Origin of the sequence: Mesorhizobium newzealandense (assembly GCF_042682145.1) — a bacterium.
GTDB lineage: Bacteria > Pseudomonadota > Alphaproteobacteria > Rhizobiales > Rhizobiaceae > Mesorhizobium > Mesorhizobium newzealandense.
Genome location: NZ_JBHUGZ010000005.1, coordinates 1 through 109,546 on the forward strand (window position 1 = coordinate 1; position 109,546 = coordinate 109,546).

The window sequence follows — 109,546 nt, forward strand, 5'->3', positions numbered from 1 at the left end:
GGCTTTTTGTTGACCGGCGATTCCGGGCTCCGGAAACCGCGCGCCGCTTCCTCAAAGTTTCGAGATTCGTGGTTAAGCAACAGGGTTAAACGCCTTTTAACCTTTGCAATTCATTATCCACGACTGAAAGCCAATTGCATTCGGACACGATGGCCGTTCCGAACTTCCTAGGGGTGACAAGCATGTTCAATACAGCAAGAAAGGCCCTGCTCGCCGCGCTGTTCGCGGGCCTGGCCTGGCCGGTGTTCGCAGCCGACCTTCAGGAGCCGGTGGTCGAAGAGGCTCCGCCGCCGGTTTACGAGCAACCGGCCGATGTCGGTGGCTGGTACATTCGCGGCGACCTTGACTATCACAAGTCGACCTTGCGCGGCATCGACTATATGACTTACACCATCGATCCCTGTAACTGTACGGTCACGCCCGGCAGCAAGAGTTTCGACTTCGGCAAGCTCAAGGGCGGTTTCTCGCTCGGTGGCGGCGTCGGCTACAAGATCAACGATCACTTCCGGACGGATCTGACCGCCGACTACTGGTTCAAGTCGAACTTCGACGGCGGCACCTCGGATCTCCTCACGACCTCGACCGAAGTGTCGAAGATGAGCGCTCTGTTGCTGCTCGCCAATGCCTATGTTGATATCGGCACCTGGCACGGCATCACGCCTTACGTCGGCGCAGGTATCGGTGGCGCGCGCGTCAAGTGGGATACTGTCTACGACCCGAACACCACCGAGACCAATCCCGGAGCATCCAACTGGCGTTTCGCCTACGCGCTGATGGCAGGTGCTTCCTACTGCTTGACGGACAAGGTGATCCTTGATGCGGGCTATCGCTACAGCCACATCCAGGGCGGCCGCATGTTCGAATGGGATGCGAGCAGCGCCGGCCCTGGCTTCGACGGCGGCATCAGCACCCACGAGGTGCGCGGTGGCCTGCGCTATCAGTTCGGCGGCAACAACGGTTGCTCCGTTCCGGTGGCCTACCAGCCCGAACCCGAGCCGGTCTACACCAAGTAACACTTGCTTTGCTTGGACGTTCGCGAACCGCCCGGCATCAGCCGGGCGGTTTTCGTTTGGGTCGCCTGGAATGAAAGTTCCCGCCGGAAATGAATTCGCTAACGCTCTGTTAGCCTTAACCGGCACTTAACCACTATGGTTAACAATGATGCCTGAAACGATGGCTGCCGTTGCAATTGCTGGCGGCGCCAAATTCGGGAGTCGGGTACCATGACACTCACATCGCGTATGATGCTGACGATTGCCGCACTCGGCCTCGCGCCGCTGACGCCCGCACTCGCTGCCGATTACGATCCACCGATCTATGTCGACCAGGCGCCAGACTATGTGCCGGTCGAGGTCGGCTCGGGCTGGTATTTGCGCGGCGATGTTTCTTATCTGGCGCAGAAGAGCTTCGAGAATGAGGATTTCGCCTTCACGCCGGCCAGCTTCAGCGACAAGGAAGATCCCATCTTTGCCAGCATTGGCTTCGGCTACCATTTCAACGACTATCTGCGCGCCGATCTCAATCTCGGCTATCTGCCCGGCAACAAGATCGGCGTCGGCTATGACGATACCGGGATCGTGTTACCGCCGACAACATCGACCGAGGCATCCGCATCGCTGAAGAACTACGCCTTCTCGGGCATCCTCAACGGCTATGTCGATCTTGGCACCTATGTCGGGATCACGCCCTATCTCGGCGCCGGTATCGGTGTCGTCCGCAGCACGCGCAAGCTTTCGGCGAGCTATTTCACCGACAACCTTGATCCCACCGACGATTTCGTCCTGAACGACGACAAGACCAAATACTCCTTGGCCTATACGCTGAATGCGGGCCTTGCCTATCAGGTGTCCAAGAATGTTTCCGTCGATCTGGGCTATCAGTATTTTTCCGCCCCCGACGCCGAATATGTGACGGCCGAAAGCCTGACTTCCTTTCCGGTCCACAAGGGGATCAGCAACCATCAGGTCAAGCTCGGGCTGCGCTACGATCTCTGGTAGCAGGCTCGGTACGGATGAAGACACTGACGGCGGATTTCTTCGGTCCGCCGTTTGCATTTGAAGTCACGACATCCTGATCGCAGATCGCCGGTACCCCGGCAGCGACAAAAACTTTCCTCTTGACGCCCGAAGCCTGAACGAATATCGCCGTCCGTGGGCCACCCCTCCCCAACGAGGGTTGACGCCGGATGCTTTTTTCTCTTTCTTTTTCAATTATTTACGGCCTTGTCGATTTCAGGCTGTGTCAGAATTGTGCCAAAAAGCACGTCGGTGACGGTGAGATCGGACATCGCGTGCGCATAGGTCTTGACCAGCGTCGCGACATCTTTCCAGCCGCCCAGCTGCGCGACGGTTTTGACGTCGACTTTATTGTGCAGCATCGTCGTGGCGAAGCCATGACGGCAGGAATGCGGCGACAACTTGCGGATGGCGGCGCGCTTGATCGCCGCGTCCCAGACCTGGCGCACGCTCTCGCGGCTCACATACTTGAACACCAGGTCTTCTAGTTTGCGATTCGACGGAATGTTGGACAGGGCGGCGAGCAGCGCCGGCGGCAGATGAGCGATACGCTCGGCGCCCACCTTGGTTTGCCGGATCCTCACAGTGCGCGCTGCAAGGTCGACATCGTCCCAGGTGAGCGCCACGGCCTCGCCGACGCGGGCGCCAGTGCCGAACATGAACAGGCAAAGCGCGCCGAGATGAGGCGACGCGCTGGCGGCAAAGGCGCGGCACCAGGCCAGGGTCGCCGGTTCCTTGATCCTCGTTTCGACCTTGAAGCGCTTGACCCGTAGGCGCGGGCACCATTCCTCATCCGCGCAGTGATTGATCACGGCTTGCGTCGGAACGATCACCTGCCGGTTGCGCGTTGCCGGCCCGGCCGTCGGATAGAGCTTGATCGCCGCCCGCTTCAGAGCCTTCTCGGTGATATCCCTAACCGGGGTTTCCTTCCAGTGATCCTCGACGCGATCGAGGAAGCGCGTCGGCCTGCCGGCTTGCCGGTACGCAATTGCGGCATCGGCGAAGGTCAGCGCCGCACCAGGTCCATCGAGATGACGCGTCCACTCGCGGCCTTCCCTTTCGGCGGTGATGCGCTGCGCTCTTGCTTTGTCCGCAGTTTCCGTAGTGCCGCGTATCCGCCGGCCGGCGACGGTGCCGCGATAGTGCCAGATTTCGCCGCGCTTGAAGAGTTTGAGGGGCATGGGCGTGTCGCTTCCATGATCTGACTGACGTCGGCCTCTGTGAGGATCATCTTCTTCCCAAATTGAGAACAAGCGCCCAAGGTTCGGGCGAGTTCGCGCAGCCATCGGGGCGAGACGCCCAGATGCTCGGCCAGATCTTCTGGCGTGACGTACACGGGCAGGAGCCCTGTGCCGGATTGCGTTGCTTCAGAGCGGCGCATTTGCTTTTAGCTCGCCTTCTGCTTGCCGGACGTAATCAACACCTTGCCGTGGTTGCGTCGCAACTCCGGCCTGTTGATGACCCCACTTTCGTTGACATCGAGCGCAACCGAAATGAACGGAAGTCTAGATCGCCTCGCAAGATTCGCCGCGGTCGCTTCCATATCTAGCACGCTGGCAGGGCCGTCGAATTTTGGGTCCACCCTATCCAAGGGGCTGCCCTCAGCTGCGACACGAAGTTTGTCGCCATCGTAAAAGCCGATTTCAACCTCGCCATTCGGCCACCAGATAGCCTGTCGGCTGTGGGCGACGTATTCGCGCACGCCCATGCCGAGCAGCAACTGATCGACCAACCATTCGATCTTTTGATCATATGATGCCTCTCGCCAATCTTCGCCGTTTTCGTGGCGCGCTCGCTCACTCCCTGTACGCGATCGGCCCAGTTCTGGGATGCTATCAAACACCGAAACCGGATCACTTTCCCAAACGTCCTTTCGCCACATGAGGGCGGTCTTCACCATCGAAAGCGCGATGCGCGGAGCATAGGCACTGCTGACCACAGGCCCTTTCCCCTGATCGGCAAACATCTTCATCACGTAAATTTCTGCTGCCGACAAAATTGTAAATCGGGCATGGGTGTCATGCTTGGGCAGATATCCATGCCGGCGCCAGTCGCGTTGCGAGTCGGTTGACACCCCCGTCATCCGCTCGATCTCGGCCGGGGTGTACTCAGTCATGTGAAAGGAAAGCGTCCAGACGTCGGTGTTCGGGATCATTCGCACGGCCTCGCTCGTGAACAATCCGTGATACATCTCACATTTTTGAAACCGTGACAAGCATCACGATTTAAACGGTTTCACACACGGTGGGGAAATTCCCCACCGTGCGCAAATTAGCCAACGAAAATCAGCATGTTACAGCAGCAGTTCCCCGTGAAACAAACCGGCCCGACCAAGGAGCCGGGCCGATTTGATCGAGTTGGAAACTGGCCTACGACACCTTCCGCTTAATGAAGGCCTCTAGGCGGTCTTCGGGAATGACGTCCTCGCCGCGTTGGTGGCGATAGGCGAACATGCGTTGACCGTCCTTCCTCTCAGAAAGCAGCCGGACAGGGTAGCTCGCGCCATATTCGGTCTCATAGACGCCGTCGCCTTCGTAGCGGCCATTCCGCATATGTGCGGAGATGATCACGCCACAACCGGTTTCGCTTTCATCGCCTAAAAAATCGAGATCGTGCCAATAGGCGATCCTCGGCTCGATCTCTTCTGCGGCCTTTTTGAGCTCGGCCAGATGGTGCGCGTAGCGCTCGCGAGCCGTCATCGGCGCGGCCCTGGAAGCGCTGACAGGCATGGCGGCGACAGGAATTGCTGCCAACACGCCAAAGGCGTTGCGTCGGGTGATGTTCATGGGTTTTTCTCACTGGTTTGGGTTGACGGCAAGGTTTCGCCGGCCGCCGGAACACGGGTGTTCGGCATGGTGGTTGCTCCAATCGTCGCATTATGCGATAACCGTTTTTGTGTAACGTTACGCGATTAAAGTCAACCGATTTTAGGTAAGGTTTCGTAAAAATGGAAATATCGCCGTCGCAGTGTCGGGCCGCTCGGGCGCTGCTGGACTGGTCGCAGGCACAACTATCAGCGGCAAGCAAGGTCGCCACGAAGACGCTTGCCGATTTCGAACGCAGCAAGCGAACGCCCTATGATCGGACGTTGGCAGACGTGCGCGCCGCGCTTGAAGCTGCCGGCGTGATTTTCGTCGAAGAGAATGGCGAGGGTCCAGGCGTTCGCCTGCGAAAGCAGCTCTAGCGTTTCTGGTTGGCGGCGCCAGATGTTTGTGCATTCTGGTATTCGTCGTGTTACAGATATACAACGGAACTGGAGTATAACCGTTGCCTATCCGTAACGACCATCATGCATACATACGCCAGGCCGGACATTGCACGCGATGCAAAACCGCCCTCGACGATCCCGCTTACATGGTGCGCGAACGCATCATCTGGAACGTGGTCGAGGATACTGCAATATGGCAGGTCGAGTGGGCGCCTGTTTGCGAACCGTGCGCCGGGCCGGCCGCGTGCGACAACTCCCGGCGCAAGTATGTGTGCGGCGGCTGCGGCATCCAGCTTCTGGGGCCAGCAGCCTGGCGCGGGCGCTTCTGTTCCGAACGATGCGAGCAACGCGTCAGGCGTGCGCAGCACCGGGCAATGTCGCTCCGATTGTGCGACAACTGCCGAGGACAGTTTCCCGGTCGTGCCGATGCGCGTTTTTGCTCACCTGCCTGCCGTCAAGCTGGCTACCGCTCGCGCAGAAGTGTTTCACGGGAAGAGCACTGAAACAGAGACGCGCCCTTGCCAGGCAAGGGTTGGGCATCAGGAATCCGCGAGAGCTGCCGCGCGGCTTGGCTCAAGCCCCGATCCACGCCTTGAAATCGGCAACAAGAGCGTCCTGTACGGTGGTCGACGGGACCGTAGAAAATGTGGCCCCTTCGAAGAAATTGATAGGAGCCTGCCCTGAGCCGCCCTTACCGCCGATGTTGAGCGCACCCGTGAGCGTTGAGTTGCCAGAGACCGTAGCGCCCGACCATGATCCACCGTTGAGGCGGCAGTAAAGGTTGCCGCTTTCGTGCCTCCACTCCGCGACATATGCCGTAGCAGTGGAAACTGCAAACCCGGACCCGAGAGCTGGTGCCCATTGCCCTTGGTTGTAGGAATTCAACTTGCCCGGCTGCAGGTAAAGTCCGAGGTTCGTATTGCCATCCCCGAAGACCAGGTTATTACTGCCCGCAGCGCTCCATAACAGGAACGAGGCGATATAATATCCGCTAGTTGCCGAGATAAAATTCGACATCACGGAACCAGAGAATTGCTGATTGATGGCGTCGCATTTCGCACTGGTCCGGCTATTAGGCCCAGCGGTCTGGACAGTCAAATTCGTCGGGGAGGCCGCAAGGTTCCGACTTCCCGCCCCGGTCTGGTCGTTGAGCTGGCTCGCCGTTGTAGTGCCATTGTAACGAGCATTGCCAGCAAACGAGGTCAGCAGATCGCGGGAGAGCGAGTAGGCGCCAGTTGGCGATAGGCCGTCGAGCGGCGGGGGTGGCCCAGCAGGTGCCGTGGCCCGACGCGCGCCGAACCCGATTAGTTGATTGACCATCAGCATCGGATCAGTCGTCCTTCAGCGTATCGATCACGTAGAGCACCACGACGCCGTGCAGCCTGGCGTCGATCGCCATGGTGTCGGAGCCGTTGGCCGGATCGCGGTGAATGCGGAACATGACCAGATCGCCCGCAGCCGGCGACCCCGAAACGGTGACAGCACCGCTTTCCGCTCCTTGATATGATGTGTTCGTGGTGCCGCCCGTGTCTGTGACGACGACCGCCGTGCCGAAGGCGACGTCAAGCGCGTCGCCGTCCGATACGGCCACCGCGTCGAGACCAAAAGCGACGCCGAAATTCGTTGTCGTCGCGGCATGCGACCAAACCGGGATGAAGGTGACAGTGCCTTCGTTCCAGCTCTTCGGCATCCGGATATCGAACTGCGCGAACTCTTGCGTCGTGGTGTCAAAATCCAGCGTCGCCAGCATGTTCTTGTTGGTGGCCATCTCGGCCGTGCCGGTTGCTGCCCCGTTCGTGGTTCGCGGCACCATGGCGCCGGCTGGCACCCAAACCGTCTGCTTGCCGATATCCGCCGCGATGGTGCGGTTGGCGGAGAGATCGCCGCCACCAGTCAAGCCGGTTCCGGCGGTGATTGTTCGGGCGCTTGGCACAGTGCCTGTCAGCACCAGTTGGGTATAGGCGATCGCCGTTGTGTTGAGCGTGCCGCCAGCATTCGAGGTGCAGAGCCAGAGCGTGTCGGCGTTGGTCGACCCTTCCTCGACCACGATGATCGAGCCGGGGTGTTCATCGTATGTGTCGAAGGCGGCAACGCGAGCAGGTGAGACGCCGACGACATAGATGCCGTTCTGGGCCGGGCTGGACTGATCCTTCACCAGCACCAGGTCGTCGGTCGCCAGTGTGACACCATCGAGGCTGTCACCATTGTTCAGCGCCGTCGAGATGGTAATGTTCGCGGCGGTCGCTGCACGGACCTTGCCGCCGTTGCCGAGGTTCACCACCAGGCCGTCGACATAGGTCTTGACGGCCTTCTGCGAGGCAACGCGGGTATCGGAATTCGCAGCCAGCGTGCCGTCCGTATCGAGCGCCAGACCGTCCTTTATCAGCTTGCCGGTCGTGCCGTTGTACTGAACGATATGGCCGTCAACGGCGCTGGCTGGTCCCACGACGTCACCGGCGCCACCGCCGCCAGCCAGCAGCGACCATGCCGAACCGTCGAAGAAATAGTAAGCGTTGACGTCCTGGGCGTAGGCAAGGGCACCCTCGATCGCCGGCAGGAACAGCCATGCCGAGTTGTAGTACTCTGCGACCTTGGTCGCTTTGCCCGTCCATGCGCCGGTCGGTGACGCCCCAAGGCAATACACGTCACCTTCGGCCGGCGAGCCCGGAGGCGCGGTGTCGCCGATCGAGACGGCCGGGAAACAGAAAGCGCCGGCCTCCAGCTTGGCGATCGCCTCGTTGACCGTCACCGACCGGTTGTTCTGCGTTTCCGCCAATTCGGTGATGCCGAGGCGATTGGAGGTCGTCATTCTGCAGGTTCCTTCTTGGGCAACTGTGAAAACCACTCCGGAGCCTGTCGCATCGAGGCCGCGATGTCTTCGTCGGAAAAGCCCATCCCAACGCAGCGCTGGCGGAGGTCGAAAAGCTGGACCAGAATCTTGCCCTGGACCATCGGAAGCGGCTTGGATGGCGGCTGTTTCATCGATACTGCGCTCCTATTGGCGGTTGCTGGCGCGGCGGTCATCAGTTCATCTTCCGTGCTCGAGGCGAGACTCCGGTGCGCCGGCGCTGCAGCTCGTCGGCGATCGAATGGCAGGTCCTGCGGAGGAAGTATTCGGCGGCGATCGCGCGCCGCATGACGACTGGAACGGCATCATCACCCTCGTCGATCTCGGCATTGATGACCCCAATGATGTCGTCATGGGCGCCGCGGATTCTGGCGCCCTCCTCGATGATGTCATCGAGCGATAGCAGCGGCAGTCGGACGGGAAGCGCCTCGAGGTCGGTGAGCTGCTTCGCGGTGAGCCCTGCGCGGGCCATGGCGTCGAGCTCCGGGGCGGAGTCTGGTTCAAGCTTCATTTCGTGCTCCTGTGTGGCGAGGCGGCGCGCAGCGCGCCGCCCTCAGGTCGTCTCTCAGGATCAGGTCGAGCACTTCAGGAGCTTCACGGCCTCGAAGTTCGAGACGTCGCCACCGGTGCGCCGATAGGCGTAGAAGATCACATTCGGCTTGTCGGTGTAGGGATCCCGGAGCATCTTGATCGCCTGCCAATCCAGGATGGTGTACGCCTTTTTGAAATCGCCGAACGCGATCGGGAAGAGATTGGCACCAGGTGCCGGCATGTTTTCATCAAACTCCACCGGCCGGCCGAGGAGTGACGGCGGCGCACCGGCTGTCATGCCGGCACGCCAGATATAATCGCCGGTCGAGTCCTTCAGCTTGTCGAGACCATTGGCGGTGGCGCTGGACATCAGCCACGTCGCATTGGCGCGGTATGGCGCCCGGAGTGCCCAGTACAAATCCTTCACGCCGTTGGCCTGGCCGGAGGCGTCGGCAACGGTCGCAGCGGAGCCTGACGCCACGTACTGCAGCGTTCCCCAAGCCCTTGTCGCGTCGGCCGTTATCACCGCGGTCCCGGAGTAATCCATGAAGCCGCGGGCCTTCTTGACGCCATCGCCGAGGACATAGGCCAGTCCCTCGGTTCGGCCGAACTTGTCGGAGATCTTGCCTTCGATCCAGGAGCCGATGTTCACGAAGGAGAGGTCCAGCAGCTTCTGGGTGACCTTCTGATTGGCGTAGATTTCGTGCAGCGGGATCGCAAGCAAACCGAGGGTCGAAGCCGTCGTTTCTGGGCGGGCTTCGCGCTCGCCGGCCCATGTCGCACCGATGTCGGAATAATCGAGCGGCTCCTCCCAAACGTCCCCGTTGTCCATCGGGATGACACGGGCGAGGCGCCGGATCGGCGACTGGTCGAATATTTTCTGATTGATCGTCGTCGACATGTTGGTGCCGGTGATGTAGCCGCCGGCGGGCCCCTCGTCGGTGGACAGCGCCTTGATCTCGACCTCGGAACCCGTCTTGATGAAGGCGCCGAAGGCCTTGTGTTCCGCCTCGATCTCCGGAGCGGAGTGACCGCTGGCGCGCGACTTCGTGCCGTTCGGCGCCCGCGCGAGAGCGGTCTTGATTTCCTCGAGCGCGTTCTCCAGCTTGCGCTGGCCCGCGGCTAGTGTTTTGACCTCACCATGATAGCCGGTGAACGCCGTCTTCAGCTCATCCAAGTCCATTTCAACGTCCTTTCAGGTCTGTTTTGGCCGCCTGGATCGATGCGATCAGGTCGGCAATTTGGTCGGTGTCGATCGGTAGAGAAGTCCAGCCGCTCGCGGCGATCATGCCGGCCGCAGCCTTCGAAAAGCCGGCATCGCGAAGGAAGTCCTGGAATTCACGGATCGTCTTGATACCGTCGGCGGGCGCGTCGTCGCCCCATAGGCGCTTCACGTCGTAGACGCGGGACAACACGTTCGACGGATCGTCGACGAGCGAGACCTCCCGCAGGTTGGCCGCCTTAATCCAGCGAGCCGGCTCGCCTGGTTTGCCGGATCCTTTGCGGGATCCACCAGGCGGCACCTTGTATCCGATCGAGAGGCCAGGAAGGCCGCCTTCCTGCAGCTGGGCGTAGTTCCATTTGCCTTGCTCGGTGTCGAGGCCGATGAGACGGCCCTTCACATGAAGGCCGTTCGGATCCTCCGACATCGCATCCCAGACGCCGATCGGCTCGTGACGGTTCCCCGTCATGGCGCCGTGCATCTTGTACATCGGCGGCAGCGGGCGACCCTCACGCTGGCGATCGAGCAGCGATTTGGCGAAGGCGCCAGGCTCGATGACGTCGCCATGGCTGTCGGTGTTCCCGAAAACGGACCCGTAGCCTTCGAATGTTCCTCGCGCTCCGCCACTGGCGAATTTCACCTCGAACGGCGCGCCGATGCAGCCGAAAGACGGCTGTGTAGCTGGGTCATGAAGGGTATCGCGCGTCATAGGCGCACCTCGAGCGTAGTTGCGAAAGGGGTTGAATTCACCACTTCGCCCGGCATCCCGCCGGCGCTTTGAGGCGCGGTCTCAGCATCCCGCCGATGACACGCAGCGAGGAACCTACGCATCGCCCGGCTTCCCGTCAACATCGGGTGTGGATAACTCAGTCGGCCGCCCGTCGCGGCCGATGCCGAACCGCTCCAGGTCGCCCGCAGCGGCCCTCGCCCTCAGGTCCTCGAGCTCCGCCTTGGCAGTGGCGTTGTAAGCGTTGGAGTACCGGCGCCGGGCCTCCCGTCGGCAGACTTCGCTGCATCTCGTCGACGGCTGCCGCCGTCCAGTCTGCACCGCCTCGAAGTCTTTGCCGCAGACCGCGCACGTGACCGAAACCAGTCGCCGAGGGGCAGTGGTTTTTAAATGGTCGTTTGCACCGGGTTGCGTAAGATGCATCTGCCGTTTTATCAATCTTTTCAAAGCCTTATCGTTTGCCATGTCTGGCTCCTTATCCGCACTCCCCCGAAATTCCGGGGCAAAAAGAAAAAACCTGTGACTGAGCCCGAAGCGGTTGGAGCCCCCATCCGACCCAGAGATTTGACCCCCCCTCCCCATGTTGGCCGGGAGGACCCGCCGAATTGCCCCTGTTCATGGCGTCGCCTCCTTGCCGATCGACGCCAGTCGTTCATTCGCCATCCTCTCGCGCAGCCATTTGAGCCCCCAACCTCGGCGCTGGAACTCTTGGCCGACGGCGGTGTTGAACCAAAGGTTCTGCGGATCCGCCGCAGCCAACCATGCCTCGATGTCGGTCCCCCTGATCTGATCGCATAACCTTCGCTTCGCCTGTTCGCTGCCGGCGTCAGCTCGACTCGGTTGCTGTGGTCTCCCACCGGGGATTGCATAGCGCTGTTCCTCTGGCGGTTTCGCTCCACTGTTCCCAAGCCTCTTGCGACGGTCGATGCCGGCCGAGAGTTTCTGCTCGCGCGCGCCAAGAGTTCCTTCAAAGAGTTCCTTCAAAGAGTTTGTGTCCCCCTTTTGGGGACCATTAACGTCCCCCTTTTGGGGACCATTAACGTCCCCCTTTTGGGGACCATTAACGTCCCCCTTTTGGGGACCATTAGCACCCGCGCAAACGTCCCCTTTTGAGGGACCTTGCGTCGGGCTCAACATCCGAGTTTCCCAATCCGCGACTATCGCTGCGAACCGGTCCCACTTCGGAGTGTATGAAGCTCTGTGCGACTTGCCGCCGTGGCTTTCCTTGTCGAATAGGCGAACAGCGCCATTGCAGAGGGAAGCTGTGGCCTTCAGGACCTTGCTGCGGGCGATGCCAAGCATTGTTCCAAGACGGCTTATGCTAGGATCACATTGCCCGGTCTTGATGTTGAAGTGGGCAAGCAAAGCGCCAGCGACCCTGGCTTCATTGCGGGATAGATCATGCGCCACAGCCAGCGCCTTGAACGCGATGTAGAGGTCTGGCGGGCTTTTCTTCGGTGAGGTCACGGTGCTACGCGGGCCTCGCGCAGCGCGGCGATCGCCTGCAGCGGCGTCAGTCCAAAGCGGTGCCGAAGAGCCGGAATGATCGGATGCTCGCATGTCGACGCGTTGGCGCGGTACCAAGCTGCAGCGAACTCAATGGCCGCGCTCGACTGGTGACAGAGGCCAGTCGTTCCGCCTATCGCGATGCCACAAGCATGAACAAACGCCGAACTGCCTGTGTCAGATTTGTGCCACTTCTGGGCGTCGGTTCCGACTTCGTTCTGCGAGATAGAGCACGAACCTGCATCGCAAGATGAGGCAGGGCTTGCGCTTTTCCCGGCCTTCCGGTAATGCCGTCCGTGGGCCACCCCTCCCCAACGAGGGGCCACTATCTGGAAGGATAGACCACGATGACGACGCATACGAAGCCCGGACTCCGTCCGGCAAACCCCAATTTTTCCTCAGGTCCCTGCGCAAAACGCCCCGGCTGGTCGGTCGAGGCGCTGAAAGCCGCTGCGCTCGGCCGTTCCCACCGCGCCAAGATCGGCAAGACCAAGCTCGAACAGGCGATCGAGCTGACGCGGGAAATCCTCCAGGTTCCGGCCGACTACCGCATCGGCATCGTGCCGGCGTCGGACACCGGCGCGGTCGAGATGGCGCTGTGGTCGCTGCTCGGTGAGCGCGGCGTCGACATGGTCGCCTGGGAGAGCTTCGGCTCCGGCTGGATCACCGATGTGGTCAAGCAGTTGAAGCTGGCCGACGTACGCAAGATCGAAGCCGGCTATGGCCAACTGCCGGATCTGGCGAAGATCGACTTCGATCGCGATGTGGTCTTCACCTGGAACGGCACCACCTCTGGCGTGCGCGTGCCGAATGGCGATTTCATTCCTGCGGATCGCAAGGGCTTGACCATCTGCGACGCGACTTCGGCCGCCTTCGCGCAGAGGCTCGATTTCCAGAAGCTGGATGTCGTCACCTTCTCCTGGCAGAAGGTGCTGGGCGGTGAGGGCGCGCACGGCATACTCATCCTGTCACCCCGCGCCGTCGCGCGGCTCGAGACCTACAAGCCGGCCTGGCCGCTGCCGAAAATCTTCCGCCTGACCTCGGGCGGCAAATTGATCGAAGGCATCTTCAAGGGTGAGACCATCAACACGCCGTCGATGCTGTGCGTCGAGGATTATCTCGACGCGCTGCACTGGGCGAAGTTGATCGGCGGCCTCGAGGCGCTGGTCGCCAGAGCGGATGCCAATGCCGCCGTCCTCGACGGCTTTGTCGGCAAGTCTTCATGGCTCGGTCATCTCGCCGTCGAGCCGGCGACGCGGTCGAACACCTCGGTCTGCCTGTCCTTCACCGATCCGGACGTGTCCGCGCTCGACGCCGACGGACAGGCGGCTTTCGCCAAGGGGCTGGTGTCAGTGCTCGACAAGGAAGGTGTCGCCTACGACATCGGCGCCTATCGCGACGCACCGCCCGGCCTGCGCATCTGGTGCGGCGCGACGGTCGAGACGTCCGACCTCGCAGCGCTGCTGCCCTGGCTCGACTGGGCCTTTGCCGCGCAGAAGGCGTCGCTCAAGGCTGCGGCCTGAGTCCTCCCTGAAGGGAGGATGGCCGGAGGACGGGGTGGGGTCGTCTCCACCCAGCTCTCACCATCCAAACAAGATTTGGCCACGTCGGCCGCAACAACCCAATCCCGGCGCTTCGCGCCGACCCTTCCCAAGCGGGAGGGACGCCAATCGCAAAGGATCAAATCCATGCCCCGCGTTCTCGTTTCAGACAAGCTTTCTCCCACCGCCGTGCAGATCTTCAAGGATCGCGGCGTCGAGGTCGACTATCTGCCCGATCTCGGCAAGGACAAGGAAAAGCTCGCCGAAGTGATCGGCCAGTATGATGGCCTCGCCATCCGTTCGGCGACCAAGGTCACCGAAAAGCTGATCAACGCCGCCACCAACCTCAAGGTCATCGGCCGCGCCGGCATCGGGGTCGACAATGTCGACATCCCGGCGGCGAGCCGCAAGGGCATCATCGTGATGAACACGCCCTTCGGCAACTCGATCACCACCGCCGAACATGCGGTCGCCATGATCTTCGCGCTTGCCCGCCAGATCCCGGAAGCCAACGCCTCGACCCATGCCGGCAAATGGGAAAAGAACCGCTTCATGGGCGTCGAGATCACCGGCAAGACGCTTGGCGTCATCGGCTGCGGCAACATCGGCTCGATCGTCGCCACGCGCGGCGTCGGCCTGAAGATGCATGTCATCGCCTTCGACCCGTTCCTGTCGGACAAACGTGCCGAGGAACTCGGTGTCGACAAGGTCGAGCTGGATGAACTTTTCGCCCGCGCCGACTTCATCACGCTGCACACGCCGCTGACCGACAAGACGCGCAACATCATCGACGCCGCGGCGATCGCCAAGATGAAGAACGGCGTGCGCATCATCAATTGCGCGCGTGGCGGGCTGGTCGTCGAGGCCGACCTGATCGCGGCGCTGAAGAGCGGCAAGGTGGCTGGCGCCGGCGTCGACGTGTTCGAGGTCGAACCGGCCGAGCAGAACGCGTTGTTCGGCATGGAGAACGTGGTGGCGACGCCGCATCTCGGCGCCTCGACGGCGGAAGCGCAAGAGAATGTCGCGCTGCAGGTCGCCGAGCAGATGGCCGATTACCTGATCAAAGGTGCCGTCTCTAACGCCATAAACATGCCGTCGATCACCGCCGAGGAAGCGCCGCGCCTGAAGCCCTTCGTCAAGCTCGCCGAAGTGCTCGGCGCCTTTGTCGGCCAGGTCACCGAGGATCCGATCAAGGAGGTCGAGATCCTGTTCGACGGCTCGACCGCGACGATGAACACCCGCGCGCTGATCAGCGCCACACTTGCCGGGCTGATCCGCCCGCAGGTCTCCGACGTCAACATGGTGTCGGCGCCGATCATGGTGAAGGAGCGCGGCATTATCGTCGCCGAGGTCAAGCGCGACAAGTCGGGCGTGTTCGACGGCTACATCAAGCTGACGGTCACGACCGAGCACAGGACGCGTTCGATCGCCGGCACCTGCTTTTCCGATGGCAAGCCGCGCTTCATCCAGATCAAGGGCATCAACCTCGACGCCGAGGTCGGCCAGCACATGCTCTACACCACCAATGCCGACGCGCCGGGCATCATCGGCCTGCTCGGCACGGTTTGTGGCGAGAACGGCGTCAACATCGCCAACTTCCAGCTTGGCCGCAACCGTCCGGGCGGCGATGCGATCGCGCTGCTCTATCTCGATGCACCGTTCCCGGAGAACGTGCTGGAACAGGTCAAGGCGCACAAGTCGATCGCTTCGGCCAAGCGGCTGCAGTTCGACATCAACGCGATGTGATCCCGACCTGTTGCGAAAGATCGAAAGGCGCGGCCTGGCCCGCGCCTTTCGTTCGTTCAGCGTGTCCTGGCTGACGGCAGTTTCGCTGCCTTGCGCCCGCTGTATTCGGCAAGCCCGATGCCGCTCAGCACAAGCACCAAAGCCAGTGCCTGGTAGAGCTGGAACGTCTCGCCGACGATCAGCACGGACAGCAGCGTGCCGAAGATCGGCACCAGGTTGATGAACAGGCCGGCGCGGTTGGCACCGATCAGTTCGTTGCCCCTGATGTAGAAGATCTGCGAGATGACCGAGGCGCCAATCGCGGTATAGACGATGACCGCCCAGCCGCGCGCGTCGGGCACGATGACCTTGCCGGCGGCGACCTCCCACAGGCAGAAGGGCAGCGAGGTGACGAGTGCGGCAACCGACAGGGCCAGCATCAGGCTCTGCCAGTGCATCACCGGCTTCAGCCGCAGTCCGACCGAATAGCCACTGTAGAGAAACACCGCGACCAGCATGATGGCGTCGCCGAAATTGAGCTCCAGTGTCAACAGCCGGCGCGGGTCGCCGTGGCAGGCGGTCAGGACCACGCCGCCGATGGTCAGCACGACGCCGACAATCTGCGCCCAGTTCACGCGCAGGCGGAAGAAGACGAAATTGGCGACGATGATCAGGATCGGCATCGCCGCCTGTTCGATCGAGACGTTGATCGCCGTCGTGTAGTTGAGCGCTGTGTAGAAGATCGTGTTGAACAAGGTGAAGCCGCTGGCGCCAAGGGCCGCCAGCACGACCCAGTGCTTGCGCACCACCGGCCAGTCCTTGCGTATCGTCTGCAAGCCGATCGGCAGCATGATCGCCACGGCCAGCACCCAGCGCAGGAAGACGAGCGTCATCGGCGAGACGTGGTCGACCGCCAGCTTGCCGGCCACCGAATTGCCGCCCCACAGCAAGGTGGTGAGCAGCAGGAATATGTAGGCGCTTCGATGCATCGCGGGATTCCGGCCGCCAGAGGTGAGCTGCGGTGTTTGCCGGCCTATTGCCCCCGTCCGCCCAAGTAAATGATGTCAAAGCCGAAAATTGTTGTGCCTCAGCGCATTTTTGGCGGCAAAGAAAGGTCGCGCTGACGAGGTCTTGACGTTATAGAGGCCTGTCGTTTCGAACCATATTCAAGCCGCTCGGCGGCGTCTCAAGGGAAAAGAAACATGGCCAATGTGGTGGTCGTCGGCTCGCAATGGGGCGACGAAGGCAAGGGCAAGATCGTCGACTGGCTGTCGGAGCGCGCCGATGTGGTGGTGCGGTTCCAGGGTGGCCACAATGCCGGCCATACGCTGGTCGTCGACGGCAAGGTCTACAAGCTGTCCTTGCTTCCGTCGGGTGTCGTGCGGCAGGGCAAGCTGTCCATCATCGGCAATGGCGTCGTTTTCGACCCGCATGCTTTCGTCGCCGAGGTGGCAAAGCTCAAGGCGCAGGGTGTCGACGTGACGCCGGATCGCCTGAAAATAGCCGAAAACACAGCGCTTATCCTGTCCCTGCACCGGGAGTTGGACGGATTCCGCGAGGACGCCGCCTCCAACTCCGGAACGAAGATTGGCACGACCCGTCGTGGCATCGGCCCCGCCTATGAAGACAAGGTGGGCCGGCGCGCGGTCAGGGTGATGGATTTGGCGGATTTGGAAACGCTGCCCTTGAAGGTCGACAGGCTGCTGACGCACCACAATGCGCTGCGTCGAGGGCTTGGCCATGCCGAAGTCACGCATGACGCCATCATGCATGAATTGACCTCGGTCGCGGCCGAGATCCTGCCCTATATGGACCGGGTCTGGAAGATACTCGACGACAAGCGCCGGGCCGGCGAGCGCATCCTTTTCGAGGGCGCACAAGGCACGCTGCTCGATATCGACCATGGCACCTATCCGTTCGTCACCTCGTCGAACACGGTTGCCGGCCAGGCCGCCGCCGGCTCCGGCGTCGGCCCGGGCGCCATCGGCTATGTGCTCGGCATCACCAAGGCCTACACGACGCGCGTCGGCGAAGGCCCGTTCCCGACCGAGCAGAAGAACGAGATCGGCGAGTTCCTCGGCACGCGCGGCCATGAGTTCGGCGTCGTCACCGGCCGCAAGCGCCGCTGCGGCTGGTTCGACGCGGTGCTGGTGCGTCAGGCCGTCGCCGTCAACGGCATCAAGGGCATCGCGCTGACCAAGCTCGACGTCCTCGACGGGCTGGACGAGATCAAGGTCTGCACCGGCTACCGTCTCGACGGCGAGATGATCGACTACCTGCCGGCCAGCCAGGGCGCGCAGGCGCGCGTCGAACCGGTCTACGAGACGCTGGAGGGCTGGAAAGGCACCACCGCCGGCGCGCGCAGCTGGAACGATCTCCCGGCCCAGGCCGTCAAATATGTCCGTTACATCGAGGAGCTGATCGGCGCCCCTGTCGCGCTCCTATCCACCAGTCCGGAACGGGACGACACGATACTTGTGACCGATCCGTTTCAAGACTAGTTTCTCAGCCTTTCCGGGGCATCGCGGCTGATTTGCGGGGGCCGGCCCGGAAGCAAAATACAGGTCGACCGAAGCATGGCAGATTTCGTTTCTGTTCTGAAAAGGCAGCTCGACAAACACGGCGAGCCGGGACTCGATACGCGCAAGCGGATCTATGACGGCGCGCGTTCCGCGCTCGAAAAGAAGCTTGCGGAGTTTTCGCCGCCGCTGTCCGCCGAGGTCATAGCCAAGCAGAAACGCTCCCTGGAAGACGCTGTCGTAAGTGTCGAGCGGGACTATGCCAAGAGCGGGCCGGACACCGACCCGCTGGCGGAACTGGAACACATCTTTTCCTCGATCGACCGCAACAAGAACCAGCCGAGCCATACACGGCAACCGGCGAAGGCAGAACCGACCTGGCCGCCGCCGCCTCTCGCCAAGCCGGAACCTTATCGACCGGCGCCACCACCTGTCGCCAAGGTCGAGCCTAGCTGGCAAAAGCCGACAGCGGCGCCTTCTGCTCGCACTGACACGGCCCTTCCGGGCATGGACAGCGAGGAGGTGGCCGACGACGGGGTCGATGTCTTTTCCAGCAACGAAGAGCCGGTGTCGGACACTTTTGAGCAACTGCGCCCGGCAGAACGAAAGCGCAGCTATGGCGGGTTGATCGCCGCCGTCGTCGCCCTGCTGGTCGTTGCCGGCGGGGGCTATGGTATCTGGCTGAACAAGGACGCCTTTGGCAAGATGCTGGGGCTTGACGGCAGCACCAAGGTGGCCAAGACCGAACCGGTGAAGCCGGCGCCGGCCAAGCCGGCGACCGATGCCGCGGCAACGCCGCCGGCGCCAGCAGCTGCCGGCACAGAAGCCGAAGGCACGAAATTCACCCAGCGGCTGACGCCACAGGGCAGCGAAGTCGATCCCGGCCCGGCCGGCGGACAGAGCGGCATCGGCGAAGGCGAATCGGTCGCCGCGCTGACCACGCCGCCCTCGGCGACGAACGCGCCGGCGGTTTCCGCCCCGGCCGCCGGCACCCCGGCCGCGGCCGCACCCGCCGCAACGCCGGCGCCGGGTACGGCACCCGCAACGCCACCTGCCAGCGGAGCGCCTGCGGCGCCGGCTGATGCTGCCGCCACTCCTCCGGCACCTGCAGGCGCCACGCCGCCAGCACCGGCAGGCGCCGCGCCAGCGGCACCGGCAGCGGCGCCCGCGCAAACCGCGCTGCCGGTCGGCCAAAAGGCGATCTTCTATGAAGAGCGCACCAGCACCGCCCAGGGTTCGGCGGAGCCCGGCAGCATCGTGTGGTCACTGGTGCAAGAATCGCCCGGTGGTGACCTGCCGCCGGAGCCGGCGATCCGCGCCGAGGCAACCATTCCCGGCAAGGACATCCAGTTGCGCATGACCATCCGCCGCAACACCGACCAGACACTGCCGGCCAGCCATATCATCGAGATGATCTTCCTGACGCCCGACGGCTTCGAAGGTGGCGGTGTCGACAACATCCTGCGTGTCGCCATGAAGAGTTCTGAGCAGGATGCCGGCAGCCCGCTGATCGGCATTCCGGCCAAGATCGCCGACGGCTTCTTCCTCGTCGCGCTCAACGACACCAAGGCTGATGAGGACGCTAACATGACCTTGCTTCGCGGGCAGGACTGGATCGACGTGCCGGTCGTCTACAAGACCGGACGGCGGGCGCTGCTGACCATGGAAAAGGGCATTCCCGGCGAGAAGGTGTTCGACGAAGCGATCAAGGCCTGGCAGGCGAAGACGGCGGGCTGAGAAGAGCGCCTCTGTCAGGCGACATCAAAGCAGCCGATATTTGGCTAGGGGCAGTCCGTTGCGTCCGACATAGTCGTTCCAGCTTGCAATGGCTTCCTTGTTCTCTTCTTGCCATTGCGAACACCATTACCCTTCCATCTCCTCGCGCAGCATCTCCAGTTCCAGCCACTCTTCCTCGAGCGCCGCCAGTGTCGCGCGCTCCTTGTCGAGGGCAGCGATGGTCTTCTGGAACGAGGCTGGATCACGCTCGTAATAGGCCGGATCGGCGATGTTGTTCTCAAGCCTGGAGATTGAAGCCATCACGGCTTCGATTTTCTTGGGTAGGGATTCCAGCGCGAATTTCTGCTTGAACGAGAGTTTCTTCGCCGGTCCCTTTGGCGCAGCGGCTTCACTTTTGGTCGTCACTGGGGCTTCGCCGGCTTCGGCCTTCGCGCGCGCCTTGCGGTCGTCGAGCTTGGTGCCGCCGCGCTGTGCCAGCATGTCCGAATAGCCGCCGGCATATTCGATCCAGCGGCCGCCGCCGTCCGGAGCGATGATGCTGGTCACGGTGCGGTCGAGGAAATCGCGGTCGTGGCTGACCAGGATGACCGTGCCGGCAAAGCCGGCAACGAGTTCCTGCAGCAGCTCCAGCGTTTCCATGTCGAGATCGTTGGTCGGCTCGTCGAGCACCAGAAGGTTTGCCGGCCGCGCCAGCACGCGCGCCAGCAAGAGCCGCGCCCGTTCGCCGCCGGACAGCTCCCGCACCGGCGTACGTGCCTGCTCAGCCTTGAACAGGAAATCCTTCATGTAGGAGACGACATGGCGCTGCTCGCCATTGATGACGAGGTTCTCGCCGCGTCCGTCGGTGAGATATTGCGCAAGCGTCTCTTGCGGGTCGACCGCCTCGCGCTTCTGGTCGAGCGTTGCGATCTCCAGATTGGTGCCGAGCCGCACCGAACCGGCGTCGGGCTTCATCTCGCCGGTCAGCATCTTCAGCAGCGTCGTCTTGCCGGCCCCGTTCGGCCCGACGAGGCCGACGCGATCGCCGCGCTGGATGCGGGTCGAGAACCCCTTGACCACGGTGAGGTCGCCAAAGCTCTTCTCGATGTTTTTCGCCTCGATCACCAGCTTGCCGGATTCGGCTGCGTCGCTGGCCACCATGGTTGCCGAACCTTCGGCGCCGCGATGCCCGCGGAAGCGCTGGCGCATGGTCTGCAATTCGCCCAGCCGGCGCATGTTGCGCTTGCGCCGCGCCGTCACGCCGTAGCGCAGCCAGTGCTCCTCGCGCACGATCTGGCGGCCGAGCTTATGCTGTTCGCGCTCTTCCTCTTCCAGCACAACGTCACGCCATTCCTCGAAATGGCCAAAGCCCTTGTCCAGCCTGCGGGTCTGGCCGCGGTCGAGCCAGACTGTGGCGCGCGATACGCGCTCGAGGAAGCGGCGATCATGCGAGATGACGACGAGTGCCGAGGAGGTGCGGACGAGCTCCTCTTCCAGCCATTCGATCACCGAGAGATCGAGATGGTTTGTCGGCTCGTCGAGCAGCAGAATATCGGGCTCCGGCGCCATGACGCGGGCGAGGGCGGCGCGCCTGGCCTCGCCGCCGGAAAGATCGTTCGGCCGCTCCTCGCCCGACAGGCCGAGATGCTCCATCAAATAGCTGGCGCGATAGGGATCGTCGGCGGGGCCAAGTCCCGCCTCGACATAGGTGCGGACCGTTGCGAAACCCTCCATGTCGGGCATCTGCGGTAAATAGCGGACGGTCGCCGAGGGCTGGCGGAACACCTCGCCATCCTGCGGCTCGATCAGGCCGGCGGCGATCTTCAGCAGCGTCGACTTGCCGGACCCGTTGCGGCCGACCAAAGCGATCTTGTCGCCGGCCGACGCGGTCAAGGCGGCGCCATCAAGCAGCGGCGTGCCGCCGAAGGTCAGTTTTATCCCGTCGAGATTGAGAAGAGGCGGGGCCATGTCAGCTTTCAGGTAGGGGATAGGGGTGAGCGAGCAACAATGCGCGGCCATGGCCGAGCGTGATTTCGAGGTGACCCCTGACCTCGTTGGAGATGGTCAATGACGAGCCGAACGCCACCTTGACATGGTCGAGCGGCCATTTGGCGCCCGTGACAGTCAGGCCGGAAAGATCGGAAAAGCCGAGCACCGAAAACAGCGTGCCGTCGGCATAGTCGAAGCCGGCTTTCCCGTGCAGCAGCGGGACGCCTTCCTGGGCGCCGCTGCTCAGAAGCATCCTCGTTCCGGCCTCGGCCAGCCGCAGGGCGAGCGCCAGATGCAAGAAGGCGTGGTCGGCGCGCTTGCCGCCGAAGGCGCCGGCGAGCACCAGGCTGGTCGCGCCGCGCTCCAGCGCGGCGGCGATGGCCAGTTCGCCATCGGTCTTATCCTTCTCCGCCGGGAAGGTCCGGCGGGGTACGGCGGCGAGATCGTCCGGCAGGTTGGCGGGTACCGAATCGAAATCACCCACCCACAGTTCCGGGACTAGACCCAGCAGCCGCGCATAACCGATGCCGGCGTCGGCGGCGATGACGCGGGAGCCTTCGACCTGGCGGTCGAGCCGGGGCGTGCGGATGAGATCGCCGCCAAGTAGGATGGTGAATGTGCTCATATCGTGTGGCCCTTACCAGCCCGGCACGGGAAACGGAAGGCCGGCAAACTCCCACTTGCGTGGGGGATCGGCCGGGCCTATGTGTCGAAACGCTCTAACGGGGTGCCGGACGCGATCTTCGCGGACCGGCTGAGAGGCAAAGTCGCCAACCCGCTGAACCTGATCCGGTTTGTACCGGCGGAGGGATTAGACGTTTCGGACAGTCCGACGCCTCAATTCCTTTCAATTCGAACGAAGGAGGCGCCGATGCGCACGCTTTTATACTCTCTTGTCTCCGCGATGGCTGTGGTCCTGTCCGGGCCGGCCTTGGCCAAGGACAAGCTCACCATCTACACTTATGAGAGCTTCACCGCCGACTGGGGTCCGGGTCCAGTGGTGAAGAAGGAATTCGAGGCCGAATGCGGCTGCGATGTCGACTTCGTCTCGGTCGCCGATGGCGTCGCGCTGCTCAACCGCGTCAGGCTGGAAGGCGCATCGACCAAGGCTGACATCGTGCTCGGCCTCGACACCAATCTGACCGCCGATGCCAAGGCCACAGGCCTGTTTGCGCCGCATGGCGCCGTGTCCGGTGTCAATGTGCCGGGCGGCTGGAGCGACGACATTTTCGTACCTTTCGACTATGGCTATTTCGCCGTCGTCTACGACACCGAGAAGCTGAAGAACCCGCCGAAGAGCCTGAAGGACCTAGTCGAAGGCAGCGCCGACGACAAGATCGTCATCCAGGATCCGCGTACCTCGACGCCGGGCCTCGGCCTGCTGTTGTGGGTGAAGTCGGTCTATGGCGACAAGGCGCCGGAGGCTTGGGCGAAGCTCAAGGCGAAGGTGCTGACCGTGACGCCTGGCTGGAGCGAGGCCTACGGCCTGTTCACCAAGGGGGAGGCGCCGATGGTGCTGTCCTACACCACCTCACCTGCCTATCACATGGTCGCCGAGAACACCGAGCGCTACCAGGCAGCGTCGTTCGAAGAGGGCGAGTATCTGCAGATCGAGGTCGCCGGCATCACCACGACAGGGGCCAAGAATCCGCTGGCGGAAAAGTTCATGGCCTTCATGACCGGACCGAAATTCCAGGATGCCATCCCCGAGACCAACTGGATGTTCCCGGCCGGCAAGACCGACAAGCCGCTCAACCCTGCCTTCGACAAACTGGTCAAGCCGACCAAGACCTTGCTGTTCAGCTCCGAAGAGGTCGCCGCCAACCGCAAGGCCTGGGTGGATGAATGGCTGGCGGTGATGAGCAAATGAGAGCGCGTTTCACCCTCCCCCTCGTGGGGAGGGTCGATCCGCGTAGCGGAGCGGGGTGGGGGCTGCAACCTTGAAGACGGCCTCACCCCCACCCCGGCCAGCAGATGCCGCTTCGCGACATCCACTTGCCGACCCTCCCCACAAGGGGGAGGGTCGAAGACGCCCGTCCTCTGACACCCGCATCAGCGCCGGCATCATCGCGCTTGCCGCCATCGCGCTGCTGATCGGCGGTGCGTTTGCCGGACTGCTCATCGAAGGCGCTCACGATTTCTCCGGCGCCTGGGCTGCCTTCGATCCCTATCTCCTCCGCGTCGTTCGCTTCACTTTGTGGCAGGCCGTACTCTCGACGCTGCTTTCGGTGGTGCCGGCACTGTTCGTGGCGCGCGCGCTGTCGCGGCATCCGCGCTTCCTTGGCCGCGCCTTCATCCTGCAGCTGTTCGCCGTGCCGCTGGCGCTGCCGGCCATCGTCGCGGCACTCGGCATTCTGGCGCTTTATGGCCGCGCCGGCTATTTCGCCGGCGTGTTCAGCGTGATCGGCGGTGGAGACTGGCCGGGCATCTATGGCCTGTCGGGCATCCTCGTCGCCCATGTCTTCTTCAACCTGCCGCTCAGCGTGCGGCTGTTCCTCGAGGCACTGCAGACCATTCCCGCCGATCAGTGGCGGCTGGCGAGCCAACTCGGCATGGGGGCGCGGCCGGCGTTCCGGCTGATCGAATGGCCAACGCTGCGTGCGGCGTTACCGGGTGTCGCCGGGCTTGTCTTCATGCTCTGCATCACCTCGTTCACGATCGTGCTGACGCTCGGCGGCGGTCCGGCCGCGACGACGCTCGAAGTCGGCATCTACCAGGCGCTGCGCTTCGATTTCGATCCCGCGCGCGCTGTGACGCTGACGCTGCTGCAGATTGCCCTGACGTTTGCTGTCGTGCTGGCCCTGACGCGGCTTGGCGCCAATGTGGTCGGCGACACCAATCTGCCGGTTGCACCTCGCCGATACCTCTCCGTCAATGGGACCGAGACCTTGCTGAACGTCGTGCTCATCGTTCTGACGCTGCTGTTCGTTGCCGGACCGATGGTCGCCACGGTGATGGCCGGACTTGGCGCCGATCTCGGCCGGCTGGCCGGCGAGGTTGCCGTGCGGCAGGCGACGCTGACCAGTGCGGTGCTCGCCTTCCTATCGGCGCTGCTTTCCGTGACGTTGTCGCTGGCGCTGACCATGGCGCGCCGGGCGTTGGCGCTGAACCGCCGAACTGCTCCCAAGACAATGCTGGAACACGCCACCGATACCGGCGCCGGTTTTGTCCTCGTTGTGCCGCCGATCGTCGTCGGCGCCGGCTGGTTCCTGTTGCTGCGCCATGTCGGCGATGTCTTTGCCATCGCCCCGGTCATGGTCGTCACCGTCAACGCGGTGATGGCGATGCCGTTCGCGCTGCGCGCTGTCCGTCCCGCCTATGATGCGGCGAGCGAGCGTCACGAGCGGCTCTGTGCGCAGCTCGGCATTGTGGGCTGGAGCCGGTTGATGCTGGTCGACTGGCCGTCGCTGCGGCGGCCGCTCGCTACCGCCTTTGCTTTCGCCATGGCGCTGTCGCTCGGCGACCTCGGCGTCATCGCGCTGTTCGGCAGTGATTCCGTGCAGACATTGCCCTACCTTCTCCTGGCGCGCATGGGCAGTTACCGCACGCAGGACGCCGCCGGCCTGGCGCTGCTGCTCGGCCTCGTCTGCCTCGCATTGATCGTAGCCGCACACTGGCTGGGAAGGGAGAAGAACCGGGATGCCTGACGGGGCGGCCAGCAGGTCTGAAAAGGGCGCTCCGGTGCGGCTGGACCAGGTGTCGTTCAGCTATGGCGAGGCGCCGCTCGTTTTCGACGTCGATTTCGCCGCGGCGAAAATCACAGCCATCATGGGGCCGAGCGGTTCTGGCAAGTCGACGCTGCTCAACCTGGTGGCCGGCTTCGAGACGCCGCAGTCGGGCCGCCTGCTGATCGGCGGGGCCGATGTCAACGCCGAGCCGCCGTCAGCGCGACCGGTGTCGATGGTGTTCCAGGAAAACAACCTCTTTGCCCATCTCTCCGTCGAGCAGAATGTCGGGCTCGGCCGCTCGCCATCCTTGCAGCTGACCGAAGCGGACCGCGCCGCGATCGCCGGGGCGCTCGAACGCACCGGCCTTGCCGGCAAGGAAAAGCGCCTGCCGCGTGAACTCTCCGGCGGTGAACGCCAGCGAGTCGCCCTGGCCCGGGTCCTGGTGCGCGATCGGCCGGTGCTCCTGCTCGACGAACCCTTCGCCTCGCTCGGCCCGGCGCTGCGCGACGACATGCTGGATCTGGTCGCCGCAGTGCACGCCGAACGCGGCATGACGGTGCTGTTCGTCACCCACCAGCCGGAGGATGCCCGCCGCATCGGCGACCACGTGGTGTTTCTGGACAATGGCGTTGTCGCGGCGACCGGCAAGGCGGATGATTTCTTCACCGGGGCTGGCCCGGAAGCGTTCCGGCGCTATGTCGGTGCAAGCGCCGGGGATGCCGTATCACGAGATGTTGCCCGGAAGCGGACATAATTTACGGTCAAACCGGCTCCAGGCGATGTGGCGCTTGCTTGCCATGGCTGGAGGAGTGTGGCTAGGTCCGCCTTACCGGTCCGGCACAGGCCGTGATTTGCCTGCAGTACCCGCCGCCCGCCCCGAGGGACGTGCGACGGATGCTGCAGCAGTTTGAGATAGCGCATGACATGTTCCGAAGATCGCCCCCGATTTTCGTGGTCATGCGCCGGGACCCGAAAGGAAGCCGTTCTGGCGATCGGCGTTGACAGACTACGAATGAATCCGCTGGCGCGCTTTCTCGCGCTGGCTGGCTTTGCCGTGGCGCTGGCGAGCTGCCAGATGTTCACGCCACCCGAGGTTCAGGAATCCGGCTTCCAGCCTTCCGACAGGCCGATCACGGTCGACAATGTCGCCGCCAACAGCAAGCTTGCCGAACTCGCCAAGGCGCAGCATCCGCGCATCCTGGCCACCTATGGCGGCGAATATTCCGATCCCAAGCTCGAGCGCATGGTCGCCAAGGTGGTCGGCAATCTGACCGTCGTGTCGGCCAACCCGACGCAGACCTATCGCATCACCATCTTGAATTCGCCCAACGTCAACGCCTTCGCGCTGCCGGGCGGGTATCTCTACATCACGCGTGGCCTGCTGGCGCTGGCCAATGATTCGGCTGAGCTGGCCGCGGTCATCGCGCATGAGATGGGCCACGTCACCGCCAATCACGGCCTGCAGCGCCAGCAGCTGGAGGCCGAGGAAGGCCTGGCGACCAAGGTGGTTTCCGATGTGCTGGGCGACAGCCCGACCGCCAAGGCGGCGCTGATCCGCGGCAAACTCAGGCTGGCGCAGTTCTCGCGCAACCAGGAGCTGGAGGCCGACGCCATCGGCATCAAGTCGATCGGCGAAGCCGGCTACGATCCTTTCGCCGCCGGCCGCTTCCTGCAGTCGATGTCGGCCTATACCGACTTCCGCTCGATCAGTGGCGCCACTGACGCCAGCCTCGACTTCCTGGCCACCCACCCCAACACCCCGCAGCGCATCGATCTGGCGCAGCGCCATGCCCGCCAGTTCGGCGCACCCGGCGTCGGCACACGCGACCGCGATTCCTTCCTCGCCGGCATAGACGGCCTGCTCTATGGCGACACGCCTGAGGAGGGCTATGTGCGCGGCGAAACCTTCCTCCATCCGGGCCTTGGCGTGTCCTTCTCGGTGCCACAGGGCTTCATCATCGACAATTCGGCCGCGGCTGTGACCGCAACCGGGCCTGGCGACATGGCGATCCGCTTCGACGGCGTCTCCATCGACAAGAACCGCGCGCTCACCGACTATATCCGCAGCGGTTGGGTGGCTGGCCTCGAAGACAGCAGCGTCAAGCAGGAGACGATCAACGGCAATGAGGCGGCGACCGCGCATGCCGGCGCCGAAGGTTGGCAGTTCGACATCGCGGTGATCCGCGCCGGCGGCCAGGTCTACCGGTTGCTGACCGCGGCACCATCCGCCAGCACCTCGCTGGATACCGTGGCGCGTTCGGTCAGCGGATCGTTCCGTATCCTCAGCGCGGCGGAAAAGGCGGCCCTGAAGCCGCTGCATATCCGCGTCGTCACCGTTCAGCCCGGCCAGACGATGGGTTCGCTGTCCGCCCAGATGGTTGGTGTTGACCGCAAGCTCGACCTGTTCCGCGTGCTCAATGCGCTGTCGCCGGGTGCCGCGGTGTCGGCCGGCGACAAGGTCAAGATCGTCACCGACAAGTAAGACGCATGCCGCCGGTCAGGCGGCAGTCGCCAGAAATTCCGGGTTCTGCTTCACCAGCGCGACCTTGAGCTTTTCCATGGCGCGCGCCTCGATCTGGCGGACACGTTCCTTGGAGATGCCAAGCGTCTCGCCAAGCGCTTCCAGCGTCGCACCCTCGTCGTTCAGCCGGCGTTCCTCGATGATCCTCAGCTCACGCGCGTTGAGCGCGCGAAGCGCTTCCCTTAGCCAGAGCGAGCGGCGTGCGACATCGATCTTGTCGCCGACGATCTCGTCGGGCAGCGGATCGTCGGAGACCAGGAAATCCATCCGCTCGGTCGAACCCGCGTCATCGGCAATCGGCATGTTGAGCGAGGAGTCAGGCGCCGACAGCCGCGAATCCATCATCGCCACGTCAGCCTCGGAGACGCCGAGTGCCTCCGACACTTCGCGATAGAGCGTTGCGTTGGACAGTGGTTCGGCGCCGTTGGCCAGCCGCGCGCGCAAGCGTCGAAGGTTGAAGAACAGCGCCTTCTGCGCCGAGCTGGTGCCGCCGCGCACGATCGACCAGTTGCGCAGGATGTAGTCCTGCATCGAGGCGCGGATCCACCACGTCGCGTAGGTCGAAAACCGCACCTCGCGCTCGGGCTCGAAGCGGGCGGCGGCTTCAAGCAGGCCGACATGACCTTCCTGGATCAGATCGCCGAGCGGCAGGCCGTAGTGGCGGAATTTGGAGGCCATGGAAATGACCAGCCGCATATGGGCAACCGTGATGCTGTGCAGCGCGTTCTGGTCGTTGTCCTCTTTCCAGAGCAATGCCAGCCGATGTTCTTCGTCACGTTCGAGGTAGGGAGCCCTCATTGCCGCGCGGACCATGATCCGTCCTGCCGTGTCTTCCATCATGAGGCGCTCCCTGGGTCAGGCGATGCGGATGACTTTGCAAACTTGGCAGGCGCCCGGGTTGAAATCGCAGCGTCGTGCCCTAGAAAATCCAAAACGTGCCATGCATGAGAATGGTTCCGTGGCTGTTGGCGGCTGGATTGTGTTGCCGCGGGGATTTCCGTGATGATCCGCGATGGCCTCGCTTACAGCCGAAAAACGCTATTTCGAGAATCTGATTTCAGAAGTCGGTTATTTTTGAAATCCTGTTCCTTATTTTTCCGACTTGTATCTGTCAGTTTCCAGCGCTCACAACATGCCGGACAGCCGGCCAAGGACGGGATCACAGAAAAATGAAATGGCTCAAGTCGCTCATCATCGCCGGAACGCTGCAGGCTCTGGCTGTTACCGCTGGTCATGCCGGCGCCAACCTCGACCAGATCAAGCAGGCAGGCGTCATCAAGGTCGGCACGGAAGGCACCTACGCGCCGTTCACCTATCATGACACGTCCGGCGCGCTGGTCGGCTTCGACGTCGAAATCGCCAAGGCGATCGCCGACAAGCTCGGCGTCAAGGCCGAGTTCCTCGAAGGCAAGTGGGACGGGCTGATCGCCGGCCTCGACGCCAATCGCTATGATACCGTCATCAACGAAGTCGGCATCACCGATGCGCGCAAGGCCAAGTACGACTTCTCCGATCCCTACATCGCCTCCAAGGCGGTGCTGATCGTGCGCGGTGACAACACCGACATCAAGACCTTCGCCGATCTCAAGGGCAAGAAGTCGGCGCAGTCGCTGACCTCGAATTTTGGCAAGCTCGCCGAGACGAATGGCGCCGAGCTCGTCGGCACCGACGGCTTCGACCAGTCGATCCAGCTGCTTCTGACCGGCCGCGCCGATGCCACCATCAATGACAGCCTGTCGTTCCTCGACTTCAAGAAGCACAAGCCCGACGCCAATGTGAAGATCGCCGCGCAAGAGGAAAACGCCGATTATTCCGGCGTCATCGTGCGCAAGGGCGATCCGGAACTGGTTGCGGCGATCAACAAGGCGCTGGCCGATATCAAGGCGGACGGCACCTACAAGAAGATCGCCGACACCTATTTCGGCGAGGACGTTTCGAAGTAATTTTATCAGGTGAGGCCGGTCGCCGGCCCATGCGATATCAAGCGGCGAGCCGTCTTTGACGGCCCGCCGCTTTCGTCGTGATATGCCGACAGCATTCGCGCTTTGATGAAGCCGCCTCGACCATTTGGAGGTCTTACGTGCCGCACTGGCTGCAACTGATGCTGGAGTCGCTGCCCTCGCTCTTGTGGGCGGCGCTGATCTTCACCGTGCCGCTGACGCTGCTTTCCTTCGTTCTCGGCTTGACGGTCGGTCTGGGTGCAGCACTTGCCCGCCTGTTCGGGGCGAAGCCGCTGGTCGCGCTTGTGCGCTTCTATGTCTGGATCTTTCGCGGCACGCCGCTGCTGGTGCAGCTGTTCCTGATCTTCTACGGCCTGCCGTCGGTGGGCATCCTGCTTGACGCCTTCACCGCCGCGTTGATCGGCTTCACGCTCAACATCGGTGCCTACACGTCGGAAATCATCCGCGCCGCAATAGGCTCGGTGCCGAAGGGCCAGTGGGAAGCCGCCTATTCGATCGGCATGACCTGGAGCCAGGCGATGCGGCGCACCATCCTGCCGCAAGCCGGCCGGGTCGCGGTGCCGCCGCTTTCCAACACCTTCATTTCGCTGGTCAAGGATACGTCACTGGCCGCCGCGATCACCGTGCCCGAGATGTTCCAGGCTGCGCAGCGCATCGTCGCCACCACCTATGAGCCGCTGATCCTCTATGTCGAGGCGGCGATCCTCTATCTGGCGATGAGCTCGGTGCTGTCGGCCTTGCAGACGCGGCTGGAAGAACGGCTCAACCGCTATGGCGGCTTCCTGGAGGCGCGCTCATGATCGGCCTCACCAACATCGAAAAGCGTTTTGGCGACAATCTCGTGCTGAAGGGCGTGACGGTCGCCATCGCCGAGGGCAGCGTCACCGCGCTGGTCGGCCCATCCGGCGGCGGCAAGAGCACGCTGCTGCGCTGCATCAACCTGCTGGAGATTCCGACCTCCGGTACGGTGCGCATCGGCGACGAGACGCTCGAATTCCACCCTGGCGGCAAGGTTCCGGCCAGGGATATCCAGCGCCTGCGCCTGCAAACCGGCATGGTGTTCCAGAACTTCCAGCTGTTTCCGCATCGCACCGCGATCGAGAATGTCATGGAGGGGCTGGTGACGGTGCTGAAATGGCCAACGGAGCGGGCACGCGAGCGGGCGCTCGCCCTGCTGGAAAAGGTCGGCATGGCACACAAGGCCGACGCCTGGCCGGCAACCCTGTCGGGCGGCCAGCAGCAGCGCGTGGCGATCGCCCGGGCGCTTGCGCCGTCGCCGAAGGTGCTGCTCTGCGACGAGCCGACGTCGGCGCTCGATCCGGAACTGGCACAAGAGGTGGTCGACGTGCTCGGCAAGCTCGCCAGCGAAGGGACGACCATGGTGATGGCGACGCATGATCTGCGCCTCGCCTCCAAGATCGCCCAGGAAGTGGTGTTCCTCGATGCCGGCGTCATCGTCGAGAAAGGGCCGGCCGGCGTGCTGTTCGGCAATCCGGAGCACCAGCGGACCAGGCGTTTCATTGCGACGCTGAAGCAGGAGGCGGAAAAGGAAAGTGGAGGCGACGCGTAGGCGCGGGTATCCTCCAACGTCATCTTCCCGAGAAACAAAAAACCCGGCGCGAGGCCGGGTTTTTCATGACTTCAAAGGCGAAGAAGCTCAGGCAGCTTCTTCCTGCTCGGCTTCCTCATTGTCGGCCTTGGCACCGCGCTTGGGGCCCTTGTTGAGATTGACCTCGATCAGGCGCACGGCTTCGGTTTCCGACATGCGGTTGACGGCCGCGATCTCGCGGGCCATGCGGTCGAGCGCCGCCTCGTAGAGCTGGCGTTCGGAATAGGACTGCTCCGGCTGGTTGTCGGCGCGGTAGAGGTCGCGCACCACTTCCGAGATCGAGATCAGGTCGCCGGAATTGATCTTCGCATCATATTCCTGGGCGCGGCGCGACCACATGGTGCGCTTGACGCGGGCGCGGCCCTGCACGACCTTCAGCGCGCGCTCGACATAATCCTCCTCCGACAGCTTGCGCATGCCGATGGAGGTCGCCTTGGCGACCGGCACCTTCAGGCGCATCTTGTCCTTCTGGAAGTCGATGACGAACAGTTCCAGCTTGTGCCCAGCTACTTCCTGCTCGTCGATCGAGACGATCTGGCCGACGCCATGCGCCGGATAGACGATGTACTCGCCAGTCTTGAAACCGTGACGCGCAGCGGTGGACTTCTTCTGCGGGGTTATCGTTGCCATTACGCCCTGGACTCCTTGTTGTGGTACCGGCGTCCTGCCGGCCCGAACTCGCGCGATCGGGGAAACCGATCGTTAGCCGCACAACAGATGAACCCATCGGAAAAGCCGGGACCGGCCAACCGCAATAGTGCGACCGCCTGGCCCAGATCGCTCTGGTCCGGAATGGGATTTTCACCTTTCAGTGATTTGGGGCGTCTGCGCCATAAATCGACGTTGTGTCACCGGCATGTTTGGCTGATGTAACACAAAAAGTCGGAAGAATCAAGGTTTTGCTGCGGAAGCGAAGGCCACAGCTTAGCGCCGCCTGTCAAGGCGGTTCATGCGACAGGCCTCTTACCTAGCGTAATACCGGCCTTTGCGGCCGTGTTGTCAATCGCCTTCGCCGGGCTCGGCGGAGAAGTACTTCTCGAACTTGCCGGCCTCGCCGTCGAAGGATTTGGCGTCGGCCGGAGGTTCCTTCTTGGCGGTGATGTTGGGCCATTTCTCGGCGTATTCGGTGTTGACCTGCAGCCATTTGTCGAGGCCCGGCTCGGTGTCGGGCTTGATCGCGTCGGCCGGGCATTCCGGCTCGCAGACGCCGCAGTCGATGCACTCGTCGGGATGGATGACGAGCATGTTCTCGCCTTCGTAGAAACAGTCGACCGGACAGACTTCGATGCAGTCCATGTATTTGCATTTGATGCAATTGTCGGTCACGACATAGGTCATCGGTCGGCTCCGGGAAGTCCCATTTTTGTTGGGCTTTTTCCGTGAGGTAACGCCTTTGTCCGCCGCTTGCAAGGGCAGCCATTGCAGGCTGTGCCGGCGTTCCGGAAATGGAATTCCAGACGGCGGCCCCATCAGAAGCCTGTCAGGTCCTGCAGAGTGCGCTGTTTGCCAGGTTCAGTCTTTGTTTTGTGCGTGTCGTTGCCGCAAAATCACCGCGCACGTTTGGGTGGCCTGCATCAGTCCTCGCCGAGCAAGCGGTCGGTCTGGCGGCGTTCCTTCTTGGTCGGGCGGCCGCTGCCGGCCTCGCGCAGCGCTGGAATTGCATCAGGCGGGGCTTCGCCCTTCGGCGCGGGCGGCGGCGAGATATCCTCGTACAGCGTGCGGGCTTCTTCGGCAGGGCCGCGCCGCACACCAGGGTTCAGCACCTTCCAGACAAAGATGCGCCGCTCGAGGGTGATGGTCAGCACGTCGCCAGGCTTGACCATGTCGGAGGCCTGCGCTGCTTTGTCGCGATTGATGCGCACGCGGCCGGCGACCACCAGTTTCGCCGCCAGCGAGCGCGATTTCACGGCGCGCGAGAAGAACAGCCACTTGTCGATGCGCTGGCGGTCTCGGGCAGCCGTTGTGGCAACCATCGCAGCGAGCCGGGCCTACTTCTTCAGCTGGTCGCGCAATGCGGCGAGCTTGGCGAAGGGCGAGTCCGGATCGAAGCGCACCGGGCGCTCCTCGCGCGGCTTCGGCTGGAAGGCGGGCTTTGCGCCGCCCTTGGCTCGATCGGGGCCGCCACCCTTGCCATCCGGCCTGCCACCCTTCCAGTCAGGCCGGCCCTCGCGGCGGTCGGGACGCTCGCCTTGCGGCCGTCCCTCGCGCCTTGGTTCGCCTTCGGCCTGTGGCTTGGGCTTGAACTTCGAGCGATCGAAGCGCGGCTTGCCGGCACCGTCGCGCCGTCCCTCGTGGGCCGGACGTTCTCCGGGCGTGGCCGCCGCTTGCGCGCCGGCGGCATCCGCCGGTGCATCGCTTCGGCCGCGAGCGGCCTGTCCGTTGCGTGAGCGATTGTTGCGGCCGTCGCGGTTGTGCGGGCGCTGCTCGAAACGGCCCTGGCGCCACAACAGGATGGGTTTTGGGGCCTCGGCTTCCGGAGCCGGCTCGCCGGCGGCTGCGTCGGCCACTAGGAAAGGCTCGTCAGACGCTGCCGCCGTCGCGGGTGCAGCTTCGGAAGCTGGCTCTGCAGGTGCGACCGCTGCCGGCTCGGCTTCCGCCTCTGGTTCGGCAGCCTGCACGGGTTCGGCAGGCACTTCGGCAACTGCCTCCGTTGCGGTCTCTTCCGTGGCTTCGGCTGGAGCTTCGGTTTGTTCTTCCGCGACAGGCTCGGCTGGCGCTTCGGTGACGGGCTCTGCGGAAATTTCGGCGACAATCGCCGCAGCGACAGCGGGCTCCGCACCTTCGACCGCTGCCTCCGTGGCTGCGTCCGTTGCCGCGGCTTCCGCTGCCTTGGCCCGCTCGGCTCGTGCTGCCTCTTCAGCCGCCAGCTTCGCAGCCGCCGCTTCGCGCGCGGCATTGTCCTGCGCTTCGAGCCGCGCCTTGACCTCGACGGCCGGCTTCGGCTCGGCACGGTAGCCGAGACCTTTCAGGATCTCTTCCATGTCGTCGGCGGTGGCGCCAAGGATCGACATCATCGGCGGCGTCACCATGAAGGACTGGCCGTCATAGGCGCCATCCGGCCGTTGGCCGAGACCAGGCTTCCAGTTGGTCGCCGGACGGATTAGATCCGCCAGCCGCTCCAGAATGTCGATGCGCACGGCGCGGCGACCGAGATTGCGGTAGCCGGCAAGCTTGTAGAAGCTCTTGTCGAAGGTCGGATCGATGACCACCGAGGTGCGGCCGGAGGCGAGCGCATGGACCACGTCGCCAAAGCCGGGCTTGTCCTTGCCGTCGTTCTTCAATGCCCACAGCAAGGTCACCAGTCCGGCGGGTGCCGGCTTGATCAGCGCCGGCACGAAGACATGGTAGGCGCCGAAGCGCACGCCGAGCCGGCGAAGCGCGGCGCGGCCTTCCTGGTCGAGCGACTTCATCTCCTCGGCGATATCGCGGCGGTTGATGAGGCCGAAATTCTCGACCAGCTGGAAGGCGATGCCGCGGCCGATGCCGGCAATCTGGTCGGCGTTCTTCAGGTCGACAAGCGGCTTCAGCAGCAACTCGATCTGGAAATTGACGAACCGTTCGGCACGCGCCGCGACCTTGTCGCGCGCCGGGCCGGTCAGCTGTTCGTCGGCCAGCAGCACCAGGCGTGGCTTCAGCGCGTCTTCGCCGGCGACCAGCGTGCCGATCGGCGCGCCGATCCAGCGCAGAGTGCCGTCCGAGCCGAGCGCGATGTCGCCATTGGCGCAAGCGCCGAAGCGTTCGGCGCGCGCCTCGAATTCGGCTGCCAGCGCCTTCTGGGCGGCGGTGCGCACCGCCTTGGCGTCTTCGCCGCCGGCGGTCTGGTCGGCGGTGAAGCGGAACCCTTGCAACTCGCCGACATGGTGGCCTTCGACGAGGACGGTTCCGGTAGGACTAATTTCGGCTTCAGGCATGGTATTTTCTCTAAGGCGCCGCATGAGGACGGAAGTCCTGCGGTCTACGAAGCGTTTCGTCAACCGCTCATGCAGCGCATCCGACAATCTGTCTTCGATTTCGCGCGTCTTTTCCTGCCAGTGTGCCTGATCGGCCAGCCAGCCGGGCCGGTTCGACACGAATGTCCAGGTGCGGATCTGGGCAATGCGATGCGACAGCGTGTCGATGTCGCCTTCGGTGGTGTCGGCACGGCGCACCTGCTCGGCCATGTAGTTTTCATCGACATGGCCATGCCGGGCGAGGTCGGTATAGATCGAAGCAATGAGGTCGGCATGCTGGGCCGGCGCGATCTTGCGGTAGTCGGGCAAGGCACAGGCTTCCCACAGCAGCGCAACGCGTTTGGCATTGGTGGCAAGTGCCCGGATGTCCTCGTCGCGCGACAGGTGCTCGAGCGCCTGCGCATCGACGGCAGGCAATGCCCGCGTCAGCCCCTCGACCGGGGCGTTGGTCTCGATCGAACGCTTCAGCGCGTCGAGGCTGGCGAAATCAAAATGCGCGGTGCGCCATTGCAGTACCTTCACCGGATCGAAGTCATGCCCTTCGATCTTCTTGATCAGCTCTTCGTCCAGCGGGTCGACCTGGCCGGTGACGCCAAAGGTGCCGTCGCGCAGATGCCGGCCGGCGCGGCCGGCGATCTGGCCAAGCTCGGCCGCCGTCAGGTTGCGATACTGATAGCCATCGAACTTGCGGTTCTGGGCGAAGGCGACGTGATCGAGATCGAGGTTGAGACCCATGCCGATGGCGTCGGTGGCAATGAGATAGTCGACATCGCCCGCCTGGAACAGTGCCACCTGCGCGTTGCGGGTGCGCGGCGAGAGCGCGCCGAGCACGACGGCGGCACCACCCTGCTGACGACGGATCAGCTCGGCGATGGCATAGACCTCGTCGGCGGAGAAGGCGACGATCGCGGTGCGCCGCGGCAGGCGGGTCAGCTTCTTGGAGCCGGCATAGGCGAGATGCGACAGCCTTGGCCGAGTCACCACCGACACACCCTTCAGCAGGCGCTGCAGGATGCCGTGCATGGTGGCCGCACCGAGCAATAGTGTTTCCTGGCGGCCGCGCAGGTGCAGGATGCGGTCGGTGAAGATGTGGCCGCGCTCGAGGTCGCCGGCCAACTGCACCTCGTCGATGGCGACGAAGGCGGCATCGGTCTCGCGCGGCATGGCTTCGACGGTGCAGACCGAATATTTGGCGCCGGCCGGCTGGATCTTTTCCTCGCCGGTGATCAGCGCCACCTTGTGGGCGCCGACCTTCTCGCAGACGCGGCCATAGACCTCACGCGCGAGCAGCCTGAGCGGCAGGCCGATGATGCCGCTGTCGTGCGCCACCATGCGCTCGATGGCGAGATGGGTCTTGCCGGTGTTGGTCGGCCCAAGCACGGCGGTCACGTCGCGGCCCGACAGGATCAGCGGCTCGGTGTGTTTCGGCTGAATGTTCATCGACCTGGAAATAAGGCTTTCTGGCCTCTCGTTGTCGGGAGCGTGCCTTAAGTGGCGCGTATGACAGGCGACACATAAGGATTTCGAGCGCGAAGCGAAAGCGGAATGTTCCACAGGCGGCTCGAAGTCGTCTGTGTCAAGGTCCAGATCGGTTGCGGATTAACAGTTGGAACGAGTCTGGAACGAATAGGCGACGAATCAGTGACTCGACCAGATTCAGCTTTTGTTCACGGCTACATGTGGATTTTGCGACCCCGAGTCTCACCACATGCTGAATCATTGAACTGGCCCGTTTCATGCTAGGCGAGCTTTGTCGTTAACCTTTGCCGACGAACGACTATGGCGACTTGGCGCGCCTCGCCCAAGGTTATGAAATTGTTGATCTTTCCTAATCCGCATTAAGGATTTGGCAGGCGATTCCGGCTGCCATCGTTAACGTTTCGCTCAAAGCCGGAACGAATCGGCGACGAATCAGCGATGCCCGAATATTCCCGTTTCGTTCACCCCAATATCTTGTGTTGTGAACAGTTTATCCACCGAGAATCCACAGCTTGTGATGGGTGTTTCGCACAGGCCTGGCAGCTGCCGTTAACACTTGCGTGCCGCTTCGGCACAAATTGGCGTTGGGTGCATCGGTCGACCTGGTCCTGGCATGACGACCAGACTCGGCCGGCAATGCCAAAACGGCTGCTTCACGATAGGCCCTCTTCCATCACGTAGCGTTGCAAGGCGGAGCCGACATTCCGGACGATCTCGTCGTGGGACAGGGCGACGACAGGCGGAAGCCGCAGAAGGTATCGGCACATCGCCAAACCCAACAGCTGGCTCGATACGAGACCGGCCCGTCGACCCGCGTCAGCGGGGTCGCCGACCGCCGCAACCACTGGCCTCACCTGGTTGGCAAACACCTCGCGCAGCTTCTCGGCAGCAAAGTCGTTGGACATCGCCGAACGCAGCAGAATTGTCATGCCAGGTCCGCTGGCTGGGCCTTCCCAGATTTCGAGAAAGCGCCGGATCAGTGTTTCGCCGATGGCCGCTCGGTCAATCACCCGCAGTTCCGGCAAATGCAGGTCGACGACCGCCGCCCTGGCGAACAGTTCGTCCTTGCTATGAAAGTAGCGGATCACCATGGCCGGATCGATAGAGGCGTGCGCCGCGACATCGCGGATCGAAGCCCCGTCATAACCGTGCTCGGCAAACAGCAGCCGCGCCGCCTCAAGGATATGGGCCCGCGTGCGGTCCGACTTGCTGATTTTCTTTGACTGATTCAGGGTCATGAAATGCATATGCCAACGACTGTTGACAAACGCAATGGCCTCGGCTAGAAAGTCAACACTTGTTGATAAATGGAGAGAGAAATGTTGCCCGAAACAACGCAAGTTCTGATCATCGGCGCTGGTCCGACCGGCATGGCGCTGTCCATCGTGCTGCACCAGGCCGGTGTCGATCACGTTCTGATCGACAGGCTGGCGCAGGGCCTTCAGACCTCACGAGCCGGTGTCATCCATGCGCAGACGCTGGAGGCGCTGGAGCCTCTCGGTGTCACCGCGCGGCTGGGCGAACTTGCCCTGAAACTGCAAAATTTCGCCATCCGGGACCGCAACCGCGCGCTGCTCGATGTCGATTTCGGCAAGCTTCCATCAAGGCATCCCTATCTGATGATGCTGCCCCAGAACCTGACCGAGCGGGTGTTCGCCGAACGGATCGCTGCTCTGGGTGGCATGATTCATCGCGAAGTCGAGGCCAAGGCGGTTGTTCAGGACGTCGATGGCGCCCGCGTGACGGTGGTCGAGAACGGCCGCGAGAAGCTCATATCGGCGCGCTACGTCATCGGCGCCGATGGCATGAACAGCCTGGTGCGCAGCGCAGCCGGCATCGAGTTCGACGGTGCTGCCTATGATGGCTCGTTCGTACTCGCCGACGTCCGTCTCGACTGGCCGCTTGGGCCGAAGGAAGTGTCGCTGTTCTTTGCACCGGCCGGGCTGGTGGTGGTGGCGCCGCTTCCGGACGGGTCGTACCGCATCGTTGCAACGATGGATGACGCGCCGGAAAAGCCAGGGGTCGCAGACATCCAGGCGCTGCTCGACAGCCGTGGGCCGACCAGCCAGCGGGCCCGGGTGCTCGACCTGGCGTGGAGTTCGCGCTTTCGCGTGCATCACCGCCTGGTCCAGTCATATCGCAAGGACCGGTTGTTCCTCATGGGCGATGCCGCGCACGTGCACAGCCCGGCAGGGGGGCAGGGCATGAACACCGGCATCATCGACGCGGTCGTGCTTGGCGAATTGCTGGGCGATGTGGTGAACGGCGTACGCGCTGAAGCGGAGCTGGACCTCTACGAAACGTTGCGACGCCCGGCGGCTCAGGAAGTGCTTGAACTGGCGGGCAGGATGACCGACATGGCGCTTGCACGCAATCCGGTGAAGCGGTTCCTCCGCAATCTGCTGCTTTCGGTGACGAACCTCAATCCATTGCTGAAGCGTCGCATCGCCTTGAAACTGTCAGGTCTCAGCCGGGCGCAACTGGCCCGGTTACCGGCACCTTCGCTTGAGTCGGGTTCAATCTCCCCCAGCAAGCCGGCAGCCAAACCAGCCCTGAAGCTTGCTGCCTGACAGCTGTGATTGTCAGGCAACGAGCCGCGATCGTGGGACCGTATGTCTGTATCGGCCGTTGGGCCGGTACATCGTTTATCGCCGGAGACTCGAAACCTCAGGCGAAATATTGACCGCCATTGGCCGTGATGGTCGAGCCGGTGATGAAGCCGGCATCTTCGGATGCGAGGAAGACGACGCAGCGCGCGATTTCTTCCGGTTCGCCGAGGCGGCCGACGGGAATCTGCGGGATGATGCGCTCGTTGAGCACCTTCTCGTCAATCGCCTTGACCATTTCGGTGGCGATGTAGCCGGGGCAGATGACGTTGACGGTGATGCCGGCGCGGGCACCTTCCTGGGCAAGCGCCTTCGAAAAGCCGATGTCGCCGGCCTTGGCGGCGGAATAATTCACCTGTCCGGCCTGGCCCTTCTGGCCGTTGATCGAGGAGATGGTGATGACGCGGCCGAACTTGCGGTCGCGCATGCCGCTCCACAGCGGATGCGTCATGTTGAAGACGCCCGACAAATTGGTGTCGATGACCTCTTTCCACTGCTCGCGCGTGATCTTGTGGAACATGGCGTCGCGGGTGATGCCGGCATTGTTGACCAGCACCGAGACCGGACCGAGGTCGGCCTCGACCTGCTTGATGCCCGCGGCACAGCCATCGTAGTCGGCGACCGACCATTTGTAGACCGGAATGCCGGTCTCGGCCTTGAATTTCGCCGCAGCGTCGTCGTTGCCGGCGTAATTGGCGGCAACCGAATAGCCGGCGGTCTTCAATGCGATCGAGATCGCCGCACCGATGCCGCGCGATCCGCCCGTGACGATTGCTACCTTGCTCATGCGTTTCCCCTTTTTGGTATCGCCCTGTTGTCGGGCTTGGCAGGCACTGGATACTGACCGCTAAAGCGTCGCACTGATATAAATTCAGGCGACGCGCTTTGGCTGTTTGTGTTTATGCATGTCGTCTTCCCAAACCACTTGCGCACTTTTGGGCGACATGCATTCGCGCCGCCCGGCCAGTGATATCGTTTAGAGCGCTTCCACGCACATGGCGACGCCCATGCCGCCGCCGATGCAGAGCGTGGCGAGGCCTTTCTTGGCGCCACGGCGGCGCATCTCGAAGACCAGCGTGTTGAAAACGCGAGCGCCGGACGCACCGATCGGGTGGCCGATGGCGATGGCGCCGCCATTGACGTTGACGATCGAGGGATCCCAGCCCATGTCCTTGTTGACGGCGCAGGCCTGCGCGGCAAAGGCCTCATTGGCCTCGACCAGGTCGAGATCGCCGACCGACCAGCCGGCCTTTTCCAGTGCCTTGCGCGAGGCGGGGATCGGGCCGGTGCCCATGATCTGCGGATCGACGCCGGCGGTTGCCCAGGACACGATGCGCGCCAGCGGGGTGATGCCGCGCCTCACCGCTTCCGCTTCGCTCATCAGCAGCGCACCGGCGGCGCCGTCATTGATGCCGGAGGCGTTGGCGGCGGTCACGGTGCCGTCCTTGTCGAAGGCCGGCTTTAGCTTGGTCATGGCGTCGATGGTGGCGCCGTGGCGGATGTACTCATCCTGGTCGACAATGGTGTCGCCCTTCTTGCCCTTGATGGTGACGGCGACGATCTCGTCCTTGAACTTGCCGGCCTTCTGCGCGGCCTCCGCCTTGTTCTGGGAGGCGAGCGCGAACTGGTCCTGATCGTCGCGGGTGATCTGGAACTGACGAGCGACGTTTTCCGCGGTGTTGCCCATGTGGTAGCCGTTGAAGGCATCCCACAGTCCGTCCTTGATCATGGTGTCGATCAGCTTGAAGTCGCCCATCTTGACGCCGGCGCGCAGGTGCTGGGCATGCGCCGAAAGCGACATCGATTCCTGGCCGCCGGCGATGATCACCTTGGCATCGCCGGAGGTGATCTGCTGCATGCCGAGTGCAATGGCGCGCAGGCCCGAGCCGCACACCTGATTGAGGCCCCAGGCGGTGGTTTCCTTCGGCAGGCCGGCATTGATCGATGCCTGGCGGGCCGGGTTCTGACCCTGAGCGGCGGTCAGTACCTGACCGAGGATGACCTCGTCGACCTCGCCCGGTTCGACACCGGCACGCGACAGCAATTCCTTGATGACAACGGCCCCGAGTTCATGCGCCGGCGTGGCGGCGAAGGCGCCGTTGAAGGAGCCGACCGGCGCGCGCGCGGCACTGGCAATGACGATGGAAGCGGACATTTTCTTCTCCAGACTTCAAGGGTGTTGTTCTATCGTTGAGGACTTTTCTTGCCCTTTCCAGAACCCAAGTCAAACCGGAAATGGGCATGGCGCCCATGCGCTGCAAGCAGGTCGCGCCTTGCGACGGCGGTTGCTGCGCAGCATTATTTTGCCCGCTATGCAGCATTTAGTGATCCCGCACTGCACAAACTGCTTGGAATTATGAGGCTTTTGCGCATATCCTCAAAAAAGGCACAATCGTTACCGGCGGCTTACTCTGGGCGCGCCGGTGTCCCCGGGAGGATGCAGATGGCCGCGAAAGACGATCCGATCATCATCAAGAAATACGCCAATCGCCGCCTCTACAACACCGGCACCAGCACCTATGTGACGCTCGAGGACCTCGCCGAGATGGTCAAGAAGGGCGAGGAGTTCACCGTTCAAGACGCCAAGACCGGCGACGACATCACGCATCCGGTGCTGACCCAGATCATCTTCGAGCTGGAGAACAAGGATGGGCAGAACATGCTGCCGATCCCGTTCCTGCGCCAGCTGATCGCCTATTATGGCGACCAGATGCAGATGATCGTGCCAAGCTTCCTCGAACAGTCCATGCTCGCCTTCTCGAAGGAACAGGAACGTTTTCGCGAGCAGATGAAGGGGGCGATCGGCAAATCGCCGCTGGACATGATGAAGATCGCCACGCCGATCAAGGCGCTGGAGGAGCAGACGCGCCGCAACATGGAAATGTTCCAGAATGCGATGCGGCTGTTCACGCCGTTCCCACCGGCGGGTTCCGGCCCGGCCGCTGCGCCGACGCCCGAGCCGGCCAGGAAGGAAACGCCGGAAAAGCCTGACGACCTTCAGGAACTGAAGGACCAGATCGCCGCCATGCAGCGCAAGCTCGACACGATGTCGTGAGACGTTCGGACCGAAGATCCGGTAGCTCGCGCACAGTGCTATCGCGACGCTACGGCAGCACTCCCTCATAGCGGCCACGCGGCCTGATGACACTTCCGCTCGTTATCTGTTCGACCGTGTGCGCGGACCAGCCAACACTGCGTGCGAGCGCGAACAGGCGGAACGGTGCATCGCGCGGCAAGCCAAGGCTGCGCGTCAGCACGACCAAAGCGAAGTCGATGTTCGGGCGTGCGCCGGTCGCGGCAAAGGCCGCATCGCGCAGCGATTGCGAGAGTTCATCGATGTCGATCGCGCTCAGCAATGCCGCCGCCCGTGGGTCGCCGTCGGGATAAAGCGGGTGACCAAACCCCGGCAGCGGGCGGTCATGGTCAAGCCAGCGCCGGATCGCCGCATCGGCGCCGTGCCGCGCCGCATCCTCGGCCAGTTGCATCACCGCTTCACCGGCGCCGCCATGGCGTGGCCCCGATAGCGTCGCCAGGCCCGCCAGGAGACATGCCGCCAGCGACGCCCCGGTCGAGGCCGCGACACGGGCTGCGAAAGTCGATGCGTTCAGTTCGTGGTCGGCGAGCAGAACAAGCGCGCGGCGGATCGCGTCCGCTCCCGTTGCATCCACCGACCAGTCTTGCGCCAGCCGTTGATGGACTGGATCCGACCCCGCCGATGCACCCAGGGCGCCGGCCAGCGCGCCGACAGCGTGCGCGGCATCGGCATGCAGCGAGGTGGCGCCGCGCCCGAGCGATGGGCGCCCCTGGCCGGCAAGCACGGCAAGGCGAGCAAAGGCCGAGGCTCGACCGGCTTGATGGGGCGCATCTGGCGACGGTGCTTTGAAAACCACCGGTCCAGGCAGAGCCCACAGCACTGCAGCAGTTTCTTCCAGTGTGGCACTCGCTGAAAGCGCCGCGGCGTCCTGGCCCCGATAGACAAGATGGCCGTGCAAGACGGTCGAGATCGAGGTGACGATCGACGGTTCGCCCCAGGCAATGGCGCTTTCGGCGATGGCCGCCGGGCTCCGTCCGCGCGCCCGGCGGGTGGCCAACGCGGCAATGTCGTCGGCGCGATACTGGCTGCGGCGTGGGTCGGTCTGGTCGGGCCGCATGCCGATGCGGCCACGGCTGACATAGGCGTAGAGCGTCTGCGGCCGCACCCTGAGCCTTTCCAGCGCCTCTTCCCGTGACAACCATTCCGACAGGTCCCGATCCTCCTATATATTGATTCTATTGATCAAGATTGATGAGCATGTTGCCTAGCCTTATCTCCGATCCGGAAATGGTTCAAGGAGACAGGCTATGGCGAATGGGCTCGATGACGTGGTGGCGGCGGAAACCGTCCTCTCCGATGTGGATGGTCTTGGCGGCCATCTGACGATCCGCGGTCATTCGCTGCCGGAACTGGCCGGACGCTGGCGTTACGCGCAGGTGGTTCGCCTGCTGCTCGACGGCTTTTTCGATGATCTTCCCGACGACGCGGAATTGGCGCGAGCGCTGGGCCAGGCGCGTGCGGAAGTGTTCGAGCGGCTCTTGCCCTCACTGCCCTTGCTGGCATCGCTCGATGTCTACAGCGCCATGCGCGCCGGGATGGCGCTGCTGCCGGACGGCGAAACGTTGACGGACGCCTTGCTGCTGATCGCGGCGCCGGCTGTGCTGACGCCGGCCTTGCTGCGCCTGCAACACGGCGAGAAGCCAATCGCACCGGACAGCCGGGCCGATCATGCCACGGACATGTTGAGGATGCTCAACGGCAGCGCTGCCTCGCCGGCGCTGGCGAAGGCGCTCGACACCTATCTGGTGACCGTCTGCGACCATGGCCTCAATGCCTCGACCTTTGCTACACGCGTGGTCGCGTCGACGCAGGCCGGCCTGACATCGTCCGTGCTGGCTGGGCTCGGCGCACTCAAGGGGCCCCTGCATGGTGGCGCGCCAGGCCCGGTCATCGAGATGCTGGACGCGATCGAGGCGCATGGCGATGCCGCCGGCTGGCTGCGCGACGAGGTCGCGCATGGCGAGCGCATCATGGGGTTCGGTCACAGGATTTACCGCGTACGCGATCCGCGCGCCGACGTGCTGAAGGCGGTGGTGCGGCAACTCGGCAGCGAAGGCGAAACCGGTCGCCGGCTGGCCTTTGCGGAGACAGTGGAGCAGGCCGCGCTCGACGTGCTGCGGATCGCCAAGCCGTCGCGCTCGCTGCAGACCAATGTCGAGTTCTACACCGCGCTGCTGCTGGAGGTGGCGGGATTTCCGAAAGAGGCATTCAGCAACGTCTTCGCCGCCGGGCGTGTCGCCGGCTGGATCGCCCATGCCCGCGAGCAGCAGACGACCGGACGGCTGATCCGGCCGCAGTCACGCTATGTCGGGCCGGTGCCGGACCTCGTCGCCTGAAGCTTCGCTTTTGCAGGGAGTGGCGGCGCCCGCCGAAGGACGGAGCGATCCGGTCGATGTCCTTCCGGTGAGGGGCTGCGCGGCCGATCATGACAAAAAGTTCATCTCGCTGCACAAATCCCGCCGCTGTTATTGCGTCGCATTGAGCATATATGCTGCACTGCAACATAAGCTCACTCTTGCCGCAACCAGAGGATTCCGCCCTTGGCCGCCAGAAAAACCGCAGTTATCACCGGCTCCACATCGGGCATTGGCCTGGCCATCGCTCATGCCCTGGCGGCTGAAGGCCACGCGATCGTCGTCAACTCCTTCTCCGATACGGCCGCCGACCGCGCCATCGCCGATGCGATCGCCAGACAGCACAGCGTGAAGACCGCCTATATCAAGGCCGACATGTCCAAGCCGGCCGAATGCCGGGCGCTTGTCGCCGAGGCGGCCGAGACCTTCGGATCGGTCGATATTCTCGTCAACAATGCCGGCATCCAGCATGTCGCACCGGTTGAAGACTTCCCGATCGAGAAGTGGGACGCCATCATCGCCATCAACCTTTCATCGGCGTTCCACACCATCGCAGCCGCGATCCCGCTGATGAAAAAGGCCGGGGGCGGCCGGATCGTCAACATCGCCTCGGCGCATGGCCTGGTCGCGTCGCCGTTCAAATCGGCCTATGTCTCGGCCAAGCACGGCATCATGGGATTGACCAAGACGGTTGCGCTCGAGTTGGCGCGTGAAAAGATCACCTGCAACGCCATCTGCCCCGGCTATGTGCTGACGCCGCTGGTCGAGGCGCAAATCCCCGACCAGATGAAAACCCACAACATGGACCGCGAGACAGTCATCCGCGAGGTCATGCTGGACAAGCAGCCGACCAAGGAATTCGTCACGGTCGAGCAGATCGCGGCAGCGGCGGTGTTCCTGTGTTCCGACGCGGCGGCGCAGGTCAACGGCACGCATCTCTCGATCGACGGCGGATGGACCGCGGCGTGAGGCGCGAAATTTTCTCACCCACCCAAAGGGACAGATCAAGGACGACGCCATGACGAAAAACGGCAAGGCGGAGGAGACGAAGAAGATCAACATTGCGCTGCAAGGGGGTGGCTCGCACGGCGCCTTTTCCTGGGGCGTGCTCGACCGGTTGCTGGAGGACGGCAGGCTGGAGATCGCGGCGGTGTCCGGCACCAGCGCCGGCGCCATGAACGCGGTGGCGCTGGCCGACGGCTTCGTGCGCGGTGGGGTCGACGGGGCGCGGCAGAAGCTCGACGATTTCTGGCGTGCGGTGGCGGCAAAGGGCCGGTTCAGCCCGGTGCAGCGCATGCCGTGGGATGTCGCCTGGGGCAACTGGTCGATCGAGAACACGCCGGGCTATCTGTTCTTCGACACCATGTCGCGGGTGTTTTCGCCCTATGTCGCCAACCCGCTCGGCCTCAACCCGCTGCGTGACGTGGTCCAGCAGGAGATCAACTTCGCCAATGTGCGCGCCTGCAAGTCGATGGAACTGTTTATCTCGGCGACCAATGTCGAAACCGGACAGTTGCGTGTCTTTTCCGATGGCGAGATCGATCTCGACACGGTGATGGCCTCGGCCTGCCTGCCGCAATTGTTCCGCGCCGTCGAGATCAAGGGCGTTCCCTATTGGGACGGTGGCTATGGCGGCAACCCGGCGCTTTATCCGTTCTTCAAGACGGCGGCGACCGAGGACGTGCTTCTGGTGCAGATCAATCCGGTGGTGCGAGAGGGAACGCCGAGGAGCGCCAACGAGATCCAGAACCGCATCGACGAGATCACCTTCAACGCCGGTCTGTTGCGCGAATTCCGCTCGATCGCTTTCGTCAAGGAATTGATCGCCGCCGGCCGTCTGCCGCATGGCGAATACCGTGACATCCGCATGCACCGCATCGATGCCGACGAGGCGTTCAAGGACCTGTCGGCGTCATCGAAGGTCAATGCCGAATGGGCGTTCCTGACCTATCTGCGCGATCTCGGCCGCACCGCCGCCAGCGACTGGCTGGAAGAGAACTACGATGCCGTCGGCAAGCGGCCGACGCTCGATCTCTCCGGCGAACTCGACGACGGCTTCAAGCCGGTGCGCGGCCCCGCACCCGGCCGGCGGGTCAAGGAATTCCTTGCGGCGCGCAAGAAGCCCGAGGCGGAACGCCGCCGGGCCTGACCGGAATCTCGACACAGCTCGGATTCATCAAGCTCTCAAGGTCAGATCGATCACCTTGACCAGGGCAGCGGCCGCCTGCCGCTGCCCCTCGGGATCGCTGATCCGCGCCTTCATGCCTTCCAGCCCGTCGAGCAGCATGTCGGCAAGCAATTGCGTCGACAGGCCCTTGGCCGCCAGATCGACGCCGTTCCTGGCTGCCTCGTCCTGGATCGCGGCAGCGATATGTTCGACCAGACCGCCGCGCCAGCAGCCGACCAGATCGCCAAGGCTCGATTTCATGTCCACCAATTCGGCGCCGTGCGGCGAGGCAACGACCGCGCTCATCATCGAGATGAATGCCTCGTCGATGGCTCGCATCATGCGCGCGGCGAAAGCGCCGTCGCCGGCCAGCGCCATTTTTGCCGCTCCGACCGAGCGCGACAGCACCATCATCGCGATGGCGCGGAAAATATCGGTCTTGTTCTTGAACAGGAGATAGAGCGCCGGGCGTGACATGTCGGCTGCGCGGGCGATGTCGTCCATGGTGGTGCGGGAGAAGCCATAGGCCAGGAACACCTTCATCGCGCCATCCAGGACACGGACGCGTTTGGGGTCGGTGGTGGCGATGTCTTCGATCTGATTCATGGGGCAACATTATCCTGCAAAATCTCAATTGACAAAATGACGAAATTTGTCAATCTGTTTGAGAGTGAAGCGACCCCAGAGAACGCTTCGCACCTGGGCTGTGGACGACAACAAAAGGGTATCCCCATGCGCCTCACCGTCGATGGGCAGTCATTCGACATCAACGCCGATCCGGACATGCCGCTGCTGTGGGCGCTACGCGATCTCATTGGCAAGACCGGACCGAAGTTCGGCTGTGGCATCGCCGCCTGCGGCGCCTGCACCGTGCATGTCGACGGTCAGCCGGTGCGCTCCTGCTCGCTCCCGGTCGGCGAGGTCAGCGGCGTCGTCACCACCATCGAAGGCATCGGCACGGCGGACAGACTGCATCCGGTGCAGCAGGCATGGCTGGAGGAACAGGTGGCGCAATGCGGCTACTGCCAGGCCGGCCAGATCATGAGCGCGGTGGCCCTGCTCGACGAGGTCGCCGACCCGAGCGACGCCGACATCGACAACGCCATGGGCGGCAATCTCTGCCGCTGCGGCACCTATCCGAAGATCCGCTCGGCCATCAAGAAGGCTGCAGCGCTCAAGACGGCGGGGCTCTGAGCATGGCCAGTGTCGGAAAGATCGCCCGCCGCACGTTTCTGATCGGCGCGGCTGCCGTCGCGGGCGGCGTTGCCGTCGGCTACTACTATTATCGCAAACCGTTTCCGAACCCGCTCGAGGCTGATCTCGGCAAGGGCGAGGCGACCTTCAACCCCTATGTGAAGATCGGCGCCGACAACACCATCACCATCGTCGCGCCGCGCGCCGAGATGGGGCAAGGCATCTCGACGACGCTCGCCGTCATGGTCGCCGAAGAACTCGATGTCGGTCTCGACCAGGTCAATGTCGAGCACGGCCCGGCCTCCTATGCCTATTACAACGCGGCGATCCTCGAAGAGGGCGGTCCGTTCGCCTTCTTCGACGAGAGCATGACAGCGCAGGCGGTGCGCTCAGGGCTCGGCGTGGTCGGCAAGTTGCTTGCTCTCCAGGCCACCGGCGGTTCGGCTTCGGCGCGCGATGGTTTCGACAAGATGCGCCAGGCGGGCGCCACAGCGCGGCAGTTGCTGATCGCGGCGGCGGCGCAGAAACTCGGCGTTGCCGCGGCCGATCTGGAAACGGCTAATGGCTCGATTGTCCACAAGGCGTCTGGCAAGTCGCTGACCTATGGCGCGGTTGCCGCAGCCGCCGCTGCCATGGCGCCGCCGGCCGAAGTCAGGCTCAAGGACAGAGCCGACTGGAAATTGCTGGGAAAACCGCAGAAGCGCATCGACATGCTGGCCAAGGTCACCGGCGCCCCGATCTTCGGCATCGATGTCAGGCTGCCGGACATCCTGTACGGCACGGTCAAGATGAGCCCGCGCTTCTGGGCCAAGCCGGTCAAGGCGGACCTCGCAAAAGCCGAAAGAATGCCCGGCGTGATCAAGATCGTGCCGCTCGAGACGAATTACGGCCACGGCTTCGGCATCATCGCGGAGAACACCTGGGCGGCGTTCAAGGCGGCCGACGCCATCGACGCCCAGTGGGCGGATCCCGAATATCCGCTCAGCAGCGCCGCCATATCAGACGTGCTGAAACAGGCGCTCGGCACCAAGGGCTCGACGATGCGCGACAATGGCGATGTCGACACCGCCTTCGCCGACGCGCCGCGCGAAAGGATCGTCGAGGCAGACTATGCGGTGCCCTATCTGGCGCATGCAACGATGGAGCCGATGAACGCCACGGCGCGGTTCAGCGATGGTGCCCTCGACATCTGGTGCGGCAACCAGGCGCCGACCCTGGTGCGGCAGCTTTGCGCCAACGTGGTCGGCATCGAACAGGACAAGGTCACCGTCCACACCACCTTCATGGGCGGCGGTTTCGGCCGCCGTACCGAGATGGACTTCGCGCTGTGCGCCGCGCTGATGGCGAAGGAGACAGGCGGGCGTCCGGTCAAGGTGACTTGGACACGCGAAGAGGACATGCGCCATGACGCCTACCGGCCGGCCGCGGTCGGCAAGTTCCAGGCGCGGCTCGGCGACGACGGCATGCCGGTCGCCGTCGACATGAAGCTCGCCTCGCCATCGGTGATCGCCGGCACCTTGCGTCGGCTATTTCCCTCGATATCGCCGCTCGGCCCCGACAAGTCCATTGTCGATGGGGCCTATGACCAGCCCTACACCATTCCGAACTATCGGGTCAGCGGCGTGGCGGCGCCCATCTCCATCCCTGTCGGCTTCTGGCGCTCGGTCGGCAGTTCGATCAACGGTTTCTTCCATGAAGGGTTCATGGACGAGATCGCCACGGCCGGCAAAATCGATCCGGTCGAGATGCGCAAGACGCTGATGGCCGCCTATCCTTCCGCCGTGAAGGTGGTGGAGAAGGTCGCCGCGATGGCGAAATGGGGCGAGGCGCTGCCCGCCGGCACGGCCAAGGGCATGGCCTTCACGCTGTCCTTCGGCAGCTGGGTTGGCGAGATCGTCCAGGTGGCGGATACGCCGGCCGGCATCCGCATCGAGAAGGTGTGGATCGCCGCCGATGTCGGCACTGCGCTCGATCCGGGGATTATCGAGGCGCAGCTGATTTCCGCCGCCATCTACGGTCTTTCGGCGGCAATGGGACAGGAAATCACCTTCGCCGACGGCATGGTCGAACAGTCGAACTTCCACGATTTCGACGCCATGCGGATCTTCCAGTGCCCGGTCTTCGAAGTCGCCATCCTGGAAAATTTCCACAAGATGGGCGGCGTCGGCGAGGTCGGTACACCGCCAGCGGCACCGGCGCTGGCCAACGCCATCTTCGCGCTCACCGGCAAGCGCATCCGCACGCTGCCGCTATCGAAGACGGTGGCCTTCGCATGAAGAGGCTCCTCATCATGCTGACGCCTGCTGCCATGCTCGTTCTCGCGGCGTCGTTCGCAGTTGCACAAGACAGGCTGGCGCCGGCGCCGGCGACAGCCGACGCTGCAAATGGCTTGTCCGAATGGGACAAGATTTATGCGGTGTTCTCGCATCCGCGCTGCGCCGACTGTCATGTCGCGGACGACCGGCCGCGCTGGTCCGGCGCGCACTATGGCGGCACGCGCATTCACGCCTTCAACGTCCAGCGCGGTGCTGACGGATCGGGCTTCGGCAATCCGGCCCTGCGCTGCACGACGTGCCATTTCTCCAGCAATTCCAATGCATTGCACGGACCGCCCGGAGCCGACAACTGGCGTCTGGCGCCGGCCGAGATGGCCTGGTTCGGCAAATCCTCAGCCGAAATCTGCGCTCAGATCAAGGATCCGGCGCGTAATGGCGGCCGTAGCTTGAAGGATATCGCGCTGCATGTTCGCGACGACAGGCTGGTCGGCTGGGGCTGGACGCCGGGGTCGGATCGTGAGCCGGCTCCGGGCTCGGCCGAAGCAACCTATCAAGCGATCGAAAACTGGACGGCGGAGGGTGCACCTTGCCCGGTGGCGCAATGATCCCGCAACTTTCTGACTATATTGCGGTGCAACTTTGATGTAGAAGCGCGCTTCGCCGATCACGGCAAATTGAACACGGCCTGGCGCGCACCCATATCGGCGACGCGCCCGCGTTATGAGGACGCTGGCCGAACCCGCAGTGGAAAAAACGACGATGAGATTCAGGTTTCACAAGCTTGCAGCCGTTGTTGTGCTCATTGGTTTCGCGGCCTGGATGGCGACAGGCGAATTCTCGTCCGTCGGCAGCGTAGCGGCGAACAAGGCCAAGGCAGCCGAAGTCGAGCAGGCCAAGGCGCCGGACGCGAACAAGCCCAAGGCGGCGGAAGCCGAGCCGAAAGCACCGCTGCGCACCGTCGCGGTGGTGACACCGCCGCGCAAGACCTATGCGCGCGCCATCCGCATTTCAGGACTGACTGAAGCCGATAAACGAGCGGTGCTGGGGGCGCGCGTTGCCGGTGTCATCGACAAGCTGCCGGTCAGCCAAGGCCAGCACGTCAAGACCGGCGATCTGGTGATGATGCTTGCCGCCGAGGAAAAGATCTCGATGGTCGACAACGCCAAGCAATTGGTTGTGCAGCGCCAGGCCGAGTTGGAAGCAGCTCTGCGACTGATGAAAACAGGCAATTTGCCGAAGCTGCAGCTCGATACCGCGCGCTCGAACCTGACCTCGGCGCAGTCGCTGCTGAAAACGGCACAGGCCTTGCTCGACCGCAATGAGGTGAGGGCGCCTTTCGACGGCGTCATCGACCGGGTGCCGGTGGAACTGGGCAGTTCCATCATGGAGGGCGGCGAGGTGGCAACCATCCTCAAGCTTGATCCGGTCATTGCCCGCGGCGAAGTCAGCGAGCGCGACCTCCGCTACCTCAAGCTCGGCGACAAGGCCAATGTCCGTCTGGTCAGCGGCCAGACGGTCGAAGGCACCGTGCGCTACATCAGCCGCGACGCGTCGTCGGCGACCCGCACCTTCCGCGTAGAGGTGGCGATCCCCAATGCCGATGGCTCCGTGCCGGCCGGCATGACGGCGGAAATCGCGCTCAACGCGCAACCGACCGACGCTGTCTTGCTGCCGCGCTCGGTGGTGACGCTCGGCGACAAGGGCGACCTCGGCATCCGTGCCGTCGGCAAGGACAACAAGGTGGCGTTCTTCCCGATCGACCTCGTCGACGACACGCCGACCGGCCTCGTGCTCGGCGGCATCCCGGCCGATGCGCGCATCATCGTTGCCGGTCAGGAACTGGTGAAGGAAGGCGATGTGGTCAATCCGGTCGAGGCGGACCAGGCGACCATCCAGAAGTTGCTGGGCGAGGCGGCTGCCGGCACGCAGTAGCAACTGTCGCGACTGACTAGCCCTGGGCGGGGACAATCGGTTGCGGCGCAGCTCGTGAAATTCAAGAACAGGCGTTAGCCATGGATATCGTCAAACTCGCGATCAACAATGCCCGCCTGACCATCTCGGTCCTGGTCTTCCTTCTGCTGGCCGGCTGGGTCGCCTATCAGTCGACGCCGAAGGAAGCGGAACCCGACGTTCCGATTCCGATGATGTATGTCAGCCTGATCTATCAGGGCATTTCGCCCGAGGATTCGGAGCGCCTTCTGCTGCGGCCGATGGAAAGCAAGCTGAAGAGCCTGAAGGGCCTCAAGGAAATGCGCTCGGCCGCCTTCCAGGGTGGCGGCTATGTCCTGGTCGAGTTCCAGCCGCAGACAAATTTGGCGACCGCGCTGCAGGACACGCGCAGCAAGGTGCAGGACGGCAAGGCCGACCTGCCGCAGGCGGCCGAAGAGCCTGTCGTCACCGAGGTCAACATCTCCGAATTCCCCGTCCTCGTCGTCACCCTGTCGGGAGAATTGCCCGAACGGGTGCTGACCGCCGCGGCGCGCGAACTGCGGGACCGGATCGAAGAGGTGCCAGGCGTTCTCGAGGGCTCGTTGCAGGGCGCGCGAGACGATCTCGTCGAAGTCGTCATCGACCCGATGAAACTGTCTTCCTACGGGCTGCAGCTCGATCAGCTGATCGGTGCGGTCGGCGCGTCAAACAGCCTGGTCGCCGCCGGCAACATCGAGGGCTCGGAAGGCAAATACGCGGTCAAGGTGCCGTCGCTGATCGAGACGCCCGAGGATGTGGCGGCTCTGCCGGTGGTCGCGGGCCCCAATGCCGTGGTGCAGGCCAAGGATATAGCGACGATCCGCTCGACCTTCGCCGATGCCGAGACGATCACGCGCCTCAACGGCAAGCCGGCCATCGCCATCGAAGTCAAGAAGCGCATCGGTGCCAATCTGATCGACACGCTCAGCAAGGTGAGGGCCGTATCCGACGCCTTCGTCAAGACCATGCCGGAAGGCATGAATGTCACCTACACGCAGGACAAGTCGGTCTTCGTCAACCAGTTGCTCGGCGATCTGCAGAACCACGTCATGATCGCCGTGATCCTGGTGTTCATCGTCATTCTCTATGCACTGTCCGGCCGTGCCTCGCTGCTCATTGGCCTGGCCATTCCATCGTCGTTCCTGATCGGCATCCTGCTGCTGGCAATGATGGGCTACACGATCAACATGATCGTGCTGTTCAGCCTGATCCTGGCCGTCGGCATGCTGGTCGACGACGCCATCATCGTCACCGAGTTCGCCGAACGGCGGATGAGCGAGGGTATGCCGAAGGCGGAAGCCTTCGCGCTCGCCGCCAAGCGCATGGCCGGCCCGGTGATCGCCGCGACCATGACGCGCATCGCCGCCTTCTCGCCGCTGCTGTTCTGGCCGGGCATCATCGGCGACTTCATGAAGTACATGCCGATAACGCTGATCGTCACGCTGTCGGCCTCGATGCTCTATGCTCTGGTGTTCGCGCCGACGCTGGGGGCGATCTTCGCCAAGGCGCCGCAGCACCATGAGGATGACAATCGCGACGGCTGGTACATGGCCATCGTCAAGCAGGCGGTGCGGTTCCCGATCACCGTGGTCTTGCTGACTGTTGCGCTGCTGTTCGGTGTCGGCTTTGCCTATTCGAAATACGGCGCTGGTGTCGAGTTCTTCCCAAGTGTCGAGCCCGACTATGGCCTGCTCTACGTGCACGCCCGCGGCAATCTTTCGCTGACCGAAATGGACACCGCTACGAAGATTGCCGAAAACCGGCTGCTCGGCTGGCCGGGCATCAAATCGGTCTATACCCGCGTCGGCAAGACGCAAGGCGGCGGCCAGGATGTCCCCGAGGACGTTGTCGGCGTCATCCAGTATGAATTCATCGACTGGCGCGAGCGTAAGTCGGCGAACCACATCCTGGATGAATTGCGCGGCGTCATGGCCGGGATTCCCGGTGTCGATGTCGAAGTGCGGGTGCCGGAGGCCGGCCCGCCGACCGGCAAGCCGATCCAGATCAGGCTTTCGGCGATCGACCCCAAGGGGCTCGACGACAAGGCGCGCGCCGTCGCGGCTCGCATTGGCAAGGTGCCCGGCGTCATCGACATTTCCGATGGTCTGCCGCCGCCCGGTGTCGACTGGGCGCTCGAGGTGGACCGCGCCAAGGCGGCGCAGTACGGCATCAGCCCGACCTCGGTCGGCACCGTGGTGCAACTGGTGACCAACGGGCTGAAGCTCAGCGAATACCGACCGGCTGGCGCTGACGACGCCGTCGATATAAGGCTGCGTCTGCCTGAAGATCGGCGAACGCTGTCGACGCTCGACGAGCTTAGAGTGCAGACCGCACAAGGCTCGGTGCCGATCTCGAATTTCGTCGTGCGCAAGCCGGAGCCGACCGTCGGTATTCTCAACCGCATCGACGGCGCCCGCACGGTGGTCGTCCAGGCCAACGTGGCCGCCGGTACGCAGGTTGCAGCCGTACAGGCTGAGGTCACCAAGGCCGTCGCTGATATGGATCTTGGCAGCGGCATACGCTGGAAACTGGCCGGCTCCAACGAGGACAGCGCCGAGGCGAGCGCCTTCCTGGGCAAGGCCTTCGGGGCGGCGATCTTCCTGATCTTCCTCGTGCTGCTGATGCAGTTTAACAAATTCACCAGCGTGCTGATGGTGCTGTCCTGTGTGGTAATGGCGACGATCGGTGTGTTCCTGGGGCTGCTGTTGACGGGAGAGGCATTCGGCATTGTCATGTCGGGCATTGGCGTCATCGCGTTGGCCGGTGTGGTGGTGAACAACAACATCGTGCTGATCGACACCTATGACCGGCTGCGCGAAGAAGGCTGGGACAAGATGGAAGCGGTGCTGCAGACCTGCAGGGAACGCGCCCGCCCGGTGGTGCTGACGGCGGTGTCGGCGATCCTCGGCGTGCTGCCGATCGCCTTCGGCCTCGGTCTTGAAATCTTCCATCACGAGACGACGATCAACGCGCCGTCGACGCAATGGTGGATTTCTCTGTCGTCGGCGATCGTCTTCGGCCTGTCCTTCGCCACCCTGCTGACGCTGGTGGTGACGCCGTCGATGCTGATGATCTTCACGCGCAGCAAGAACAGCCGCTTCTACGCGTTTTTCCGTCGGATATTCCGGCGCGGCAAGGGAAAGGTTTCGTCGACCGACACGCCGGGCCTGGATGTGGGCGACGAGCCGGCCATCGCCTTTCCGAAGGCGGCCGAATAAACCTGTCTGCGAACCTCTGACAAAAAGAGCCGCCCGGAACAACCGGGCGGCCTTTTGCATTCTCCCCCCAAGGGCAATGCGACGAGTTGTCCCCGGAGCAATGCAAAGCATTGTCTCGGAGCAACGCCAAAGCGTTGTGTCGTAGCAAACGTCAACGCGCGGGGTTCCCATGCCGATCACCACCATTGTCATCATCGTCCTGATCCTTGTCCTCATCGGCGCGGTGCCGACATGGCCGCATTCGCGCTCCTGGGGTTATGGGCCGTCGGGCATTGTCGGCGTCGTGCTGGTGGTGCTTCTGGTGTTGCTGTTGATGGGGCGGCTCTGAGCCGCCTTTTCAGTCGTAGAGAGGCTTTTCAGTGTGGAGAGATGGGCGGGCATGCGATGGCTGCGCCCGCCGTCCATATCAGGCAGCCTTCGCAACGCCATTCACGGTGGCGATGCCGATGTCCTCGAGAGCCTCGGTGACCGCTTGATCCAGCGGCGTGTGCGGGATCGCGCCGATGATGCCTTCCAGCCTTGCCGAGGCCAGCTGATGCGGCTCGAAGCGCAGATAGGACATCGAGACGATCTCACGCCACATCGCCACGAACGGGCTGCCGGCGCGCAGCACCCACCAGGGCATCGAGGTCATCTTGAGCGGGCGACCAAGCGCCGTCTCTGCTGCCGCCTTGATCCCCCGGTCGGTAACGGCATGGCCCGGGAAGTTCAACGCTTCGTAGGAGCCGAGCTTGTCCAGGTTTTGCGCCAGTCCAACGAAAGCCTTGGCCAGATCCGGCAGGTAGGCCCATTCATGCATCAGATCGACCGGGCCGGGCGCGGTGTAGATGCCCTTGTTCATCTTGGCGGCGACGACCAGATCGAACCATGACCCGCTGCCGGTGCCACCGAAGAAGTCGCCGGCCCGCAAGAGAATGGTGCGGACGCGGCCCACGTCGGCCTCACGGCGAAACAGGTCTTCCATGGCGACGCGGATGCGGCCCTTTTCGGTCGTCGGATGGAATGGGGCGTCTTCGGTGATCACCGCTGGTATCGGCGAGCCGAAATTGTAGACGTTGCCTGGAGCAAGGTGCAAAGCGCCGTTCGCCCGGCAGGCGGCCATGACATTCTCGGCCATCGGCAGGCACTTGGCCCATTCGGTGTAGATCGGGTTGAGGCCGTTGAAGATGATGTCGACACCTTCCGTGGCGCAGATGAGCGCTTCGCGGTCGAGCCCATCACCGGCAACGGCCGTGGCGCCGTTGAGTTCGGCAGGTACCTTGCCGCTGCGGGTGACTGCGCGGACATCATAACCGGCGTCGATGAAGGCCTTGGCGACGACGCGGCCGAGCCGGCCATTGGCACCGAGAATTGCGATCTTGGTCATTTTTCATCTCCGTGTTGATGTTTGCAGCCCGAATATGGTTCCTTCGCATGCGAATGGAAATTGACTATGGATGGGGTTCGAATATTCATAAATGAATGAGTGAAATCGACTGGAACCTGATCAAGAGTTTCGTCACCGTGGCGGAAACCGGCAGCCTGTCGGCCGCCGCGCGAAAGCTCTCGGCAAGCCAGCCGACGCTCGGCCGTCACATCGGCGAGCTCGAACAGGCGCTGGGTGTCACGCTGTTCCGGCGTGGGCGGCGCGGCTATGAACTGACGGAAGCCGGCAGCACGCTGTTCGAGCGCGGCAAGGCGGTCAGCGAGCAGGCAAGCGCCTTCTCACTGCTGGCGCTGGGTTCGGTCGAGGCGATCGAAGGTACGGTGCGCATCGCCGCCAGCGAGGTGGTCGCGGCCTATGTGTTGCCCGAGATGACGATGCAGCTCGGTATCGAGGAGCCGGGCATCGAGGTCGAGATCGTTGCCTCGAACCAGGTCGAGAACCTGTTGCGCCGCGATGCCGACATCGCCATCCGCATGGTCAAGCCGGCGCAGAATGAGCTGACGGCGCGCAAGGTCTGCGATATTCCGCTCTGCGCCTGCGCGGCCAGATCCTATCTCGACAGGCGCGGGCGCCCGCTTGAGCCCGCCGACCTTGTCGACCACGACCTGGTCGGCTTCGACCGCAGCGATGACATTGTCCGAGGCTTTACCCAGTACGGCATCCCTGTCACCCGCGGCAGTTTCCGCTTCAGGACCGACAACCAGATTGTCTTGTGGGAGGCGGTGCGGGCGGGAAACGGCATCGGTCTCGGCCAGGAGCCGCTGGTCTACCGTGATCCATCGGTGGAGAAACTGCTGCCTGACCTGCCACTGCCGGTGCTGCCGGTGTGGCTGGCGATGCATCGCGACGTGCGCACCAGCGTGCGCATCCGCCGCGTGGCGGATTTTCTCTACGAGGAACTGAAGCGCTATTCGGCCGGCGCGGCCGCGAATTCGGCGCGGTGAGCGAGCCCGGCCATCAGCAGCACGACGATCAGCAGTCCTGACATGGCAATGAAGATCGGGCCGAAGCTGGAATGCTCGGCAACGAACCCGATCGCCGACGGCGCCACCAGAATGCCGGAGTAACCCATGGTGGTGACGACGCTCATGCCGGTGCCCGACGACATGCCTTCTTGGTTGCCGCCGGCCGAGAAGATGATCGGCACCATGTTGGCGATGCCGAAGCCACACAAGGCAAAGGCCGCGATGGCGAGCCAGGGCGAGGGTGACAGGCCGGCCACCAGCATGCCGGCGGCAGCGACGATCGCCGAGCCGCGCAGCGTCGTCACCGCGCCGAAGCGATTGCGGACGCCGTCGCCAAAGAAACGCATGATCGCCATGACGCCGGAGAAAGCAGCGTATGCGAGGCCGGCAATCGCGAGGTCGGCGCCGAGCTCCTGCCGCAGATACAGCGCTGCCCAGTCGAGCACTGCGCCCTCGGAGATCATCGTCAGCAGCGCCATCAGGCCGACGAGGTAGACCAGCGGGTTTGTCGGCAGCGTGAATTTATGATGCTCGGCCGCCTGCGGCCTGTCCTCGCCGACCAGATGGCCAACCGCCACCGCGATCACAGCGAAGGCAAGCGCCGTCACCACGGCTGCGTGGGTGAGGTGGCCATAGTTCTGGATGGCGAAGCCGCCAATCGCACCGCCGGCGAAGCCGCCAAGGCTCCAGAAACCGTGCGAGGACGACATGATGGCGCGCGAGAGCCGCCGTTCGACCACTACCGCATTGGCATTCATGGCGACATCCATGCCGCCGATCGAGCCGCCGAAGACGAACATGGCGATGGCGGCCAGCGGCACGTTGGGGGCCAGCGCCACGACCAGCAGGCCGAGGCTGCCGCAAAGACCGAACCAGCGCAGTACGCTGCGCGAACCGTGTTTCGAAATCAGATGGCCGCACCAGGTCATGGCGGTGACGGCGCCGGCGCCGAACAGCAGGATCAGCAGGCCGAGCGTGAACTTCGTGATCTCCAGCCTGGTCAGGAACACCGGGATCTGCGGCGCCCAGCTGCCGGTCAGGAAGCCGTTGGCGAGGAAAATGGCCGCCACGGCCCATCGTCCGCGAATGGCAGTCAGCATGGCATTTGACGCGTTCATAAGGCGAATCCGGTCCGAAAATGGCTTCCGGCGGCAAATTAGATCGATTCAATTTTCAGTCAAGCACTCTCTCGGGGAAAGCGCTTGGGCCAAACCTGGCCTTGGAAGCGATCGAGGGGTATCCGGGTTGACCTAGAGCGGTTCATCGTTTCACGGAAAACGCCGAACCGCTCTATCTCTTTGTTTTGACGCAATTCCCCAAGGGAAAGCGCTACGCGCTTTCCCGGGAAAACCGTTTCACACTTTTCCTGGAATTGCTCTAGTGGTCCCTGGGCCGCCTTGCCTCGAATTCGGCCTTCTTGGCGTCCGAGGCTTCAGTCTGGTTGAGCGCCTGCCACTCGGAATAGGGCATGCCGTAGACGATCTCGCGCGACTGGTCCTTGCCGAGGTCGACGCCGTCGGCATTGGCTGCTTCGCGATACCAGTTCGACAGGCAGTTGCGGCAGAAGCCGGCGAGGTTCATCAGGTCGATGTTCTGCACGTCGTTGCGCTCGCGCAGATGCTCGACCAGGCGGCGAAAGGCGGCAGCCTCGAAATCGCGTTTCTGCTCGTCGCTGAGTTCGGTCATAGAAACCTCCTTGCGGCTCTACAGCGGCCCGGCGCGAGAGCCGAATTGCTTGACCACATGTATATCGGGACGGTGGTCGATCGCGTCAACGATCGGCGCCAGCCGCTGTGCCCAGGCGATCGCGCCATTCTGGTCTGATATCAGGTCCTGGCGGATCTCGATCAGCACATGGGCGAAGCCGTTGACGATGGCGTGCTTGTACATGGTGTCGCCGCGCAAGGCGCCGTCATAGGGTTCATTGTCGCCGACCACGAGGCTGTTGTCGGCGGCCAGCATGTCGATCAGTGGCCGTGCCACCCGGTCATCCAGATCCCACAGGACGCCAACATGCCAGGGACGTTGGATCCCTTGCATGACCGGGGTGAAGGAATGCACCGAGAAGATGAACGGCGCTTGGCCGGAGGCCTGCGCGACCGATGCGATCATGGCGCCGACGGCGTCGTGATAGGGCCGGTAGAAGCGGTCGAGCCGCCTTTCGCGCTCCGCGGCAGCAATCGGGTAATTCCCGGGCACGACGGTGCCGTCGTAAAGCTGGCGAATGAGCGTCGGGTCGTCCTCGCCGCGATTGGGATCGATCAGCAGTCGCGAAAAATTGGCCAACACCGCCGGCACGCCGAGCAGAGCAGCCAGTTTGCGCGTCACCGCCTCGACGCCGATGTCATAGGCGATGTGGCGATCGAATTCCGCCGCCGGCAGACCGAGGCTGCCATAGTCCTCCGGCAGGTCGCGGCGGGCATGGTCGCCCAGCAGCACAATGCCTCGCTTGCGGTCGCCTTCGACGATGTCGACAGGCGCGAAAACTGTGGATCGGGTCATTGGCGGGAAATGGTCTGTTCGCTGGCTTCCGGGGAGGGTGCTATCGTCATTCCACGAAGACGACGCTTGCGCAATGCCGTTGTTTGGCCAAGGTTTCTGCGGAAATCTGGCAGAAGTCGGCGAATTGTGCGCCGGAGCCTTTCTAAATCGATTGGAATTGGACAAAACGGTGCGTTGACATGCGCCCGGACTTTTCCGAAAAGGGGCGCAGAGAGATGCTGATGTGGTTCTTGAGGGGTTTTCGGATGGGTTCCGCCGGCAGGCAGCGCATGCGCTCTGCCTTTGCCATGCCGCTCCTGATCCTTGCCGTGGGCCTGTCGGCGATGGTCATGGCCTCGCCGGCGCGTGCCGATTTCCGTGTCTGCAACGCCACGCAGAACCTGGTCGGCGTCGGTATCGGCTATCGCGCCAAGGCCGGCTGGATCACCGAGGGCTGGTGGCACATCGAGGGATCGAGTTGCAAAACGCTGATCGAAGGGCCGCTGTCATCAAGGTTTTACTATCTTTATGCAGAAGACGCCGAGCGCGGTGGACGCTGGGACGGCCCGATCAACATGTGCGTGGCTGAAAAAGAGTTCAAGATCGCCGGCGTAACCGACTGCGTCGCCCGGGGCTTCCAGCGCGCCGGATTCCAGGAATATGACACGGGCGAACAGGCAAGCTGGATGGTCCAGCTGACCGATGAGCCCGCAACGGGAGGCGCTCCAGCCGCCCCGGGAACAAACAGTCAATGAGACGTAGCCGCAAGGTCAAGATCCTAGCCACCATCGGTCCGGCCTCCTCTTCCGAGGAGATGCTGAAGAAATTGTTCGAAGCGGGCGCCGATGTGTTCCGCATCAATATGAGCCACACCGACCATGAGCTGATGCGCACGCTGGTCGGACGCATCCGCGCCGTCGAGGAAGCGGTCGGCCGGCCGATCGGGATCCTGGCCGACCTGCAAGGCCCGAAGCTGCGCGTCGGCAAATTCGCCAATGGCAAGGAAGTGCTGACTGTCGGCCAGACCTTCACGCTCGACGACAATCCCGAGCCCGGCACCTCGACCAGGGTCTACCTGCCGCATCCGGAAATCCTGAGCTCGGTCGAAGCCGGCCATCGCCTGCTGATCGACGACGGCAAGCTCGAGTTGAAGGCAGTGAGAAGCGACGGCAAGTCGATCGTCTGCACTGTCATCGCCGGCACCACGATTTCCGACAAGAAGGGCGTCAGCCTGCCCGACACCGACCTGCCGGTCGGCGCGCTGACCGAGAAGGACCGCAAGGACCTCGATGCCGTGCTGTCCACGGGCGTCGACTGGGTCGCGCTGTCGTTCGTGCAGCGGCCGGAGGATCTGGCCGAAGCGCGCAAGATCGCGCGCGGCCGGGCGCTGATCATGGCCAAGATCGAGAAGCCGCAGGCGGTTGCCCGGCTGGCCGAGATCATCGAACTGTCCGATGCGCTGATGGTCGCCCGCGGCGATCTCGGTGTCGAGATGCCGCTCGAAGCGGTGCCCGGCATCCAGAAGCAGATCACGCGCGCCGCGCGCCGCGCCGGCAAGCCGGTGGTGGTGGCGACGCAGATGCTGGAATCGATGATCACAGCCCCGGTGCCGACCCGCGCCGAGGTGTCGGATGTTTCGATCGCCGTGTTCGAAGGCGCGGACGCCATCATGTTGTCGGCGGAGTCCGCCGCCGGCGCCTATCCGGTCGAAGCGGTGGCGATGATGAACCGCATCGCCACCAAGGTCGAAACCGATCCGACCTATGCCGGTATCATCAACGCGCAGCGCTCCGAGCCGGAAGCGACCGGCGCCGACGCCATTTCGCTGGCCGCCCGCGAGATCGCCGAGACGCTGAAACTGTCGGCGATCATCACCTACACGGCGTCCGGCAACACCGGCCTGCGCGCCGCCCGCGAGCGTCCGCAAGTGCCGATCATCGCGCTGTCGCCGATCCTCAACACGGCGCGGCGGCTGTCGCTGCTGTGGGGCACGCATTGCGTCGTCTCGCCCGATGCCAGCGACCTCGACGACATGGTCAACCGCGCCTGCCGCATCGCCTTCGAGGAAGGTTTCGGCAAGCCCGGCGACCGCGTCATCATCACCGCCGGCGTGCCGCTGAGGACACCGGGTTCGACCAACATGCTGCGCATCGCCTATGTCGGATCGGACGTGCAGGCCAGCCGGTAGGCCGGTTCGCCCGAACCACGAGAGCGGTTCATCGTTTCACGGAAACGCAGAACCGCTCTATATCTTTGTCTTGACGCAATTCCGGACGGGAAACCGTTTCACGCTTTTCCTGGACTTGCTCCAGGCGTGATCAGGTCGGCGCGAGTTCGGCCTGCGGCACCTTGATGTCGGCGCATCTGCCGGCGCCGTAAGCGTCGCCGGCGATGCGCGCCTCCACTGTCCCGGCCAGCGCCTGCAGATCGATTTCCTCGCCGGCGACCTTCTCGATGGCGCCGACGACGAGGTCGGGCGCGATCCAGTCTGGCTTGTGGCCGAGATTGTGCACCCAGACGAGTTCGGCGCCGGCTATGTCGCGGACGAGGCCGACCGAGTGAATCTCCGCAAAGACGACCTTGTCGCGGTCGCCCGAAATGACCACGGTCGGCGTCTTGATCTCGTTGTAGTGCGGGGCGGCGCCAAGGGCATAGCGGTAGAGCCCGGCGACATCGGTGGCGTTGGCGCGAAAGGCCGATGGCCGCAGCACCAACGGGATCGAGGCCAGGCTGAGATAATTGTCCGGCACCTTGTTGGGCGAGAAGACGCAGGTCGTGGCATCAGCAATCTGCAGCGTTCCCGCCGGATAGGCCAGCGTCTCGGAAAACAGCCAGCCGATCACTGGAATGGTCGTCAGATCATAGTACCATGAGGTTGCGCCGCCCGGCCATGGATGGGTCGCCGGCGCGAGAAAGACCAGCCCAAGCGTTTTATCGGGATGCTCGTGGCCAAAGGCCGTGGTCACCGCGCCGCCGAAGGAATGGCCGACGATGACAGCCTTTTTCATGCCCAGACGGTCCATCAGGGCGGCGATGGTGTTGGCCTGGGCCGACGGATCCTCGTTGTTGCCCGGGCCGCGCCCCGACCAGCCGAACCCCGGCCGGTCGAAGAACAGCATTTCGGCGCGGCCTTCGAGCAGCGGCCGCAGCGGCAGCATCTGATCCCTGAGATTGGCGCTGGCGCCGTGGATGATGACGATCGGTGGCAGGTCGGCATTGGCCGGCGCTGGAACATGGACATAGTGGATACGGGCGCCACCGATGTCGGCGAAGTCGCCGGTCGACGGATTGCGCCGCTCGATCAGCCACGAGCCGACGCGGGTGACGGCGACAAGGCCAAAGACAAGCGCCATCAGGAAGGCGAGGGCAGCGTAGGTCAGGTTCATGCGGGGAAATACGGGCTGGAGCGGAATTAGTTCTGGGTATGCCGATATTCAGGCGAGGGCGGCCTGCGACGGTGGCGTCCTGTGCTTCCGGTGCTCACGTACCCAAAAGTACGCTCCGCTCCGGTTCTCGGACACCGCTATTCTCGGCTCGGCCTGATCTGAATCTCAGCATACCCCGGCGGGAGATCGGGACCATCAAATGCCTTCGCCGGCAAGCTCTTCCGAAATCGTGGCGACCTGGTCCTGGGCGCTGCGCATCATCGGATAGATGGCCAGCACCTTCTGCCAGGCCTCGAGCGCCGATTGCTTGTGGCCGGTCAGGGCCATGATCTGCGCCAGGCCGGACAGCGCGCCGAAATGGCGCGGCTCAAGCTGCAGTGTGTGGTCGATGTCGGACATCGACTTGCCGAAGTTCTTCATCATGAAATGCACGGTGGCGCGCCGGTTCCAGCCTTCGGCATAGGTCGGCTGCAAGGTCACCACCTGGTCAAGGAAATCGAGCGCGACGTCGAACTTCTGGCCCTCGATGGCCTTTTGCGACCATTGCATCATCAGGTCGATCGAGGCGCTGCCGGATTGGGACCACTCGTTCCAGATATTGCCGGCAATGCGCTCGGCCGCCTTTTCGTTGCGCTCGCGCTTCAGGTCGCTGAACAGCTGGTCGAGACGGGCCTGCTTCGTCATTGCCACCGGCGACGCGTCCGGAGCGGCCGGTGGCGCGACTGCGTCATCCGCCCGCGCCGGCAAGGACATGGCGGCTGAAAGAAGCATGGCCGCTAAAAATGCAAAAAGAATCCGCATTGCCGGACTCTAGTCCCGGGCGGCGGAACGTCAAACTGAATTTGGCGTGAAAGGCCGGCAGAGCCGGCGACAAGCATCAACTGGGCGGAGGCAACACGCCTCCGGCCGAAAACTCAGCCCTGGCGTGCCTTGTAGCGCGGGGCGGTCTTGTTGATGATGTAGACGCGGCCCTTGCGGCGAACCAGCTGGTTGTCGCGGTGACGCGCCTTCAGCGCCTTGAGCGAATTCTTGATCTTCATGGTCTTGCCTGTCGGTGTGGACCCGGTCCGGGTTGAAATCTTAAGGCGCGCCAGAAGACGCGCCTTTGAACTGTGGGTGGCTCATAAACGAGGAGCCTTGTCCGTGTCAACCGCAAGCATGCTCCGCCTCCCCATATCATCAATTATCCGCCATGTCGGCCTTGCGGCATTGCGCGGCCTCCAGCCGGCTGGGATGATGCGGCCGCCGTGAAGTGATTTGGGGATGACCATGCGCCTGATGTTGCTGTCCGCCTGCCTTGTCTTGCTGGCGGGGGCTTCGGTTGCTCGCGCGCAGGAATGCGACCGCGGCGACGACAGCCAGCAGATGATGAACATCTGTGCCGGCGAGGATTACCAGGCGGCCGACGCCAGGCTGAACAAGGCCTACCAGGATCTCATCAGCTCGGATGACGCCGACAGCAAGAAACTGCTGCAGGCGGCGCAACGGGCGTGGATCACCTTTCGCGACGCCGAATGCGCTCATTCCACCGCAGCCAGCGAGGGCGGCTCGATCCATTCGATGGAAGTTTCGCAGTGCCTGACCAGACTGACCAATGACCGCATCAAACAGCTCGCTGCCGCGGCCAATTGCGAAGAAGGCGACGCGAGTTGCGCCAGTCCCGACGAGGACGAGGGCGTCGACGTGCAATAGAGCGTTTCTCAGGTCAGGCGCGAAGGCTGATCCGGGTGAAATGGCCCATCTTGCGGCCGGGGCGCGCCTCGGCCTTGCCGTAGAGATGCAGCAACAGATCGGGCTCGGCGAGAAGCTCCGGGACACGCAGCACATCGTCACCGATCAGGTTTTCCATCACGCAGTCGGAATGGCGGTGCGGGCTTCCAAGCGGCAGGCCGGCGACGGCGCGGATGTGCTGCTCGAACTGCGAAACGATGCAGGCGGCTTCGGTCCAATGGCCGGAATTGTGGACGCGGGGCGCGATCTCGTTGGCCAGCAGTGAGCCGTCAGCCAGCACGAAGAACTCGACGCCGATGACGCCGATATAGTTGAGCGCCGACAATATCTTCGATGCCGCTGCTCGTGCCGCTTCCGCCGTTTCGGGCTTTATGGCAGCCGGCAAGGTCGATGTATGGAGAATGCCGTTGCGGTGGACATTCTCGGCCGGATCGTAGGCGGCGACCGCGCCGTCCAGTCCCCGCGCGGCGATCAACGAGATCTCGCTTTCGAACGGCACGAAGCTTTCGAGGATCAGCGGCACATTGCCCATCGCCTCGCAGGTGCCGGCAAAGCCGCCCGCTTCGATGTTGCGGAAGACACGTTGGCCCTTGCCGTCATAGCCCATGCGCCGGGTCTTCAATATGCCGCTGCCGCCGAACGCCTTCAGCGCCGCCGTCAGCTCGTCGTCATTGCCGACTGGGCGGAAATCGGCCGTGGCAATGCCGATGCCATTGAGGAATGTCTTCTCGCTTACCCGGTCCTGCGCCACATCAAGCGCGCGCGCCGGCGGATAGACCGGAACCTTGGCGGCAAGCGCGCTGGCGGCCGCAACCGGAACGTTCTCGAACTCGTAGGTGATGACGGAACTCGCCGCCGCCAGTTCGGCAAGAGCGGCCGGGTCGTCATAGGCGGCTGTTATCTGCCGGTTGGCGACCTGTGCCGCCGGGCAATCCGCTTGCGGTTCCAACACCACCGTGCGGTAGCCGAGGCGGGCGGCGGCCATCGCCAGCATGCGGCCGAGCTGACCGCCGCCAATGATGCCGATGGTCGATCCGGCGGGTAGGCTCATGGCGAATCCATCGGTTCGGTCGCGACCTTGGCGGTCTGCGCGGCGCGCCAGGCATCCAGCCGCGTGGCAAGCTTGTCGTCGTAGAGCGCCAGCACGGCGGCAGCCAACAGCGCTGCGTTGGTGGCGCCAGCCTTGCCGATGGCCAGCGTACCCACGGGAATGCCGGCCGGCATCTGGACGATGGAGAGCAGCGAATCCTGCCCGGAGAGCGCCTTCGATTCCACCGGCACGCCGAACACCGGCAGCGGCGTCATCGCCGCCGTCATGCCGGGCAGGTGCGCCGCACCGCCGGCGCCAGCAATGATCACCTTGTAACCGGCCGCCTTGGCGCCCTTGGCGAAATCATAGAGCCGGTCTGGTGTGCGATGCGCGGAGACGATCAGCCGCTTGTGCGGGATGCCCAGTGCCTCCAGCGTTTCGGCGGCGTGGCGCATGGTCGCCCAGTCGGACTGGCTGCCCATGATGATGGCGACGTCGGCGCGTTGATCGTCCAAGTCCTTGCTCCCCGGCGACAAAGGCGCGCCTTAGCGGAATTCGGGCGGTGCCGCAAGGATACGTGGCGGCAGCTGCCGTGCGGCAAGACGGAAAGTGCTCCTCTGGAGCCGAGATATCAGATGCCGCCGCGCTCAGCCTCGGGTGTCGAGACCAGCAAGGCCGAAGCGGCGTTGGCTGCGGTGACGGCGGCCCGCATGACCTCGCCACGGGCAAGCGCCGCGGCCAGCGCGCCGACGAATTCGTCGCCCGCGCCATGCGTGCTGACGACCTTGACCGGGATGGCCGGCAACGCGAAGGCCCCGCCGCTCCGGTCGCAACAGGCGACGCCCTCGCCGCCCGCGGTGACGATCGCAGCCGGGCATAGATCGACCAGAAGCCGCGCCGCCTGTGAAGCACCTTCCAGTGTCTCGACCACCGCCAGGCCGGCCAGGGATTCCGCCTCGATGGCGTTGACCACCAGAATGTCGACGAGCGCGATCAATTCGCTGGAGAGTTTGCGCGCGGGGGCGGCATTGAGCAGGACGCGGCCGCCCTGTCTCTTCACTGCGCGTGCGGCGGCAATGTTGGCGGCTTCCGGTACCTCGTTTTGCAAAAGCAGCACGGACGTTCGTGCCACCGCCTCGGAGGCGGCCGCGATGTCCTTGTCGCCCAACGTCAAATTGCTACCGGAGACGATCACCGCGCCATAGTCGCCGCCTTCGTCGAAGATCGCCACGCTCATGCCGGAGCCGGCGCCCGGCGCCGTCCGCACAAAGCGGCGGTCGACGCCGGCGCGATCGAGATTGGCCAGCAGCGCCATGCCGAAATCATCGTCGCCGACAGCGCCGATCATCGCCGCGCGCATACCGGCTCTCGCCACCGAGACCGCCTGGTTGCCGCCCTTGCCGCCGCATTTCGGGTGCCAGGCATGGCCAGTCACCGTCTCGCCCTTGCGCGGGCGGTCGGGGGCGTCGACCATGATGTCGTAGTGCAGGCTGCCGAATACGGTGACCAGCGGCGTCGTCGGCAGCGTCATGAGCCCCGGTCTTTTCGTTTCGATGCCACCGCCGACATGGTGCGACCGAGATTGCGCTCCGCCGCCTGATAGTCGCGCTGGGCCACTGCCACGAACAATGCGTCGAGGATGTTAAGCTGGGCGATGCGCGCCGCCGCGTTCTCCCCCATCAGCGGCGAGCCCTGCGCGGTCGAGCACAGAACGATGTCGGCGACCGCGGCCAGCGGCGAGTTGTCGTAATTGGTGATGGCCAGTGTCCGTGCGCCGTTCTTGCGGGCCAGCTGAATGGCGTCGATGACGGCTGACGTGTTGCCTGAATGCGAGAAGCCGACTGCGATGTCGTCCGCGCCGAGCAGCGAGGCCGACATCAGCATCATGTGCGAATCGTCGTAGACCGATGCGCGGATGCCTATGCGCAGGAATTTGTGCGAGACGTCGCGCGCGATCTGCGCCGAACCGCCGACACCGTAGAAGTCGCGATTCGCGGCGCGGTAGAGCAGATCGGCGGCACGGTCGAAATCCTCGATGTCGAGGATGGCCAGCGTTTCCTCCAGCGCCTGGATGGAGGTTCGGAACACCTTCTGCACGATCTCGGCCGAACTGTCGTCGGACGATAGCTCCTGGTGCATTTCGGCGGTCGGCAGGCGGCTGTATTCATAGACGGCGGTGCGGAAGTCGCGATAGCCGGAGAAGCCGAGCTTCTTGGCGATCTTGACCACCATGGCCTCGGATACACCGGATTCTTCTGCGATCTGCTTCAGCGGAATGCTCTCGTCAAAGCCGCGCCGGCCAAAGACGGTTTCCACCACCTTCGCCTCCAGCGGGGTGAGATGCGGCATCATCATGCGGATGCGCGGTCCTACCGCTTTCAGGTCCAGCCCGCTCAAGGTCATCCACGCCCCCTCGTCACGCGATCGATAAGCATCGCGGCGAGGATTATAAGACCAGTTGCCAGAAGCTGATAGAAGGACTGCACGTTCATCAGCGTCAAACCGTTGCGCATGGCGCCGAGGATGACGGCACCCAGAATGGTGCCGACCACGCTGCCCTTGCCGCCCATCAGTGAGGCGCCGCCGATGGCTGCGGCAGCTATGGCGTCGAGCTCCCAGAGATTGCCGAGGATGGGCTCGGCTGCGCCGAGCCTGCCAATCAGGATCTGCGCGGCAAGGGCGGCCAGCAGCCCGGAGATCATGTAGGCGGCGATCTTGGTGCGGGCGATCGGCACGCCGGCAATGTAGGCCGCCTCCTCATTGCCACCGACGGCAAGCAGATATTCGCCGAAAGGCGTCTTCTTCAGAACGATCCAGGCGACGACAGCGACGCCGGCAACGATGATGACCGCCAGCGGCAGCCCGAACAGCGAGCCGTTGAAGATGGCGCGGAAGCTTGGCGGAAGGCCGAGCACTGGATTGCCGCCGGTGTAGATCAGCGCCAGCGCCCGGTAGGTGCTGAGCGTTCCCAATGTGACGATAAAGGGCTGCAGCCCGACATAGGCGACGAGCACGCCGTTGACGAGGCCGCAGGCGAGGCCAATGGCAAAGCCGGCGGCGATGGCGAGTGGAAACGGCACGCCGGCAACCAGCATCGAGGCCGAGATGACGGCCGAGAGTGCCGCCGTCGGCCCAACCGAAAGATCGATGCCGCCGGAGATGATGACAAGCGTCATGCCCAGCGCCAGGCAGGCGTTAATGCTCGACTGCTGCAGGATGTTGATCAGGTTGCGCTCGGCGAAGAAGCCCGGCACCAGCGCGCCGAAGACGGCCAGGATCACGACAAGGCCGATCAGCGTCCCGGCGTCGCGCATGGAAAACCCGCGCAAGAATTCGGCCCGTGGCTGGACAAGAGTGGTATCCGACATATCCGTCACCTAATGCCTTGCCGGCCCTGCGGCCGGCGTTTGCGTTTGCGGGATGGCGTGCGCCGCGATCGCCTGTTCGCTGATGTTGCTTCTGTCGAGTTCGGCGGCGATCGTGCCGTCGCGCATGACCAGCACGCGGTCGGCAAGCCGGATCACCTCGGGAAGTTCGGAGGAGACGACGACCACCGAATGACCTTCGGCGGCGAGTTCCTCGATCAGGTGATAGATCTCGGCCTTGGCGCCGACGTCGATGCCGCGCGTCGGCTCGTCGAACAAAAGGATGCGCGTGCCCGCCGCCAGCCAGCGGCCGATGATCGCCTTCTGCTGGTTGCCGCCGCTGAACAGCCGGATCGGCCGGTCGAGCAGGAACGGCCGCAGCTTGACGCGACTCATCTTCTCGGCCGCCACCTGTTTCAGCCTGATGTGATCGATGACGCCGCGCGGCGCGAACACGCCCATCGACGCCAGCGCCATGTTGCTGGTGATCGACCGCAGCGGCACGATGCCCTCGTGCTTGCGCTCTTCCGGCACCAGGCCGATGCCTGCGGCAATCGCATCGCGCGGGCTGGAAAATCGCGTCGCTCTGCCGTCGATTGCAATCGTACCGGCGGAAGCGCGGTCGACGCCGGCCAGTAGCCGTAGCAGCTCGGTGCGCCCGGAGCCGACGAGGCCGGCAATGCCGAGCACCTCGCCACGGTGCAGGTCGAACGAAACGTCGCGGACTTTCGTCGCGGAGGCCAGGCCACGCACGCTCAGCATGACCTCGCCGGAGGCATGGGAGCTATGGTGTTCCTGCGCCAGCTCGCGGCCGACCATCATCGCCACGACCGCTTTCTCCGACAGGCTTGCCAGATCGACGGAATCGACAACGACACCGTCGCGCATGATGGTGGCGCGTTCGCAGATGCCGAACACCTCGTCCAGCTTGTGCGAGACATAGACAACCGCCACGCCGTCACGCGCGAGCCCTGTGATGACTTCGGCGAGGCGCTCGAACTCGCTCGGCGTCAGGCTCGATGTCGGCTCGTCCATGGCGACGATGCGGGCGCGGTCGAGCAGCGCGCGGGCGATCTCGACGATCTGCCGCTGCGCCACCTTCAGTGTGCCAAGCGGGGCCGCCGGATCGATGGACGGATCTATTGCCGCAAGAGCCTCGGCGGCGCGGCGCTCCTGCTCACGCCGGGCGACGAAGATGCCGCCGCGTGTCAGCGGATGGCCGAGAAACATGTTCTGGGCGACGCTGAGGCGCGGCACCTGCTGCAGTTCCTGATGGATCATGGCGACGCCCACCGCGCGCGCCGCCACCGGATTGGCGAGCGTGACCGGCTTGCCGTCGATAAGGACGCTTCCTGCCGTCGGCCTGTAGACGCCCGACAGAATGCGCAGCAGCGTCGACTTGCCGGCGCCGTTCTCGCCGAGCAGCCCGTGGATTTCACCGGCTCCGACCGAGAAGGACACGTCGTTGAGCGCCCGCACGGCCGGAAACAGCTTGGAAATACCTGCGAATTGCAGTCGGGGTGACATGAGGTTCTATTCTCCGGGCAATGGTGCCAGCCGCGAGCGAAATGCTCTGGCCGGCACCCGCCGCCCCGCCCTATCTTTTTGTGCTACTGGCCCGCCGCGGCGTCCTCGAGCAGCGCCTTGCGCACGGCGTCGCCGGTGCCGGAATAGCGGTCGGCATTGTCCTTGGTGATCAGCGCCTGCGGCGTAGCCACGACACGCGGCAACTTCTGCCCGGCGACGAGCCGCAACGCCGTTTCCAGCGCCACCTCGCCGGTCAGCACCGGGAAACTGTCGACCGTGCCGGTCAGTTCGCCGGCACGGATCGAGGCATAGGCGTCGGAAATGCCGTCTGTGCCGAACACGGCAACCTTGTCCTGCAGGCCGGCAGCCTTGACCGCCTCGACGATGCCCAGCGCCATGCCGTCATTGTTGGCATAGAAGCCGATCAGGCCGGGGTGCTGCTGCAGGATGTTGGTGGCCGCGTCATAGGAGGTCTGGCGGTCCCAGTTGCCGGGAACACTGGCGACGACCTCGAACTTGCCGGACTCGCTAATGGTGGTCTTGAAGCCGTCGGTGCGCTGTACAGCGGCGTAGACGCCGGCCTGGCCTTCGATGATGGCGACCTTGCCGCCATTCGGACGGTTCTTGATGAACCATTTGGCGACGCGCACGCCATTGTCGCGCTGGACATTGCCGACATAGTGTTCGGCTTGCGGGATGACTGCGTCGTTGACGTTGACGACCGGCACATTGGCGGCTTTGGCCTGTTCCATGATCGGCTGCAGATTGGCGTCCGTCTGCGGCGAGACGAGCAGCACGTTGTAGCCTTGCGTCACCAGGCCTTCGGCAATGGTGAGCTGGCCGAGCTGGTCGCCTTCGCTCTGCGCCGCCTGATAGACGACGGGCACGCCGACCTTGTCGCCGAACGCCTTGTAGCCCTCGCCGAGCGAGCGCCAGTATTCATTGGTCAGCGTCTTGGAGACGGCGCCGGCCTTGGTGCCGTCGGGCAGCTTGGGCAATGCACCGAACTTGGCCTCGACCTGCGACCAGTCGATGCGGTCCTTCTCGGTATCGGAATTGAGCGGTGCAAGCTCGGCTGAAAAGGCCGAGCCGATCGACAGCGCCATCAGGGCAGCTGCGGTGGTGGCTAGCAGAAATTTCATTGCATTCCTCCCTTGTTGAAAAACGGTGGCCTTGTTGAAAAACGGGTGGCCTTGTTGAAAACGGTGGCGGCTCCCGACGCCTCGGTTTTCCTGGACGCCTCAGCCGTCCGGACCGAGCATGATTTCCTGGATGATGGCCTGTGACGTCACCGCGTCCTGGCGGTCGACAGCGGCGGACAGGCGGTTGTCCTGGTCGATCCGGTCGACGACACGCAGCATGCGCTTGACGGTGGCAATGTTGACTTCGCACTCGTGCACCGGATCGAGCCCGGTCATGTCGGGGAAGGTGTCGAAATAGATGGCGCCGGCGTAGCCGTCCTTGCGGATCTGGCGGAGCAGTTCGATCGTCTGCAGCGTATGCACGGCGCCGACCATCAGGCCGTCGTCGCGCTTGGCGTAGCCGTCATTGAGATGCACGCCGAGCAGCTTGCTGTGGCGCGCCACCAGGGCAGCGGCGAAAGCCGGCTGCTCGTCGGCATAGAGCACATGGGCGAAGTCGAGCGTGACGCCGAGATTGGGCAGGCCGACCTCGCGGATCGCCAGCAAGGTCGTGGCCGCATCCGGCATCAGGCTGTAGGAGCGCGGCTCGTTGGGTTTGTACTCAAGGCTGATCTGGCAATCGGGATCATGCGCAGCAACTTCACGAATTCCGTCTATTTCGTGTTGCCATAGTGTCGCATAGTCGGCCTGGAAGGCGTAATCGAAGCCATCCTGTCCGAGCCACAGCGTCATCAGGCTGGCGCCGGCCTCGCGCACTGCGTCGATGCCGGCCTTGGTCAAGTCGATCGCTTCACGGCGCACCGCTGGATCCGGATTGGTGAAGGCGCCGAGCTTGAAGGCCGGGTTGGAGTAGTAGCGCATGGCAAAGCCATTGATGGAGAGGCCAAGGTCACCGAGGTTCCGTGCGATTTCGGCGGGCTTTTCGCCGACATGGTCGGGGAAATTCAGATCGAGGTCGGTCAGCCCGGCAACCCTGGCGGCGCGCGCTGCCATCTGCATCAGGGACGGCTTGCCGGTGAGATCGGGCCATTCTGACTGTGGCCGCGAGGCAAAGGAATTCAGGCGCGTGGCGAAACGGTTGGCTGTCATGATCGACCCTTCAATTTTCATAACTTCACACAAACACGAATATTTGTAAAGTTATTGTTTTGAGAGAGGCGACGAGTCGCTGCCGGGCCGCAGTCGCGCCAGGCTGAGCCGTGCAAATGCGCGCCGGGAGCCGGCGATTTCTCAACTGGCGCCGTACACAGGAGGGCCTGTCAGGGCGGTGGGATCAGTAAAGGGGCAGGATCGTCCTCACGCCGCCGCCTTGCGGAAGCGGGCGACGAAATCGTCGAGTTCGGGCCGCTCCATGTCCGAGATCGCCCAGTAGGAGAAGGCGCCGTCGCTCCAGTGCACCAGAGAGAAGCCGCCCGACGAGAGGTCGTCCGGCGCGGTGGTGCCGCCGCCCTGCTGCGGTTCGGCGACCAGTGTGATCAGATGCTCGCGGTGGCGGTAGACCAGCGCCGGCACCGGCCGGTCGGCGATCACCTCGACACGGCCGCCGATCAGTGCATAGCCATCCTGGGCAAGGTCCGGCGCCGGCGGCGACACGCCTACCCGGGCGTCGAGCCACGGCTTCACCGTGTGGCGGTCGGACGAGACGACGTCGATAGGGCTGGCCGCAAGCAGGCTGCGGCGATGACCGCTGGCGACCCCTGCTGCGACACTGTCGGATGCGCTGTTGACCATCACCCATTGCGTCACGCCGCTGGCCAGCACCGCGCTGATCATGATCGATGCTGCCATGGCACGCCAGTCGAACGAGCCGAAGCGGCGCGCCCTTGGCAGGATCCGCTGCGACGGACGCGTTTCGACGTTTCGCCTCTGGCCTCCCCCGATCGGGGCAGTCAACCCCGGTTGCGCCGATGGTGTGCCCTGCTGCGGCTCCGCCGGCTTGTCGTGCGCCTGTTGTGCCGTGGCTGCCATGCCGATCGCCGCGGTGCGGGCCTGAAAGGCATCGCTGACATCGGGTCGCGGCAAGCGGCTGACTGCCGCCTGCAAGGCGACGATGCGGGCGTGTTCGGCGGCAAGCCGCGGGTCGGCGGCGATGCGCCGCTCCACCGCCAGCACTGCCGCCGCGTCGAGTTCGCCATCAACGAGGGCGTGGATCATCAGCCTGATGCCCTCGGGATCGTTGGGCAGTCCGTCGTCATGGTTGGTCATGGCGCTCTCCCAGTTCAGACACAAGCAGGCCGCGGGCGCGGGCCAGCCGCGACATCACCGTGCCCATCGGCACGCTGAGCATGGCCGCTATCTCGCGGTAGCTGAGGCCGTTGATATCGCGCAGCACCAGGGTCTCGCGAAACGGCTGCGGCAGTGCCGCGACCGCCGCCTCCAGAGCCGCCGTATCGGCCCTGGCAATCAGGCTCGCCTCCGGGCCGTCTTCGTCCGGCAGGCTGGTGCCGTGCGCCGCCGCCATCTCGTCGAGATCGCTAAGGTCGCCGACGGCCAGCATGCCGCGCGGCCGGTTGCGCGACATCCAGGTGTAGGCGGTGTTGCGCACGATGGTCAGCAGCCAGGCGCGGGCGTTGCCGCCGGCATAGCCGGCAATGCCGGTATGTGCCTTCACGCAGGCCTCCTGCACCACGTCCTCGGCATCGGCGACGTTGCCGGTCAGCCAGCGGGCGAGCGCAAGCGCGTCGCCGAGATGGGGCAGCACCACCTCGCCAAAGCGCTCGGCCAAGGCCTTTTCGCTCAACACCGCAGCATGATCCGGCACTCCGGGCAGGTCCTGCCATGCGCCTTCAGGGGGCGACGGTGATCTTGCCCTGCATGTGCGGGTGAAGCCCGCAGAAATAGGCAAAGTCGCCTGCTTTGGTGAAGGTGAATTCATATGTGTCACCGGTGTCAAGCGCCTTGGAGCGGAAGGAGGAATCATTGGCGACGACCTGATGCGGAATGTCGTCGTCGTTTCTGAAGGTCACGGTGGTGCCGGGCTTGACCGTCAGATCGGGTGGCGTGAAGGCGAAATTCTCGATTTTGACCATCGGCGCATCCGCCGCGCGCAGCGGCTGACAGGTCGCTGTGGTCAAGGTGAAGGCCGTTAGGATCGCGGCCATGTGCCGGGCCGGAAGGCGTATGCAGATCATGGTAATTTCCCTTTCAGGCCAGCGTCGAGTCGATGACGGCAAGGTCGTGCACGCCTTGCTTCACGGAGACGGTGCTGGTGCCGAGCAGGCCGCGCAGCTGACCGGCCGGCACGGTCATCGGTCCAGGCGACGCAGCGGTGCCCGGCGCCGGCTGCGGGAAGGCGGTCGAGCGCGCGGTGTGGAAGGTGACGTTGCCTTCCACCTTCTGCATGATCTGGTGGATGTGGCCGTTGAGCACGGTGACCGAACCGAAGCGCTTGAGCAGGCCCAGCGCCTGTGCCGCGTCGTCGGTGCCCCAGCCCCATTCGGGATAGACGGCCCAAAGCGGGATATGGGCGAAGACGACGATCGGTGTCGAGGCGCTGACCGCCTTCAGGTCGTCGGCCAGCCACGCCAGCTGCTCGGCGCCGAGATTGCCGAGTCCGCCCGCCTTGAGGTTGACGACATTGACCAGGGCCACGAAATGCACGCCGCTCTGGTCGAACGAATACCAGCCGGCGCCCTTGGTGCCCTTGCCGTAGCGGTCGAGATAGGCCTTGCCGTTGCCGTCGTCGATCAGATCGTGCTCGCCCGGCACGTAATGCACGTCGAAGCCGGCGCCGCCGATGATCTCAGCGGCGTTGTCGAACTGTGCCGGCTTGGAAAGATGGGTGATGTCGCCGGTGTGGATCATGAAGGCGGGTTTTTGCGGCAGCGCTTGGATTTTGCCCATCGCCTCCTTCAGCGTGTCGATGGCATGCGGGTTGGCCGCCTTGTCGAAGCCGATATGGCTGTCGGAGATCTGCAGGAAGGTGAAGCCGGCGGCCATGGCCTCGGCGGCCTGCGCGGCGCCAAGCAGGTTGAGCGACACTGGCACGCCGCCTGAAATCGTCCACAGCACGCCGGTGCCGGCCCAGATCATGCATTCCAGCGCGTGGCGGCGGCTGATGCCGTCGTGCCCGCTCTCGTCATCGTGGTGATGGGTCATGTCGGTCTCCTCAACGCCAGGAGTGGCGTATGCTGAGGAGACCTGGGGTGGCGGTGATTTATTCCCGGCTGGTGCGGGTTCAGCCGTTCACGGCTTCGTGATGGCGCGCGTCGATGACACCAGCCTGCAAAGGCCTAGTCCGGCCAGCGCAAGGCGCCGGACGAATCCTTGCGGGCAGGCTTCATGGCGTCGATGGGCCGGTCGGCCGCGGTCAGTAGGGTCCGCAGCCGTTCGGCGACGATCTCCGCTTCGCCGGGATGCAGATTGCACGGGTCGAGGAAGAAATGGCCGCGCTCGACCTCGTGGTTGCGCACGATGATGGGCGGCGAGCCCGCGGCCAGGGACGAGGCAAGGCCGGCGGCGGTGAACCGGCTCTCGGGCGACACGAAGATCTGCAGCCGGTCGAGCGGATTGGCGGTCGGGTCGGGAATGATCCTGGCAACGATGCCCGGCAGTCCCTGCAACGTGTCCTTCCACAGGTTGAGTGCTGCCTCTTCGCGCCGGCGGATGCCGTCATGGTCACGCTTTTCCCAGGCTTCCAGAGCGGCCATGGTGCCGGCGATGCTCTCCTTGCCGACCTTCATGGCGCGTGCGACGCCGCGGTTCTGCAGATAGGCGGCGCGCACCAGATCCTTGCGCCCGGTGACGATGCCGCTGGTCGGTCCACTCAGGAATTTGTGTCCGCTGTAGATGACAATGTCGGCGCCGCGCGCCAGGAAGCCGCGCAGATCATATTCGGAAGCCGCGTCGACAATCACCGGGACGCCCCTGGCGTGGCAGATCTCGCAGAACTCCTCCAGCGACAGCATGCCGTATTGCACGGTGTGGTGCGCGACGACATAGAGGCCCGCGGCCGTGCGGTCGCGGATCGCGTCGCGCACATGATAGTCCTGGGTCACGCTGACCGTGCCGGCGGGAATGGTCTTTGCTCCGGCCAGCCGGATCGACTGGTCGATCGGCGCGCCGTAATTGACGATGTGACCGAGCTGGACGATCACTTCCGACTTGAGATCCTCGGTGTCGTCCGGCAGGCGCTCGATGGCGAGCAGGTTGGTTCCCGTCATCGCGCCGGCGATCGCCATGGTGATGCCGCTGGCGCAGCAGGCGGTGATGAAGCCGGCCTCGCCGCCGGTGAGGCGTGCAACGACCGTGCTAGCGGCACGTTGCAGATCATCCATCTCCACCCATTGCGAGGCCATTTCGGACATGGCGCTGATCGCTTCCGGGACGACGATCGAAGCGCCAAGCGCGGTCATCGTACCGGAGACATTGATGATCGGGCGAAGGCCGAGCCGTTCGCGGATGGTGGTGTTGGAGCCGTCGGCGGAGTAAGTTTTCATCTCGGATTCCATTTCTAAAAGTCAGGCGGCGATCTCGACGACCGCCTCGATTTCGACGGTGATGTTTCCGGGCAAGGAGCCGACGCCGATTGCCGAGCGGGCATGGCCGCCGATATTGTCGAAGACATCGGCGAAAAGGTCGGAACAGCCGTTGACCACTTTCGGGTGGTCGCTGAAGGTCGGTATCGCATTGACGAAGCCGAGCAGCTTGACGACGCGCACGATACGGCCGAGATCGCCGGCGGCGGCATGCATGACGGCGAGCAGATTGAGGCCGGTGAGGCGGGCATGCTGATAGGCCTGCTCAACCGTCACGTCTTCTCCCACCTTGCCGGTGCAGAGCGTGCCGTCGGCCCGCAGCGGCCCCTGGCCGGACAGGAAGATCAGCCGGCCGCTTTCGGCATGGGTGACGAAGTTGGCGATCGGGGTCGGCGGCTCGGGCAGCGTCAAGCCGAGTTCGGCGAGCCGGATATAAGGCGACATCAAATGCTCCTTGCGACAGCTTTCACTGTCCGGTGTCAGAAATGCGAGGCGCGGAAGCGCGCCAGGAAGGTGCGGAGGCGTTCGTTGGTGGTCTCCGCCGCGAGAATCTCCTTCGGTGGGCCGACGGCGCTGACGCCGCCATCGGCCATGAAGACGATACGGCTCGAGGCGTCGCGCGCGAAGGCCATTTCGTGCGTCACCATCAGCATCGTCATGCCGTCCTCGGCGAGGCTGCGCACGACGGCCAACACCTCGCCGACGAGTTCGGGGTCGAGAGCCGAGGTGATTTCGTCGAGCAGCAGGATCTTCGGCTCCATCGCCACGGCGCGCGCGATGCCGACGCGCTGCTGCTGGCCGCCCGACAGTTCGGCCGGCAGGCTGTCGGCCTTGTGGGCAAGGCCGACCCGGCCGAGCCAATGCTCGGCGATCGAGCGCGCCTCGGCTTCGCTTTTTCCCCGCACCTTGCGCAGCCCGAGCATGATGTTGCCGGCCGCCGTCAGGTGTGGAAAGAGGTTGAAGCTCTGGAACACCATCCCGGTTTCGGCGCGCATCGCGGCGAGATCGCGTTCGCTGCGGCGCTGACGGGCTGCCGGGTCGCGAAAGCCGACCTCCTTGCCGTCGATGCGGATCGAGCCGCTGTCGTAGCTTTCCAGGAAGTTGACGCAACGCAGCAGTGTGGTCTTGCCGCTGCCCGAGGGGCCGATGACCGTCACCACCTCGCCGCGCGCTACAAGCAGGCTGACTGAGCGCAAGACCTGGACGGTGCCAAAGGATTTGGAAACGTCGCGGACGTCGAGGAGGGCCGGGGTGTCGTTCGAACTTGTGGACATTGCTATTCCCGGATGAAGGAGAAACGACGCTCGAGCCGCCGGCTGGCGAGCGAAAGGGCATAGTTGACCGCGAAGTAGATGAGCGCACCGAGGATGTAGAGCGGCATGGCCTCATAGGTGCGGCCGATGACCTGGTTGATGGCCTGCATCAGGTCGGTGATGCCGAGCAGCGACACCAGCGCACTGCCCTTGACCGCATCGGTGACGCCGTTGATCCAGGGCGGCAGGAAGCGCCTGAATGCCTGCGGGAAGATGACGTAGGTCAGCCGTTGGCGAAAGGTCAGCCCGATCGCCATCGCCGCTTCCGACTGCCCTTTCGGGATGGAGCCGACCGCGCCCCTGAGGTACTCGATGACCTGCGCCGTCTTGAACAGAGTGAGCGCAAGCACGGCTGCCCAGAACGACGGCAGATGAAGCCCGATCGCGGGCAGGCCGTAATAGACGAAGAACATCAGCACCAGGATCGGAATACCGCGGATCGTGTCGCTGAAGATGCGCACCGCCCAGCGCAGCGGTGCCGGGCCATAAACCAGGCCGACGCCCAGCAGGACGCCGGCGATGAGCGACAGGACCACGACCAGCAGCGACACCCACAGGGTCAAGGCGAAGCCTTGTGCGAGGAACGGCAAGGCATAGGCGATCTGGGTCAGCATGTCAGCGCGCCGCCCTAAATCGACGCTCGACGAGCCGCAGCCCGAAGAGCAGCGCATAGCCCGTCAACAGGTACATCGCCGTCGTGACCAGGTAGACCTCGACGATGCGGAAGGTGTTGAAGTTGATCCACTGGGCGCCGTAGGTGAGCTCGGGCACCGAAATGACCGAAGCGATGGAAGTGTCCTTGAACAGCGAGATGAAGGTGTTGGACAGCGCCGGCAAGGTGATGCGCAGCATGGTCGGCAGGCGCACGTGGAGCAGTCGCTGCCATGGCGTCAGGCCAATTGCCTTGCCGGCGTCGAGCTGGCCGCGCGGAACCGCTTCGAGGCCCGAGCGAAACACCTCGACCAGGTAGGCTCCGCTATAGACCGCCAGCGTCAAGATGAACGAGGTCTGGGCGCTGTAGGCGACGTCGACCACGGTCGGCAAGCCATAGAAGACGAGGTAGACGAGCAGGATCAGCGGCACGTTGCGGATGAATTCGACATAGGCGGCGATGGCCGATCTCACCACGCGCCCTGCCGAGACATACCAGACCGCCAGAACCAAGCCGATGACGATGCCGATGGCGATCGAGATGACGGCCAGTTCGAGACTGAGCAGCAGTCCGCCCCACAGCTTGTCGAAATGCCGCCAGATCAAGTTGAAGTTGAGGGCATAGCCCATGCGTCCGCCTCAGTGCGAAGGGCCGTCGAGGAGAAGCTGGCGGAAGGGCGCCGAATGCTGCCCTTCCGCCAACTGGATCAGATGACCGGAAAACCAGGATGGCGGGCCGGTGGCTCCTGTCCGAAGTAATCTTTGAACGCGGCGTCGTATAGCGCCGTTTCGTGACCGAACATGGCTATGGTGAAGGTCTGATTGACGAAGGTCAGCCAGTCGAGGTCGCCTTGCCGGAGCGCCGCGCCATACAGCATCGAGAACCAGCTCTTGCCGGCATCGAAGTATTTGTCCGGATTGCGCGAGGCAAGCCAACGCACGGTCGAAAGATCAACCGCGGCGGCATCGACACGCTTGGCTTCCAGCGCCTGCAACACGTTGGCCTGGGTGTCGATCTGCATCACCTGCGACTGCGGCAGAGCTATGTGCACCGATGCTTCGGCATCGACGTTCTGCAGGATCGAGACGCGTGTCGCCGAACCAGCGGCAAGCAATTTATCGAAGGTCTTGTTCTCGGCGGTCGGAAGGGTCAGCAAGGCGACACCCTCGACATAGTAGGGTCGGGAAAAATTGATCAACTGCGAGCGCTGGGCGCTCATAGTCATGAACTGGATGGTGATGTCGACCTTGTTGGTGGTCACGTTGGGAATGCGCTGCGCCGGGTCCTGCATGACGAATTCGACCTTGGTCGGATCGTCGAAAAGTCCCTTGGCAAGAATGCGCGCCATGGTGATGTCCATGCCGACCAGTTCGCCAGCATCGTTCTCGAAGTGCCAGGGTGCGTTGGTGCTGCCGGTGCCGACGATCAGCTTGCCGCGATCGAGTACGGTGCGCAGCACACTGTCGGGTGCTGCCTGGGCAGCAGCCTTCTGGGCATCGACGGTTGCCAGCACGCCAGCCGTGGCCAGTCCTGCCATTCCCAATTTCAGAAAATCACGTCTTCCGGATGTGTCGTTCACGGCGACCTCCTTTCGTGTTGTGTTCCCCTATGCACAGGCAATACACGCATCGTTGATTTTCAGAGCGATTGTCTCTTACAAGAGACGCTTGTATCCTGTACAAGACAGATACTAACACGAGGAATCGACAATGCAAGATGGCAGTGCCTTGGCAGTTTCAGCCGACGAGAAGATTTCGAGCTCCCGCGAAAAAGGCCTCAACCGGGTGCTCGAGATCCTGGAGTTTCTTCATACGACGCAGCGGGCGATCGGCATTGGCGATCTTGCCAAGGGGGTGAACGCACCCCGCTCGACGACCTACACGCTGGTGCGATCGCTGGTCGATGCCGGCCTGCTGGAAATGGCCGGCGACGGCAATCGCGTCTATTTCGGCAAGAAGCTCTATCTCTACGGAATGGATTATGTGCGGGGCAACGACCTCTTGAGGCGCGGGCGCCAGGAGGTCGACAATCTGTCGCGCGAAACCGGCGAAACCTCTGAACTGTGTATGCTGCAGAGCGGCCGCTATACGATTGTCCATTCAAGCCCGGGCACCAGGCCGTTCCGCATCAGCTCCGCCACCGGCCTGCAGATACCGCTGCCCTGGACCGCTTCGGGACGGCTGCTTCTGGCGGGCTTCGAACAGGCCCGGATCGAAGACATGATATCCGAAGATGATCTCATCCTGCCGGACGGCCGCAGACTGCTTCTCAACGACTTCGTCGCCGACATAGCGAAGGCTGAAGCCACCGGCTATTGCGTCACCTCGGGCCTTGTCGATGCATATACGAAATGCCTCGCCGCGCCGGTCTTTTCAGGGCCTGGCAAGGTCGAGGCGACGATGTGCCTGGTGGTTCCCATTGACACGACAGAGGAGCGGACGGGCAGTCTCATCAGCCTGCTGCGCGACCGCGCCGCCAGGCTTTCGATCGCCGGATAGGCGCAAAGCGATCAGGAGCGACCCAGCTCTGCCGTCACGCGATGATGTCGGGAATGATCTTGTCTTCCAGCGCCATCAGCCGGTCCTTGAGGAACAGCTTCTTCTTCTTCATGCGCTGGATCTGCAACGGGTCGCAGTTCGTGGCGATCATCGCGTTGATCGCCGCGTCGAAATCTGCGTGTTCCTGCTTCAGCCGGGAAAATTCGAGGCGAATATCGGCCTGTTCCTGATCGGACATTCTCTACCGTCTGCACGTCTGCGGCGCCCAAAAACTGGGCCTGATTGGGCGGGGCCGGGGTCTTTTGTCACCGGCGCGCAGCCCATATCACATTTCACATTGTCGTGGAATGCTACCACGCAGCATTCGACATCGCTGCCGGAAGGTGGCACACTGTCACCGTGCCGTCACAGAAGCGAACCTGCGGTGGACGCGCCGTGACGGCTGCAATCGAGGAATCCATGAAAGGGAGAACCAATCATGTCTCTTGCATCCCATCTTGATGAGTTGCAGCGGAAACACGGCGACATCGAGCGCGAGATCGATGACGCGATGAACCATCCATCGGTCGACGACCTCGAAATCGTGAATCTCAAGCGACGCAAGCTGGCACTCAAGGACGAGATTGAAAAACTGAGAGCGCAACCGACCACGCATTGATGCCCTCCTGACATAGCCGATCACGATCCACGGCCTCTCTTGCCGGCGGCAACTGCCGCCGGTGTGGTGGATTTTGGGCTATCTCTCAGCCGAGCCTGCACTTCCATTCAGCTCAATTTCGGCTTCGGCCGTCGCCGGATCATGGATCATTTCTGATCCCGGCGGCGGGCCAATTGCGGCCAGTGGCGACCTGTCGCCATTGACAAGCCATCTTTGCTCATCCACCTCATGCCCGGACTTTAGCGCATCGGCCCGGGGCGTCTTTGTGCGTCCAAGTGGACACATGGCGCTCCAGAGACAAAAGGCTGCCGGCATGACCGGATATTTTTCCTCTCCCTTCCCCCGCCGCACCTCGGTCGGCGTCGATGTCGGCGGCGTGGTCGTCGGCGGCGGCGCGCCTGTCGTCGTGCAGTCGATGACAAACACCGATACGGCCGATGTCGACCAGACGGTTGCGCAAGTCGCGGCGCTGCACCGCGCCGGCTCCGAGATCGTGCGCATCACCGTCGATCGTGACGAGAGTGCCGCCGCCGTGCCGCGCATCCACGAAAGGCTGGCGCGGCTCGGCATCAACGTGCCGCTGGTCGGCGATTTCCATTATATCGGCCACAAGCTTTTGGCCGATCATCCGGCCTGCGCCGAAGCGCTGGCAAAATACCGCATCAATCCGGGCAATGTCGGCTTCAAGGACAAGAAGGACCGGCAGTTCGCGGCAATCGTCGAGATGGCGATCAGATACGACAAGCCGGTGCGCATCGGCGTCAACTGGGGTTCGCTCGACCAGGAGCTTTTGACCCGGCTGATGGACGACAACCAGGCCCAGGGTTTCCCGCTGACGGCGCAGGAAGTGACGCGCGAAGCGATCGTGCAGTCGGCGATCCTGTCGGCCGAAATGGCCGAAGAGATCGGCCTTGGCCGCGAGAAGATCATCCTGTCGGCCAAGGTCAGCGGCGTGCAGGACCTGATCGCCGTCTACACCGAACTCGCCACCCGCTCCAACCATGCGCTGCATCTTGGCCTGACCGAGGCCGGCATGGGTTCGAAAGGCATCGTCGCTTCGTCCGCCGCGATGGGCATTCTGCTGCAGCAAGGCATCGGCGACACCATCCGCATTTCGCTGACGCCGGAGCCGAATGGCGACCGCACACGTGAAGTGCAGGTGTCGCAGGAATTGCTGCAGACCATGGGGTTCAGGCAGTTCGTGCCGATCGTCGCCGCTTGCCCCGGCTGCGGCCGCACCACCTCCACCGTGTTCCAGGAACTGGCCCAGAACATCCAGGCCGATCTCAGGAAGAACATGCCGGTGTGGCGTGAAAAATATCCCGGTGTCGAGAACCTCAAGGTCGCGGTGATGGGCTGTATCGTCAACGGTCCGGGCGAGTCCAAGCATGCCGACATCGGCATTTCGCTGCCCGGCACCGGCGAGACGCCGACGGCGCCTGTCTTCGTCGATGGCAAGAAGGCAGCGACGCTGCGCGGGCCGTCGATCGCGGCGGATTTCGAGAAAATGGTCGCCGACTATATCGAGCAACGGTTTGGTCGCGGCAAAGCCGCGGCAGAGTAGATCAAAATGCTGCGTTTCCTCTGGGCGGCGCTGATTTTGTTGTGCGGACTGGGCTGGTCGACCCTGGCTCAGGCCGATCCGCCGCAATCCGCCAAGCAGAGGCTCATCGACAAGGTCTGCACCCTGATCCAGGCCCATGCCGATCAGAACGGCCTGCCCCGGGACTTTTTCGCCCGACTGATCTGGAAGGAAAGCCGTTTCGATCCCAACGCCGTCAGTCCGGTCGGCGCCGAAGGCATCGCCCAGTTCATGCCGGGCACCGCCAAGATGCGTGGGCTCGCCAATTCCTTCGACATCAACCAGGCGATTCCGGCCTCGGCGAAGTATCTCGCCGAAATGAAAACCAGCTACGGCAATCTCGGCCTGGCGGCTGCCGCCTACAATTCTGGTGAAAGCCGGGTTTCGCGCTGGCTCGGTTCCGGCGGTTTCCTGCCGATGGAGACCGAGAGCTATGTTTTCGACATCATGGGCGAGCCGGTCGACAAGTTTTCCGACCGGATCTATGCCGGCAAGGTCGAACCGCTCGATCAGAAGTCGGATTTTGCCGTCGCTTGCCGGAGGCTGCCGGTGATCATGTCGCAGACCGTGGCGATGGCCTCGATCAATATAAAACCATGGGGCATCCAGGTGGCCGGCAACTTCCGCCGCAGTGCCGCGATCGGCCAATGGCTGCGGGTAAGAAGCCGGTTTCCGGCCCTGCTCAGCGGTCATGATCCGGTGGTCAGCCGGGTGCGCACACCGATCGGCCGGCGCGGCATCTACGCGGTCAGGATCGGTGTCGACGACCGCGCCGCCGCCAATGTCATCTGCCGGAAATTGCAGAGCGTCGGCGGAGCGTGCGTGGTGGTGCGCAACCGGTAGTCCAGCGGTTGGACTGCTGGGCTGCACAGAAAAGGCAGAGTCGGGGTGCCATGACCAAAGTTGCCAGCATCGTTCTGCTCAATGGGGTTGGCAGCGCCGGCAAGGGCTCGATCGCCAGGGCGCTGCAGACGATCACCGCCGCGCCCTTCCTGCATGTCCAGATGGACACTTTCATCGAGATGCTGCCCTACGCGCTGCAGGACCATGCGGATGGCTTTTCCTATGAATCCACCCGGCAGGACGGCAAGCCTTCGGTCGTGATCAGGACCGGGCCGGTGGGTGCGCGAACCCTGCGCGGCATGCGCCACGCCATCGCCGCCATGGCCGGGCAAGGCAACAACCTGATCGTCGACGATGTGCTCTACAATGGCGAAATATCAGACTATCTCGAACTGCTGTCGGCTTTCGACCTCCACGTGGTCGGTGTCATGGCGCCGCTGGAGGTGCTGGAAGCGCGCGAAGCGCAGCGTGCCGACCGCATGCCAGGCCTGGCGCGCTGGCAATATGGGCGCGTGAACCATAACATAGACTACGACCTGGCAGTCGACACCAGCCTGCTTACGCCACTCGAATGCGCCCGTCGCATCCAGCAAGAATTTCGGTTATAGGCGGCCGGATTGGCCGGGTTGCCCTGCCTATGATGAGCAACAAGGGCCGCCGGATGTTTGACGGATACATTATCTGTGGCACGCCGAGAACCGGAAGCACCTTGCTGTGCAAGCTTCTGGCGACTACCAAGGCCGGCAATCCTCATTCATTCTATCGGCGGCAGGACGTCTCGGAGTGGGCCGAAGACTGGAACCTGCCCGATCGCGACACGATGAGCGAGCTCGAATTCAATGTCGCCTATCTCGATGCGGCAATTGCCGCGGGCAAGGGTGGGACAGGCATCTTCGGCCTTCGTTTGATGCGCGAAAATCTGGATGAGCTTTCAGCAATCCTCGACCAGATTTTCCCAGAACTTCCGTCAGACAAAGCGCGTTTCGAAAAAGCATTCGGCGATGTTCTCTACATACATCTCTCGCGTGAGAACAAGCTTGCGCAGGCTGTCTCCCTGGTCAAAGCCGAGCAAACAGGTCTCTGGCACATCGCTCCTGATGGCACCGAGATCGAAAGGGTCGCACCCGCGAAAGAGCCGCACTATGATTTCGAGCGGATCAAACGTGAGCTCACGGTGCTCGAGGCCAATGACGCGGCCTGGAACATCTGGTTCGCGGAACAAGGCATAATCCCGCTGCGGGTTGGCTATGAGCGCCTTTCAGGCAATCCGGCTGCGGCATTGCTGGGCATCTGCGAAGCCTTGGGCGTTCAAGCGCCGAATGCCGCGGATGTAAGGCCCGGCGTTGCAAAGCTCGCCGACGAGACGAGCCTTGACTGGATGCGCCGCTATCATCTGGACGCAACCGTTTGACGCATCGATGAAAGCGGCTAAGCCGTCTTCGCCACCACCGTCTCGCTGAGCCAGGTGCCGATCTTGGTGCCGAGGCGGTCGGGCGAGACCGGCTTGGGCAGATAGTCGTCCATGCCGGCTTCGATGCACTTGTCGCGATCGCCCTTCAGTGCATGCGCGGTGACGCCGATGATCGGGATGTGGGTGCCCGACGAGGTCTCCATGGCGCGGATGGCGCGGGTCGCTTCGTAGCCGTTCATCTCCGGCATCGAGACGTCCATCAGGATCAGCTTGGGGCGCAGCGCCCGATACATCTCGACCGCAGTGCGGCCGTTGCCGGCGATGCGGTAGCTGAGACCAAGGCCGTTGAGGATCTGGCCGAACACCAGCTGGTTCACATCATTGTCCTCGGCAATGAGGATGTCGATCGGGCCGTTCGGCGTGGCCGCCGATTCCGGCGCTGTGGCGACCGGCTTTGCCGGGCCACGGATAACGGTGAAAGCGGGCGGCGCTACCGGGGGAGCCTGCACGATCGGTTCGCGGACGAACTGCGCCTTGCCGACCTGCGAGCGGGCCTTCTGGACCACCGAGATGACGGTGCCGAGCAGGACCGCGGAGCGCGCCGGCTTGGTCAGGTGGGCGGCGATGCCGAAATCGATGATCATCTTGCCGAAATCGACCTGGTCGACCGAGGTCAGCAACACCACCGGAATGGAAGCCAGCCGGCTATCGGAAGCAATGGCCCTGGCGACGTCGGCGCCGTTCATGCCCGGCATCTGGTAGTCGAGAATGATGCAGTCGACGGCGGCTCCCAACTGAAAGGCGCGATCGAGGAAAGCCAGGCCCACGGCGCCGCTTTCGGCGGCGGCGCAGTCGAAGCTCCAGCTTCTGAGCTGCTCGAGCAGTATTTCGCGGTTGACCGGATTGTCGTCGATGACCAGCACGCGAGCGCCAGTGACGTCGACCGGCACGATTTCGTCGCGCGCCGCGGCATGATGCGCGGGCAGCGGCACCGCGAACCAGAACACCGAGCCGCGGCCGATCTCGCTCTCGACGCCGATCTTGCCGGCCATCAGGTCGACGAGGCGGGCGGCTATGGCGAGGCCGAGGCCGGTGCCCTCATGGCGGCGGGTCGACGAACCGTCGACCTGGGCGAATTTTTCGAACACGTTCTGCAGTTTCTCGGCGGGAATGCCGATGCCGGTGTCCTCGACGCGAACCTTGAGCTGGACCACGTCATTGACGATCTCGCCGCCGACATCGATCAGCACATGACCCTTTTCGGTGAACTTCACCGCGTTGCCGAGGAGGTTGGTGACGATCTGCCGGAACCGGCCGGCGTCGCCGACGACATGGGCCGGCAGGCGCGGGTCGACGCGCACGATCAGTTCGAGGTTCTTTTCGGCGACGCGCGCCGACACCAGCGTCGCCACGTCCTCGACCGCTTCGGAAAGACGGAAGGGGGCAGGGTCGAGGGTGAGCTGGCCGGCATTGATCTTCGAGAAATCGAGGATGTCGTTGATGATGGTGAGCAGCGCGTTGCCGGATTTGACGATGACATCGGTGAAGGTCTTCTGGCGCGCCGTCAGGTCGGTCTTGGCCAGCAGCTCGGCCATGCCAAGCACGCCGTTCATCGGCGTGCGGATTTCGTGGCTCATATTGGCCAGGAATTCCGACTTGGCGCGGTCGGCGGCCTCGGCCTTGAACAGGGATTCGGCGGATTCGGCAAAGGCGCGGCGGATGGCCACTTCCATCGGGCGGAAGATCCAGAAGGCGACGATGGCAAGGGCCGCGAACAGGATGCCGCTTGCCCACAGCAGCAGCCTGTCGCTGGAGGCATCGGCCAGGTGGCGCTCATCGTCCATGGCGGTGCGGACGCGGACCAGCATGGGCTGGGCAAACAGATCATTCTGGTTGCGGATTTCGCGATAGCTCCATTCGTCGACCTTCTGCGCCATCGACATCAGGTTGAAGTTGCGCACCATGTCGCGCGGCGACCAGAACAGGTCACCGTTGACGGAAGCGGATTCGAGCTCGTTGACGGTCTTGCCCGAAAGGCGTGATCTTATCGCGGCAAGCTGCTCGGTCAGCGTCTCGATCTCGCCGGTCAGGCGCTCCGAATGGCCGCGCGCCGATGAGGTGAGGGCATCGCGTGTCTCCGCCCGCCAGGCTGTGCCGGTCGTCTCGGCAAAGCTGGTCGCGTTGCGCAGGTCACGTGTAAAGACGACGAGGTTGCTGCTCAGCGTATCGATGTCATGTCGAAAGGAATTGACACGATCGAGCGCTATCATGATCGCCGCTGAAGCCAGCGCGAAAATCAGCAACCCTGAAATATAGCGGATCCGGACCGACCGGATGAAAGACGAATATTCCGGCATGCGCAACCCCAACACATACGCACCATTTTAATGGTCGGGATTACGCTTCATTTACATTAAAATTTCGTTCGTGTGTGGACGCGAACAGCGCGCCGACGCCGTGCTCGAACAGTTGGCGAAAACGTATGGCAAGCCGGCTTGATTGTATCCGGCCTGAAACAGACCCACACCGACCCGACTTAACCCTGAAACGAAAAGATCATATCGAATGACCACCAACAACTATGCGCTCAAGAACTCAAGCGCCTGGAAAACGTTCGCCATGGCCGGTTTCGCCATTGCCGCCTCGATGAGCGTGGACGGCATCGCCTTCATGGAGGCATGATTGGCCGTCAAGGGGCTCTATGCGATGGCCGCGACCATGCTCGTGCATACCTCGATCTCACTAAGGCGCTGCGCGACGCGGAAGAAGCAAGCCGCTCCATCAACTGACAGGAAGGTGCCAGACCGAGACGCTGCTGATGGACGTCAGCCGCAGTAACGAAGTGTAATCGGGTTCCGGCTACAACAAGGCTCAAATCACGCAAGACTGCCGATCGATCCGATCAGGATTGCAACGGTCTTGCCCAATGGAAGTCGCCGCTATGGACATCGCCTCGAACAATCATGCGAACAGCCATCTGATGACGTCACGGCGCTTTGCGCCTCTCTTCTGGACGCAATTCCTGTCCGCCTTCAACGACAATTTCCTCAAGAACACGCTGGTGTTCCTTATTCTGTTCACGCTGGCGGCGGACAAGGCGGCGTCACTGGTCACCCTGGCGGGTGCCGTGTTCATGGCTCCCTTCCTGCTCTTGTCCGCCCTTGGCGGCGAGATCGCCGACCGCTTCGACAAGGCCCTCATCGCCCGTCGGCTGAAATTCACCGAGATCGCCGCTGCTGGCGTCGCGGTTGTCGGCATCGCGCTGTCGTCGATCCCGGTGCTGATGGTGGCGTTGCTGATGTTCGGCATCATCTCGGCGCTGTTCGGACCGATCAAGTACGGCATCCTGCCGGATCATCTCGAGCGCAAGGAATTGCCCGGCGCCAATGCCTGGATCGAATCGGCGACCTTCGCCGCCATCCTCGGCGGCACCATCGCCGGCGGCGTCGTCTCGGCCGATGGCATAGGCGTCTCGGTCTTCGGGCCGATCATGATGATCCTCGCCGTCAGTTGCTGGTTTGTCAGCCGTTACATCCCGTCCACCGGTTCTGCGGCCCCCGACCTCGTCATCGACAAAAATGTCTTTCGCTCGACCTGGCGTCAGGTCAACGGATTGCGTGGCGACAAAAGAATCTGGCGCGCTGGACTGATGACGTCGTGGTTCTGGCTGATCGGCGCCATCGTCCTTTCGATCCTGCCGACCCTGGTCAAGGATTCGCTCGGCGGCAACGAGATGGCGGTCACCGTCTATCTCGCGGTGTTCGCCGTATCGATCGCCATTGGCTCCGCCATTGCCGCGTGGATGTCGCAGGGCCGTATCGTGCTCTTGCCTGCACCGGTCGGCACGGCGCTGCTTGCGCTGTTCGGACTGGATCTGGCCTGGACCATCTGGAGCATGCAGCCTTCGCCCAGGGCCGAAACCCTTGCCCTTTTCTTCGCCGGGCCAAACACGATCCATGTTGCGATCGACCTTGCCGGCATGGCGATTGCCAGTGCCTTCCTTGTGGTGCCGACCTTTGCCGCCGTGCAAGCCTGGTCACCTGAAGCGCGCCGCGCTCGCGTCGTCGCCGCCGTGAGCATCGTCAATGCAGGCTTCATGACGGTCGGCGGCATACTCGTCGCCGCGATCCAGGCAGCCGGCGTCTCCACCGGAGCCATCCTGTTCGGCCTCGCCGCGGTCAACGCCATCGCCGCCTGGCTGATGCTGAAATACCTGCCGACCAACGCTTTCCGCGATTTTGTCTCCATCCTGTTTCGGGCCTTCCACCGCCTCGAAGTCGAGGGCATGGAAAATCTCAAGGCCGCCGGCCCGGCACCCATACTGGCGCTCAACCATGTCAGCTTTCTCGATGGTCCGCTGGCGCTGACGCTGACCGATGAAGAGCCGGTCTTCGCCATCGACCACACCATCGCTCAGGCTTGGTGGATGAAGCCGTTCATGAAACTCGCCCGCGCGCTGCCGCTGAACCCATCCAAGCCAATGTCGACCCGCACGCTGATCAAGATCGTGCAGGGCGGCGACCCGCTGGTCATTTTCCCGGAAGGCCGCATCACCGTCACTGGCGGCCTAATGAAGGTCTATGACGGCGCCGCCATGGTGGCCGACAAGACCGGCTCGATGGTCGTGCCGGTGCGCATCGACGGGCTGGAGAAGAGCTACTTTTCGCGGCTGACCTCGCAGCATGTGCGCCGCCGCCTGTTCCCGAAGGTCAAGGTGACCATCCTGGAACCGGTCAAGCTCGAAGTGCAGCAGGAACTTAAGGGCCGCAAGCGTCGCGCCGCAGCGGGTGCCGGCCTCTACCAGGTGATGTCGGACCTCGTCTTCCGCACTCAGGACATCGACACCACCGTCCTGGAAAAGATCATCCAGACGGCGCGCGAGCGCGGCATGAAGCAGCTCGCCGTTCAGGACCCGGTCACCGGTTCGCTGAGCTATGGCAAGCTGCTGACGGCTGCCGCAGTGCTCGGCGAGAAATTCGAGAACCTCTATGCCGGCCAGCAGACTCTCGGCATCATGCTGCCCAACGCCAACGGCTCCTGCGCGACGCTGCTCGGCGTCATGTCGGCCGGCAAGGTTCCGGCGATGATGAACTTCACCGCCGGTGCTGCCAACATCCTGTCCGCCTGCAAGGCCGCCGAGGTGCGCACCGTGCTCACGTCGCGCGCCTTCATCGAACAGGCCAAGCTCGGCGCCGTCGTCGAAGAGCTCGGCCGCTCGGTGAGCATCGTCTGGCTCGATGATCTGCGGGCTACCATCGGCCTCAAGGACAAGCTGCTCGGCCTCTTGCGCAAAAGCACGCCGCGAGTCGCCCGCAAGCCCGACGATCCGGCAGTGATCCTGTTCACGTCCGGCTCCGAGGGCACGCCCAAGGGCGTGGTGCTCACCCATCGCAACATCCTGGCCAATGCCGCCCAGGCCGCATCGCGCATCGACTTCCATTCGGGCGACAAGGTCTTCAACGTGCTGCCGATCTTCCACTCCTTCGGCATGACGGCGGGCACGGTGCTGCCGCTGATCTCGGGCGTGCCGGTCTACTTCTACCCCTCGCCGCTGCACTACCGCATCGTACCGGAGCTGGTTTATGCATCGAACGCGACGATCATCTTCGGCACCGATACGTTCCTCGCAGGCTATGCCCGCACGGCACACCCCTACGATTTCCGCTCGGTGCGCTATTGCTTTGCTGGCGCCGAACCGGTCAAGGCGTCGACGCGCATGACCTATATGGAGAAGTTCGGCCTGCGCATCCTGGAGGGCTACGGCGTGACCGAAACCGCGCCGGTGATTTCCATCAACACGCCGATGTACAACCGCTCCGGCAGCGTCGGCAAAATCATGCCCGGCATGGAGTATCGCCTGGATGCGGTACCAGGCGTCGATGACGGCGGACGGCTTTTCGTGCGCGGCCCCAATGTCATGGCGGGCTATCTCAGGGCCGAGAAGCCGGGCGTGCTCGAGCCGCTGGCAGATGGCTGGCATGACACCGGCGACGTCGTCGCCGTTGATGAGGCCGGCTTCATCACCATCCGTGGCCGTGCCAAGCGCTTCGCCAAGATCGGCGGCGAGATGATCTCGCTGGCTGCGGTCGAGGCGCTCGCGGGCGAATTGTGGAAAGGCTTGCTGTCGGCCGTCGCCACCGTGCCGGATGCGCGCAAGGGCGAAAAGCTGATCCTCATCACCGAGGCGGCCGGCGCCACCCGCGCCGAGTTCCTGACCTTCGCCAAGGCCAACGGCGCCATGGACCTGATGGTGCCGGCCGAAGTGCGCGTCGTTGCGAAAGTGCCGGTCCTCGGCTCCGGCAAGCTCGACTTCTCCGCTGTGACCAAAATGGTGCGCGGCGAAGAAGAAATGAAGATCAAGGCGGCTTGAGCCAGTCGTAACCAATGGCCGGCGGACCAAGCCCGGCCCGTTGGCCCCCTCATTGAGCAACTGAGGTCGTCTTTGGGCCAGTGATGCCGGTTCCGGCGAGGGTCCGCTTACGAGCGGCCAAATCGGCGTGGCAAAGGCTGGTTTGGGTCAGTTCACGTCGATGCATGGGGCGCGCCTGCGTCCGTTCATGGCGCAAAGCAGACGAATTTCGCAATCCAATCGGGCCGATGTCCTGGTTGGCCTGACGTCAGCTGGTCCGCGCCGCCACGAATGTCGCCGCTTCCTTCAGCAGCAAGGCACGCTCGCCATAGGGCGCGAGCAATTCATGCGCTTGTTCGACAAGCCCATGAAGCTGGCTGCGTGCCCAGTTCGCGCCATGCAGCGCCACCAGCGTCGCCTTGCCGGCGGCGGCATCCTTGCCGGTCGCCTTGCCCATCTGGCTGGCATCCGCGGTCAGGTCGAGCAAATCGTCGGCAAGCTGGAAGGCAAGGCCGATCGCCGAGCCGAATTCGGCCAGCCGCTCACGGTCCTCGGCAGGAGCGCCGGCGATCAGCGCGCCCGCCTCGCAGGCGAAGCGGATCAGCGCGCCGGTCTTCATCGCCTGCAGCCGGATGATGCCGGCCTCGTCCGGCGGCGCCTGTTCGGCCTCGAGGTCGAGCTTCTGGCCGCCCACCATGCCGCCGGCCCCGGCCGCGCGAGCCAGCGCCAGCACCAGGGCAGCCCGTCGCTCCGCCGGCAGCACGGTCGCCTCGTCGGCGATGATGTCGAAGGCAAGCGTCAGCAAGGCGTCGCCGGCCAGGATGGCGGTCGCTTCGTCGAAGGCCCTATGCACGGTGGGCTGGCCACGACGCAGGTCGTCATCGTCCATGGCGGGCAGATCATCATGGATCAGTGAATAGCAATGCACGCACTCGAGAGCGGCGGCGATGCGCAGTGCCGCCTCGCCGTCGGCGGAAAAAAGGGCCGCACTTTCCATGACCAGGAAGGGGCGCAGGCGCTTGCCGCCGTTCAGCACGCCGTGGCGCATGGCCGCCATCAGGCGGTCGGGGCGCGCTATCTCGCCCGAAAGCGCGCGGTCGTCGAGCAGCCGCCGCAGCAGCACCTCGACGGCGGCTGCCCGTCCAATGAGCGCCATTTCGAAGGCCATTTCGTCGTCATTCGTCATAGTCGGGACCGGTAGCCGACACTCAGACGTTGCGCAAGAAGCCAAGCGCCATTATGCCGGAGCAGGGAGAAGCACGGGTTGGACGGCTTGGCGGAACCGATCGTCGATCATGAAATCGAAAAGCTGGACATGGCGACGAGATCGCGGGGCGTGAACCGCCGCAGTCTCAAGCGCTGGGTCCGGCGCGGCATCGTCGTGGCCGCGGTGCTGGCGCTGATACCGACGGTGCTGACGCTGCTCTATCTGCCGTCCTTCGTGCATCCGGTGTCGACGCCGATGCTGAAGGACCTTGCGACGTTTTCCGGCTACGACCGCCGCTGGGTGTCGATCGACGATGTGGCGCCGGTGCTGGCCAATTCCGTGATCATGTCCGAAGACGGGCAGTTCTGCTTCCACCGCGGCGTCGATCTCGGCGAGTTGAGGGGCGTCGTCGACGATGCGCTGGCCGGCGAGGCGACACGCGGCGCCTCGACCATCACCATGCAGACGGTCAAGAACCTGTTTCTCTGGTCACGGCCGCTGGGTTCGGTGCGCAAGGTCGTCGAACTGCCGCTGTCCGTCTATTTCGACGCGGTGATGTCGAAACGGCGCATCATGGAAATTTACCTCAACATCGCCGAGTGGGGGCCGGGCATCTACGGCATCGAGGCCGCGGCACAGCACCATTTCGGCATTTCGGCAAAACAGCTGTCGCGGCGGCAGGCCGCACTTCTGGCCGTCTCCTTGCCAAATCCGATCGCCCGCAATCCGGCGAAGCCCGGGCCGGGCCTGAGACGGCTCGCCAATCTGATCGAGCGGCGCGCCGGCCGCTCCGGCGCCTATGTCGGCTGTCTGCAGTAGCCAGCTCAAAAAAATTCGCGGCAGTGCTGGCCAAAACGGCGCAGGGCGTGTATAGGCACCCGACTTTCTCAGATTCCGGCCCCGACACGGCCCTTTCACGAGGGCGGGCGGGGCTTTTTGACCATGTAATGGAGCATATCCATGGCCGTTCCGAAACGAAAAACCTCTCCGTCCAAGCGCGGCATGCGCCGCTCGGCCGACGCCCTCAAGGCCCCGACCTATGTCGAGGACAAGAATTCCGGCGAAATGCGCCGGCCGCACCACATCGACCTGAAGACCGGCATGTATCGCGGCCGTCAGGTGTTGACGCCCAAGGAAAGCTGAGACCAGCTTTTTTGAAGTCTTGAGTTACCGAAAGACCGGCCACTGGCCGGTCTTTTTGCGTTTGGCAGCCGGGCGGCGTCAGCTATCGCCAGACGATCGAGCTGATCAAGGGCCTGTTCGCCAAGGGGCGTGTCGTTGGCATGGACATCGTCGAGATCGCGCCCGCCCGCGACATCAACGAGATCACCTCGATGACCGCCGGCCACATCATCCTCAACGTCATTGGTGCGGCCGTGCGCGCCGGTCAATTCAAACACTGAGCCCACTATCTCGTAATTCCGGACGGAAAACCGTTTCACATTTTTCCTGGAATTGCTCCGTGTCAGCCGGGCAACCGGCTGACACGGTTGTTGCATCCGGTCTTCGACCGTGTTCGTGGCTCCTCACGAAAAATCTTGACGGCGTGCCCGTGGCGCATTCTACAAAGGATTGCCCCCATATGGAGACGCCAGATGTTCGGTGCCGTCCCGCTTTTGATCGTGCCTTTCGTGCTCTACAATCTCGGCCTGCTCGGAATATTCGGCGGCGGCGACGACCCGTGGGCGAACGAAATCTTCTCGTTCAGCATGATGTCGGGCGGCGTGTTCTCGATGACGCTGGGCGACCTGATGGTGCTGCTCGGGCTGATCTTCCTTTTCCTCGAAATGGCGAAGTCGGTGCGAACGACCAATGCCTCGATCATGGACCATCTTCTGTCGACGCTGGTCTTCGTTGCGTTCCTGGTCGAGTTCCTGCTGGTGAAGGGTGCGGCACATTCCGTGTTCTTCACGCTGATGGTCATCGCGCTGTTCGACGTGCTGGCCGGGTTCGCGGTGTCGATGCGGTCGGCCAGTCGTGACATAAATCTAAACTAGGGCCAACGCCTCAGCCTGGATCGGCGGTGAAGCCGGCTGCCTCGATGCCGGCGATGGCGGTGGCTTCGTCATTGTCCGAGGTATCGCCGGAAATGCCGACGGCGCCAATGATGGCGCCGGCCTTGTCGCGGATCAACACCCCGCCGACGACCGGCAACACGCGTCCGCCAGACACGTCCGAGATGCCGGCAACGAGGTGCGGGCGCTCCTTGGCGAAGGCCTCGACCCGGCGCGAGCCCATGCCGATGGCCAGCGCGCCATAGGCCTTGCCGGCCGACATTTGCGGACGCAGGAACGAGGCGCCGTCCTGGCGCTGGAAGGCAATCAGATGTCCGCCGGCGTCGAGCACCGAGACGCCAAGCGGCTTGAGCTTGAGATCGGCGCCCCTGGCAAAGGCGGCATCGATGATCTCAACGGCTTTTTCGAGCGGCAGTGTGGTCATGGCAGTCTCCTGGTTGAAACGCGTCGATCATCGACCGTCGACGGGCTCGGCAAAATCCCGGTTTCGGTTGAAATTGCTTCGCATGAAGAGGCGGAATGGAAAGCGGCGTTCGACATGGCGCTGCCGCTGTGGCTGTGGTTCTTTGTTTGACGCAATTCCGGACGGAAACCGTTTCACACTTTTCCTGGAATTGCTCCAGACGTGCCTGGGGCAGGGCTATTTCTTCTTGGCGCGGGCCGGCTTCTTGGCGGGTGCCGTCGGCGTGTTGGCAAGGTCTTCCGCTTCCTTGGCGAGACGCAGCGCCCGCAACTTGTTGGTCTTGGCCTGGCGGGCGTCGCTCTCGGCGACGTATTCGGCCATCGCCTTCTGGCGAACGGTTGCCGCCTCTTCCTGCTTCTTGAAACGCAGGTCAGCACGCGCGCGGGCGGCATCCCGAGAGTTCTCAACCAAGACCTTATCCAATCCCGTGAATTGTGATTTTCCGCCTGTTCTAGCAGAGCCGGTCCCCAAACGGGAAAATAAGTTGGTCAAGCGGCCGGGCCGGCGGAGAGGGCCTTGCTGGCGACCACGGCCTGATAGGCGGCCTGCAAAGTCGCGCGGACAGAAGGACCAGTCGCCGTATCGAACGGCATGCCGAGATGCTCGTGGCGCAACTCGTCCATGAACTTGTCCCACATTGGCGGTCCACCTTTCTCCAGAAGCTCGGCGCGGATCGACAGTTCCTCGCTGACCGGCAGCCAGACGCGGCCCCAGGCGCCGAGATGGGCCAGGATCGGCACCAGCGTGATCGCCATCTCGGTCAGGCTGTAGATCGCCTTCTGCTTGTGGCTGGGGTCGTCTGCCTTGGTCAACATGCCCAGCTCCATCAGCCGCTTCAACCGGTCGGCAAGGATGTTGGAGGCAATGCCTTCCATCGATCCATTGAGCAGTTCGCGAAAGTGACGCCTGCCGCCGAAGATCATGTCGCGGAGGATGATCAGGCTCCAGCGGTCGCCGAACACTTCGAGCGACAGGTTGATCGGGCATCCGGACCGGCGATCCATGCTCATGAGATTTTCTCCAAAAACCGGTTGCATTATCGTATCAGTTTTATTATCGTGCAACCGATTGCAAAATGCAATCAGTTTTGCGAAACGGGAGACTGCGCCATGACGATGATCGAACGCCCCCAAATCATATCCGAAGCCTTTGGCGATCGGGCAAACCCGCCGCTGTTGATGATCATGGGAGCGATGGCTTCGATGCTCTGGTGGCCCGAGGCGCTGTGCCGGAAACTGGCCGATGCCGGCCTGTTCGTGATCCGCTACGACAATCGCGACACCGGCCGTTCGACCAAATATCCGCCGGGCGAGCCGCCTTACACATTCGACGACTTGGCCGACGATGCGATGCATGTGCTCGACGACCACGGCGTCGGCAAGGCGCATGTCGTCGGCATGTCGATGGGCGGCATGATCGCGCAGCTTGTGACGCTCAAACACCGGTCCCGCGTCGCTTCGCTGACCGTCATCAGCAGCTCACCCGTGGGGATCGACACCTCGCATCTGCCGCAGACGAGCGATGCCTATATCAAGCATTCGGCAGAGGGCGCGAAAGTCGATTGGTCGGATCGTGGCAAGGTGGTCGATTTCGTGGTCAAGGACGCGCAGGCGATCGCCGGCATCGCGCACCCATTCGATGAGGCTCGGATGCGAGCTTTTGTCGAGCAGGATTACGACCGCTCCGGTGGCCTGCTGAGCGCGACCAATCACTTCATGCTTAGGGGTGGCGATGCGTGGAAGGGCCGGCTGCGCGAGATGACGGCGCCACTGCTGGTCATCCATGGCACAGCGGATCCGATCTTCCCGGTCGAGCACGGCGAGGCGCTGGCCGAGGCGGTCGCCGGCGCCAAAATTCTTCGGATCGCAGGCGGCGGCCACGAGCTGCATCCGGACGACTGGACGATGATATCTTCCGCCATCGTCGACCACACCCAAGCCAGTTGAGGCGCGCCCCGCGCGGGTCTTGACGAGCAAGGCCTGTCGCAATAGTTAAGTAAATGCTTCAGTGTTAAATCCTGGCAAGCAGCACGGCACCGGCCGCCGCCGAACCACGAAACAGACGAGCAAAAAATGTCCCTGACGCTTCATTTCCATCCGCTGGCCTCCTTCTGCTGGAAGCCGCTGATCGCGCTGTATGAGAACGGCATACCGTTCACGCCGGTCATCGTCGATCTCGGCGATCCCGGGTCGCGCGCGGCCTTCCTGAAGATTTCGCCGACCGGCAAGATGCCGGCCCTGCGCGACGATGCGCGCGATCGCACGGTGCTGGAATCGACCATCGTCGTCGAATATCTGGCCGCGCACCGCCCGGGGCCGGTCGACCTCGTTCCGGCCGACATCGACCTGGCGCTGGCAGTCCGGCAGACCGATCGCTTCTATGATTTTTATGTGCAGGAGCCGATGCAGAAGATCGTCGGCGACCGGTTGCGGCCGCAGGACAAGACCGACCCGTTCGGCGTCGAGCAGGCACGCGCCCAGTTGCACAACTCCTACGCCATCATCGAAGAGGACATGCAGACGAAGACCTGGGCGATGGGTGACGCGTTCAGCATGGCCGATTGCGCGGCGTCTCCCGCACTGTTCTACGCCAACAAGGTCGAGCCGTTCGGCGACAAGTATCCTGCGGTAAAGCGATATCATGACCGCTTGGTGCAGCGCGCGGCTTTCGCCCGCGTGATCGAGGAGGCGCAGCCCTATTTCAAGTTCTTCCCCTACAACAACGGCTGATCGCAATGCTGCACGATCCTGCCCAGATCGATCTGATGTTCCAGGCGCTCGCCGATCCGGCGCGGCGACAGATGGTCGACCGGCTGTCGCGCGGCCCCGCTTCGGTCAGCCAGCTGGCCGAGCCGCTGGCGATGTCGCTGTCGGCCGTCGTCCAGCATCTGAACCTGCTGGAGGCCAGCGGCCTCGTGCGCACACAGAAGCTCGGCCGGGTGCGCACCTGCCAGATCGAACCCGAGGCACTGAGAGCGGCCGAACACTGGATCAATGAGCGGCGTCTCGCCTGGGAGTGCCGGCTGGATCGGCTCGGCGATTTTCTGGCCGAGACCGGCGATGACACCGAAGGAAACTGAGGAGCCCATCATGACAAAACGTTCCGTCGTCCATTCCACTTTCGTCATTGAACGCAGCTACCCTGCGTCGCCCGCAAAAGTCTATTTCGCCTTGAGCAATCCGGCGGCCAAGCGGCGCTGGTTTGCGGACCCCGACAATCCGATGCCCAGCCGGTACGAAATGGACTTTCGTGTCGGCGGCAAGGAGGTCAATGCCGGCGGACCCAAGGACGGGCCGATCTACGTCTACACTGCCACCTACCAGGACATCTTGCCGGACCAGCGCATCGTCTACAGCTACGACATGCTGTTTGCGAAACCCGCATATCGGTGTCACTGGCGACGATCGAGCTTTATCCGGAAGGTGAAGGCACGCGGCTGGTGCTGACTGAACAGGGCGCTTTCCTGGACGGTCACGACACTTCAGCCTCGCGTGAGCACGGAACCGGCGTGTTGCTCGATGCGCTTGGAGCTTCGCTGCGTGCGCAGAGCTGATCGGGACGGTTCCACCGGGCGAAACGAAGCGCTCAGACCTCCCAGAACTGATCGAGCCAGATGTTGAGTTTGAGGAAGCCGGCAATGCTCACCGTATAGACGCGCCTGGTGCCTTCGGCCTTGGCGTTGACCAGCCCGGCATCGAGCAGCACTTTCAAATGTTGCGAAACGGCCGGGCGCGATACGGGCAAACCCGCGGCCAATTCGTTGACGGTTTTCGGGCCGCGGCGAAGTTCTTCCAGAAGATGGCGCCGGTTGGGATCGGCAATCGCCATGAAAGCGTCGGAAAAGATCATGCTGTATTTGTGAGGCAAAGCCTTTCGAATCTCAACCGTCTGCTTCCGCTTTTCTTCTGGGATCAAGTCGCAATGCTTCCGGCGTCACCGAACGGTCGGCCGGCTGCGTCTTGAAGGCGTCACGGTCGCCGATCGGCACCGGCGCGCGGCGGCTGATGCGCAGCAGCGTATAGCCCGCCAGGCAAAGATGCGCGAAGGCAGTCGCCAGGAACAGGCCCTCAGGGCGCATCCAGCCCATCAGGGCGGCTGCCAGCAGAGGTCCGATCATCGTTCCGAAGCCGTAGAGCAGCAGCAGGCCGCCCGACACCTTGACGAAATCCTCGGAGCGAGCGTGGTCGTTGGCATGCGCCACCGCGATTGAATAGAGCGTGTAGGCGAAGGCGCCATAGGCGGCGGTGCAGACGATGACGAAGACGCCGGTGCGTGGCTCGAACAGGAAGATCGCAATGGCGAACAGAGCCGCGCCGAAGGCAGCACCCGCCAGAACGAAACGCCGGTCGGTCTTGTCGGAGAGACGCCCGGCCGGAAGCTGCATGGCGGCACCGGCAACCACCACCAGGCTCATCATCAGCGCGATCTCGGCCGTGGAGATGCCGATACGGGCGCCATAGACCGCGCCAAGCGTGCCCCAGGCGCCGTTGGCGATGCCGATCAACAGGCAAGCGACCGCCGACACCGGCGAATTGGCATAAAGGCCTTTGACGTCGAGCGAGACATCCTGCAGCGGCTTGGGGTGTGAAGCGGTCGAGACCGCGGTCGGAATGAGCGACAGGCAAAACAGGATGCCGGTGATCATGAACAGCGATGCCGACTTCACATCGCCGCCGGCGACGATCATCTGTCCGCCCATGATCGAGGCATAGGTGACCATCATGTAGAGGCCAAAGACGGTGCCGCGGTTCTCGTTGGTGGCCTTCTCGTTCAGCCAGCTTTCGATGACCATGAAGGCGCCGGCCATGGTGAAGCCGGTGAAGGCGCGCAGCAGGATCCAGACATACGCGTCGATGATCAGCCCGGTGAGCAGCGCCACGATGGCGCCCAACGAGGCAAAGGCGCCGAAGGCACGCACATGCCCGGCGCGGCGCACGATGCGCGGTGCAAAGAAACAGCCGGTGACGAAGCCGCCGGCCCAAGCCGTGCCCATCAGGCCGAGCGATGCGGTCGAGAAGCCTTCCAGCTGACCGCGCAAGGGCAGCAGCAGCCCGTGCAATCCAGACGCCGCGAGCAGGAAGGCGGTGCCGCGAAGCAGCGAGAGGATCGGTCGGTAGGTTGCGAACATTGTTTGATCCGGCTCGGGTTGGCGGGGCGCTGGGTCTGAAGACAGTCGCATTCGGGCTTTTCGGCGGCGAGCCTTCCGCCCGTGTCTATCCGCGGCGGAACAGCGCCTCGGCGGCCGATTTGGTGCTGTCCTTGGCCCTGAGCTCGTTCTCCAGGCGGGTGATCTCATCGCGCAGGATGCCGATCCGCTCGGTCAATTCACCGACCGAAAGCAGCGACAAGTCCTGCCCGATCTCGTGCGGGCGCGCTTTCTTCTTGGGTTCGTCGTCGAAGATCGCCATCGTCGCTCCTCCCAGATTGGACATTTGCCTGATTTGGCAATCAGCATACATAGGGCAGGGGCGTCGATGCAAACAGCCCATCGGACAACGGCGAGGAAATCTCATGGCGAGCGGACAGAAAATTCCGGCAAGAATGACGGCCATCGCGATCTCGGAGCCGGGTGGCCCCCGGGTGTTGAAACCCGAAACGCGTGACGTGCCGCAACCCGGCCCCGGCGAGATCCTGATCAAGGTGCATGCCGCCGGCGTCAACCGGCCCGACCTCCAGCAGCGCAAGGGCGCCTATCCGCCGCCGCCCGGCGCATCCGACCTGCCGGGCCTCGAGGCCTCCGGCGAAGTGGCCGCGCTTGGCGATGACATATCGCGCTGGCGCATCGGCGACCGCGTCTGCGCGCTGACGCCCGGCGGCGGCTATGCCGAATACGTCAAGGTTCACGCCGGCAGCGTGCTTCCGCTGCCGGCAGGCTTTACCCACACCGAAGCCGCGGCGGTGCCGGAAAGCTATTTTACCGTCTGGCACAATGTGTTCGAGCGCGGCGGGCTGAAGAGCGGCGAGACGCTGCTTGTTCATGGTGGCTCGTCCGGCATCGGCACCACGGCGATCCAGCTTGCCTCGGCTTTCGGCGCCTATGTCATCACCACCGCCGGCAGCACGGAAAAATGCGACGCCTGCCTCAAGCTCGGCGCCGACCGGGCGATCAACTATCGCGAGGAGGATTTCGTCGCCGCGGTGAAAGAGGCAACGAGCGGAAAGGGCGCCAATGTCATCCTCGACATGGTCGGCGGCGACTATGTGGCGCGCAACTACGAGGCCGCCGCCGTGGAGGGTCGCATTGTCCAGATTGCCGTGCAGGCCGGCGCCGTGGCGAGCGCCGACTTCTCGAAGATCATGGTCAAGCGATTGACCCACACCGGTTCGACGCTGCGGCCGCGCACCGTGGAATTCAAGGCTGCGATCGCGGCAGCGCTGGAGGCGCAGGTGTGGCCGTTGCTCGGCACCCGCAAGGTTGCTCCCGTCATGGACATGATCTTCCCGCTCACCGAGGCCTGGCGGGCGCATGAGCGGATGGAGGACGGCGAGCACATCGGCAAGATCGTGCTCGACGTCGGCTAGGACGTATCGAGATACAGGTGATGCCGGCCTGCAAATGGCGCCTTCCTGCGCTTCCTGAATCTCGACACGTCCCCGAATGCGTCTCGCTGCCTACAAGATGAACAGAGGCTTAATGGTGCAATGCAGCATTTGCATCATTGCTATGCAAAATCAGCCGTTCAAGTCCCGCTCGATGATGACTATTTGAGCATCACCGAAACAAACAACCATTTGGAGGACTACCATGAACCCGATCCGCGCTTTCCGTAACTGGCGCATGTACACCGAGACCGTGCGCGAACTGAACCGCCTCAACGCACGTCAGCTCAGCGATCTCGGCATCAACCGCGCCGACATCGAGAAGATTGCCCGCAGGGCCATCTGACATCGGGCAGGTCCGCTCCGAGGAGCGGACCCTGCTGTGGAAGCCAGAGCCGCATCAGACGGGAGATCCGTCGCGGTTCCGAACCCGCTGGACCCAGTCCGGCGGGTTTTGTCGTTTTGGAGGCCGGATGGCGAGGCGGGATCGGCCGCGGCCTCAGCCTGTACGGGTCCGGGCAGGGTTGCCCGCCGCTCACGGTGCCCTGGCCAATGCTGCAGACCGCCTTTTCGATCTGACGCCGGCCGAGGCGAGCCTGTTCCGGTAGCCGCAGGGCGCACGGTTTCCGGCCGGTGACATCCAAAAACATTGCGAAGTGGCGACAGAGCGGTTATACAGGCCGCGAATTTCCCATTTTGGTGGCTCTAAACCACCGCCCGCGCGGGAACGCGGGCGAACGAGAAGGATTTTTTGCAATGGCCAATACGCTGCTGATGCCCAAGGCGACCGCCGTCTGGCTGGTCGACAACACCGCGCTTTCTTTCGAGCAGATTGCGCAGTTCTGCGGGCTGCATCCGCTCGAGGTCAAGGCGATCGCCGACGGCGAATCGGCGCAAGGCATCAAGGGCATGGATCCGATCATGACCGGCCAGCTGAGCCGCGACGAGATCGCGCGCGCCGAGAAGGATCCGAACCAGCGCCTGAAGCTTTCGGACCCCAAGGTGCGGGTGCCGGAATCCAAGCGCAAGGGTCCGCGCTACACGCCGCTGTCGAAGCGTCAGGACCGGCCGAATGCCATCCTGTGGCTGGTGCGCAACCATCCCGAACTCAAGGACGCGCAGATCTCGCGCCTCGTCGGCACCACCAAGTCGACGATCGAGCAGATCCGCGAGCGCAAGCACTGGAACTCGGCCAACCTGCAGCCGATGGACCCGGTGACGCTGGGCCTCGCTTCGCAGATCGACCTCGACATGGAAGTCAACCGCGCCTCGCGTGGTCGCGAGCAGGCGCAGCCGGTCGGCGACACGCTGCTGCCGGCGGCCTTGACCGAGCGGCTGGTGCCGGCTCCGGAGAAGCCGAAGGACGAGGATGCCGAACTCGACGCCAACGCCGTCTTCGCCAAGCTCTCGGCTTTGAAGTCGAAGAACACGGACAACGAAGACGAGTAAGGTCTCCGACAGCCCAACAAAAAAGCCCGCTTCGAGCGGGCTTTTTTGTGCGATCCGGCAATCTCAGGTTCGCGCCGAGCGGTCCGGTGCCATGCCGTAATCCTCACTGCGCTCCACCGCGCGGTAGAAGTCGGCCAGCTGCTTACCGCGCTCCGGCTTGAAGATGCGACCGGCGATGATCACCGAGGCGATGCGATCGATGCGGAAGGCGCGAAAATCGTCGCGCATCTCGCACCAGGCGACCAGCGTCCACACCTTGCCCCAGAACCACAGGCCGAGCGGACGGATATCGCGGGCGGTGCCGCGGCCGGCCTCGTCGCAATAATCGATGGTCAGCACCTGACGCTTTTCGACCGCGCGTTCGATCAGGTCGATTGCCTCGCGGGCGGCGTCGCTGACCACCCACATCGGCGTGTGGATCTCGGTGCGGGCGATGCGGTCCTTCTCGGCATCCGGCAGCACCGCACCGATCTTGACCAGCGCCTCGTCGGCGGCGCGCGCCATTGCGGCGCCGCCAAAGGCGCGCACCATGCGGGCGCCGGCAACCAACGCGACGATCTCGTCACGCGTGAACATCAGCGGCGGAAGGTCGAAACCCTCTCTCATCATGTAGCCAACGCCGGCCTCGCCGTCGATCGGCACTCCGGTCGACTGCAGGTCGGCAATATCGCGGTAGATGGTTCGCTCGGAAACCTCGAGCCACGTGCCGAGCTTCTGGGCGGTGACCAGACGGCCACCGCGCAGATGCTGCACGATCTGAAAGAGCCTGTCGGCGCGGCGCATCGTATGGTCCCTCGGCGTTGTTTCTATGCGTGTCGCCCAAAACAGGTGTCCACTTTTGGGCGACGCGCACTATGGTTCTTGCTCATGCGGTTATCCCAAAACCGCAGAACAATTTTTGGCGGCACGCATCATGGTTTCAGCCCTTCGCGCTTGCGTTGTGCGGCGACGAATGCCGCGCCGAAGGACAGTTTACTGGTGGTCGGCGTCTTCGCATCGAGCACGCGCCAGAAGGGTGCGATTTCGCTCAGTGTCATGCCGCGTTCGAGATCTTCGTTAGCTGCCTCGGCGACGGTGCGGAGATGATAGCCGATGGTGACCGGGCATGTCACTTCGGCGCCATGCTCGATGGCAAGTGCTGTGCGCAGCGCACGCACATCCATCTCGACGCCTTCCGGAATCGAACGGATGAAATCATCAACCTGCCGCGCTGTCGGCACCAGCATCGGCTGGCCCTCGATGACATCGGCCATCGTGCGCGGCGTCGGCTTCACGCCGTTGATACCTTGTGTGTTCAATCTGTCGTTCCAGCTTTTCATCGATCGTCCTCTCGACCGCCGATGCACAGCACCTCGATTTTGCACCATTGCACGTACCTCCTGACAGCATACTGTCAGGAGGCTTCAGCATACTCCTTGGCGAACAGCGTCCGCATCTGCGCGAGATCGCTGCCTCTTTCGGGATAGAGGGTCTTCAGAAAGGCGAGCGCGAAAGTGCCCGGCGCCGAGCCTGGCGCGGAAACGACTTTGCCGTCGGCGACGGCATGCGGCACGTCCTGATAGTTGGCGTCGCCTGCATAGCCGGCTTCATGACCGTTGATCCAGTCGCGGCCATTGCTGGTGTGCCTGGCTTCTCGAACAAGCCGGCCCGGGCCAGCGCCAGCGTGCCGGCACAGATGCCACCGACCACGCCGCCGCGCGACGCGACGGCGGTGAGCAATTCTGCCGTATCCGGCGGCGCCTCGCCTGCCCACTGATCGGAACCGATGACGGCGATGGCATCGAGATCGGCATTGTCACCGACTTCAATAGAGCGGTCGGGCGTCAGCCGAAAACCGCTGATCCCGGTTACCGGCTTGCCGTCTGATGTCAGCGAAACGGTGCGGGCGCCGAACCATTCGACCGCCGATGCCGCCAGCAGACCATATTCCCAGTCGGCAAAACCTTCGATGAAAAGAAAGCCGATTGTCTTCTGTTCGGGCATGAGCTCGCTCCATCCCTCGCGCGCCGGATCATTTATCTGGGCGTTGGGGCGCCCACATCCAACTGCTGTGTCGAAAAATTCGTCTCAATTGCCGCGATGGCGACGTTCCGAATACATGTCCGGCCAGCCGATATCCTTGCGAAGGTCCGCTGGCAGCGAGTTCATGAACCGCTGGGTGCGGATTTCGTTGCGCATCGTCCGGATCTTGCCGACATAGTGCTGCATGCCGCGCAGAATGGTAAAACCGTTCATGGCTAGTCTCCTCTCTCTGAATGGAGACACTATCGCATACCCCTCCTGACAGCAGTCTGTCAGGAGGATGGCAGGGCGCGGACGATAGTTGCGATTGAGTGCCTATGCCGAGGAACGGCATCGTTTTCGCTGCATCAGACGGAGGCCCGCAGCAGGCTTGGCTGGCTGCGATTGTTCACCGCAAGGATACTGCCGAGGTTCCACTGTTCAGTCTCCGGCGACGGACTGTCCGGATACGCGCCCTTCAGCGACGTGGCCGCAGTTCTGATATGCAAGGAGAAAATTCTTCCCCCAAAAAAAAACAGGGAGACGACCATGAGCCTGCAACTGACAGGAATCCACCATCTGACCGCCATCACCGCCAATGCGCCTGGAAATCTTCATTTCTACACAAAGGTGCTGGGCTTGCGGCTGGTCAAGAAGACGGTGAACCAGGACGATACCTCGGCCTACCACCTCTTCTATGCCGACGGCGAAGCGACACCGGGCACCGACCTCACCTTCTTCGACTGGCCGGTTGGCCGTGAGCGGCGTGGCACGCACAGCATCGTGCGGACCAGCCTCAGGGTCGGCAGCCAGGAAAGCCTTGCCTGGTGGAAGCAGCACCTGACCGGCGAAAACATCGTGACGAGTGAGATCGCCGACATCGGCGGCTACCGCTGCCTGGATTTTGAGGATCCCGAGGGCCAGCGCCTGCGCCTCGTCAGCGATGGCGGCAAGGGCGACAGCCATCCCTGGGCGCAAAGCCCGGTGCCGGCAGAGCACCAGATCCGCGGGCTGGGGCCGATCGTCATCAGCGTTCCCGACATCACCAACACCGAGGCGGTGGTGACGCAGGTGATGAACATGCGCAGGGCTCGCGACCATGCCTCGCCGGAGGGCCAGGTTCACGTCTTCGAAATGGGCGAGGGCGGGCCGGCGGCGGAGTTGCATGTCCTGGTGCAGCCGGGTCTGACGCCAGCAAGGCAAGGCGCCGGTGCGGTCCATCACGTCGCCTTCAGGGCGCCGGACCAGGAGACGCTGCATCAATGGACGGCGCGGCTGGCCGAATTCCGTCTGCCGTCGAGCGGCGAGGTCGAGCGCTATTACTTCCGCTCGCTCTATTTCCGCGAGCCGAATGGCATCCTGTTCGAGATCGCCACCGACGGGCCGGGGTTCACCGCCGACGAGCCGCTGGAAACGCTGGGTGAAAAGTTGGCCCTGCCGCCGTTCCTCGAACCGAAGCGTGCCTCGATCGAGGCTGGCCTCAAGCCGCTCAAGTAGATTGGCCCCCGCTCAAGGGTGGGCGCCGCGTACCCGGTTCGGGATCGCGGCGTCCATTCTCCCCCGGGCAACGAACGAGGCGCTTTGACAGGCGGCCGCGTTGCTGGTCAAAGGCGGCATGTCGAAACTTCTCGCGCTCGTCATTGTTGGCATCATGGCCATCCAGCTGATCAAGCCGCTCGGTTGGCCTGGGCTGAAGCGGCGCAGCGATTTCTGGAAGCTGGCGCTGCTGGCGATGGCGGCTATTTCCATAACGGCAGTGCTCGGACATTGGACATAGGCCGCACAGAGCAAGGCCGCCGCCGAACGTTTAGCTGGCAAGCACCGGGCCGACGAGATGCTCGGCCCAGGCCCGGTAGCCGGCTTCCGAGGCATGAAATCCGTCGGAGGCAAAACCCTCTTCAGGATTTGTGATCGGCAGGCGCGGCGCCGGCACCGCGCCGCGCTCCAGGCAAAGGCGCTCGCCCATCCGGTTCATTTCGGTGGCGCGGATCTCGAGGATCTTGCCGAGCAACGGCGGCATCGCCGGTGCCCGCGTGAACTCCAGCACCGGCGACCACACCACGCGCGCTTCCGGCCATTTGGCGCGCAGCGCATAGAGCAGGCCGCCGAACTCCCTCTTGAAGCGCGGCACCGAGTGAAAATTCTTGGTGTCGTTGGTGCCGATGGCGAGCACGATATGCGTCCACGGATCGGCCGACAGATTGGGCAGGACGTGGTCGCGGATCTGGCCGGAGGTTGCCGAATTGAAGCCGGCGGCCCGCCAGCGCACGGCGCGGCTTGTACTCTGCGCAATCAGCACGGCGAGTTGCGCGGCAAGTCCGTTTTCCGAATTGCCGATGCCGACCGAGGCGGCCGAAGAATCCCCCAGCACCAGAAGTGAGATTGGCGGCGCCTTGCCGGCGAGATCGTGCATGACCGGCCCC

General features: G+C 63.5%; 110 protein-coding genes, 3 pseudogenes and 1 riboswitch (1 of these 114 cut by a window edge). Of the genes and pseudogenes, 49 read left to right on the top strand and 64 right to left on the bottom strand.

Annotated features, from left to right (window positions below):
- Positions 1-182: 182 nt before the first annotated feature.
- Complete coding sequence (locus ACFSOZ_RS07155; RefSeq protein ID WP_379095263.1) at positions 183-1,013, top strand: outer membrane protein; 831 nt, start codon at positions 183-185, stop codon at positions 1,011-1,013.
- 210 nt (positions 1,014-1,223) lie between these two features.
- A complete protein-coding gene (locus ACFSOZ_RS07160) occupies positions 1,224-1,997 on the top strand; it encodes an outer membrane protein (protein WP_379095266.1) in 774 nt (257 codons plus the stop codon).
- Between the two features lie 209 nt (positions 1,998-2,206).
- Here ACFSOZ_RS07160 and ACFSOZ_RS07165 read toward each other — a convergent pair whose 3' ends face one another.
- From ACFSOZ_RS07165 to ACFSOZ_RS07175, 3 genes are all read right to left on the bottom strand, one after another.
- The gene (locus ACFSOZ_RS07165) at positions 2,207-3,196 is read right to left on the bottom strand and encodes a tyrosine-type recombinase/integrase (RefSeq protein WP_379095269.1); all 990 of its coding nucleotides are present in this window, start codon (positions 3,194-3,196) and stop codon (positions 2,207-2,209) included.
- A 206-nt stretch (positions 3,197-3,402) separates the two neighbouring features.
- Positions 3,403-4,170, bottom strand: coding sequence for a hypothetical protein (locus tag ACFSOZ_RS07170; RefSeq protein WP_379095271.1), 768 nt, complete (start codon positions 4,168-4,170; stop codon positions 3,403-3,405).
- Between the two features lie 214 nt (positions 4,171-4,384).
- A complete protein-coding gene (locus tag ACFSOZ_RS07175; protein WP_379095275.1) occupies positions 4,385-4,801 on the bottom strand; it encodes a hypothetical protein in 417 nt (138 codons plus the stop codon).
- A 161-nt stretch (positions 4,802-4,962) separates the two neighbouring features.
- On the opposite strand from ACFSOZ_RS07175, the gene ACFSOZ_RS07180 reads away from it, so the two are divergent.
- Positions 4,963-5,199: a helix-turn-helix domain-containing protein gene (locus ACFSOZ_RS07180; RefSeq protein ID WP_379095278.1), complete on the top strand. Its 237-nt coding sequence runs from the start codon at positions 4,963-4,965 to the stop codon at positions 5,197-5,199.
- Positions 5,200-5,796: 597 nt separating this feature from the next.
- Here the strand turns inward: ACFSOZ_RS07180 and ACFSOZ_RS07185 are convergent.
- The 8 genes from ACFSOZ_RS07185 to ACFSOZ_RS07220 form a co-directional block, all read right to left on the bottom strand.
- The gene (locus tag ACFSOZ_RS07185) at positions 5,797-6,549 is read right to left on the bottom strand and encodes a hypothetical protein (RefSeq protein WP_379095281.1); all 753 of its coding nucleotides are present in this window, start codon (positions 6,547-6,549) and stop codon (positions 5,797-5,799) included.
- A 4-nt stretch (positions 6,550-6,553) separates the two neighbouring features.
- Positions 6,554-8,032: a DUF2793 domain-containing protein gene (locus tag ACFSOZ_RS07190; RefSeq protein WP_379095284.1), complete on the bottom strand. Its 1,479-nt coding sequence runs from the start codon at positions 8,030-8,032 to the stop codon at positions 6,554-6,556.
- Positions 8,029-8,247: a hypothetical protein gene (locus ACFSOZ_RS07195; RefSeq protein ID WP_379095286.1), complete on the bottom strand. Its 219-nt coding sequence runs from the start codon at positions 8,245-8,247 to the stop codon at positions 8,029-8,031. The genes ACFSOZ_RS07190 and ACFSOZ_RS07195 overlap by 4 nt, the downstream gene beginning before the upstream one ends.
- Positions 8,247-8,582 (bottom strand): hypothetical protein, encoded by a 336-nt coding sequence (locus ACFSOZ_RS07200; RefSeq protein WP_379095289.1) that lies wholly within the window; start codon positions 8,580-8,582, stop codon positions 8,247-8,249. Before ACFSOZ_RS07200 ends, ACFSOZ_RS07195 begins: the two co-directional genes overlap by 1 nt.
- Positions 8,583-8,642: 60 nt before the next feature.
- Entirely contained in the window at positions 8,643-9,785 is a 1,143-nt protein-coding gene (locus tag ACFSOZ_RS07205) for a phage major capsid protein (protein WP_379095291.1), read from the bottom strand.
- A 1-nt stretch (position 9,786) separates the two neighbouring features.
- On the bottom strand, positions 9,787-10,533 hold the full coding sequence (locus ACFSOZ_RS07210; RefSeq protein ID WP_379095294.1) for an HK97 family phage prohead protease: 747 nt from the start codon (positions 10,531-10,533) through the stop codon (positions 9,787-9,789).
- Positions 10,534-10,647: 114 nt separating this feature from the next.
- The gene (locus tag ACFSOZ_RS07215) at positions 10,648-11,016 is read right to left on the bottom strand and encodes an FmdB family zinc ribbon protein (RefSeq protein WP_379095297.1); all 369 of its coding nucleotides are present in this window, start codon (positions 11,014-11,016) and stop codon (positions 10,648-10,650) included.
- Between the two features lie 150 nt (positions 11,017-11,166).
- A complete protein-coding gene (locus ACFSOZ_RS07220) occupies positions 11,167-11,535 on the bottom strand; it encodes a hypothetical protein (protein ID WP_379095299.1) in 369 nt (122 codons plus the stop codon).
- A gap of 869 nt (positions 11,536-12,404) precedes the next feature.
- Between ACFSOZ_RS07220 and ACFSOZ_RS07225 the strand changes: the two genes are divergently transcribed.
- Both ACFSOZ_RS07225 and serA read left to right on the top strand, forming a co-directional pair.
- Entirely contained in the window at positions 12,405-13,580 is a 1,176-nt protein-coding gene (locus ACFSOZ_RS07225) for a phosphoserine transaminase (protein ID WP_379095302.1), read from the top strand.
- A 165-nt stretch (positions 13,581-13,745) separates the two neighbouring features.
- Positions 13,746-15,344, top strand: a complete 1,599-nt coding sequence (gene serA, locus ACFSOZ_RS07230) for a phosphoglycerate dehydrogenase (protein ID WP_379095305.1) — start codon at positions 13,746-13,748, stop codon at positions 15,342-15,344.
- A 56-nt stretch (positions 15,345-15,400) separates the two neighbouring features.
- Here the strand turns inward: serA and ACFSOZ_RS07235 are convergent, their stop codons facing one another.
- Positions 15,401-16,312 (bottom strand): DMT family transporter, encoded by a 912-nt coding sequence (locus ACFSOZ_RS07235; RefSeq protein ID WP_379095308.1) that lies wholly within the window; start codon positions 16,310-16,312, stop codon positions 15,401-15,403.
- Positions 16,313-16,525: 213 nt separating this feature from the next.
- On the opposite strand from ACFSOZ_RS07235, the gene ACFSOZ_RS07240 reads away from it, so the two are divergent.
- Together ACFSOZ_RS07240 and ACFSOZ_RS07245 are read left to right on the top strand one after the other, a co-directional pair.
- Complete coding sequence (locus tag ACFSOZ_RS07240; protein ID WP_379095311.1) at positions 16,526-17,824, top strand: adenylosuccinate synthase; 1,299 nt, start codon at positions 16,526-16,528, stop codon at positions 17,822-17,824.
- A 75-nt stretch (positions 17,825-17,899) separates the two neighbouring features.
- Positions 17,900-19,579 (top strand): hypothetical protein, encoded by a 1,680-nt coding sequence (locus ACFSOZ_RS07245; RefSeq protein ID WP_379095314.1) that lies wholly within the window; start codon positions 17,900-17,902, stop codon positions 19,577-19,579.
- 24 nt (positions 19,580-19,603) lie between these two features.
- Here the strand turns inward: ACFSOZ_RS07245 and ACFSOZ_RS07250 are convergent.
- The 3 genes and pseudogenes from ACFSOZ_RS07250 to ACFSOZ_RS07260 all read right to left on the bottom strand — a co-directional run.
- Positions 19,604-19,687, bottom strand: a pseudogene (locus ACFSOZ_RS07250) (type II toxin-antitoxin system CcdA family antitoxin); the annotation flags it as partial.
- Between the two features lie 18 nt (positions 19,688-19,705).
- Entirely contained in the window at positions 19,706-21,526 is a 1,821-nt protein-coding gene (locus ACFSOZ_RS07255) for an ABC-F family ATP-binding cassette domain-containing protein (RefSeq protein WP_379095317.1), read from the bottom strand.
- Between the two features lies 1 nt (position 21,527).
- Positions 21,528-22,172 (bottom strand): thiamine diphosphokinase, encoded by a 645-nt coding sequence (locus ACFSOZ_RS07260; RefSeq protein ID WP_379095320.1) that lies wholly within the window; start codon positions 22,170-22,172, stop codon positions 21,528-21,530.
- Between the two features lie 88 nt (positions 22,173-22,260).
- Positions 22,261-22,375: riboswitch (TPP riboswitch) on the top strand.
- Between the two features lie 43 nt (positions 22,376-22,418).
- Here ACFSOZ_RS07260 and thiB point away from each other — a divergent pair.
- The 4 genes from thiB to ACFSOZ_RS07280 all read left to right on the top strand — a co-directional run bounded on the left by thiB (position 22,419) and on the right by ACFSOZ_RS07280 (position 27,697).
- Positions 22,419-23,417 carry a thiamine ABC transporter substrate binding subunit gene (gene thiB, locus ACFSOZ_RS07265; RefSeq protein ID WP_379095323.1) on the top strand — a complete coding sequence of 333 codons (999 nt, stop codon included), beginning with the start codon at positions 22,419-22,421 and terminating at the stop codon, positions 23,415-23,417.
- A gap of 181 nt (positions 23,418-23,598) precedes the next feature.
- Positions 23,599-25,194 (top strand): thiamine/thiamine pyrophosphate ABC transporter permease, encoded by a 1,596-nt coding sequence (thiP, locus tag ACFSOZ_RS07270; protein WP_379095649.1) that lies wholly within the window; start codon positions 23,599-23,601, stop codon positions 25,192-25,194.
- Positions 25,187-25,969 (top strand): thiamine ABC transporter ATP-binding protein, encoded by a 783-nt coding sequence (thiQ, locus tag ACFSOZ_RS07275; protein WP_379095326.1) that lies wholly within the window; start codon positions 25,187-25,189, stop codon positions 25,967-25,969. Before thiP ends, thiQ begins: the two co-directional genes overlap by 8 nt.
- Positions 25,970-26,227: 258 nt before the next feature.
- On the top strand, positions 26,228-27,697 hold the full coding sequence (locus ACFSOZ_RS07280; protein WP_379095328.1) for a M48 family metalloprotease: 1,470 nt from the start codon (positions 26,228-26,230) through the stop codon (positions 27,695-27,697).
- Positions 27,698-27,712: 15 nt separating this feature from the next.
- Here ACFSOZ_RS07280 and ACFSOZ_RS07285 read toward each other — a convergent pair whose 3' ends face one another.
- Positions 27,713-28,576 carry an RNA polymerase factor sigma-32 gene (locus ACFSOZ_RS07285; protein WP_379095331.1) on the bottom strand — a complete coding sequence of 288 codons (864 nt, stop codon included), beginning with the start codon at positions 28,574-28,576 and terminating at the stop codon, positions 27,713-27,715.
- 329 nt (positions 28,577-28,905) lie between these two features.
- Here ACFSOZ_RS07285 and ACFSOZ_RS07290 point away from each other — a divergent pair, with 329 nt between their 5' ends.
- From ACFSOZ_RS07290 to ACFSOZ_RS07300, 3 genes are all read left to right on the top strand, one after another.
- Positions 28,906-29,679, top strand: coding sequence for an amino acid ABC transporter substrate-binding protein (locus tag ACFSOZ_RS07290; RefSeq protein ID WP_379095334.1), 774 nt, complete (start codon positions 28,906-28,908; stop codon positions 29,677-29,679).
- A 137-nt stretch (positions 29,680-29,816) separates the two neighbouring features.
- Positions 29,817-30,497 carry an amino acid ABC transporter permease gene (locus ACFSOZ_RS07295; RefSeq protein ID WP_379095337.1) on the top strand — a complete coding sequence of 227 codons (681 nt, stop codon included), beginning with the start codon at positions 29,817-29,819 and terminating at the stop codon, positions 30,495-30,497.
- Positions 30,494-31,267, top strand: a complete 774-nt coding sequence (locus ACFSOZ_RS07300; protein WP_379095339.1) for an amino acid ABC transporter ATP-binding protein — start codon at positions 30,494-30,496, stop codon at positions 31,265-31,267. The genes ACFSOZ_RS07295 and ACFSOZ_RS07300 overlap by 4 nt, the downstream gene beginning before the upstream one ends.
- A gap of 87 nt (positions 31,268-31,354) precedes the next feature.
- Here ACFSOZ_RS07300 and ACFSOZ_RS07305 read toward each other — a convergent pair whose 3' ends face one another.
- The 5 genes from ACFSOZ_RS07305 to ACFSOZ_RS07325 form a co-directional block, all read right to left on the bottom strand.
- Positions 31,355-31,936, bottom strand: coding sequence for a CarD family transcriptional regulator (locus ACFSOZ_RS07305; RefSeq protein WP_006327799.1), 582 nt, complete (start codon positions 31,934-31,936; stop codon positions 31,355-31,357).
- 369 nt (positions 31,937-32,305) lie between these two features.
- On the bottom strand, positions 32,306-32,644 hold the full coding sequence (fdxA, locus tag ACFSOZ_RS07310; protein WP_013529180.1) for a ferredoxin FdxA: 339 nt from the start codon (positions 32,642-32,644) through the stop codon (positions 32,306-32,308).
- A 236-nt stretch (positions 32,645-32,880) separates the two neighbouring features.
- On the bottom strand, positions 32,881-33,279 hold the full coding sequence (locus ACFSOZ_RS07315) for an RNA-binding S4 domain-containing protein (protein WP_379095343.1): 399 nt from the start codon (positions 33,277-33,279) through the stop codon (positions 32,881-32,883).
- A 15-nt stretch (positions 33,280-33,294) separates the two neighbouring features.
- Complete coding sequence (locus ACFSOZ_RS07320; RefSeq protein ID WP_379095346.1) at positions 33,295-36,696, bottom strand: helicase-related protein; 3,402 nt, start codon at positions 36,694-36,696, stop codon at positions 33,295-33,297.
- A gap of 692 nt (positions 36,697-37,388) precedes the next feature.
- Entirely contained in the window at positions 37,389-38,147 is a 759-nt protein-coding gene (locus ACFSOZ_RS07325; RefSeq protein ID WP_379095349.1) for a TetR/AcrR family transcriptional regulator, read from the bottom strand.
- On the opposite strand from ACFSOZ_RS07325, the gene ACFSOZ_RS07330 reads away from it, so the two are divergent.
- On the top strand, positions 38,106-39,305 hold the full coding sequence (locus ACFSOZ_RS07330; RefSeq protein WP_379095351.1) for an FAD-dependent oxidoreductase: 1,200 nt from the start codon (positions 38,106-38,108) through the stop codon (positions 39,303-39,305). The genes ACFSOZ_RS07325 and ACFSOZ_RS07330 overlap by 42 nt on opposite strands.
- Before the next feature lie 97 nt (positions 39,306-39,402).
- Here the strand turns inward: ACFSOZ_RS07330 and phbB are convergent, their stop codons facing one another.
- Both phbB and ACFSOZ_RS07340 read right to left on the bottom strand, forming a co-directional pair.
- Positions 39,403-40,128, bottom strand: a complete 726-nt coding sequence (phbB, locus tag ACFSOZ_RS07335) for an acetoacetyl-CoA reductase (protein ID WP_379095354.1) — start codon at positions 40,126-40,128, stop codon at positions 39,403-39,405.
- A gap of 189 nt (positions 40,129-40,317) precedes the next feature.
- Positions 40,318-41,496 (bottom strand): acetyl-CoA C-acetyltransferase, encoded by a 1,179-nt coding sequence (locus ACFSOZ_RS07340; RefSeq protein WP_379095356.1) that lies wholly within the window; start codon positions 41,494-41,496, stop codon positions 40,318-40,320.
- 288 nt (positions 41,497-41,784) lie between these two features.
- Here ACFSOZ_RS07340 and phaR point away from each other — a divergent pair, with 288 nt between their 5' ends.
- On the top strand, positions 41,785-42,396 hold the full coding sequence (gene phaR, locus ACFSOZ_RS07345) for a polyhydroxyalkanoate synthesis repressor PhaR (RefSeq protein WP_379095358.1): 612 nt from the start codon (positions 41,785-41,787) through the stop codon (positions 42,394-42,396).
- A gap of 49 nt (positions 42,397-42,445) precedes the next feature.
- On the opposite strand, the gene ACFSOZ_RS07350 is transcribed toward phaR, so the two are convergent.
- Positions 42,446-43,585, bottom strand: coding sequence for a citrate/2-methylcitrate synthase (locus ACFSOZ_RS07350; RefSeq protein ID WP_379095652.1), 1,140 nt, complete (start codon positions 43,583-43,585; stop codon positions 42,446-42,448).
- Between the two features lie 97 nt (positions 43,586-43,682).
- On the opposite strand from ACFSOZ_RS07350, the gene ACFSOZ_RS07355 reads away from it, so the two are divergent.
- The 3 genes from ACFSOZ_RS07355 to ACFSOZ_RS07365 all read left to right on the top strand — a co-directional run bounded on the left by ACFSOZ_RS07355 (position 43,683) and on the right by ACFSOZ_RS07365 (position 46,938).
- Positions 43,683-44,771 (top strand): citrate synthase/methylcitrate synthase, encoded by a 1,089-nt coding sequence (locus ACFSOZ_RS07355; protein ID WP_379095361.1) that lies wholly within the window; start codon positions 43,683-43,685, stop codon positions 44,769-44,771.
- A gap of 204 nt (positions 44,772-44,975) precedes the next feature.
- Positions 44,976-45,758 carry a 3-hydroxybutyrate dehydrogenase gene (locus tag ACFSOZ_RS07360; RefSeq protein WP_379095363.1) on the top strand — a complete coding sequence of 261 codons (783 nt, stop codon included), beginning with the start codon at positions 44,976-44,978 and terminating at the stop codon, positions 45,756-45,758.
- A 49-nt stretch (positions 45,759-45,807) separates the two neighbouring features.
- A complete protein-coding gene (locus ACFSOZ_RS07365) occupies positions 45,808-46,938 on the top strand; it encodes a patatin-like phospholipase family protein (RefSeq protein ID WP_379095366.1) in 1,131 nt (376 codons plus the stop codon).
- 27 nt (positions 46,939-46,965) lie between these two features.
- Here ACFSOZ_RS07365 and ACFSOZ_RS07370 read toward each other — a convergent pair whose 3' ends face one another.
- Entirely contained in the window at positions 46,966-47,562 is a 597-nt protein-coding gene (locus ACFSOZ_RS07370; RefSeq protein WP_379095369.1) for a TetR/AcrR family transcriptional regulator, read from the bottom strand.
- Positions 47,563-47,688: 126 nt separating this feature from the next.
- Here ACFSOZ_RS07370 and ACFSOZ_RS07375 point away from each other — a divergent pair, with 126 nt between their 5' ends.
- From ACFSOZ_RS07375 to ACFSOZ_RS07400, 6 genes are all read left to right on the top strand, one after another.
- The gene (locus tag ACFSOZ_RS07375; RefSeq protein WP_379095371.1) at positions 47,689-48,150 is read left to right on the top strand and encodes a (2Fe-2S)-binding protein; all 462 of its coding nucleotides are present in this window, start codon (positions 47,689-47,691) and stop codon (positions 48,148-48,150) included.
- Positions 48,151-48,152: 2 nt separating this feature from the next.
- Positions 48,153-50,426 (top strand): xanthine dehydrogenase family protein molybdopterin-binding subunit, encoded by a 2,274-nt coding sequence (locus ACFSOZ_RS07380; protein WP_379095374.1) that lies wholly within the window; start codon positions 48,153-48,155, stop codon positions 50,424-50,426.
- Positions 50,423-51,031: a hypothetical protein gene (locus tag ACFSOZ_RS07385; RefSeq protein ID WP_379095377.1), complete on the top strand. Its 609-nt coding sequence runs from the start codon at positions 50,423-50,425 to the stop codon at positions 51,029-51,031. The genes ACFSOZ_RS07380 and ACFSOZ_RS07385 overlap by 4 nt, the downstream gene beginning before the upstream one ends.
- A 154-nt stretch (positions 51,032-51,185) precedes the next feature.
- A complete protein-coding gene (locus tag ACFSOZ_RS07390) occupies positions 51,186-52,358 on the top strand; it encodes an efflux RND transporter periplasmic adaptor subunit (RefSeq protein ID WP_379095380.1) in 1,173 nt (390 codons plus the stop codon).
- 80 nt (positions 52,359-52,438) lie between these two features.
- Positions 52,439-55,612 (top strand): efflux RND transporter permease subunit, encoded by a 3,174-nt coding sequence (locus ACFSOZ_RS07395; RefSeq protein ID WP_379095383.1) that lies wholly within the window; start codon positions 52,439-52,441, stop codon positions 55,610-55,612.
- Between the two features lie 169 nt (positions 55,613-55,781).
- A complete protein-coding gene (locus tag ACFSOZ_RS07400; RefSeq protein ID WP_379095386.1) occupies positions 55,782-55,940 on the top strand; it encodes a DUF3309 family protein in 159 nt (52 codons plus the stop codon).
- Positions 55,941-56,018: 78 nt separating this feature from the next.
- Here the strand turns inward: ACFSOZ_RS07400 and ACFSOZ_RS07405 are convergent, their stop codons facing one another.
- Complete coding sequence (locus tag ACFSOZ_RS07405; protein WP_379095389.1) at positions 56,019-56,978, bottom strand: SDR family oxidoreductase; 960 nt, start codon at positions 56,976-56,978, stop codon at positions 56,019-56,021.
- A 95-nt stretch (positions 56,979-57,073) separates the two neighbouring features.
- Here ACFSOZ_RS07405 and ACFSOZ_RS07410 point away from each other — a divergent pair, with 95 nt between their 5' ends.
- Positions 57,074-57,982, top strand: a complete 909-nt coding sequence (locus ACFSOZ_RS07410; protein ID WP_379095392.1) for a LysR family transcriptional regulator — start codon at positions 57,074-57,076, stop codon at positions 57,980-57,982.
- Here ACFSOZ_RS07410 and ACFSOZ_RS07415 read toward each other — a convergent pair.
- The 3 genes from ACFSOZ_RS07415 to ACFSOZ_RS07425 form a co-directional block, all read right to left on the bottom strand.
- Positions 57,946-59,121: an MFS transporter gene (locus tag ACFSOZ_RS07415; protein ID WP_379095395.1), complete on the bottom strand. Its 1,176-nt coding sequence runs from the start codon at positions 59,119-59,121 to the stop codon at positions 57,946-57,948. The genes ACFSOZ_RS07410 and ACFSOZ_RS07415 overlap by 37 nt on opposite strands.
- A 259-nt stretch (positions 59,122-59,380) precedes the next feature.
- Positions 59,381-59,689, bottom strand: a complete 309-nt coding sequence (locus tag ACFSOZ_RS07420) for a DUF1244 domain-containing protein (RefSeq protein ID WP_379095398.1) — start codon at positions 59,687-59,689, stop codon at positions 59,381-59,383.
- A gap of 18 nt (positions 59,690-59,707) precedes the next feature.
- A complete protein-coding gene (locus ACFSOZ_RS07425) occupies positions 59,708-60,505 on the bottom strand; it encodes an N-formylglutamate amidohydrolase (protein ID WP_379095401.1) in 798 nt (265 codons plus the stop codon).
- 287 nt (positions 60,506-60,792) lie between these two features.
- On the opposite strand from ACFSOZ_RS07425, the gene ACFSOZ_RS07430 reads away from it, so the two are divergent.
- Together ACFSOZ_RS07430 and pyk are read left to right on the top strand one after the other, a co-directional pair.
- Positions 60,793-61,239 (top strand): DUF1036 domain-containing protein, encoded by a 447-nt coding sequence (locus tag ACFSOZ_RS07430; protein ID WP_245331228.1) that lies wholly within the window; start codon positions 60,793-60,795, stop codon positions 61,237-61,239.
- Entirely contained in the window at positions 61,236-62,672 is a 1,437-nt protein-coding gene (gene pyk / locus ACFSOZ_RS07435) for a pyruvate kinase (protein ID WP_379095404.1), read from the top strand. The genes ACFSOZ_RS07430 and pyk overlap by 4 nt, the downstream gene beginning before the upstream one ends.
- A 130-nt stretch (positions 62,673-62,802) precedes the next feature.
- Here pyk and ACFSOZ_RS07440 read toward each other — a convergent pair whose 3' ends face one another.
- The 3 genes from ACFSOZ_RS07440 to ykgO form a co-directional block, all read right to left on the bottom strand.
- Positions 62,803-63,870 carry an alpha/beta fold hydrolase gene (locus ACFSOZ_RS07440; protein ID WP_379095407.1) on the bottom strand — a complete coding sequence of 356 codons (1,068 nt, stop codon included), beginning with the start codon at positions 63,868-63,870 and terminating at the stop codon, positions 62,803-62,805.
- 195 nt (positions 63,871-64,065) lie between these two features.
- Complete coding sequence (locus tag ACFSOZ_RS07445) at positions 64,066-64,671, bottom strand: tetratricopeptide repeat protein (protein ID WP_379095410.1); 606 nt, start codon at positions 64,669-64,671, stop codon at positions 64,066-64,068.
- Positions 64,672-64,784: 113 nt separating this feature from the next.
- Positions 64,785-64,910 (bottom strand): type B 50S ribosomal protein L36, encoded by a 126-nt coding sequence (gene ykgO / locus ACFSOZ_RS07450; RefSeq protein WP_006327841.1) that lies wholly within the window; start codon positions 64,908-64,910, stop codon positions 64,785-64,787.
- A gap of 229 nt (positions 64,911-65,139) precedes the next feature.
- On the opposite strand from ykgO, the gene ACFSOZ_RS07455 reads away from it, so the two are divergent.
- Positions 65,140-65,562, top strand: coding sequence for a lysozyme inhibitor LprI family protein (locus tag ACFSOZ_RS07455; RefSeq protein WP_379095413.1), 423 nt, complete (start codon positions 65,140-65,142; stop codon positions 65,560-65,562).
- 13 nt (positions 65,563-65,575) lie between these two features.
- Here the strand turns inward: ACFSOZ_RS07455 and ACFSOZ_RS07460 are convergent, their stop codons facing one another.
- The 18 genes from ACFSOZ_RS07460 to ACFSOZ_RS07545 form a co-directional block, all read right to left on the bottom strand.
- Positions 65,576-66,652: a 5-(carboxyamino)imidazole ribonucleotide synthase gene (locus ACFSOZ_RS07460; protein WP_379095415.1), complete on the bottom strand. Its 1,077-nt coding sequence runs from the start codon at positions 66,650-66,652 to the stop codon at positions 65,576-65,578.
- The gene (gene purE, locus ACFSOZ_RS07465) at positions 66,649-67,146 is read right to left on the bottom strand and encodes a 5-(carboxyamino)imidazole ribonucleotide mutase (protein ID WP_379095418.1); all 498 of its coding nucleotides are present in this window, start codon (positions 67,144-67,146) and stop codon (positions 66,649-66,651) included. Before purE ends, ACFSOZ_RS07460 begins: the two co-directional genes overlap by 4 nt.
- 116 nt (positions 67,147-67,262) lie before the next feature.
- The gene (locus ACFSOZ_RS07470) at positions 67,263-68,162 is read right to left on the bottom strand and encodes a ribokinase (protein ID WP_379095421.1); all 900 of its coding nucleotides are present in this window, start codon (positions 68,160-68,162) and stop codon (positions 67,263-67,265) included.
- Entirely contained in the window at positions 68,159-69,034 is an 876-nt protein-coding gene (locus tag ACFSOZ_RS07475) for a MurR/RpiR family transcriptional regulator (RefSeq protein WP_379095424.1), read from the bottom strand. Before ACFSOZ_RS07475 ends, ACFSOZ_RS07470 begins: the two co-directional genes overlap by 4 nt.
- Complete coding sequence (locus tag ACFSOZ_RS07480) at positions 69,031-69,999, bottom strand: ABC transporter permease (RefSeq protein ID WP_379095427.1); 969 nt, start codon at positions 69,997-69,999, stop codon at positions 69,031-69,033. The genes ACFSOZ_RS07475 and ACFSOZ_RS07480 overlap by 4 nt, the downstream gene beginning before the upstream one ends.
- 9 nt (positions 70,000-70,008) lie before the next feature.
- On the bottom strand, positions 70,009-71,523 hold the full coding sequence (locus ACFSOZ_RS07485) for a sugar ABC transporter ATP-binding protein (protein WP_379095430.1): 1,515 nt from the start codon (positions 71,521-71,523) through the stop codon (positions 70,009-70,011).
- A gap of 83 nt (positions 71,524-71,606) precedes the next feature.
- The gene (locus tag ACFSOZ_RS07490; RefSeq protein WP_379095433.1) at positions 71,607-72,665 is read right to left on the bottom strand and encodes a sugar ABC transporter substrate-binding protein; all 1,059 of its coding nucleotides are present in this window, start codon (positions 72,663-72,665) and stop codon (positions 71,607-71,609) included.
- Positions 72,666-72,764: 99 nt separating this feature from the next.
- The gene (locus tag ACFSOZ_RS07495) at positions 72,765-73,754 is read right to left on the bottom strand and encodes a sugar phosphate isomerase/epimerase family protein (RefSeq protein WP_379095436.1); all 990 of its coding nucleotides are present in this window, start codon (positions 73,752-73,754) and stop codon (positions 72,765-72,767) included.
- A 207-nt stretch (positions 73,755-73,961) separates the two neighbouring features.
- Positions 73,962-74,870 (bottom strand): anti-sigma factor family protein, encoded by a 909-nt coding sequence (locus tag ACFSOZ_RS07500; protein ID WP_379095439.1) that lies wholly within the window; start codon positions 74,868-74,870, stop codon positions 73,962-73,964.
- Positions 74,857-75,405, bottom strand: coding sequence for a sigma-70 family RNA polymerase sigma factor (locus ACFSOZ_RS07505; RefSeq protein ID WP_379095655.1), 549 nt, complete (start codon positions 75,403-75,405; stop codon positions 74,857-74,859). The genes ACFSOZ_RS07500 and ACFSOZ_RS07505 overlap by 14 nt, the downstream gene beginning before the upstream one ends.
- Before the next feature lie 46 nt (positions 75,406-75,451).
- Positions 75,452-75,766: a cupredoxin domain-containing protein gene (locus ACFSOZ_RS07510; protein WP_379095658.1), complete on the bottom strand. Its 315-nt coding sequence runs from the start codon at positions 75,764-75,766 to the stop codon at positions 75,452-75,454.
- Between the two features lie 43 nt (positions 75,767-75,809).
- Complete coding sequence (locus ACFSOZ_RS07515) at positions 75,810-76,763, bottom strand: metallophosphoesterase family protein (RefSeq protein ID WP_379095442.1); 954 nt, start codon at positions 76,761-76,763, stop codon at positions 75,810-75,812.
- A gap of 134 nt (positions 76,764-76,897) precedes the next feature.
- On the bottom strand, positions 76,898-78,103 hold the full coding sequence (locus ACFSOZ_RS07520; protein WP_379095445.1) for an aminotransferase class V-fold PLP-dependent enzyme: 1,206 nt from the start codon (positions 78,101-78,103) through the stop codon (positions 76,898-76,900).
- A gap of 21 nt (positions 78,104-78,124) precedes the next feature.
- Complete coding sequence (locus ACFSOZ_RS07525) at positions 78,125-78,586, bottom strand: RidA family protein (protein ID WP_379095448.1); 462 nt, start codon at positions 78,584-78,586, stop codon at positions 78,125-78,127.
- A gap of 35 nt (positions 78,587-78,621) precedes the next feature.
- The gene (locus tag ACFSOZ_RS07530) at positions 78,622-79,416 is read right to left on the bottom strand and encodes an amino acid ABC transporter ATP-binding protein (RefSeq protein WP_379095450.1); all 795 of its coding nucleotides are present in this window, start codon (positions 79,414-79,416) and stop codon (positions 78,622-78,624) included.
- 2 nt (positions 79,417-79,418) lie between these two features.
- Positions 79,419-80,069 (bottom strand): amino acid ABC transporter permease, encoded by a 651-nt coding sequence (locus ACFSOZ_RS07535; protein WP_379095453.1) that lies wholly within the window; start codon positions 80,067-80,069, stop codon positions 79,419-79,421.
- Position 80,070: 1 nt separating this feature from the next.
- Entirely contained in the window at positions 80,071-80,736 is a 666-nt protein-coding gene (locus tag ACFSOZ_RS07540; protein WP_379095455.1) for an amino acid ABC transporter permease, read from the bottom strand.
- Positions 80,737-80,813: 77 nt separating this feature from the next.
- Positions 80,814-81,644 (bottom strand): transporter substrate-binding domain-containing protein, encoded by an 831-nt coding sequence (locus ACFSOZ_RS07545; RefSeq protein ID WP_379095457.1) that lies wholly within the window; start codon positions 81,642-81,644, stop codon positions 80,814-80,816.
- Positions 81,645-81,816: 172 nt separating this feature from the next.
- On the opposite strand from ACFSOZ_RS07545, the gene ACFSOZ_RS07550 reads away from it, so the two are divergent.
- Positions 81,817-82,605, top strand: a complete 789-nt coding sequence (locus ACFSOZ_RS07550; RefSeq protein WP_379095459.1) for an IclR family transcriptional regulator — start codon at positions 81,817-81,819, stop codon at positions 82,603-82,605.
- Between the two features lie 34 nt (positions 82,606-82,639).
- On the opposite strand, the gene ACFSOZ_RS07555 is transcribed toward ACFSOZ_RS07550, so the two are convergent.
- A complete protein-coding gene (locus tag ACFSOZ_RS07555) occupies positions 82,640-82,843 on the bottom strand; it encodes a YdcH family protein (RefSeq protein ID WP_095089397.1) in 204 nt (67 codons plus the stop codon).
- 240 nt (positions 82,844-83,083) lie between these two features.
- On the opposite strand from ACFSOZ_RS07555, the gene ACFSOZ_RS07560 reads away from it, so the two are divergent.
- From ACFSOZ_RS07560 to ACFSOZ_RS07580, 5 genes are all read left to right on the top strand, one after another.
- Positions 83,084-83,263, top strand: a complete 180-nt coding sequence (locus tag ACFSOZ_RS07560) for a YdcH family protein (protein ID WP_027023510.1) — start codon at positions 83,084-83,086, stop codon at positions 83,261-83,263.
- Positions 83,264-83,576: 313 nt separating this feature from the next.
- Positions 83,577-84,827 carry a flavodoxin-dependent (E)-4-hydroxy-3-methylbut-2-enyl-diphosphate synthase gene (ispG, locus tag ACFSOZ_RS07565; RefSeq protein WP_379095461.1) on the top strand — a complete coding sequence of 417 codons (1,251 nt, stop codon included), beginning with the start codon at positions 83,577-83,579 and terminating at the stop codon, positions 84,825-84,827.
- Between the two features lie 6 nt (positions 84,828-84,833).
- Positions 84,834-85,688: a lytic transglycosylase domain-containing protein gene (locus ACFSOZ_RS07570; RefSeq protein WP_379095464.1), complete on the top strand. Its 855-nt coding sequence runs from the start codon at positions 84,834-84,836 to the stop codon at positions 85,686-85,688.
- A gap of 50 nt (positions 85,689-85,738) precedes the next feature.
- Complete coding sequence (locus ACFSOZ_RS07575; protein ID WP_379095466.1) at positions 85,739-86,296, top strand: phosphotransferase-like protein; 558 nt, start codon at positions 85,739-85,741, stop codon at positions 86,294-86,296.
- Between the two features lie 29 nt (positions 86,297-86,325).
- Entirely contained in the window at positions 86,326-87,099 is a 774-nt protein-coding gene (locus ACFSOZ_RS07580; RefSeq protein WP_379095469.1) for a Stf0 family sulfotransferase, read from the top strand.
- A 17-nt stretch (positions 87,100-87,116) separates the two neighbouring features.
- Here ACFSOZ_RS07580 and ACFSOZ_RS07585 read toward each other — a convergent pair whose 3' ends face one another.
- Positions 87,117-89,456: a response regulator gene (locus ACFSOZ_RS07585; RefSeq protein ID WP_379095472.1), complete on the bottom strand. Its 2,340-nt coding sequence runs from the start codon at positions 89,454-89,456 to the stop codon at positions 87,117-87,119.
- 584 nt (positions 89,457-90,040) lie between these two features.
- On the opposite strand from ACFSOZ_RS07585, the gene ACFSOZ_RS07590 reads away from it, so the two are divergent.
- The gene (locus ACFSOZ_RS07590) at positions 90,041-93,469 is read left to right on the top strand and encodes an acyl-[ACP]--phospholipid O-acyltransferase (protein ID WP_379095475.1); all 3,429 of its coding nucleotides are present in this window, start codon (positions 90,041-90,043) and stop codon (positions 93,467-93,469) included.
- Positions 93,470-93,716: 247 nt separating this feature from the next.
- Here the strand turns inward: ACFSOZ_RS07590 and ACFSOZ_RS07595 are convergent, their stop codons facing one another.
- Positions 93,717-94,634 carry a polyprenyl synthetase family protein gene (locus tag ACFSOZ_RS07595; RefSeq protein ID WP_379095478.1) on the bottom strand — a complete coding sequence of 306 codons (918 nt, stop codon included), beginning with the start codon at positions 94,632-94,634 and terminating at the stop codon, positions 93,717-93,719.
- Between the two features lie 78 nt (positions 94,635-94,712).
- Here ACFSOZ_RS07595 and ACFSOZ_RS07600 point away from each other — a divergent pair, with 78 nt between their 5' ends.
- From ACFSOZ_RS07600 to ACFSOZ_RS07615, 4 genes and pseudogenes are all read left to right on the top strand, one after another.
- Positions 94,713-95,474 carry a biosynthetic peptidoglycan transglycosylase gene (locus ACFSOZ_RS07600; protein ID WP_379095481.1) on the top strand — a complete coding sequence of 254 codons (762 nt, stop codon included), beginning with the start codon at positions 94,713-94,715 and terminating at the stop codon, positions 95,472-95,474.
- A gap of 141 nt (positions 95,475-95,615) precedes the next feature.
- A complete protein-coding gene (gene rpmF, locus ACFSOZ_RS07605; protein ID WP_008834724.1) occupies positions 95,616-95,798 on the top strand; it encodes a 50S ribosomal protein L32 in 183 nt (60 codons plus the stop codon).
- Positions 95,799-95,869: 71 nt separating this feature from the next.
- Positions 95,870-96,058 (top strand): annotated as a pseudogene (locus tag ACFSOZ_RS07610) (arginase family protein); the annotation flags it as partial.
- 192 nt (positions 96,059-96,250) lie between these two features.
- Complete coding sequence (locus tag ACFSOZ_RS07615) at positions 96,251-96,652, top strand: hypothetical protein (protein ID WP_378922757.1); 402 nt, start codon at positions 96,251-96,253, stop codon at positions 96,650-96,652.
- 10 nt (positions 96,653-96,662) lie between these two features.
- On the opposite strand, the gene ACFSOZ_RS07620 is transcribed toward ACFSOZ_RS07615, so the two are convergent.
- The 3 genes from ACFSOZ_RS07620 to ACFSOZ_RS07630 all read right to left on the bottom strand — a co-directional run bounded on the left by ACFSOZ_RS07620 (position 96,663) and on the right by ACFSOZ_RS07630 (position 98,143).
- On the bottom strand, positions 96,663-97,094 hold the full coding sequence (locus ACFSOZ_RS07620) for a GlcG/HbpS family heme-binding protein (protein WP_379095485.1): 432 nt from the start codon (positions 97,092-97,094) through the stop codon (positions 96,663-96,665).
- Positions 97,095-97,310: 216 nt separating this feature from the next.
- Positions 97,311-97,544: a hypothetical protein gene (locus ACFSOZ_RS07625; protein WP_379095488.1), complete on the bottom strand. Its 234-nt coding sequence runs from the start codon at positions 97,542-97,544 to the stop codon at positions 97,311-97,313.
- A 77-nt stretch (positions 97,545-97,621) separates the two neighbouring features.
- Positions 97,622-98,143: a winged helix-turn-helix transcriptional regulator gene (locus ACFSOZ_RS07630; RefSeq protein ID WP_379095491.1), complete on the bottom strand. Its 522-nt coding sequence runs from the start codon at positions 98,141-98,143 to the stop codon at positions 97,622-97,624.
- A gap of 99 nt (positions 98,144-98,242) precedes the next feature.
- Here ACFSOZ_RS07630 and ACFSOZ_RS07635 point away from each other — a divergent pair, with 99 nt between their 5' ends.
- From ACFSOZ_RS07635 to ACFSOZ_RS07650, 4 genes are all read left to right on the top strand, one after another.
- On the top strand, positions 98,243-99,079 hold the full coding sequence (locus ACFSOZ_RS07635) for an alpha/beta fold hydrolase (protein WP_379095494.1): 837 nt from the start codon (positions 98,243-98,245) through the stop codon (positions 99,077-99,079).
- 126 nt (positions 99,080-99,205) lie between these two features.
- Positions 99,206-99,862: a glutathione S-transferase family protein gene (locus ACFSOZ_RS07640; protein ID WP_379095496.1), complete on the top strand. Its 657-nt coding sequence runs from the start codon at positions 99,206-99,208 to the stop codon at positions 99,860-99,862.
- Positions 99,863-99,867: 5 nt separating this feature from the next.
- Positions 99,868-100,212, top strand: coding sequence for an ArsR/SmtB family transcription factor (locus ACFSOZ_RS07645; protein ID WP_379095499.1), 345 nt, complete (start codon positions 99,868-99,870; stop codon positions 100,210-100,212).
- 10 nt (positions 100,213-100,222) lie between these two features.
- Positions 100,223-100,579: an SRPBCC domain-containing protein gene (locus ACFSOZ_RS07650; protein WP_379095502.1), complete on the top strand. Its 357-nt coding sequence runs from the start codon at positions 100,223-100,225 to the stop codon at positions 100,577-100,579.
- A 139-nt stretch (positions 100,580-100,718) separates the two neighbouring features.
- Here the strand turns inward: ACFSOZ_RS07650 and ACFSOZ_RS07655 are convergent, their stop codons facing one another.
- The 3 genes from ACFSOZ_RS07655 to ACFSOZ_RS07665 form a co-directional block, all read right to left on the bottom strand.
- Positions 100,719-100,982 (bottom strand): ArsR/SmtB family transcription factor, encoded by a 264-nt coding sequence (locus ACFSOZ_RS07655; RefSeq protein ID WP_379095505.1) that lies wholly within the window; start codon positions 100,980-100,982, stop codon positions 100,719-100,721.
- 31 nt (positions 100,983-101,013) lie between these two features.
- The gene (locus tag ACFSOZ_RS07660) at positions 101,014-102,261 is read right to left on the bottom strand and encodes an MFS transporter (RefSeq protein ID WP_379095508.1); all 1,248 of its coding nucleotides are present in this window, start codon (positions 102,259-102,261) and stop codon (positions 101,014-101,016) included.
- Positions 102,262-102,346: 85 nt separating this feature from the next.
- Entirely contained in the window at positions 102,347-102,541 is a 195-nt protein-coding gene (locus ACFSOZ_RS07665; protein ID WP_379095511.1) for a DUF1192 domain-containing protein, read from the bottom strand.
- 103 nt (positions 102,542-102,644) lie between these two features.
- Between ACFSOZ_RS07665 and ACFSOZ_RS07670 the strand changes: the two genes are divergently transcribed.
- The 3 genes from ACFSOZ_RS07670 (at position 102,645) to ACFSOZ_RS07680 (ending at position 105,122) form a co-directional block, all read left to right on the top strand.
- Positions 102,645-103,655, top strand: coding sequence for an NAD(P)H-quinone oxidoreductase (locus ACFSOZ_RS07670; RefSeq protein WP_379095514.1), 1,011 nt, complete (start codon positions 102,645-102,647; stop codon positions 103,653-103,655).
- A 223-nt stretch (positions 103,656-103,878) separates the two neighbouring features.
- Positions 103,879-104,019 carry a DUF1127 domain-containing protein gene (locus ACFSOZ_RS07675; RefSeq protein WP_013529236.1) on the top strand — a complete coding sequence of 47 codons (141 nt, stop codon included), beginning with the start codon at positions 103,879-103,881 and terminating at the stop codon, positions 104,017-104,019.
- Between the two features lie 410 nt (positions 104,020-104,429).
- Positions 104,430-105,122, top strand: coding sequence for a DUF1013 domain-containing protein (locus ACFSOZ_RS07680; RefSeq protein ID WP_379095517.1), 693 nt, complete (start codon positions 104,430-104,432; stop codon positions 105,120-105,122).
- Positions 105,123-105,185: 63 nt separating this feature from the next.
- Here the strand turns inward: ACFSOZ_RS07680 and ACFSOZ_RS07685 are convergent, their stop codons facing one another.
- The 4 genes and pseudogenes from ACFSOZ_RS07685 to ACFSOZ_RS07700 form a co-directional block, all read right to left on the bottom strand.
- Positions 105,186-105,905, bottom strand: coding sequence for a helix-turn-helix transcriptional regulator (locus ACFSOZ_RS07685; protein WP_379095520.1), 720 nt, complete (start codon positions 105,903-105,905; stop codon positions 105,186-105,188).
- A 128-nt stretch (positions 105,906-106,033) separates the two neighbouring features.
- Positions 106,034-106,441, bottom strand: a complete 408-nt coding sequence (locus tag ACFSOZ_RS07690; RefSeq protein WP_379095522.1) for a hypothetical protein — start codon at positions 106,439-106,441, stop codon at positions 106,034-106,036.
- Positions 106,442-106,515: 74 nt separating this feature from the next.
- Positions 106,516-107,105: pseudogene (locus tag ACFSOZ_RS07695) on the bottom strand (DJ-1/PfpI family protein).
- An 84-nt stretch (positions 107,106-107,189) separates the two neighbouring features.
- A complete protein-coding gene (locus ACFSOZ_RS07700; RefSeq protein WP_111544436.1) occupies positions 107,190-107,357 on the bottom strand; it encodes a hypothetical protein in 168 nt (55 codons plus the stop codon).
- Between the two features lie 315 nt (positions 107,358-107,672).
- On the opposite strand from ACFSOZ_RS07700, the gene ACFSOZ_RS07705 reads away from it, so the two are divergent.
- Together ACFSOZ_RS07705 and ACFSOZ_RS07710 are read left to right on the top strand one after the other, a co-directional pair.
- Positions 107,673-108,620: a ring-cleaving dioxygenase gene (locus ACFSOZ_RS07705; RefSeq protein ID WP_379095525.1), complete on the top strand. Its 948-nt coding sequence runs from the start codon at positions 107,673-107,675 to the stop codon at positions 108,618-108,620.
- A 118-nt stretch (positions 108,621-108,738) separates the two neighbouring features.
- Positions 108,739-108,900 carry a hypothetical protein gene (locus tag ACFSOZ_RS07710; protein WP_379095527.1) on the top strand — a complete coding sequence of 54 codons (162 nt, stop codon included), beginning with the start codon at positions 108,739-108,741 and terminating at the stop codon, positions 108,898-108,900.
- Between the two features lie 30 nt (positions 108,901-108,930).
- Here the strand turns inward: ACFSOZ_RS07710 and ACFSOZ_RS07715 are convergent, their stop codons facing one another.
- Positions 108,931-109,546: the 3' portion of an SGNH/GDSL hydrolase family protein gene (locus ACFSOZ_RS07715; RefSeq protein WP_379095530.1), read on the bottom strand. Its footprint extends 101 nt past the window's final position; 616 of the gene's 717 nt are visible here — the last part of the coding sequence; the start codon falls outside the window, past its right edge; the stop codon is at positions 108,931-108,933.

What these genes read in the sequence shown, in the direction of transcription:
- ACFSOZ_RS07485 (WP_379095430.1), bottom strand. Translation starts at nt 71,523, where the DNA reads ATGTCACCCCGACTGCAATTCGCAGGTATTTCCAAGCTGTTTCCGGCC.
- phbB (WP_379095354.1), bottom strand. Translation starts at nt 40,128, where the DNA reads ATGAGCAAGGTAGCAATCGTCACGGGCGGATCGCGCGGCATCGGTGCG.
- ACFSOZ_RS07545 (WP_379095457.1), bottom strand. Translation starts at nt 81,644, where the DNA reads ATGGCAGGACTGGCCACGGCTGGCGTGCTGGCAACCGTCGATGCCCAG.
- ACFSOZ_RS07580 (WP_379095469.1), top strand. Translation starts at nt 86,326, where the DNA reads ATGATGAGCAACAAGGGCCGCCGGATGTTTGACGGATACATTATCTGT.
- ACFSOZ_RS07645 (WP_379095499.1), top strand. Translation starts at nt 99,868, where the DNA reads ATGCTGCACGATCCTGCCCAGATCGATCTGATGTTCCAGGCGCTCGCC.
- ACFSOZ_RS07165 (WP_379095269.1), bottom strand. Translation starts at nt 3,196, where the DNA reads ATGCCCCTCAAACTCTTCAAGCGCGGCGAAATCTGGCACTATCGCGGC.
- ACFSOZ_RS07535 (WP_379095453.1), bottom strand. Translation starts at nt 80,069, where the DNA reads ATGCTGACCCAGATCGCCTATGCCTTGCCGTTCCTCGCACAAGGCTTC.
- fdxA (WP_013529180.1), bottom strand. Translation starts at nt 32,644, where the DNA reads ATGACCTATGTCGTGACCGACAATTGCATCAAATGCAAATACATGGAC.
- ACFSOZ_RS07330 (WP_379095351.1), top strand. Translation starts at nt 38,106, where the DNA reads ATGGCGCTGTCCATCGTGCTGCACCAGGCCGGTGTCGATCACGTTCTG.
- ispG (WP_379095461.1), top strand. Translation starts at nt 83,577, where the DNA reads ATGACCGGATATTTTTCCTCTCCCTTCCCCCGCCGCACCTCGGTCGGC.
- ACFSOZ_RS07385 (WP_379095377.1), top strand. Translation starts at nt 50,423, where the DNA reads ATGAAGAGGCTCCTCATCATGCTGACGCCTGCTGCCATGCTCGTTCTC.
- ACFSOZ_RS07420 (WP_379095398.1), bottom strand. Translation starts at nt 59,689, where the DNA reads ATGACCGAACTCAGCGACGAGCAGAAACGCGATTTCGAGGCTGCCGCC.
- ACFSOZ_RS07510 (WP_379095658.1), bottom strand. Translation starts at nt 75,766, where the DNA reads ATGGCCGCGATCCTAACGGCCTTCACCTTGACCACAGCGACCTGTCAG.
- ACFSOZ_RS07495 (WP_379095436.1), bottom strand. Translation starts at nt 73,754, where the DNA reads ATGACAGCCAACCGTTTCGCCACGCGCCTGAATTCCTTTGCCTCGCGG.
- ACFSOZ_RS07260 (WP_379095320.1), bottom strand. Translation starts at nt 22,172, where the DNA reads ATGAGCACATTCACCATCCTACTTGGCGGCGATCTCATCCGCACGCCC.
- ACFSOZ_RS07240 (WP_379095311.1), top strand. Translation starts at nt 16,526, where the DNA reads ATGGCCAATGTGGTGGTCGTCGGCTCGCAATGGGGCGACGAAGGCAAG.
- rpmF (WP_008834724.1), top strand. Translation starts at nt 95,616, where the DNA reads ATGGCCGTTCCGAAACGAAAAACCTCTCCGTCCAAGCGCGGCATGCGC.
- ACFSOZ_RS07175 (WP_379095275.1), bottom strand. Translation starts at nt 4,801, where the DNA reads ATGAACATCACCCGACGCAACGCCTTTGGCGTGTTGGCAGCAATTCCT.
- ACFSOZ_RS07155 (WP_379095263.1), top strand. Translation starts at nt 183, where the DNA reads ATGTTCAATACAGCAAGAAAGGCCCTGCTCGCCGCGCTGTTCGCGGGC.
- serA (WP_379095305.1), top strand. Translation starts at nt 13,746, where the DNA reads ATGCCCCGCGTTCTCGTTTCAGACAAGCTTTCTCCCACCGCCGTGCAG.
- ACFSOZ_RS07205 (WP_379095291.1), bottom strand. Translation starts at nt 9,785, where the DNA reads ATGGACTTGGATGAGCTGAAGACGGCGTTCACCGGCTATCATGGTGAG.
- ACFSOZ_RS07555 (WP_095089397.1), bottom strand. Translation starts at nt 82,843, where the DNA reads ATGTCCGATCAGGAACAGGCCGATATTCGCCTCGAATTTTCCCGGCTG.
- ACFSOZ_RS07390 (WP_379095380.1), top strand. Translation starts at nt 51,186, where the DNA reads ATGAGATTCAGGTTTCACAAGCTTGCAGCCGTTGTTGTGCTCATTGGT.
- ACFSOZ_RS07685 (WP_379095520.1), bottom strand. Translation starts at nt 105,905, where the DNA reads ATGCGCCGCGCCGACAGGCTCTTTCAGATCGTGCAGCATCTGCGCGGT.
- ACFSOZ_RS07570 (WP_379095464.1), top strand. Translation starts at nt 84,834, where the DNA reads ATGCTGCGTTTCCTCTGGGCGGCGCTGATTTTGTTGTGCGGACTGGGC.
- ACFSOZ_RS07550 (WP_379095459.1), top strand. Translation starts at nt 81,817, where the DNA reads ATGCAAGATGGCAGTGCCTTGGCAGTTTCAGCCGACGAGAAGATTTCG.
- ACFSOZ_RS07630 (WP_379095491.1), bottom strand. Translation starts at nt 98,143, where the DNA reads ATGAGCATGGATCGCCGGTCCGGATGCCCGATCAACCTGTCGCTCGAA.
- ACFSOZ_RS07280 (WP_379095328.1), top strand. Translation starts at nt 26,228, where the DNA reads ATGAATCCGCTGGCGCGCTTTCTCGCGCTGGCTGGCTTTGCCGTGGCG.
- ACFSOZ_RS07595 (WP_379095478.1), bottom strand. Translation starts at nt 94,634, where the DNA reads ATGACGAATGACGACGAAATGGCCTTCGAAATGGCGCTCATTGGACGG.
- ACFSOZ_RS07400 (WP_379095386.1), top strand. Translation starts at nt 55,782, where the DNA reads ATGCCGATCACCACCATTGTCATCATCGTCCTGATCCTTGTCCTCATC.
- ACFSOZ_RS07305 (WP_006327799.1), bottom strand. Translation starts at nt 31,936, where the DNA reads ATGGCAACGATAACCCCGCAGAAGAAGTCCACCGCTGCGCGTCACGGT.
- ACFSOZ_RS07700 (WP_111544436.1), bottom strand. Translation starts at nt 107,357, where the DNA reads ATGAACGGTTTTACCATTCTGCGCGGCATGCAGCACTATGTCGGCAAG.
- ACFSOZ_RS07430 (WP_245331228.1), top strand. Translation starts at nt 60,793, where the DNA reads ATGCCGCTCCTGATCCTTGCCGTGGGCCTGTCGGCGATGGTCATGGCC.
- ACFSOZ_RS07180 (WP_379095278.1), top strand. Translation starts at nt 4,963, where the DNA reads ATGGAAATATCGCCGTCGCAGTGTCGGGCCGCTCGGGCGCTGCTGGAC.
- ACFSOZ_RS07470 (WP_379095421.1), bottom strand. Translation starts at nt 68,162, where the DNA reads ATGACGCTGCCGACGACGCCGCTGGTCACCGTATTCGGCAGCCTGCAC.
- pyk (WP_379095404.1), top strand. Translation starts at nt 61,236, where the DNA reads ATGAGACGTAGCCGCAAGGTCAAGATCCTAGCCACCATCGGTCCGGCC.
- ACFSOZ_RS07500 (WP_379095439.1), bottom strand. Translation starts at nt 74,870, where the DNA reads ATGACCAACCATGACGACGGACTGCCCAACGATCCCGAGGGCATCAGG.
- ACFSOZ_RS07590 (WP_379095475.1), top strand. Translation starts at nt 90,041, where the DNA reads ATGGACATCGCCTCGAACAATCATGCGAACAGCCATCTGATGACGTCA.
- ACFSOZ_RS07215 (WP_379095297.1), bottom strand. Translation starts at nt 11,016, where the DNA reads ATGGCAAACGATAAGGCTTTGAAAAGATTGATAAAACGGCAGATGCAT.
- ACFSOZ_RS07425 (WP_379095401.1), bottom strand. Translation starts at nt 60,505, where the DNA reads ATGACCCGATCCACAGTTTTCGCGCCTGTCGACATCGTCGAAGGCGAC.
- ACFSOZ_RS07520 (WP_379095445.1), bottom strand. Translation starts at nt 78,103, where the DNA reads ATGAAAACTTACTCCGCCGACGGCTCCAACACCACCATCCGCGAACGG.
- ACFSOZ_RS07375 (WP_379095371.1), top strand. Translation starts at nt 47,689, where the DNA reads ATGCGCCTCACCGTCGATGGGCAGTCATTCGACATCAACGCCGATCCG.
- ACFSOZ_RS07315 (WP_379095343.1), bottom strand. Translation starts at nt 33,279, where the DNA reads ATGGTTGCCACAACGGCTGCCCGAGACCGCCAGCGCATCGACAAGTGG.
- ACFSOZ_RS07650 (WP_379095502.1), top strand. Translation starts at nt 100,223, where the DNA reads ATGACAAAACGTTCCGTCGTCCATTCCACTTTCGTCATTGAACGCAGC.
- ACFSOZ_RS07615 (WP_378922757.1), top strand. Translation starts at nt 96,251, where the DNA reads ATGTTCGGTGCCGTCCCGCTTTTGATCGTGCCTTTCGTGCTCTACAAT.
- ACFSOZ_RS07195 (WP_379095286.1), bottom strand. Translation starts at nt 8,247, where the DNA reads ATGACCGCCGCGCCAGCAACCGCCAATAGGAGCGCAGTATCGATGAAA.
- ACFSOZ_RS07365 (WP_379095366.1), top strand. Translation starts at nt 45,808, where the DNA reads ATGACGAAAAACGGCAAGGCGGAGGAGACGAAGAAGATCAACATTGCG.
- ACFSOZ_RS07620 (WP_379095485.1), bottom strand. Translation starts at nt 97,094, where the DNA reads ATGACCACACTGCCGCTCGAAAAAGCCGTTGAGATCATCGATGCCGCC.
- ACFSOZ_RS07690 (WP_379095522.1), bottom strand. Translation starts at nt 106,441, where the DNA reads ATGAAAAGCTGGAACGACAGATTGAACACACAAGGTATCAACGGCGTG.
- ACFSOZ_RS07490 (WP_379095433.1), bottom strand. Translation starts at nt 72,665, where the DNA reads ATGAAATTTCTGCTAGCCACCACCGCAGCTGCCCTGATGGCGCTGTCG.
- thiQ (WP_379095326.1), top strand. Translation starts at nt 25,187, where the DNA reads ATGCCTGACGGGGCGGCCAGCAGGTCTGAAAAGGGCGCTCCGGTGCGG.
- ACFSOZ_RS07355 (WP_379095361.1), top strand. Translation starts at nt 43,683, where the DNA reads ATGGCGAATGGGCTCGATGACGTGGTGGCGGCGGAAACCGTCCTCTCC.
- ACFSOZ_RS07210 (WP_379095294.1), bottom strand. Translation starts at nt 10,533, where the DNA reads ATGACGCGCGATACCCTTCATGACCCAGCTACACAGCCGTCTTTCGGC.
- ACFSOZ_RS07515 (WP_379095442.1), bottom strand. Translation starts at nt 76,763, where the DNA reads ATGACCCATCACCACGATGACGAGAGCGGGCACGACGGCATCAGCCGC.
- ACFSOZ_RS07640 (WP_379095496.1), top strand. Translation starts at nt 99,206, where the DNA reads ATGTCCCTGACGCTTCATTTCCATCCGCTGGCCTCCTTCTGCTGGAAG.
- ACFSOZ_RS07290 (WP_379095334.1), top strand. Translation starts at nt 28,906, where the DNA reads ATGAAATGGCTCAAGTCGCTCATCATCGCCGGAACGCTGCAGGCTCTG.
- ACFSOZ_RS07540 (WP_379095455.1), bottom strand. Translation starts at nt 80,736, where the DNA reads ATGGGCTATGCCCTCAACTTCAACTTGATCTGGCGGCATTTCGACAAG.
- ACFSOZ_RS07445 (WP_379095410.1), bottom strand. Translation starts at nt 64,671, where the DNA reads ATGCGGATTCTTTTTGCATTTTTAGCGGCCATGCTTCTTTCAGCCGCC.
- ACFSOZ_RS07255 (WP_379095317.1), bottom strand. Translation starts at nt 21,526, where the DNA reads ATGGCCCCGCCTCTTCTCAATCTCGACGGGATAAAACTGACCTTCGGC.
- ACFSOZ_RS07225 (WP_379095302.1), top strand. Translation starts at nt 12,405, where the DNA reads ATGACGACGCATACGAAGCCCGGACTCCGTCCGGCAAACCCCAATTTT.
- ACFSOZ_RS07705 (WP_379095525.1), top strand. Translation starts at nt 107,673, where the DNA reads ATGAGCCTGCAACTGACAGGAATCCACCATCTGACCGCCATCACCGCC.
- ACFSOZ_RS07320 (WP_379095346.1), bottom strand. Translation starts at nt 36,696, where the DNA reads ATGAACATTCAGCCGAAACACACCGAGCCGCTGATCCTGTCGGGCCGC.
- ACFSOZ_RS07675 (WP_013529236.1), top strand. Translation starts at nt 103,879, where the DNA reads ATGAACCCGATCCGCGCTTTCCGTAACTGGCGCATGTACACCGAGACC.
- ACFSOZ_RS07410 (WP_379095392.1), top strand. Translation starts at nt 57,074, where the DNA reads ATGAGTGAAATCGACTGGAACCTGATCAAGAGTTTCGTCACCGTGGCG.
- ACFSOZ_RS07480 (WP_379095427.1), bottom strand. Translation starts at nt 69,999, where the DNA reads ATGTCGGATACCACTCTTGTCCAGCCACGGGCCGAATTCTTGCGCGGG.
- ACFSOZ_RS07575 (WP_379095466.1), top strand. Translation starts at nt 85,739, where the DNA reads ATGACCAAAGTTGCCAGCATCGTTCTGCTCAATGGGGTTGGCAGCGCC.
- ACFSOZ_RS07370 (WP_379095369.1), bottom strand. Translation starts at nt 47,562, where the DNA reads ATGAATCAGATCGAAGACATCGCCACCACCGACCCCAAACGCGTCCGT.
- ACFSOZ_RS07460 (WP_379095415.1), bottom strand. Translation starts at nt 66,652, where the DNA reads ATGAGCCTACCCGCCGGATCGACCATCGGCATCATTGGCGGCGGTCAG.
- ACFSOZ_RS07525 (WP_379095448.1), bottom strand. Translation starts at nt 78,586, where the DNA reads ATGTCGCCTTATATCCGGCTCGCCGAACTCGGCTTGACGCTGCCCGAG.
- ACFSOZ_RS07300 (WP_379095339.1), top strand. Translation starts at nt 30,494, where the DNA reads ATGATCGGCCTCACCAACATCGAAAAGCGTTTTGGCGACAATCTCGTG.
- ACFSOZ_RS07710 (WP_379095527.1), top strand. Translation starts at nt 108,739, where the DNA reads ATGTCGAAACTTCTCGCGCTCGTCATTGTTGGCATCATGGCCATCCAG.
- ACFSOZ_RS07655 (WP_379095505.1), bottom strand. Translation starts at nt 100,982, where the DNA reads ATGATCTTTTCCGACGCTTTCATGGCGATTGCCGATCCCAACCGGCGC.
- ACFSOZ_RS07395 (WP_379095383.1), top strand. Translation starts at nt 52,439, where the DNA reads ATGGATATCGTCAAACTCGCGATCAACAATGCCCGCCTGACCATCTCG.
- ACFSOZ_RS07440 (WP_379095407.1), bottom strand. Translation starts at nt 63,870, where the DNA reads ATGAACCTGACCTACGCTGCCCTCGCCTTCCTGATGGCGCTTGTCTTT.
- ACFSOZ_RS07245 (WP_379095314.1), top strand. Translation starts at nt 17,900, where the DNA reads ATGGCAGATTTCGTTTCTGTTCTGAAAAGGCAGCTCGACAAACACGGC.
- ACFSOZ_RS07475 (WP_379095424.1), bottom strand. Translation starts at nt 69,034, where the DNA reads ATGACCTTGAGCGGGCTGGACCTGAAAGCGGTAGGACCGCGCATCCGC.
- ACFSOZ_RS07170 (WP_379095271.1), bottom strand. Translation starts at nt 4,170, where the DNA reads ATGATCCCGAACACCGACGTCTGGACGCTTTCCTTTCACATGACTGAG.
- ACFSOZ_RS07665 (WP_379095511.1), bottom strand. Translation starts at nt 102,541, where the DNA reads ATGGCGATCTTCGACGACGAACCCAAGAAGAAAGCGCGCCCGCACGAG.
- ACFSOZ_RS07670 (WP_379095514.1), top strand. Translation starts at nt 102,645, where the DNA reads ATGGCGAGCGGACAGAAAATTCCGGCAAGAATGACGGCCATCGCGATC.
- ACFSOZ_RS07660 (WP_379095508.1), bottom strand. Translation starts at nt 102,261, where the DNA reads ATGTTCGCAACCTACCGACCGATCCTCTCGCTGCTTCGCGGCACCGCC.
- ACFSOZ_RS07160 (WP_379095266.1), top strand. Translation starts at nt 1,224, where the DNA reads ATGACACTCACATCGCGTATGATGCTGACGATTGCCGCACTCGGCCTC.
- ACFSOZ_RS07680 (WP_379095517.1), top strand. Translation starts at nt 104,430, where the DNA reads ATGGCCAATACGCTGCTGATGCCCAAGGCGACCGCCGTCTGGCTGGTC.
- ACFSOZ_RS07340 (WP_379095356.1), bottom strand. Translation starts at nt 41,496, where the DNA reads ATGTCCGCTTCCATCGTCATTGCCAGTGCCGCGCGCGCGCCGGTCGGC.
- ACFSOZ_RS07185 (WP_379095281.1), bottom strand. Translation starts at nt 6,549, where the DNA reads ATGCTGATGGTCAATCAACTAATCGGGTTCGGCGCGCGTCGGGCCACG.
- ykgO (WP_006327841.1), bottom strand. Translation starts at nt 64,910, where the DNA reads ATGAAGATCAAGAATTCGCTCAAGGCGCTGAAGGCGCGTCACCGCGAC.
- ACFSOZ_RS07380 (WP_379095374.1), top strand. Translation starts at nt 48,153, where the DNA reads ATGGCCAGTGTCGGAAAGATCGCCCGCCGCACGTTTCTGATCGGCGCG.
- ACFSOZ_RS07560 (WP_027023510.1), top strand. Translation starts at nt 83,084, where the DNA reads ATGTCTCTTGCATCCCATCTTGATGAGTTGCAGCGGAAACACGGCGAC.
- ACFSOZ_RS07235 (WP_379095308.1), bottom strand. Translation starts at nt 16,312, where the DNA reads ATGCATCGAAGCGCCTACATATTCCTGCTGCTCACCACCTTGCTGTGG.
- ACFSOZ_RS07190 (WP_379095284.1), bottom strand. Translation starts at nt 8,032, where the DNA reads ATGACGACCTCCAATCGCCTCGGCATCACCGAATTGGCGGAAACGCAG.
- ACFSOZ_RS07530 (WP_379095450.1), bottom strand. Translation starts at nt 79,416, where the DNA reads ATGTCCACAAGTTCGAACGACACCCCGGCCCTCCTCGACGTCCGCGAC.
- ACFSOZ_RS07635 (WP_379095494.1), top strand. Translation starts at nt 98,243, where the DNA reads ATGACGATGATCGAACGCCCCCAAATCATATCCGAAGCCTTTGGCGAT.
- ACFSOZ_RS07455 (WP_379095413.1), top strand. Translation starts at nt 65,140, where the DNA reads ATGCGCCTGATGTTGCTGTCCGCCTGCCTTGTCTTGCTGGCGGGGGCT.
- ACFSOZ_RS07415 (WP_379095395.1), bottom strand. Translation starts at nt 59,121, where the DNA reads ATGAACGCGTCAAATGCCATGCTGACTGCCATTCGCGGACGATGGGCC.
- ACFSOZ_RS07585 (WP_379095472.1), bottom strand. Translation starts at nt 89,456, where the DNA reads ATGCCGGAATATTCGTCTTTCATCCGGTCGGTCCGGATCCGCTATATT.
- ACFSOZ_RS07285 (WP_379095331.1), bottom strand. Translation starts at nt 28,576, where the DNA reads ATGATGGAAGACACGGCAGGACGGATCATGGTCCGCGCGGCAATGAGG.
- thiB (WP_379095323.1), top strand. Translation starts at nt 22,419, where the DNA reads ATGCGCACGCTTTTATACTCTCTTGTCTCCGCGATGGCTGTGGTCCTG.
- ACFSOZ_RS07405 (WP_379095389.1), bottom strand. Translation starts at nt 56,978, where the DNA reads ATGACCAAGATCGCAATTCTCGGTGCCAATGGCCGGCTCGGCCGCGTC.
- ACFSOZ_RS07200 (WP_379095289.1), bottom strand. Translation starts at nt 8,582, where the DNA reads ATGAAGCTTGAACCAGACTCCGCCCCGGAGCTCGACGCCATGGCCCGC.
- phaR (WP_379095358.1), top strand. Translation starts at nt 41,785, where the DNA reads ATGGCCGCGAAAGACGATCCGATCATCATCAAGAAATACGCCAATCGC.